Source organism: Enterococcus sp. 3G1_DIV0629 (assembly GCF_002141285.1).
Taxonomy (GTDB): domain Bacteria; phylum Bacillota; class Bacilli; order Lactobacillales; family Enterococcaceae; genus Enterococcus_B; species Enterococcus_B lactis.
Map to the genome: position 1 here is coordinate 212,841 of NZ_NGLI01000003.1, position 82,500 is coordinate 295,340.

The 82,500-nt window shown below is 38.3% G+C and carries 74 protein-coding genes, 1 rRNA gene, 1 other RNA gene, 3 pseudogenes, 1 riboswitch and 1 other annotated feature (1 of these 81 cut by a window edge); of the genes and pseudogenes, 59 read left to right on the forward strand and 20 right to left on the reverse strand.

Annotated features, from left to right (window positions below; all coding sequences use genetic code 11):
• On the forward strand, nt 1–437 hold a 437-nt coding region (locus tag A5816_RS13265; RefSeq protein ID WP_143354112.1), incomplete at its 5' end, for a Cna B-type domain-containing protein.
• A gap of 290 nt (nt 438–727) precedes the next feature.
• Here A5816_RS13265 and A5816_RS13270 read toward each other — a convergent pair.
• Nucleotides 728–1,213: a prolyl-tRNA synthetase associated domain-containing protein gene (locus A5816_RS13270; RefSeq protein ID WP_002373961.1), complete on the reverse strand. Its 486-nt coding sequence runs from the start codon at nt 1,211–1,213 to the stop codon at nt 728–730.
• Nucleotides 1,214–1,302: 89 nt separating this feature from the next.
• Nucleotides 1,303–1,648: a binding site (T-box leader), on the forward strand.
• A gap of 44 nt (nt 1,649–1,692) precedes the next feature.
• On the opposite strand from A5816_RS13270, the gene A5816_RS13275 reads away from it, so the two are divergent.
• From A5816_RS13275 to A5816_RS16665, 7 genes and pseudogenes are all read left to right on the forward strand, one after another.
• Entirely contained in the window at nt 1,693–2,334 is a 642-nt protein-coding gene (locus A5816_RS13275; protein ID WP_002293344.1) for an amino acid ABC transporter permease, read from the forward strand.
• A gap of 18 nt (nt 2,335–2,352) precedes the next feature.
• Nucleotides 2,353–2,988 carry an amino acid ABC transporter ATP-binding protein gene (locus tag A5816_RS13280; protein WP_002293345.1) on the forward strand — a complete coding sequence of 212 codons (636 nt, stop codon included), beginning with the start codon at nt 2,353–2,355 and terminating at the stop codon, nt 2,986–2,988.
• 17 nt (nt 2,989–3,005) lie between these two features.
• The gene (locus A5816_RS13285) at nt 3,006–3,821 is read left to right on the forward strand and encodes an amino acid ABC transporter substrate-binding protein (RefSeq protein ID WP_002373955.1); all 816 of its coding nucleotides are present in this window, start codon (nt 3,006–3,008) and stop codon (nt 3,819–3,821) included.
• A gap of 132 nt (nt 3,822–3,953) precedes the next feature.
• Nucleotides 3,954–5,390 carry a glycoside hydrolase family 1 protein gene (locus tag A5816_RS13290; RefSeq protein ID WP_002373954.1) on the forward strand — a complete coding sequence of 479 codons (1,437 nt, stop codon included), beginning with the start codon at nt 3,954–3,956 and terminating at the stop codon, nt 5,388–5,390.
• Nucleotides 5,391–5,578: 188 nt separating this feature from the next.
• Nucleotides 5,579–8,026, forward strand: a complete 2,448-nt coding sequence (locus A5816_RS13295) for a DNA translocase FtsK (protein ID WP_086311513.1) — start codon at nt 5,579–5,581, stop codon at nt 8,024–8,026.
• Nucleotides 8,027–8,258: 232 nt separating this feature from the next.
• Nucleotides 8,259–9,326, forward strand: a complete 1,068-nt coding sequence (rlmN, locus tag A5816_RS13300; RefSeq protein WP_002293564.1) for a 23S rRNA (adenine(2503)-C(2))-methyltransferase RlmN — start codon at nt 8,259–8,261, stop codon at nt 9,324–9,326.
• Nucleotides 9,316–9,523, forward strand: a pseudogene (locus A5816_RS16665) (hypothetical protein). The gene rlmN and the pseudogene A5816_RS16665 overlap by 11 nt, the downstream one beginning before the upstream one ends.
• Here A5816_RS16665 and A5816_RS13310 read toward each other — a convergent pair.
• A pseudogene (locus tag A5816_RS13310) lies at nt 9,520–10,622 on the reverse strand (iron-containing alcohol dehydrogenase family protein). The pseudogenes A5816_RS16665 and A5816_RS13310 sit on opposite strands and share 4 nt — an antisense overlap.
• A gap of 552 nt (nt 10,623–11,174) precedes the next feature.
• Between A5816_RS13310 and aac(6') the strand changes: the two are divergent.
• Nucleotides 11,175–11,723, forward strand: a complete 549-nt coding sequence (gene aac(6'), locus A5816_RS13315) for an aminoglycoside N-acetyltransferase AAC(6')-Ii (RefSeq protein WP_002293989.1) — start codon at nt 11,175–11,177, stop codon at nt 11,721–11,723.
• A gap of 260 nt (nt 11,724–11,983) precedes the next feature.
• On the opposite strand, the pseudogene A5816_RS16670 reads toward aac(6'), so the two are convergent.
• Nucleotides 11,984–12,076, reverse strand: a pseudogene (locus A5816_RS16670) (ribonuclease P); the annotation flags it as partial.
• A gap of 193 nt (nt 12,077–12,269) precedes the next feature.
• On the opposite strand from A5816_RS16670, the gene A5816_RS13330 reads away from it, so the two are divergent.
• Entirely contained in the window at nt 12,270–13,931 is a 1,662-nt protein-coding gene (locus A5816_RS13330; RefSeq protein ID WP_086311514.1) for a peptide ABC transporter substrate-binding protein, read from the forward strand.
• A gap of 69 nt (nt 13,932–14,000) precedes the next feature.
• Here the strand turns inward: A5816_RS13330 and A5816_RS13335 are convergent, their stop codons facing one another.
• A complete protein-coding gene (locus A5816_RS13335) occupies nt 14,001–14,348 on the reverse strand; it encodes a DUF3899 domain-containing protein (protein WP_002293992.1) in 348 nt (115 codons plus the stop codon).
• Nucleotides 14,349–14,431: 83 nt separating this feature from the next.
• On the opposite strand from A5816_RS13335, the gene opp3b reads away from it, so the two are divergent.
• Genes opp3b through A5816_RS13360 form a run of 5 tightly spaced genes read left to right on the forward strand, consistent with a single transcriptional unit; the run spans nt 14,432 to nt 19,463 of the window.
• On the forward strand, nt 14,432–15,373 hold the full coding sequence (opp3b, locus tag A5816_RS13340; RefSeq protein WP_002325415.1) for an oligopeptide ABC transporter permease: 942 nt from the start codon (nt 14,432–14,434) through the stop codon (nt 15,371–15,373).
• Nucleotides 15,374–16,417: an ABC transporter permease gene (locus A5816_RS13345; protein ID WP_002293574.1), complete on the forward strand. Its 1,044-nt coding sequence runs from the start codon at nt 15,374–15,376 to the stop codon at nt 16,415–16,417. It begins immediately after the preceding gene.
• A gap of 10 nt (nt 16,418–16,427) precedes the next feature.
• Nucleotides 16,428–17,498, forward strand: a complete 1,071-nt coding sequence (locus A5816_RS13350) for an ABC transporter ATP-binding protein (protein ID WP_002315752.1) — start codon at nt 16,428–16,430, stop codon at nt 17,496–17,498.
• Complete coding sequence (locus A5816_RS13355) at nt 17,488–18,441, forward strand: ABC transporter ATP-binding protein (protein WP_002310132.1); 954 nt, start codon at nt 17,488–17,490, stop codon at nt 18,439–18,441. Before A5816_RS13350 ends, A5816_RS13355 begins: the two co-directional genes overlap by 11 nt.
• An 11-nt stretch (nt 18,442–18,452) precedes the next feature.
• Nucleotides 18,453–19,463, forward strand: a complete 1,011-nt coding sequence (locus tag A5816_RS13360) for an RNA-guided endonuclease TnpB family protein (RefSeq protein WP_002373941.1) — start codon at nt 18,453–18,455, stop codon at nt 19,461–19,463.
• 282 nt (nt 19,464–19,745) lie between these two features.
• Here A5816_RS13360 and A5816_RS13365 read toward each other — a convergent pair whose 3' ends face one another.
• Nucleotides 19,746–20,567 (reverse strand): NUDIX hydrolase, encoded by an 822-nt coding sequence (locus A5816_RS13365; RefSeq protein ID WP_002293580.1) that lies wholly within the window; start codon nt 20,565–20,567, stop codon nt 19,746–19,748.
• Between the two features lie 97 nt (nt 20,568–20,664).
• Nucleotides 20,665–20,943 (reverse strand): hypothetical protein, encoded by a 279-nt coding sequence (locus A5816_RS13370; RefSeq protein ID WP_002293582.1) that lies wholly within the window; start codon nt 20,941–20,943, stop codon nt 20,665–20,667.
• A 269-nt stretch (nt 20,944–21,212) separates the two neighbouring features.
• Here A5816_RS13370 and metG point away from each other — a divergent pair, with 269 nt between their 5' ends.
• A complete protein-coding gene (metG, locus tag A5816_RS13380; RefSeq protein WP_002293583.1) occupies nt 21,213–23,222 on the forward strand; it encodes a methionine--tRNA ligase in 2,010 nt (669 codons plus the stop codon).
• A 477-nt stretch (nt 23,223–23,699) separates the two neighbouring features.
• On the opposite strand, the gene A5816_RS13390 is transcribed toward metG, so the two are convergent.
• Entirely contained in the window at nt 23,700–24,287 is a 588-nt protein-coding gene (locus tag A5816_RS13390; RefSeq protein ID WP_086311516.1) for a hypothetical protein, read from the reverse strand.
• 174 nt (nt 24,288–24,461) lie between these two features.
• Here A5816_RS13390 and A5816_RS13395 point away from each other — a divergent pair, with 174 nt between their 5' ends.
• The 5 genes from A5816_RS13395 (at nt 24,462) to A5816_RS13415 (ending at nt 29,097) form a co-directional block, all read left to right on the forward strand.
• Nucleotides 24,462–25,784, forward strand: coding sequence for an APC family permease (locus A5816_RS13395; RefSeq protein WP_086311517.1), 1,323 nt, complete (start codon nt 24,462–24,464; stop codon nt 25,782–25,784).
• A 154-nt stretch (nt 25,785–25,938) separates the two neighbouring features.
• Nucleotides 25,939–26,715 carry a TatD family hydrolase gene (locus tag A5816_RS13400; RefSeq protein WP_086311518.1) on the forward strand — a complete coding sequence of 259 codons (777 nt, stop codon included), beginning with the start codon at nt 25,939–25,941 and terminating at the stop codon, nt 26,713–26,715.
• On the forward strand, nt 26,708–27,277 hold the full coding sequence (gene rnmV / locus A5816_RS13405; protein ID WP_002315760.1) for a ribonuclease M5: 570 nt from the start codon (nt 26,708–26,710) through the stop codon (nt 27,275–27,277). The genes A5816_RS13400 and rnmV overlap by 8 nt, the downstream gene beginning before the upstream one ends.
• Complete coding sequence (rsmA, locus tag A5816_RS13410; RefSeq protein WP_002293596.1) at nt 27,270–28,154, forward strand: 16S rRNA (adenine(1518)-N(6)/adenine(1519)-N(6))-dimethyltransferase RsmA; 885 nt, start codon at nt 27,270–27,272, stop codon at nt 28,152–28,154. The genes rnmV and rsmA overlap by 8 nt, the downstream gene beginning before the upstream one ends.
• A 313-nt stretch (nt 28,155–28,467) precedes the next feature.
• Entirely contained in the window at nt 28,468–29,097 is a 630-nt protein-coding gene (locus tag A5816_RS13415; protein ID WP_002291071.1) for a hypothetical protein, read from the forward strand.
• Nucleotides 29,098–29,215: 118 nt separating this feature from the next.
• On the opposite strand, the gene A5816_RS13420 is transcribed toward A5816_RS13415, so the two are convergent.
• Nucleotides 29,216–30,325, reverse strand: a complete 1,110-nt coding sequence (locus tag A5816_RS13420; RefSeq protein ID WP_002291070.1) for an ABC transporter ATP-binding protein — start codon at nt 30,323–30,325, stop codon at nt 29,216–29,218.
• Nucleotides 30,326–30,533: 208 nt separating this feature from the next.
• Between A5816_RS13420 and mgsA the strand changes: the two genes are divergently transcribed.
• On the forward strand, nt 30,534–30,956 hold the full coding sequence (gene mgsA / locus A5816_RS13425) for a methylglyoxal synthase (RefSeq protein ID WP_086311519.1): 423 nt from the start codon (nt 30,534–30,536) through the stop codon (nt 30,954–30,956).
• A 185-nt stretch (nt 30,957–31,141) separates the two neighbouring features.
• Nucleotides 31,142–31,240, forward strand: a riboswitch (THF riboswitch).
• A gap of 37 nt (nt 31,241–31,277) precedes the next feature.
• Complete coding sequence (locus tag A5816_RS13430; protein ID WP_002289509.1) at nt 31,278–31,814, forward strand: folate family ECF transporter S component; 537 nt, start codon at nt 31,278–31,280, stop codon at nt 31,812–31,814.
• Nucleotides 31,815–31,853: 39 nt separating this feature from the next.
• Here A5816_RS13430 and A5816_RS13435 read toward each other — a convergent pair whose 3' ends face one another.
• Together A5816_RS13435 and A5816_RS13440 are read right to left on the reverse strand one after the other, a co-directional pair.
• A complete protein-coding gene (locus tag A5816_RS13435) occupies nt 31,854–33,617 on the reverse strand; it encodes an ABC transporter ATP-binding protein (protein ID WP_086311520.1) in 1,764 nt (587 codons plus the stop codon).
• A gap of 2 nt (nt 33,618–33,619) precedes the next feature.
• Nucleotides 33,620–35,335: an ABC transporter ATP-binding protein gene (locus A5816_RS13440; protein ID WP_086311521.1), complete on the reverse strand. Its 1,716-nt coding sequence runs from the start codon at nt 35,333–35,335 to the stop codon at nt 33,620–33,622.
• 598 nt (nt 35,336–35,933) lie between these two features.
• On the opposite strand from A5816_RS13440, the gene A5816_RS13455 reads away from it, so the two are divergent.
• Nucleotides 35,934–36,557 (forward strand): hypothetical protein, encoded by a 624-nt coding sequence (locus tag A5816_RS13455; protein WP_179189726.1) that lies wholly within the window; start codon nt 35,934–35,936, stop codon nt 36,555–36,557.
• 249 nt (nt 36,558–36,806) lie between these two features.
• On the opposite strand, the gene A5816_RS13460 is transcribed toward A5816_RS13455, so the two are convergent.
• Nucleotides 36,807–37,031, reverse strand: coding sequence for a hypothetical protein (locus A5816_RS13460; protein WP_086311525.1), 225 nt, complete (start codon nt 37,029–37,031; stop codon nt 36,807–36,809).
• Nucleotides 37,032–37,224: 193 nt separating this feature from the next.
• Here A5816_RS13460 and A5816_RS13465 point away from each other — a divergent pair, with 193 nt between their 5' ends.
• From A5816_RS13465 to A5816_RS13495, 7 genes are all read left to right on the forward strand, one after another.
• A complete protein-coding gene (locus A5816_RS13465; protein WP_179189725.1) occupies nt 37,225–40,002 on the forward strand; it encodes a sigma 54-interacting transcriptional regulator in 2,778 nt (925 codons plus the stop codon).
• Between the two features lie 80 nt (nt 40,003–40,082).
• Nucleotides 40,083–40,502 (forward strand): PTS sugar transporter subunit IIA, encoded by a 420-nt coding sequence (locus A5816_RS13470; RefSeq protein ID WP_002373911.1) that lies wholly within the window; start codon nt 40,083–40,085, stop codon nt 40,500–40,502.
• A gap of 11 nt (nt 40,503–40,513) precedes the next feature.
• Nucleotides 40,514–40,984 carry a PTS sugar transporter subunit IIB gene (locus tag A5816_RS13475; RefSeq protein WP_002287114.1) on the forward strand — a complete coding sequence of 157 codons (471 nt, stop codon included), beginning with the start codon at nt 40,514–40,516 and terminating at the stop codon, nt 40,982–40,984.
• A gap of 16 nt (nt 40,985–41,000) precedes the next feature.
• Nucleotides 41,001–41,780, forward strand: coding sequence for a PTS sugar transporter subunit IIC (locus tag A5816_RS13480; RefSeq protein WP_086311527.1), 780 nt, complete (start codon nt 41,001–41,003; stop codon nt 41,778–41,780).
• Nucleotides 41,767–42,588, forward strand: coding sequence for a PTS system mannose/fructose/sorbose family transporter subunit IID (locus tag A5816_RS13485; protein ID WP_002291048.1), 822 nt, complete (start codon nt 41,767–41,769; stop codon nt 42,586–42,588). Before A5816_RS13480 ends, A5816_RS13485 begins: the two co-directional genes overlap by 14 nt.
• A gap of 16 nt (nt 42,589–42,604) precedes the next feature.
• Nucleotides 42,605–43,654, forward strand: a complete 1,050-nt coding sequence (locus tag A5816_RS13490; RefSeq protein WP_086311528.1) for an SIS domain-containing protein — start codon at nt 42,605–42,607, stop codon at nt 43,652–43,654.
• A gap of 12 nt (nt 43,655–43,666) precedes the next feature.
• On the forward strand, nt 43,667–44,671 hold the full coding sequence (locus A5816_RS13495) for an SIS domain-containing protein (RefSeq protein WP_002373906.1): 1,005 nt from the start codon (nt 43,667–43,669) through the stop codon (nt 44,669–44,671).
• A gap of 63 nt (nt 44,672–44,734) precedes the next feature.
• Here the strand turns inward: A5816_RS13495 and A5816_RS13500 are convergent, their stop codons facing one another.
• Both A5816_RS13500 and A5816_RS13505 read right to left on the reverse strand, forming a co-directional pair.
• Nucleotides 44,735–45,379 (reverse strand): lytic polysaccharide monooxygenase, encoded by a 645-nt coding sequence (locus A5816_RS13500; protein WP_002373899.1) that lies wholly within the window; start codon nt 45,377–45,379, stop codon nt 44,735–44,737.
• A gap of 131 nt (nt 45,380–45,510) precedes the next feature.
• The gene (locus A5816_RS13505) at nt 45,511–46,395 is read right to left on the reverse strand and encodes a helix-turn-helix domain-containing protein (protein WP_010732988.1); all 885 of its coding nucleotides are present in this window, start codon (nt 46,393–46,395) and stop codon (nt 45,511–45,513) included.
• Nucleotides 46,396–46,601: 206 nt separating this feature from the next.
• Here A5816_RS13505 and A5816_RS13510 point away from each other — a divergent pair, with 206 nt between their 5' ends.
• The 8 genes from A5816_RS13510 to A5816_RS13555 all read left to right on the forward strand — a co-directional run bounded on the left by A5816_RS13510 (nt 46,602) and on the right by A5816_RS13555 (nt 57,015).
• On the forward strand, nt 46,602–48,338 hold the full coding sequence (locus A5816_RS13510; protein WP_002373894.1) for a fibronectin type III domain-containing protein: 1,737 nt from the start codon (nt 46,602–46,604) through the stop codon (nt 48,336–48,338).
• Nucleotides 48,339–49,000: 662 nt separating this feature from the next.
• Entirely contained in the window at nt 49,001–50,020 is a 1,020-nt protein-coding gene (locus A5816_RS13515) for an NAD(P)H-dependent glycerol-3-phosphate dehydrogenase (RefSeq protein WP_002291040.1), read from the forward strand.
• Nucleotides 50,021–50,062: 42 nt separating this feature from the next.
• Nucleotides 50,063–50,944 (forward strand): UTP--glucose-1-phosphate uridylyltransferase GalU, encoded by an 882-nt coding sequence (gene galU, locus A5816_RS13520; protein WP_086311529.1) that lies wholly within the window; start codon nt 50,063–50,065, stop codon nt 50,942–50,944.
• Nucleotides 50,945–51,244: 300 nt separating this feature from the next.
• The gene (locus tag A5816_RS13525; RefSeq protein ID WP_002291036.1) at nt 51,245–51,622 is read left to right on the forward strand and encodes a hypothetical protein; all 378 of its coding nucleotides are present in this window, start codon (nt 51,245–51,247) and stop codon (nt 51,620–51,622) included.
• Nucleotides 51,623–52,227: 605 nt separating this feature from the next.
• On the forward strand, nt 52,228–52,842 hold the full coding sequence (locus A5816_RS13530; protein WP_086311530.1) for an SIS domain-containing protein: 615 nt from the start codon (nt 52,228–52,230) through the stop codon (nt 52,840–52,842).
• Between the two features lie 774 nt (nt 52,843–53,616).
• Nucleotides 53,617–55,356 (forward strand): putative basic amino acid antiporter YfcC, encoded by a 1,740-nt coding sequence (yfcC, locus tag A5816_RS13545; protein ID WP_086311531.1) that lies wholly within the window; start codon nt 53,617–53,619, stop codon nt 55,354–55,356.
• A 159-nt stretch (nt 55,357–55,515) separates the two neighbouring features.
• Nucleotides 55,516–56,700 carry a beta-aspartyl-peptidase gene (gene iadA, locus A5816_RS13550; RefSeq protein ID WP_002315780.1) on the forward strand — a complete coding sequence of 395 codons (1,185 nt, stop codon included), beginning with the start codon at nt 55,516–55,518 and terminating at the stop codon, nt 56,698–56,700.
• Nucleotides 56,701–56,811: 111 nt separating this feature from the next.
• The gene (locus A5816_RS13555) at nt 56,812–57,015 is read left to right on the forward strand and encodes a CsbD family protein (RefSeq protein ID WP_002373888.1); all 204 of its coding nucleotides are present in this window, start codon (nt 56,812–56,814) and stop codon (nt 57,013–57,015) included.
• Nucleotides 57,016–57,114: 99 nt separating this feature from the next.
• Here A5816_RS13555 and A5816_RS13560 read toward each other — a convergent pair whose 3' ends face one another.
• Complete coding sequence (locus A5816_RS13560) at nt 57,115–57,777, reverse strand: ABC transporter ATP-binding protein (RefSeq protein WP_002373886.1); 663 nt, start codon at nt 57,775–57,777, stop codon at nt 57,115–57,117.
• Between the two features lie 12 nt (nt 57,778–57,789).
• On the reverse strand, nt 57,790–59,286 hold the full coding sequence (locus tag A5816_RS13565) for an ABC transporter permease (RefSeq protein ID WP_086311532.1): 1,497 nt from the start codon (nt 59,284–59,286) through the stop codon (nt 57,790–57,792).
• 547 nt (nt 59,287–59,833) lie between these two features.
• On the opposite strand from A5816_RS13565, the gene A5816_RS13575 reads away from it, so the two are divergent.
• From A5816_RS13575 to A5816_RS13605, 7 genes are all read left to right on the forward strand, one after another.
• Entirely contained in the window at nt 59,834–61,513 is a 1,680-nt protein-coding gene (locus tag A5816_RS13575; RefSeq protein WP_010732994.1) for a ribonuclease J, read from the forward strand.
• A gap of 125 nt (nt 61,514–61,638) precedes the next feature.
• The gene (locus tag A5816_RS13580; RefSeq protein WP_086311534.1) at nt 61,639–62,118 is read left to right on the forward strand and encodes a YbaK/EbsC family protein; all 480 of its coding nucleotides are present in this window, start codon (nt 61,639–61,641) and stop codon (nt 62,116–62,118) included.
• A 213-nt stretch (nt 62,119–62,331) separates the two neighbouring features.
• Nucleotides 62,332–63,012 (forward strand): metal-dependent hydrolase, encoded by a 681-nt coding sequence (locus tag A5816_RS13585; protein ID WP_002373881.1) that lies wholly within the window; start codon nt 62,332–62,334, stop codon nt 63,010–63,012.
• A 7-nt stretch (nt 63,013–63,019) separates the two neighbouring features.
• The gene (locus tag A5816_RS13590; protein ID WP_086311535.1) at nt 63,020–64,351 is read left to right on the forward strand and encodes a DRTGG domain-containing protein; all 1,332 of its coding nucleotides are present in this window, start codon (nt 63,020–63,022) and stop codon (nt 64,349–64,351) included.
• 14 nt (nt 64,352–64,365) lie between these two features.
• Nucleotides 64,366–65,328: a bifunctional oligoribonuclease/PAP phosphatase NrnA gene (locus tag A5816_RS13595; RefSeq protein ID WP_086311536.1), complete on the forward strand. Its 963-nt coding sequence runs from the start codon at nt 64,366–64,368 to the stop codon at nt 65,326–65,328.
• A 111-nt stretch (nt 65,329–65,439) separates the two neighbouring features.
• A complete protein-coding gene (locus A5816_RS13600) occupies nt 65,440–65,778 on the forward strand; it encodes a zinc ribbon domain-containing protein YjdM (protein ID WP_002291014.1) in 339 nt (112 codons plus the stop codon).
• Between the two features lie 78 nt (nt 65,779–65,856).
• Nucleotides 65,857–66,564, forward strand: a complete 708-nt coding sequence (locus A5816_RS13605; protein WP_002287139.1) for a zinc metallopeptidase — start codon at nt 65,857–65,859, stop codon at nt 66,562–66,564.
• Nucleotides 66,565–66,721: 157 nt separating this feature from the next.
• Here A5816_RS13605 and A5816_RS13610 read toward each other — a convergent pair whose 3' ends face one another.
• Complete coding sequence (locus tag A5816_RS13610; protein WP_086311537.1) at nt 66,722–68,212, reverse strand: helix-turn-helix domain-containing protein; 1,491 nt, start codon at nt 68,210–68,212, stop codon at nt 66,722–66,724.
• Between the two features lie 322 nt (nt 68,213–68,534).
• Here A5816_RS13610 and A5816_RS13615 point away from each other — a divergent pair, with 322 nt between their 5' ends.
• From A5816_RS13615 to A5816_RS13625, 3 genes are all read left to right on the forward strand, one after another.
• On the forward strand, nt 68,535–69,068 hold the full coding sequence (locus tag A5816_RS13615; RefSeq protein ID WP_086311538.1) for a TetR/AcrR family transcriptional regulator: 534 nt from the start codon (nt 68,535–68,537) through the stop codon (nt 69,066–69,068).
• Between the two features lie 77 nt (nt 69,069–69,145).
• Nucleotides 69,146–70,516: an RsmF rRNA methyltransferase first C-terminal domain-containing protein gene (locus A5816_RS13620; RefSeq protein WP_038399063.1), complete on the forward strand. Its 1,371-nt coding sequence runs from the start codon at nt 69,146–69,148 to the stop codon at nt 70,514–70,516.
• 75 nt (nt 70,517–70,591) lie between these two features.
• A complete protein-coding gene (locus tag A5816_RS13625) occupies nt 70,592–70,927 on the forward strand; it encodes a hypothetical protein (RefSeq protein ID WP_010733000.1) in 336 nt (111 codons plus the stop codon).
• Between the two features lie 80 nt (nt 70,928–71,007).
• On the opposite strand, the gene A5816_RS13630 is transcribed toward A5816_RS13625, so the two are convergent.
• Complete coding sequence (locus A5816_RS13630) at nt 71,008–71,865, reverse strand: helix-turn-helix domain-containing protein (protein ID WP_002373873.1); 858 nt, start codon at nt 71,863–71,865, stop codon at nt 71,008–71,010.
• A 106-nt stretch (nt 71,866–71,971) separates the two neighbouring features.
• On the opposite strand from A5816_RS13630, the gene tadA reads away from it, so the two are divergent.
• The 6 genes from tadA (at nt 71,972) to A5816_RS13660 (ending at nt 76,345) form a co-directional block, all read left to right on the forward strand.
• Nucleotides 71,972–72,487, forward strand: coding sequence for a tRNA adenosine(34) deaminase TadA (gene tadA / locus A5816_RS13635; protein ID WP_002373872.1), 516 nt, complete (start codon nt 71,972–71,974; stop codon nt 72,485–72,487).
• Nucleotides 72,488–72,509: 22 nt separating this feature from the next.
• Nucleotides 72,510–72,594: signal recognition particle sRNA small type (gene ffs / locus A5816_RS13640), an RNA gene on the forward strand.
• A 218-nt stretch (nt 72,595–72,812) separates the two neighbouring features.
• A complete protein-coding gene (locus A5816_RS13645; RefSeq protein ID WP_086311539.1) occupies nt 72,813–74,198 on the forward strand; it encodes a bifunctional UDP-sugar hydrolase/5'-nucleotidase in 1,386 nt (461 codons plus the stop codon).
• A 36-nt stretch (nt 74,199–74,234) separates the two neighbouring features.
• Complete coding sequence (locus A5816_RS13650; RefSeq protein ID WP_002373870.1) at nt 74,235–74,912, forward strand: YutD family protein; 678 nt, start codon at nt 74,235–74,237, stop codon at nt 74,910–74,912.
• A gap of 7 nt (nt 74,913–74,919) precedes the next feature.
• Complete coding sequence (locus A5816_RS13655; RefSeq protein ID WP_002373869.1) at nt 74,920–75,684, forward strand: TIGR01457 family HAD-type hydrolase; 765 nt, start codon at nt 74,920–74,922, stop codon at nt 75,682–75,684.
• Nucleotide 75,685: 1 nt separating this feature from the next.
• Nucleotides 75,686–76,345, forward strand: a complete 660-nt coding sequence (locus A5816_RS13660) for a TIGR01906 family membrane protein (RefSeq protein WP_002310190.1) — start codon at nt 75,686–75,688, stop codon at nt 76,343–76,345.
• Nucleotides 76,346–76,371: 26 nt separating this feature from the next.
• Here the strand turns inward: A5816_RS13660 and A5816_RS13665 are convergent, their stop codons facing one another.
• Entirely contained in the window at nt 76,372–76,881 is a 510-nt protein-coding gene (locus A5816_RS13665) for a phosphatidylglycerophosphatase A (RefSeq protein ID WP_002373868.1), read from the reverse strand.
• Nucleotides 76,882–76,991: 110 nt separating this feature from the next.
• Nucleotides 76,992–77,990, reverse strand: a complete 999-nt coding sequence (locus A5816_RS13670; protein ID WP_002315792.1) for an NAD(P)/FAD-dependent oxidoreductase — start codon at nt 77,988–77,990, stop codon at nt 76,992–76,994.
• Nucleotides 77,991–78,201: 211 nt separating this feature from the next.
• Here A5816_RS13670 and A5816_RS13675 point away from each other — a divergent pair, with 211 nt between their 5' ends.
• Nucleotides 78,202–78,786: a peptidylprolyl isomerase gene (locus A5816_RS13675; protein ID WP_002290993.1), complete on the forward strand. Its 585-nt coding sequence runs from the start codon at nt 78,202–78,204 to the stop codon at nt 78,784–78,786.
• A 75-nt stretch (nt 78,787–78,861) separates the two neighbouring features.
• On the opposite strand, the gene A5816_RS13680 is transcribed toward A5816_RS13675, so the two are convergent.
• Nucleotides 78,862–80,055: a MalY/PatB family protein gene (locus tag A5816_RS13680; RefSeq protein ID WP_172891982.1), complete on the reverse strand. Its 1,194-nt coding sequence runs from the start codon at nt 80,053–80,055 to the stop codon at nt 78,862–78,864.
• 63 nt (nt 80,056–80,118) lie between these two features.
• Here A5816_RS13680 and A5816_RS13685 point away from each other — a divergent pair, with 63 nt between their 5' ends.
• From A5816_RS13685 to A5816_RS13700, 3 genes are all read left to right on the forward strand, one after another.
• The gene (locus A5816_RS13685; RefSeq protein WP_002290989.1) at nt 80,119–80,499 is read left to right on the forward strand and encodes a CvfD/Ygs/GSP13 family RNA-binding post-transcriptional regulator; all 381 of its coding nucleotides are present in this window, start codon (nt 80,119–80,121) and stop codon (nt 80,497–80,499) included.
• Between the two features lie 75 nt (nt 80,500–80,574).
• The gene (locus A5816_RS13690; protein WP_002310196.1) at nt 80,575–80,937 is read left to right on the forward strand and encodes a hypothetical protein; all 363 of its coding nucleotides are present in this window, start codon (nt 80,575–80,577) and stop codon (nt 80,935–80,937) included.
• Nucleotides 80,938–81,636: 699 nt separating this feature from the next.
• A 16S ribosomal RNA gene (locus A5816_RS13700) occupies nt 81,637–82,500 on the forward strand (it continues 697 nt past the right edge of the window).

An 82,500-nucleotide genomic window follows, 5' to 3' on the forward strand; every position in this document is an offset into this window, starting at 1 on the left:
GCTATCGTTTCACAAATCTGCCAAAATACAAAGACGGTCAAGAAATCATCTATACAGTAACGGAAGATAACGTGCCCGAATACAGTACGACGATTGACGGGTATAACATTAAAAACAGTTATACACCGGAAAAAACAAATATATCTATACCAGGTAGCCATATAACACCGTGGAAAAATTTTCCAGAGAAGACAGAGAGAGAGAAAATTAGAAATCTATTCTCTCAAAAATTGCAAATATTTGCTCATGCAGAAGAATCTAGCGAACAAAGAACCAATTATATTAGTAAGAGAGCTGTACCTAAACAGATAACAAATAAATCAAAAAGCATTCTTCCTAAAACAAGTAGTAAAAAATCTAGTTTTGCTGTAATCATTGGTTTATTGATAGTAACTATCTGTACAGGGATATTCTTACAAAAATATAAAAAAGTTTAGTTAGAATAATTTTTGTTATTCAGAATATAATATTTCTTGTTAAATATGACTGAAATCAAAAGAATAAAATTCCGATTTATAATTGAAAAAAGAAGCATTTTTATATATGCTTCTTTTTTCGTAGAATCAATAAATATGGATTTGGCTAACTATGGAAGAATACTCGTATTAGTTTTCAGCGTTCATATTAGTTGTTACATTGTTTGATTGGCTAAAAGAATTTCTGATATATTTTGTGCTAAATAAAGAAAAAGACGCTTGAATTGGGAAATAAGAAAACTACTCTATCATTACAAATTTTCATAAACTGGCAGATGTTCTAAGTAAACAAGTATCTTTTCAAAGTCGGAAAAATCCATGATCAACGTAGTGGTATTGATATTTGGATGAAAGCCTACGGTATCTTGACGATCAATAGCAGTATCGATCACGACTTGGATTTTTTTCTCTTTGTCGTGCATCAATGCTAATGGAGTCACTGTACCTGCTGGAACGCCTAGGAGGTCAGGAAGCTGTTCTTCAGAAACAAAAGATAAGCGCTTTTCTTTTAATTGTTCAGCTAGTTGTTTTAAATCGGCGTTCTTTTCATCAGGCAAGATGACAAGATAGATTTGTTTTCCTTTTCTTGATTTCAATAATAGATTTTTTACTTGCGGACCAGGTAGGGAAAAAGGGACATTTTTGACTGACGTAATCGCAGGATGATCGACTTTTTGAAAAGAGATATCCAGTTTTTTTAGTAGTTCATAAGCTTCTTGTTCGGTTGCACGACTCATCGCGCCTCACACTCCTTTTTTTATTAGTGTATCATAAAAAAGAGTTGACAAATGAAAAATAATCATGTAAATTACACGTAAAGTTAAAATAAATGACATCGAAAAGAAGAGTAGCAGTTAGGTGTTTTTAGAGAGTCTCTGGTTGGTGGAAAGAGGCAGCAGTTAACCGTGAAACACATCTTGGAGTCGATTTTCTGAAGCGTATAGTAGGAAAATCCGGGGAGCCCGTTACAGCTGCGGTCGTTGCTAGATGACCAGATAAGGCTGGCTTTTCCGTGAGGAGCCGGTAAAAAAAGGTGGAACCACGTGATTAACGTCCTTTGATCTTCGGATCAAAGGACTTTTTGTTTTCATCTGATTTGCAACGACTGTGTGAGGTTTTTTCTGCAAGGAAAAAATAAACAGAGGTGGAACCACGTATAATACGTCCTCTTGGCATTTGCCAAGAGGATTTTTTTATTTTAAAGGAGGAAAAGAAGATGGAGTATTTAATTGAAGTTATGCCGCAATTATTAGTAGGAGCACTCACAACATTGAAATTATTTTTATTTACCTTGATTGGCTCGTTGCCATTAGGGATTATTTTAGCACTAGGATTGTCCTTGCATTTTAAGCCACTACGCTACTTTCTTCAAACATATGTATGGATCATGCGGGGAACGCCACTATTGTTACAGCTGATTTTTGTTTTTTATGGTTTGCCGACGATTGGGATCGTTTTTGATCGATTCGAAGCAGCGCTCATTGCTTTTATCTTGAACTATGCAGCTTATTTTGCAGAGATCTTCCGTGGAGGGATACAATCGATTCCTCAAGGTCAATATGAAGCAGCGCAAGTTTTGCAATTAAGTCCCTTTCAAACGGTGACGAAAATCGTCATCCCGCAAGTGACAAAGATTGTTTTACCTTCTGTAGGTAATGAAGTTATCAACTTGGTCAAAGATTCTTCCTTAATCTATATATTAGGTTTAGGTGACGTAATGCGTGCCGGGAAAATCGCGATGGAACGCGACGCGACTTTACTGCCTTTGCTAGGCGTGGCAATCATCTATCTTACATTGACTGGTATTCTAACAATCGTAATGAAACAAGTTGAAGGAAAATTAAATTATTACCGCTAACTGATAGGAGGAAGAAATATGATTGAATTGAAGAAAGTGAACAAAGCATTTGGTGAAAAAGAAATAATCAAAGATTTGGATCTAATCATTCCAGATGGGAAAACATTAGCTATCGTAGGTCCTTCCGGTGGCGGTAAAACCACGCTTTTACGTATCTTGGCTGGCTTAGAAAGTTCTGACAGCGGAGAATTTTATTTAGACGGTGTACCGTTCAACCCATTCGAGCTTAAAATGAAAGAACAAGTTGTAGGAGTGGTATTCCAAGACTTCCAGCTATTTCCACATCTGAATATTTTTGAAAACATTACCTTAGCACCGAAAATGGTATTGAAACAGACAAAAGAAGAATACACCAAAAAAGCAGAAGAATTAGCGGCTTCATTAGGGATTAGCGATTTATTGAATAACTATCCTTATCAGCTTTCTGGCGGACAAAAACAACGTGTAGCGATTGCCAGAGCATTGGCCATGAATCCGCGGGTATTGGCTTATGATGAACCAACGAGTGCTTTAGATCCTGAGTTGCGTCAGCAAGTCGAGCGTTTGATCCTATCATTGAAAGAAGACGGGGTAACCCAAATCATTGTCACCCATGATCTCGTATTTGCAGAAAATGTCGGTGATCAACTATTAAAAGTTTCCCCAATTCGTTAAGAAAGGAGAAGATAGAGATGAAAAAAATCAGTTTTCTATTCGCTTTGCTCGTAGGTCTTCTTCTTTTTGCAGGCTGTTCGAATAAAAAGGCTTCAGCAGATAATTGGGCGGCTATCAACGAAGAGAAAAAAATCGTTATAGGTTTGGACGATACATTTGTTCCTATGGGATTTAGAGATAAAGATGGGAAGCTTACAGGATTCGATATTGATTTAGCCAAAGCAGTCTTTGAACAATATGGGATTACGGTAGACTTTCAGCCTATTGACTGGTCGATGAAGGAATTTGAATTGAACAATGGAACGATCGATTTGATCTGGAACGGCTATTCCAAGACACCGGCAAGAGAAAAGAAAGTGCAGTTTACAAAACCTTATATGGAAAATGATCAAGTGCTGATCACACCTAAAGAATCAGGAATCACAAGCTTTGAGCAAATGAAAAATAAGAGATTAGGTGCGCAAAATGGGTCATCTGGTTATGATGTATTTACGAAACAACCAGAAGTATTAAAAGAGATTGTCAAAAACCAAGATGCTGTTTTGTATGATAGTTTTAATGAAGCACTGATTGATCTGAAAAGCGGACGGATCGATGGTTTGCTGATGGATAAAGTATATGCGGACTATTATTTGAAACAAAGAAACGAACTAGAAGACTTCAACATGACAAAAGGTTCTTACGAAAGTGAGGACTTTGCGGTTGGCGCGCGTAAGTCAGATGATACGTTAGTGAAGAAGATAAATGAAGCACTTGACCGATTAGAAAAAACAGGGGAATTCCAAAAAATCTCCAATAAATGGTTTGGTGAAGATGTCACGCCGAGAAATTAACAAATAGATGCAAAGGGACTTAGTATATCTGAGAACCTTTGCTTTTTTTACATAATTTTATTTTGTTGTGGAAGGGGTTTCGTGTTATTCTAAAAGAGGAACGATTGAAGGTTATAGGAAAGGAAGAGATGAATGGAACACAAAGAACTTACCTCATTTCCAAAAGATTTTCTGTGGGGCTCTGCTTCTGCAGCGTATCAAGTAGAAGGAGCTTGGCAAGAAGATGGGAAAGGCGAATCAGTCTGGGATCGATTTGTTCGGATTCCAGGAAAGACATTTAAAGGAACAAACGGTGATCTGGCAGTAGACCACTATCATCGTTATAAAGAAGATATTGCTTTAATGAAAGAACAAGGTCTGAAAGCTTACCGCTTCTCTGTAGCTTGGACACGGATTTTTCCTAATGGACGAGGAGAAGTCAATCAAGCTGGGCTCGCTTTTTATGAGAGATTGATCGACGAACTGATTGAAAACGGTATCGAACCTATGTTGACTTTGTATCATTGGGATCTTCCACAAGCATTGCAAGATGAATATAATGGTTGGGAATCACGTCAGATCATTGAAGATTTCACTAATTATGCAGAAACATTATTTGAGGCATTCCGCGGGAAAGTCCATTACTGGATTAGTTTGAATGAACAAAATATCTTTACTTCATTAGGCTATTTATTAGCAGCACATCCGCCAGGCGTGACGGATCCAAAACGAATGTATGAAGTCAACCATATCGCAAATCTAGCAAATGCATCTGTCATCAACAAATTCCATGAGTTAGAAATGCCTGGGAAAATCGGACCAAGCTTTGCGTATACACCAAATTATCCAATCGACAGTAATCCTGAAAATGTTCTGGCAGCCGAAAATGCAGAAGATCTGATGGCCAATTATTGGATGGATGTCTACATGTGGGGGAAATATCCTATTGCTGCTATGAGATTCTTAGAAGAAAAAGGATGGGCGCCTACGATTGAAGCGGGCGATGCAGAATTGCTAGAATCGGCCAAGCCAGATTTTCTTGGGATCAATTACTATCAAACAGCGACGAATGCATTCAATCCATTAGATGGGGTTGGAGCAGGAAAAATGAATACGACTGGGAAAAAAGGTTCATCAGAAGAAACAGGGGTTCCTGGAATGTATAAAAAAGTTGAGAATCCATTTGTCGAACGAACAAATTGGGACTGGGAGATCGACCCAGAAGGCTTAAGGATCGGATTGCGTCGTATCACGAGCCGTTACCGCATGCCGGTGCTGATTACGGAAAATGGCTTAGGAGAGTATGACAAGTTGACAGAAGACAAACAAATCCATGACGACTATCGAATCCATTACTTACAAAGCCATGTCAAAGCAATCAAAGAAGCAATTTCAGATGGAGCAGAAGTATTAGGCTATTGTACATGGTCTTATACAGATTTGCTGAGTTGGCTGAACGGTTATCAAAAGCGATATGGATTTGTATATGTCGATCAAGATGAAACACAAGAAGGATCTTTGGAACGATATAAGAAAGACAGTTATTACTGGTACCAAAAACTGATTGAAGAAAATGGAGAGAACCTTTAGTTCACATACTTAAAACAAGAAGGTACGGCTGGATATGGCCGTGCCTTTTTTTGATAAAATCATTTAGAAATTAAGAAAAACTGTAAAATAAGCTGAAAAATGAAAGAAAGCGACAGTTCTTTCAAACAAAACTTTAGTTCCCTTGCTTTTTTTTGTATAATGAAACTTGATGAAATGAGGGATAATAAATGGCACAAAAGAAACGGCCTACTAAGAAAAGGAAAAAGACGAAAAAAACGAAAAAGCAAAAACAGCAGCAAGAACAAATGCTGACGATTGGTGTTGGATTTGCCTTGATTCTATTTGCTGTATTCGGCTTTTTAAAATTAGGTTTTTTAGGAATATTGATTGCAAACGGCTTTCGGATCATTGCAGGAAATACTTACCAAATCCTCTGTCTTTTATTAGCCGTATTAGGATTTTGGATTGTCATTAAGAATACAGAGTTTTCAATTGGCAAAAACCGACGCTGGTTTGGCGGTATACTCTTTTATTTCGGTATCTTATTATTGCTACATGCCCATTTATTCGGCAAACTCCATACTGGGGAACCAAATATCATGGGGACGACATGGGACTTATTGGCTAGCGATATAAAACAAAGTCAAGTAGATAATAACGTTGGCGGAGGGATGATCGGAGCAATTCTTTATCATTTCACTTATTTCTTGATTGCACAGCCTGGAAGTTATTTAGCAGCAGTTCTATTACTGGCGGGTGGGGCATTCCTGTTCAGTAATTTGGAAGGCTACCAGCTGCTGAATGGTATCCAATCAATTGGAGAACGGGTACAGGAATTATTGGAAGGTGATCCTGCCAAGCAAGCTCAAAAGCAAGCAGCAAAGGAAGAAAGAATGAAACAGCGTGCAGAAGCGAAAGAAGCAAGACGCTTAGCGGCACAAGAAGCAGCAGAAAAAGAAGCTGCAGAATATGAGAAGAAAAAAGCTGTGAACCAGCAAAGGAAAAATACTCCTGATGAATGGCAGGAACCAGAAAATGCCGATCCTGAGCAGTTAAGTTTTGTTCCAATTGACAGTTTTCAAGAAAATATCCATCCTGCGAATCTAGAAAAACCAGTACCAGATACACCAAAACAGACCAATACAGCGGAAGGTTTTGCTGATGAGTTGCCAGAGGATGACGGTACTTCATTAGAATTTGAGATCGAAGCAGAACAGGAAAATCAAGATTATGAATTGCCGACAGTTGACTTGCTTGATTCTATACCAACTGTGGATCAAAGTGATGAGTATAAAAAAATCGAAAAAAATATCGGTGTATTGGAACAAACTTTCCAAAGTTTCGGTGTGGATGCTAAGGTCGTCAAAGCTAGTTTAGGCCCATCCGTCACAAAATTCGAAGTCCAACCAGCTGTAGGGGTAAAAGTAAGTAAAATCGTGAACTTAACAGATGATATCGCACTTGCTTTAGCGGCGAAAGATGTTCGGATGGAAGCACCGATCCCAGGTAAATCACTGATTGGTATTGAAGTACCAAATGGAAAGATCAGTATGGTTTCCTTTAGAGAAATCATCGAAGCTCAGCCAAACCATCCAGATAAATTACTGGAAGTACCTTTAGGACGTGATGTTTCTGGACGAGTACAAACGGCTGACCTTTCGAAAATGCCTCACTTACTTGTAGCTGGTTCGACTGGTAGTGGGAAGTCAGTAGCAATCAATGGGATCATTACAAGTATATTGATGCGTGCTAAGCCCCATGAAGTAAAACTGATGATGATCGATCCGAAAATGGTTGAATTAAATATGTACAACGGGATACCTCATCTGTTGACGCCGGTCGTGACAAACCCTAGAAAAGCGGCACAAGCCTTACAAAAAGTAGTACAAGAAATGGAAGAACGATATGAAAAATTTGCGGCAACTGGTGTAAGAAATATTTCTGGTTACAATGAATTTGTTCAGCAGAAAAACTTAGAAAACGGAACGAAACATCCAACCTTACCATTCATCGTAGTAATCGTAGATGAATTAGCTGACTTGATGATGGTAGCTAGTAACGAAGTCGAAGATGCGATTATTCGTTTAGCGCAAATGGCTCGGGCAGCGGGCATCCACATGATCCTAGCTACTCAACGTCCAAGTGTGGATGTTATCACAGGGATCATCAAAGCAAATGTACCTTCCAGAATGGCATTTGCTGTATCAAGCGGTACAGATTCTCGGACGATCATCGACTCTAATGGAGCAGAAAAGCTCTTAGGGCGAGGAGATATGCTGTTCTTGCCAATGGGTGAGAATAAACCTATCCGTGTGCAAGGAGCATTCATCTCTGACCATGAAGTGGAGCGGGTCGTTCAATTTGTTACAGATCAGCAAGAAGCTCATTATGAAGAGAAAATGATGCCGACAGATGAAGTTGAAACGGCAGGTGCCCCAGAACAGCCACAAGATGAGCTGTTTGAGGAAGCAAAAGCACTTGTTGTTGAAATGCAAACAGCAAGTATCTCCCTTCTCCAAAGAAGATTTCGAATCGGTTACAACCGAGCCGCTCGACTCGTAGATGAACTGGAAGCTCATGGAGTTGTTGGCCCATCAGAAGGAAGTAAGCCTCGGAAAGTATTCATTGAGCAAGAGGAAACATCAGAACCACTGCCGGAAGATAATGATATGTAAAACTTGTTCGATGAACGGTTGAAAAACGAATAACTATATAAAAAAGACAAGACATGATGATACCAAGAGAAAAATGGTTTTTTTCCCATCTTTTCTAATACGGTACGATGTCTTGTCTTTTTTGATTTTTATGAGATTAAAGTTCTATTCGATTTATTTGTGAAGTATTGCATTAACTAAACGAATCATGTATAGTATGTAGCGAAACTTTGAGAAAAAGAGGGAAAATACTTTGGAAAAACAATCCATCTATGGCTTGACGAATGAAGAATTAATCAATTGGTTTATAGAAAACGGTGAGAAAAAATTCCGAGCTGCCCAAGTTTGGGAATGGTTGTATCAAAAACGTGTAAGTAACTTCACAGAAATGACGAATCTATCAAAGCAATTGATAGAAAAGTTATCGGCGCATTTTATCATCAATCCTCTGAAACAAATGGTCGTCCAAGAAGCTTCGGACGGTACAGTTAAATATTTGTTTGAACTTCCTGATAAAAATATGATTGAGACCGTACTAATGAGACAAGAATACGGCTTGTCCGTTTGCGTGACGACACAAGTAGGATGTAATATCGGCTGTACATTTTGTGCAAGCGGGTTGCTTAAAAAGAACCGTGATTTGACCGCTGGAGAAATCGTTGCGCAGATCATGATGGTTCAACATTATTTTGATGAGCGCAATCTTGGCGAACGTGTTTCCCATGTCGTTGTAATGGGAATCGGTGAGCCATTTGATAATTACGACAATGTAATGGACTTTTTGCATATTATCAATGATGCCAAAGGATTGGCGATTGGTGCGCGACATATTACAGTTTCTACTAGTGGCTTAGCACACAAAATCAAGGAATTCGCTAATAACGGCTTGCAAGTCAATCTGGCTATTTCCTTGCACGCGCCGAACAATGAGGTGCGAACATCGATCATGCGGATCAACCGAAGTTTCCCAATTGAGAAATTGATGGAAGCTGTGGATGAGTATTTAGAGAAAACAAACCGTCGAATCACGTTTGAATATATCATGTTGAATCAAGTAAATGATAGACCAGAGCATGCGCAACAACTAGCAGATCTATTAAAAGATAAGAAAAAGTTAGCATATGTCAACTTGATTCCATATAATCCAGTCAGTGAACATGATCAATATTCTCGCAGTCCAAAAGCTGATGTATTGAGATTTTATGATGTATTGAAGAAAAACGGCGTAAACTGTGTGATACGTAAAGAACATGGTACAGATATTGATGCAGCTTGCGGACAATTGCGAAGCAAGCAAATGAAAAAAACAGCTGCCAAATAATCGTAGCCTACTTCGTTTTTTCAATTACCATAAAAGGAGCAGTTTTCTTAATTAAGGAACTGTTCAACTTAAATAAGTGAAAAGATTCTATAGCGAAAGTTATAAAGCGTTTTTTGACAAGAAAAGCCCTCATTAAGCAAAGAAATGTCGTCAATTTGATGACAGCCTGCTTGATGGGGGTTTTAGCAATTATTTAACTGATTTTCTTATATCCTTGCTGGCTTTCTTGTGTAGCATGATAAGTTTCTACGTCAAGAATGGCCTGTTTAAATTTTTCTCGGGTGATTTCATAAGGCACATGTTGATATCATTTGTGGTCATGGCTTTATCTAAGATTGCTTCTAAATCAGTCGTGACATTGAGATTCATGTCGGTTAACGATACTGGAAGTTGGTTCTTTTTCATAAATACATAGATTTTATCAAACAAATCGAACTGCTGATCCATCATCAATAAGGTCAGTACACCATAACTGACAGATGCTCCGTGAAGGTATCCCTCCATTTTTTCTAGAACAGTCGTACCGTAATAGAATGAGTGTGCCATAGCAGAATTATAGTTATTGTTAACTAAAACAGAAACCAATCCGGTAGTAACAATGATATCCGAAACGACTTGTTCAATTGCATATGAGGGACGATTGTCGGCACTATCTTTCAATGCTTGCGTACCATAAGTCAAGAGACGATCAATGCACATTTTTCCGATTTGGATTCCTAATCTATCCGTGTAGCCTAAATCATCGCCACGAGCAGAAAAAGTAGATTCGACTTCTTTGGATAAAGCATCGCCAATACCTGCCCATAAGTATTTATCAGGTGCTTCGGCAATAATTGCTGTATCAATGAAGGTGTGTACAGGTGGTTTTGAAGGAAAGAAGAGTCCGTCCATTATGCCTTCTTCGTTATAGATGACACATACCGCAGTGACGGGCGAACAGTTCGAACCAATAGTGGGGAAGGTGAAGACTGGTTTAGCTAGTTTTTCACCAATGACTTTTACAGTATCACAAGCACGGCCACCGCCGACTGCAAACAAGACGTCTGCTTTTTGAACACTTTCATGCTGGATCAACTGTTCAATATTTCCATAAGTTGAATTACCCCCGTACCAGAGACTGGCGATAACTTCTATTTCCTGAGTCAAAGCTGCTTTTATTTTGTTTTCTGCCTTTGAAAGTGCAGTCTTCCCTCCAATCAGCACTACTTTTTTCCCATATTCTTTGACGATTCCATTTGCTTTTTCATACGCATCTGTTCCAATGGTATAATTTGGTAAGAAAACACTTTGACTCATATTCTTTTCCTTCTTTCTTCGTTGAAACGGGTTAAAATTTTAAAGAGTGATCTTTCTGACCGCGGCTGTAGATGGAGTAGAGGCGAACCTAAGACAGGATAAGTAATGAATAAGGTGGCATGAACACCTTGAAATCATCAATAAGTATCCTAAAAATAAAATAAGTACAAAAACATTGAAAACGAAAATAATGAATTTTTGTTCCTCTTAGTATTTTCTACGATTCCTCTTGCTTGTTTAAATAATCTAAAAATTCTGAATATTTAGATTATTTTACAAAAATGTGTTTCATTTGTCAATTCATAATTGGTTTTTTTTAAAGCAAAAGATAATCTATATCATGATGAACAAACAGAGTTTTTCCCTCCAATTGATGGCCTTCCTGATCTTTCCTATTTTGAATAAAGTGTTTCTGTATAATTTTTTTATTTTATAAGTAAGGTAAATAATGAAAGAATAGGGATAATGATTGGTAGCTAAAGATTTTTGAGCGAGAACATTTCGTTTTTTCAAAAGGACTGTTAGAATAAGCAAGAATAAGGGGGAAGACGTATGATAATCAGTGAATTTGACCGTAATAATCCAGTATTGAAAGATCAGCTTTCTGATTTACTGAGACTGACTTGGCCGGAAGAATATGGAGACAGCTCGGCAGAAGAAGTAGAAGAAATGATGAATCCAGAACGGATCGCGGTAGCAGCAGTTGACCAAGATGAGTTAGTAGGATTTATTGGTGCAATCCCTCAATACGGTATCACAGGTTGGGAATTGCATCCATTAGTCGTAGAAAGCTCCCGACGAAAGAACCAAATAGGTACTCGATTAGTCAATTACTTAGAAAAAGAAGTAGCTTCCAGAGGAGGAATAACGATTTATTTAGGTACGGATGATTTAGACCATGGAACAACGTTAAGTCAAACGGACCTGTATGAGCATACATTTGATAAAGTGGCTTCCATCCAGAACCTTCGTGAACATCCGTATGAGTTCTATGAAAAATTAGGTTATAAAATCGTAGGTGTCTTACCAAATGCAAATGGCTGGGACAAACCGGATATTTGGATGGCAAAAACGATTATTCCTCGACCAGATTCTCAATAATAAAAAGAGGTTGTGAAATCAGCGTCCTGACCTGAGTATTAGAGAAACAAACGGAAAAATAGTTCTTCATATTTTGCCGTTCGTTGAGCTAATATCGAGGGTCAGCTGATTGAACACCGTTTAGTGGAGAGGTTGTGAAAAAGCTGCCCTGCATCAAGTAATAAGAACAGCCAAGTAAAAACAGCTTTTTATGTTTTTAACTTGGTTGGACTTATTACCGCAGATGCAAGCTTTTGGACACCGTTTATTCAGATAAGGAACTATGACAAGACTTTTGTCAGAGTTCCTTTTTGTTTATTCTTTTTTATCTTTGTACGGCAATAATAGACAATATAACAAAAATTATTTAATGGCTACTGAAAGACAATAGAAAACCTTGTACAAAGCTATTTTTTCTGAAAAATTCCTTGAAACCTCACGAAAAAATCATTATTTTATGAAAAAGACAAAAAAAAGTGTTGATTTTTTAATAATTATTCATTAAACTCTTAAACAACTTCAGAAAATATTAATTATTCTGAAAATTCAAATAAAGGGGTACGTAAAATGAAAAAGAAATTTACATTTGGTTTGGTTGCGGTATGCGGCCTTGTACTTGCTGGATGTTATGGCGACAGTTCAGCCACAAGCAGTAGTTCAGCAAAAAGCGGTTCAGCAGATGGAGGAGGCGTATTTAACTTAGTCGTGCCTCAAGAAATGCCTACAGCTGACTTATCAGTTGCAACAGATACAATCAGTTTTACAGCATTGAATAACGTTTATGAAGGAATCTACCGTCTTGATGAAGACAGCAAACCACAGCCGGCAGGAGCTAGCGAGTTGGCAGAAGTCAGTGAAGACGGATTAACTTACAAAATCAAATTACGAGAAGACGCAAAATGGTCAAACGGTGATCCTGTTACAGCAGCGGATTACGTTTATGGCTGGCAACGAACAGTAGACCCAGCTACAGCTTCTGAATATGCTTACCTGTATGCGCCAGTTGAAAACGCAGAAGACATCACAGCTGGAAAGAAAGATAAATCAGAACTAGGGATCAAAGCAGTTGGCGACTATGAATTAGAAATCAAATTGACGAAACAAACACCATATTTCCAATACCTGCTTGCTTTCCCATCATTTTTCCCACAAAAACAATCCGTAGTGGAAGAAAATGGGGACGCCTATGCATCTGCAAGTGATAAAGCTGTTTATAATGGACCATTCACATTAGAAGATTTCGATGGACCAGGAACAGATACAGAATGGACTTATAAGAAAAATGACCATTACTGGGACAAAGACACAGTAAAACTTTCTGAAATCAAAGTCAGTGTAGTAAAAGAATCTTCTACTGCGTTGAACTTATTCAAAGATGGCCAAGCAGATGATGTGATCTTGTCTGGTGAATTAGCACAGCAAAACGCAAACGATCCAGCTTATACTTCTGTTAAAGAAGCACGGACAAGCTATATCGAATTCAACCAACGTGAAAAGAATTCACCATTCAACAATGTGAACCTAAGAAAAGCTATTTCTTATTCTATCGATCGTGAAGCTTTAGTAAAACAAGTACTAGGTGACGGATCAGTTGTCTCTACAGGATTGATCCCATCAGATATGGTAAAAAGTCCAACAACGAACGAAGACTTTGCAAAAGAAGCTGGAAAATTAGTTTCTTATGACAAAGATAAAGCAAAAGAATATTGGGAAAAAGCGAAAAAAGAATTGGGCGTTGATTCTTTAGAATTTGATTTGATGGCTTCTGATGATGATTCATCGAAAAAAGTAATCGAATATGTTCAAAACTCAATCCAAGAAAACTTGGATGGCGTAACAGTCAAACCAACACCTGTTCCATTCTCTGTACGACTTGACCGCTCAACTTCGGGTGATTTTGACGCAGTACTAGGTGGATGGGCTGCTGACTATGCAGACCCAAGCAGCTTTACTGATTTGTTTGTCACAGGTAATTCATACAACCGTGGTCGCTGGAGCAATGCAGAATATGACGAAGCAGTTAAAGCAGCTTCATCAACAGATGCTGGCGATGAACAAGCCCGTTGGGATGATTTCCAAAAAGCAATCAAGATCATCTCTGATGATATGGGTGTCGTTCCGGTGTACCAAAAAGCAGAAGGTCACCTAGTGAATGAAAAAATCAAAGGTATCGTTCACCATGCTGCAGGCGCTTCATGGGATTACAAATGGACATACGTTGAAGAATAATCGTTAATACCGTGAGCATGAGAAAAAACGAGGCTGCGGCAAATGTCGCAACCTCGTTCTCATATTCACTTATCCTAACAAAGAAAAAAGCATGAAAATAGCAGAAAGAGCAATTAGTATTCCGGCAATGATCAGCCAAAAGCTGTACATACCGTAGCTGGCAGACGAGAGCGAGGAAAATTCTGGTTTTTTCTTTCGGTTCCTTGTTCGTGCAAGATGGACCGATCGCTGAAAATGATCGAAGAAACCCGAAGAAAAGACCCATAAAAAACCGCCGATAATCAGAAACGGCAATGACCATAAGAATAGATCATTAGATAATTGAATGAGTGTAAAGGAATGGTTGATGAGATTTTTTATTAAAATAACCAGAATCAGTAGAAAAGCTACTGCGTAGGGGATAGATTTTTTTTTCATTTGATTGCTCCTTTATTTTTGGTTCATTATCTAATAATGTAGCGAAACATCTGTCAGAAGTCAAAAGCTAGGGGGAAACATTAGTGAATAGTTATATCAAATATGTATTAAAACGTGTCTTTTTCATGATCATCACGCTTTGGTTAATTGCAACAATCACCTTTTTCTTGATGCAATTGCTGCCCGGCACGCCGTATACGAATCAGGAACGTTTGAGTCCTGAAACAATCGAGATGCTAAATAAACAAGTCGGTTTGGATAAACCAGTTATCGTACAATATGGGATTTATCTTTCTAATTTGATTCAAGGAGATTTTGGAATTTCCTTCCAATTTAAAAATCAGCCTGTCGCACATTTGTTAGCTGGAAGAATCGGACCATCCTTGCAATTAGGGTTACAGGCAATTATCTTTGGAACAGTCCTAGGAACGATTTTAGGAACGATTTCTGCCATGAAGCAAAATACATGGGCAGATACATCTTCTACACTTGTAGCGATATTAGGTCGTTCCATTCCAAACTTTGTATTTGCTGTTTTACTACAATATATCTTTGCAATCAAATTACAAGTTTTACCAATCGCAAAATGGGATGGCTTTGTGTACACGATCTTGCCGACAATTGCATTGGCCATGTCGCCGCTTGCTGATTCTGCTCGATTTATCCGGACGGAAATGGTGGAAGTACTGCATAGTGATTACGTGGAATTAGCAAAAGCAAAAGGGTTGAGCCGTTGGGAAATCGCCTTTAAACATGGTCTTCGAAATAGTTTGATCCCATTGATGACTTTATTAGGACCCTTGGCTGTCGCATTGATGACCGGATCACTGGTGGTAGAAAATATCTTTGCTATTCCTGGTATCGGTGAACAATTTGTTAAGTCGATTACAACAAATGATTATCCTACGATCATGGCTGTAACGATCCTTTACTCATTTATGTTGATTTTTGTTATTTTGATCGTTGATCTGCTGTACGGTCTAGTTGATCCAAGAATTCGTGTTTCAGAAGGGAGCCGAGGATAAATGGAAATGACACCCAAGCGTTATGAAACAGTCGCAGATATTCCTGCGGATGAGTTTCTTCCATTACAAAAAAATACCGAAGAAGAACGTGAGCAGATTACTGCACCTTCTTTGAATTTTATCCAAGATTCATGGCGCCGTTTAAAGAAAAACAAAGCTGCCGTTATTTCAATGTTTTTACTGTTGGTCATCATTTTGATCTCTGTGGTCACGATCTTTGTTTCTCCACATGATCCAACTGCCCAAAACGTGGCTTATATCAATTTGCCTCCTCGTATTCCGGGAATCAATATCGATGGATTGAATGGAAAAGCAATGGTCGGCGGTGAACTTGTTGATAAATATGCTCAAGCAAACGTTCCTTCAAACGTAAGTTTCTTTTTAGGAACAGACGGTTTGGGCCGTGATGTATTAAGCCGTTTATTTATGGGAACGAGAATCTCGTTGCTGATCGCATTTATTGCTGCATTACTAGATGTAACGATTGGTGTAGCTTACGGGTTAATATCTGGTTTGTTAGGCGGACGTGTCGATAATGCGATGCAACGTTTTTTGGAAATCTTGTCAGGAATTCCAAACCTCGTTGTCATGATTTTGATGTTGGTCGTTTTTGAACCAGGAATTTTTTCCATCGTGGCTGCTATGGCCATCACAAACTGGATACCAATGGCACGTATCGTTCGTGCACAAACAATGAAATTAAAAGATCAAGAATATGTTCTAGCTGGATTGACATTAGGTGAATCAAGAATGAAAATTGCATTCAAACATATTTTGCCGAATATCTCCAGTGTCATTATTATTCAAATGATGTTTAGTATCCCATCTGCTATTTTCTTCGAAGCCTTTTTAAGTTTTATCGGTTTAGGTCTTACGCCTCCGTCAGCTTCATTAGGAACGATGTTGAGCGAAGGGTACAAGACATTCCTGTATCTGCCTTATCTATTATGGATTCCGGCAGTAACTTTATCGGTTATCATGATTGGCTTTAACTTACTTGCTGATGGATTGCGTGATGCCTTTGATCCTAAAATGAAAGAGTGAGGACGAGACGATGACGAAAATTTTAGAAGTGAAAGACTTAGAAATCTCTTTTGATACGTATGCTGGAAAGGTACGAGCGATTCGCGGTGTCAATTTTCATTTGAATAAAGGAGAAACATTGGCGATCGTTGGGGAATCTGGAAGCGGAAAATCAGTGACGACCAGAAGCATCATGCGTTTGCTGTCGAGCAATGCCAATATAGATGCTGGGCAAATCCTCTTTAAAGGTAAAGACATCGTTGAAAAGACAGAAAGAGAGATGCAAAAAATCCGCGGAAAAGAAATAGCAATGATTTTCCAAGATCCAATGACCTCTTTAGATCCGACGATGCCTATTGGGAAACAAGTTGCTGAGTCACTTAGAAAGCATAATAAAGTTTCGAAAAAAGAGGGACAAAAAGCTGCATTAGAACTGCTTAAATTAGTTGGTATACCTGAAGCTGAGAAACGTATCAATAGTTATCCCCATCAGTTTTCAGGAGGTCAACGCCAACGGATCGTGATTGCGATCGCACTGGTATGTTATCCGGAAATACTGATTGCTGATGAACCCACAACAGCACTTGATGTGACTATCCAAGCACAAATTTTGGAACTGCTGAAAGAAATTCAGACAAAAATCGATACATCAATCATCTTTATCACTCATGACCTTGGTGTAGTAGCGAACGTTGCTGACCGTGTAGCTGTTATGTATGGGGGAAGAATCGTTGAAGTTGGAACATCCGAAGAGATTTTCTACAACCCGCAACATCCCTATACTTGGGGACTGCTTGGGTCAATGCCGACATTAGACAGTGCGAACGACCGATTGTATGCCATTCCTGGTTCTCCACCGGATTTATTGAACCCGCCAAAAGGAGACGCATTCTACCCAAGAAATGAATTCGCGATGAAAATCGATGCAGAACAAGAACCGCCATTTTTTGAACTATCAAAAACACACAAGGCAGCAACTTGGCTACTTGCTCCACAAGCGCCTAAAGTGACACCGCCAGAAGAAATCCAACGTCGCTGGGCTATTTTTAAAGAGAAACAAAAACATACTTATGGTCAAGGAGGAATTGCTGATGCCAAATAAACTACTTGAAGTTAAAGGACTGAAACAGTATTTCAATGTAGGAAAAAAGAATGAAGTACATGCTGTAAATGACATCAGCTTTCACATCTATGAAGGAGAAACATTTGGTTTAGTAGGAGAATCTGGAAGCGGAAAATCCACTACTGGCCGTACGATCATTCGTTTGAATGAACCTACTGACGGTGAGATATTATTCGACGGTCAAGATGTAACGAAGATCAAAGACAAAAAAGGATTGACGAAATTCCGACATGATGTTCAGATGATCTTTCAAGATCCATACGCTTCGTTGAATCCTCGGATGAAAGTCAGAGATATCATTGCGGAAGGAATTGATGTCAATGGGTTAGCTAAATCACCAGAGGAACGTGCCAAAAAAGTCGATGATCTATTGAGAACCGTTGGATTGAATCCGAGCCATGGCACTCGTTATCCCCATGAATTTTCAGGAGGACAGCGCCAGCGTATTGGTATTGCACGAGCATTAGCAGTAAAACCGCGATTTATCATTTGCGATGAACCGATTTCTGCATTAGATGTTTCCATCCAAGCCCAAGTTGTCAATTTATTGCAAGATCTCCAACGAGAACATCAATTGACCTATCTATTTATTGCGCATGATTTATCAATGGTTAAACATATCAGCGACCGAATCGGTGTAATGCATAACGGTTTGTTATTAGAAATGGGAAAAAGTGATGAAATCTATAATCATGGTGTCCATCCTTATACAGAAAGTTTGTTATCTGCTATTCCTTTGCCAGATCCAGATCATGAGAGAAAGCGCAGAAGAATCAAATATCAACCCGAACCAGATGACGGACAAGTACGTCAGCTTCGTGAAATCGCACCAGAACATTTTGTCTATGCAACTGAGCAGGAAGTCCCATATTATGCAAAAAAATTAAAACGACAAAAGGAATCTCTTCTGGTTGCTAACTAGGAGGGACATAGATGCTAAAAGCTTTTAAATTCCGTATGTATCCGACAGAAGAACAAAAACAGCAATTGATCCGTACTTTTGGCTGTGTTCGATTTACCTATAACCATTTGCTGAAAGAACGGCAGAAAAGTTGGCAACAAACAGGAGTGGCCGATTTTTCGCTCACACCTGCTACGTTAAAAAAAGAATACCCATTCTTAAAAGAGGTAGACAGTCTTGCTTTAGCAAATGCACAGCTTAATTTGGACCGAGCTTTTCGCAATTATTTCAAGGGACGTGCCAGCTTCCCAAAGCTTAAAACGAAAAAAAGTATGTGGCAATCTTATACGACGAATAATCAAACTCATACGGTCTATCTGAAAAACGGTCACTTAAAATTACCAAAACAAAAAGAACTGATCAAGATAAACCAGCACCGTCCAGTCGAAGGCACGATTCGTTCCGCTACGATTTCTGCTCGATATAATGAAGAGTTCTATGTCGCACTACTTTGTGATGTTTCATCAATAAAAAAAGAATCTTCAGCTAAATGGATTGGGATCGCCTATCATCCAAAAACATTGATCGAAACATCGCAGCCCATAGAAGTAACTTTGCCAAAATTTGACCAGACAGAAGAAAAACTTCAGCATGCACAGCGGAAATTAAGCGTAAAAGTCCGCTCCGCTCACCATAGAAAGACCAGGTTAGATCAGGCAAGCAATTATCAGAAACAAAAGAGAAAAGTAATGGATCTTTATCTGAAACAAAAGAACCAGCGAGAAGATTATCTTGAACAATTATCTGGGAAATTGGTCAAACAATATGACTACTTATTTGTAGAATCTTTTCCAAAAGAAGAAGCACATGCTGATTTTTCTATTCATGACTGGCATAAATTAATAACAAAATTGCGTTATAAGTCCCAATGGTATAATAAAAAATTTCTTTTTATCAATACCGACGGAGCAGAAGAAAGCAATTCTGTAAGAAAGAGCCAAGTGTTAGAACAACTAGGCAGGCATTCGGTTATCAAGGAATAAAAAATGAATGAAACTGACAGGAGCGTTAGGGTTCGCCTTGTTAATAAAAAGTCTGATTGACTTTTGTTTCTAGGAATTTTCTTTTGAAGAAAAGCTCACTAATTATGACAAACCAATAAAACAATAGCAGAAAAAATTCGTACGAGTTTTTTCTGCTATTGTTATTTTTTTATTCGAAGAATTTTACTGACACGCCAAAGTATGGAGCAAAAAACGCAAAACACAAAGAGCGGCTTTCCGTTTTTCTTGAGTGTTCAGAACGGAGCCCTTTTTTCACAATCCTTACTCATGATGTCCCGGCTTGAGCTGATAGATTTTTGAAGGGCGACCGATTCCTACAGGGCGTTCGCCAATCTCGTCGAAATATTGGAGCATAGCTTTCTTAAAATTGGAATGATCGATCGTTTTATAATCGATCCCTAAGAACTTTGCAAATACTTTTCGGGCTTCTGTAATCGTGAAATCTTTACCTAAAACTTGCAAAACTTGCGGTTCGTGTTCCATTTTATTGACTACGCGGTTGAATGCTTTCAAAATGATTTGACTATGGTCAAAAGCTAAAGTATCTTTGCCAGAAGACTCTCCAGTGACTAAGTCAAGTGAGATAGCCACTTCTCCGCTCGATAAATTGATCTTGTTGCCGTGACGTTCCAATGTGAACCAGCGTACTTCCTTAGCATCATCTCCGGCGATCAGCGGTTCTTCTCCAATGAAAGCTAAGTAGCTGACTGTGACGACCCAGCCTCGCGGATCTCGATTAGGCGTACTGAATGTATGCAGTTGTTCAATGTTTTCTTTAGAGATAACTACACCAGTTTCTTCCTTTGTTTCTCTTAAGACACTTTCTCCAGTTGACTCATCCTTTTGGACAAAACCACCAGGTAATGCCCATGAATTTCGATAAGGATGCCCTTTTCGTTGGATCAGCAATACTTTCAGCTGATCTTCTTCTTTGTTATAGCACATCAGTACGATATCGACAGTCAAAGAGGGCTTGTCATATTCTGGACGTTCCTGTTTTTGATACCAGTTAAGAAAATCTTCTTCACTTGCTTCATGTTCATAATATAATTTTTCTTCTTCTTTAGAAGCAAATCGGTTCATCAGACCACCTCCGTTGACATTAAAAGTACTTTTTACCTTATTGTAGCAGACTCTGAAAAAAAACCAAGGATTTACTTGAAAAATCCTTGGTTCTCCCTTAAATATGAAAAATAAATGGAAGTACTAGATTGAATAAAAAGAAAAGCAGATAAAACGGCAATACTTTATACCGCTCTTCACGAACGGCAAAGAAGCCGCAAATAACGATATATGCGTCAATGACAAAACGTAAAAGCCATGCGACTGTCATGAAACTGTTCAAATGCCCATGAAGGTTAAAATAACCATACATACGAATATAAAAATAGCTGAATATCAAATGTGCTAATGAAAGAAAAGCAATACTAAGTGTAAAAAAAAGATGTTTCTTCTGCATGATCGTTCCAGTCCCTTACTAAAATAGATAGTCTTTATTATACCACGAGTCAGGAAAGAAATAAAAAGCCGTTTCCGACTAAACATGAAACAAGATGAAAAATAGCATTTCTTCCCTCTGTCCTTCCTTTTGAAGGAGGGATTCATCATAGAGAACAAGTCGTTTATCCAGACTTTTTTCATTTTGAAAAAAAGCTAACAGCATGCTTTTTTTATGGTATACTAGCAAGGAAACGAATTCGCATCATGCGATAAAGGAGGAAGAGCCCCGTGGCAGAAAAGGAAACTTTTTATATCACTACGCCAATCTATTATCCAAGCGGCAAACTTCATATCGGCAACTCATATACTACGATTGCATGTGACGCAATTGCTCGTTATAAACGGTTGATGGGCTTTGATGTGTTTTATCTCACTGGAGTGGATGAACATGGTCAAAAAATCGAAACAAAAGCAGAAGAATTAGGTGTAAAACCGCAAGAATACGTAGATAAAATGGCGGCTGATGTCAAAAAATTATGGAAAACGCTTGATATCAGTTATGACAAATTCATTCGTACGACAGATGATTACCATAAAGCAGCTGTTCAAAAAATATTTGATCGTTTATTAGAACAGGGAGACATTTACTTAGGTGAATATGAAGGCTGGTACTCTGTTTCTGACGAAGAATTCTTTACAGAAACACAACTTGCAGAAGTGTACAAAGATGATGAAGGTAATGTGATCGGCGGTAAAGCGCCAAGCGGACACGAAGTAGAATTGGTAAAAGAAGAATCTTACTTCTTCCGTATGAGCAAATACGCAGATCGCCTGTTGGAATACTATGAAGAACATCCCGAATTCATCCAACCAGAATCTCGTAAAAATGAAATGATCAACAACTTTATCAAACCAGGATTAGAAGATCTTGCAGTTTCACGAACAACCTTTACTTGGGGGGTACCAGTCAAGAGTGATCCGAAACATGTGGTGTATGTATGGATCGATGCATTGTCCAATTACATCACTGCACTAGGCTACGGGTCCGAGGATGAAAGTCTATTCGAAAAATACTGGCCTGCAGATGTTCAGATGGTCGGTAAAGAAATCGTTCGCTTCCATACGATCTATTGGCCAATCATGTTGATGGCTCTGGATTTGCCTCTACCTAAAAAAGTATTTGGTCATGGCTGGTTATTGATGAAAGATGGAAAAATGTCTAAATCAAAAGGAAATGTCGTTTATCCTGAAATGCTTGTGGAACGTTATGGTTTAGATGCACTCCGTTATTATTTGCTTCGTGCTGTGCCATTTGGGTCAGATGGCGTCTTTACGCCAGAAGATTTTGTTTCTCGTGTCAATTATGATCTGGCAAATGATTTAGGGAACTTATTGAATCGTACGATTGCTATGATCAACAAATATTGTGATGGTCTCGTTCCTGATTATGCCTCACTTGTCACTCCATTTGACAGTGAACTGTCTACGACGGCTGCTAACGTTGTCGGACGTTACCATGATGCAATGGAAAAAATGGAATTCAATACAGCGTTAGCTGAAATCTGGGTGCTGATTTCTCGTGCAAATAAATACATTGACGAAACAGAACCATGGGTATTAGCAAAAGACGAAGAAAAGAAAGCTGAATTGAATAGTGTCATGATCCATTTAGCTGAATCCTTGCGTATCGCCGCGATTTTACTTCAACCAATCATGACAGAAACGCCAGAGAAGATCTTCAATCAACTAGGATTGGACCCTGAAACGATGAATCTTGAAGGATTGCACTTTGGCGAATTCCCTTCAGGAACAAAAGTAGTTGCAAAAGGTACACCAATCTTCCCACGTTTAGATATGGAAGAAGAAGTTGCTTTTATCCAAGAAAAAATGTCTGAAGGTACTCAAACAAACGAAGATACAGTCAAATGGGATCCAGAAGAAACAGAACTTGTTTCAACGAAAGAAAAACAAATCAAATTTGATGTATTTGAAAAAGTTGAACTAAAAGTAGCAGAAGTCATCAACTGCCAAAAAGTAGAAGGGGCAGATAAGTTGTTGCAATTCCGACTAGATGCTGGAGACAGCCAAGATCGTCAAATTTTGTCAGGAATCGCTGAATTCTATCCTGATCCAAGCGAATTGATTGGGAAAAAAGTCGTTATTGTAGCAAATCTGAAACCACGAAAGATGCGTGGACAAATCAGTCAAGGAATGATCCTTTCCGCAGAAGCACCAGATGGCTCTTTACAAGTGATTGAAGCACCAAAATCCATGCCAAATGGATCAGAGATCGCATAAAATAATAAGAAAACCTCGCAAGACAATGCTGCTTGCGAGGTTTTTTTGATTCCTGTCAATTGCCCCAATGGTGATTATGGAAGCCAATCATATAATAAAGACACATATAACTATACAAAATGAATCCAAGAAAAAGAAGGACGAGCTTTATCCACCGATGAAATCTGCAGCTCCCTAAAAACAAAAGAAAAAGTGGCTGCGAATAGTTGAATAAAATATTTGTGATCCTTTCATCTGTCTGCCAATTAAGAAAAAGGCTAATAGGAATCGTAAAGACAGAAAGAAGCAACATAATGATAAGTGGACGGGCGGTTTTTAATTGATTCATCAGGGTACTCCTTTTTATTTTATTGTCTCTTACATCCAAGGATTTTGAAAGCAATAATTTGTTTACATCTACTAATAGTATTTAAAATAAAGAAAACAATCATCGATTTTGGCCTCGATGATTGTTTTCTTTATTTTGTAAAAATCCTATTATTTGATTTTATGGTAACCTTTTATTTTTGTCTTCAAACGGCTTGGTAAGAGAGCAGTAAGCAGTGCAAATGGAATCGAAAAGACGTACCAGAAAATCGTTCTTCCAATACCATAACGCTGATACAGTTTCGTCAACATCACATGAAGCAAAATCAATCCTAAAAGCAAGGCACCAGCTGAAAACCAATGATTATTCCAATGCATGACTTCACGAAGTGCCATCACTCCGAAGGGATAAAAATAAAAATAGATCCCTACTAAGGTCATCCGCCAGTTCTTTGTAAATGTTCCAATGTTCAATAAAAAGAAAATCGCTGAAAGCAAAATACCGATAGGTGGGAATAGCCCCACTAGAAAGGAATACAACATCCCCCACAAAATCATCACGGGACCTTTGATCAATGCGACGATTGCGATGAACACAGTCAGCAATATCAATTTTTGTAATAACGTCGCAATGGTCAATAATCCAAATAAAATCAACGTGAACCAATGCCAACGGGACTGCTGCTGTTCTTTACGAGAAAAATCGATTCGGTTTGATAAATAATCTGCTAATTTCGGATAAGAACGCTTAAAATCCATAAACTGTTCCTCCTTCGTGGAAAAGGTAGGTTTAGTATATGCAAAATAAAGAGGAAATACATCCGTCTTAAGAGGGAGTTTTTCATTGAGAGTGGAGAAAAAAGAATGGTAAATTAAAATATTCTCAGTTATACTGAAAATTATACCAAATTTCAAAGAAGAAAGAGGATGGGAATGAAAGGCAAACTAAAACGAGAAATCAATCTGTTTGGCGCATTAGCTACCGTTATGGGAACCGTGATTGGCGCAGGGGTCTTCTTTAAAACCGCTGCTGTTACTGCAAGCACGCAGTCTACAAGTTTGACATTACTAGCTTGGCTTTTGGGTGGTTTCTTAACGATCTGTGCTGGATTGACAGTGGCTGAATTAGCTACAGCAATCCCAGAAACTGGTGGAGCTGTCAAATATATTGAAGCAGCTTATGGAAAGCTACCCAGCTTTTTATTAGGATGGGCACAAAGCTTGATTTATTTCCCTGCTAATATTGCTGCATTATCGATTATCTTTGCGACACAATTGACGAACTTATTACAATTATCTACCGACTACCTTTTGTTGATTGCAGTGATTACCGCTGTTTCTGTGACAGGATTGAATTTATTAGGAACAAAAGTCGGTGCGTCTGTACAATCAGTGACGCTGATTGTTAAATTGATACCAATTGCCGTGATTGTCGTATGGGGATTATTGACACCAGGACAAGGAACTGTCCAGCTATTTCCAATCGAAGCTGGAAAAGATGTTACTTTTGTCGAAGGCTTGAGCAGTGCGTTGCTAGCAACATTGTTTGCTTATGACGGCTGGTTAGGCGTCGGCGCAATGGCTGGTGAAATGAAACGTCCGGAAAAAGATTTGCCTAAAGCGATTATACTTGGGCTGAGTTTTGTCACTGTCGTTTATTTATTGATCAATTTTGTTTTTTTGAAAACTCTGCCGATTGATCATCTTGCCGGTAATTTGAACGCAGCTTCTGAAGCATCAGACGTTATTTTTGGAGAAATCGGCGGAAAACTGGTCACTATTGGGATTTTGATTTCGGTATACGGGGCATTGAATGGGTATACCTTAACTGGGATTCGTGTGCCTTATGCGATGGCTTTGGAAGACGAGCTACCTTTCAGCAAACAGCTGACAAAGCTTTCAAAGAAATTTACGGTACCTTATGTTCCTGCGATTTTCCAGTTAGTAGTAGCTTGTGTTATGATGAGCCTTGGTTCTTTCGACTTTTTAACCGACATGTTGATTTTTGTGATGTGGCTATTCAGTTTACTGATTTTTATCGGTGTCTTTATTTTAAGAAAAAAAGCGCCGGAATTGCCACGCCCATATAAAGTACCACTTTATCCAATCGTTCCGATTATTGCGATTCTCGGTGCTATTTTCATTTTAGGTATGACGATGATGACGCAAACGAAATTAGCATTGATCGGTATAGGTGTTACCTTGATTGGTATCCCAGTCTATTATCAAAAAAAGAAAAAACGCTCAGAAGAGTAAAATATTTCAACAACAGACAGAAAAAGTACGAACTAAGTCCTCTGGATCTTCGTGCTTTTTCTATTTCAACAAAACAAGTTCTTCTATTTTGATTTTTGCTACTTCTGCAAGCAGTGCTAATGTGCTAAAGTAAGAATGAAAAGGAGAGATAAACATGATATTTGATTCTCATACCCATTTAAATGCGGAACAGTTCAATGAAGATATTCCAGAAACGATTCAGCGAGCACAAGAAATGGGGGTAACGAAAATGGCGGTCGTGGGCTTCGATACGCCAACGATTGAAAAGTCTTTGCAATTAAGCCATGACTATCCAAATATATACAGTATTATCGGCTGGCATCCGACAGAGGCTGGCAGTTATACGAAAGAAATCGAAAATAAATTACAAGAACAATTGACTTTGCCAAAGGTTGTAGCATTAGGGGAAATTGGCTTGGATTATCATTGGATGGAAGACCCGAAAGAAGTCCAAGATAAAGTATTTCGCAGACAGATTGCTATCGCAAAAGAAATGAACCTTCCAATCAGTATTCATACTAGAGAAGCACTTGAAGACACGTATCAAATCCTAAAAGAAGAAGATGTTCGAGATATTGGTGGAATCATGCATAGTTTCAGCGGTGATTATGAATGGGCAAAACGATTTCTTGACTTAGGGATGCATATTTCATTTAGCGGTGTCGTCACTTTCAAAAAAGCATTAGACGTCCAAGAGGCTGCAACAAATGTACCAATCGAACGATTACTTGTGGAAACAGATGCCCCTTATTTGGCACCAGTTCCTTTTAGAGGAAAGCGAAATGAACCAGGCTATACTCGTTATACAGTAGAAAAGATTGCTGAACTTCGGAATCTGCCAATAGAAGAAGTGGCTGCCCAAACATGGACAAATGCGCACCGATTATTTGGTCTAAGCGAACATGGATAAGATGAGGATCCAAGAGATTATAGTCGTTGAAGGAAAAGACGATACAAGAAGGCTACGGGAAGTAGTTGATGCAGATACGATAGAAACGATCGGTTCTGCTATCAATGAAGATATCCTGATGCAAATTGAACATGCCCAAGAGACACGAGGGGTGATCGTTTTTACCGACCCTGATTTTTCAGGAGAAAAAATAAGGAAAATCATTATGGAAGCTGTTCCTCAGGCAAAGCATGCTTTTTTGCCGCGCACACAAGCTAAACCAAAGAAAAAGGGAAGTCTTGGTGTTGAGCATGCAAGTGATGCTGCTATTTTAGAAGCATTGAAAAAGGTTGTGACGCCAGACATTTCCCAAACGGCTGTTTCTGAAATCACTAGACAAGACCTTTTAGACTATGGTTTAATAGCTGGAGCACAAGCAAAAGAAAAACGAGAAAAACTAGGTGATGAGTTGCGTATCGGTTATACGAACGGCAAACAATTGGAAAAACGTTTGAAGATGTTTCGTATTACGCCGAAAGAGCTCGCACAAGCAATGAAAATAGTGGAGGAACAACATGAGTGAATATCGTGAAATCGCGACACCCTCTAGAACAAAAGAGATTTTATTGAAACATGGTTTTTCATTTAAAAAAAGTTTAGGACAAAATTTTCTCACTGAACCAAATATTTTAAGAAAAATCGTAGAAACTGCGCAAATAGATGAACGAACGAACGTGATCGAAGTTGGGCCAGGAATCGGCGCATTGACAGAACAATTAGCGATGCATGCAAAGCAAGTCGTAGCATTTGAGATTGATGATCGTTTGATCCCTGTATTGGCTGATACGATGCAACCCTATGACAATGTGACCATCATACATCAAGATATTCTGAAGACGGATTTATCAACAGCCGTAAGAGAAACATTTCATGAAGAGCTTCCGTTAAAAGTCGTAGCAAATTTACCTTATTATATTACGACGCCCATCATGATGCATTTTCTTGAATCGGATTTGGTCGTAGATGAATTAGTCGTCATGATGCAAAAAGAAGTAGCTGATCGAATCTCTGCTGAACCAGGAACGAAAGCATACGGTTCATTATCGATTGCTGTTCAATATTATATGGAAGCCAGTTTAGCCTTCATCGTACCAAAAACAGTATTTGTCCCTCAGCCAAATGTAGATTCAGCGATTTTGAAACTGACAAGAAGAGATACACCGGCAGTAGAAGTGACGGACGAAAAAGCATTTTTCCGATTGACAAAAGCTGCATTTCAGCAAAGAAGAAAAACGCTTTGGAATAATTTGCAGCATTCGTATGGCAAAGATGATCAGACAAAAGCATGGTTAGCAAAAAGCTTGGAAACGGCTGGGATCGATCCAAAACGTCGTGGAGAGACGTTGTCATTACAAGAATTTGCCGCGTTAAGCAATGCGATGTCAGAAAATAAGCAGTAAAAAAAGAGGTTGTGACAGAAGTGATCAGCTTCAAGAAATAAGAAGAAATTTACGAAAATTGCTTCTCCTATTTTTGATTTGGTTGGGCTTATTTCCGTAGATGCAAGCTTTTGATTCCCATTATGAACAAGGAGATGTGACACAAATTTTGTCACATCTCCTATTTTTGTCTCTTGATCAAAAAATTCTTATACTTGATACTCACACTCATTTTGTATGGATTTAGAAAAGAATATGTGTCTTGACAGTTATTAGTAAGTGAGTTATACTAAGTCGACATTTATGTGTCAAGACATATTAGGAGAGAGAAAAAATGAGAAAAAATTCAGTTCGAAAACTAACGATTTCTGCTTTATTGATTGGGATGGGGGTCATTATCCCAATGGTTATGCCTAAAATCATGATCCCACCTGCTTCTTTTACATTAGCGTCTCATGTGCCATTATTTATTGCGATGTTTTTTACACCAGGAGTTGCAGTGGCTGTTGCACTAGGTACGACATTCGGTTTCTTTTTGACAACGCCAGTTATCATTGCATTGCGCGCATTGTCACATCTTGTATTTGCATTGATCGGGGCATGGTACTTGCAGAAGCATCCGAGTATCGTTTTAAAGAATGGACAGTTTACTTTTACTAATTGGCGTTTTCAAGGGTTCAATTTTGTGATAGGTGTGATTCATTCTTTAGTAGAAATGCTAGTAGTCAGCATCTTTTACTTCATCGGTAATATGCCTGACACGTATTACTCTCAAGGGTATTTTTATACAGTGTTCATCTTGATGGGAATTGGTGGACTCATCCACAGTTTGGTTGATTATAATATTGCTTATTTTATAGCAGGAACACTCAGCAAATATTTTGATATCCCGGTATTTACGGCAGCAAAAAAAGGAAATCGGAAAGAATCGATTCAAGGGTACGCGAAGAAAACGACATACTAATGATCTATCAAAGAAAAACTCTCATCTACTAACGTATAATAAATCCGCTAAGATGAGAGTTTTTTGTCCTAAAAAGAACTACACCACTATTTTCTGGCGTAGCTCTAAAGGGGGCAGATTAGGGAAGTTTGATGACTTGTTCGGTTTCTTTATCAAAGAAGTGCCCTTTATTGATGTTGAAAGCAAGGTCAACCATTTCACCTGGTTTATGGAAATCTCTTGCATCTACTTTTGAGATGAACTCAGTAGAACCAGTTTTTGTGTAAAGCATCGTTTCAGCACCAAGTAATTCGGAAACGACAACTTCTGATTTCACTACGGCTTCAGGTGAAGCTTCAAGGGCTACTTGTTCACTGTGGATGTCTTCTGGACGAATGCCGAAGATGACTTCTTTTCCTTCATAACCTTTTTCGACTAATACTTTGTTTTTCCCTTCAGGAATACGAAGCTTAAGCCCATGTCCATCTGTGATGACACCGTTTTTCAATGTCACATTAAAGAAGTTCATGGCAGGAGATCCAATAAAGCCGGCAACGAACATGTTGACTGGTGTATCATAAACTTCTTTCGGTGTACCGATTTGCTGGATAAATCCGTCTTTCATGATAACGATTCGGTCAGCCATAGTCATCGCTTCTGTCTGATCATGAGTAACATAGATCGTCGTTGTTTCAAGACGTTGGTGAAGTTTGGCAATCTCAGCACGCATGGCTACACGTAATTTAGCATCTAAGTTTGACAATGGTTCATCCATCAAGAAGACTTTGGCATCCCGAACGATTGCGCGTCCTAATGCTACACGTTGTCGTTGTCCACCAGATAAAGCAGCTGGTTTTCGTTTCAAGTATTCTGTCAGTCCGAGGATCTCTGCTGCATTGTCCACACGCTTTTTAATGTCTGCTTTATCATATTTACGTAATTTCAAACCAAAAGCCATATTATCATAAACAGTCATGTGAGGATACAATGCATAGTTTTGGAAAACCATGGCAATATCACGGTCTTTAGGTGCCACGTCATTCATGACTTTTCCGCCGATATTCAGTTCTCCTTCAGAGATATCTTCCAATCCCGCGATCATTCGCAAAGTAGTTGACTTTCCACAACCGGAAGGACCAACAAAAACGATGAATTCACGGTCTTTGATTGATAGATTAAAATCAGTTACAGAATAATTTTCTGCATTGTCATATTTTTTATATACGTTTTTCAGAGCCATTTCTACCATAATACGTTCCACACTTTCTTTTTTAGTTTTATTAACTGATTAAAGTATAAATGAAAGCGTTAACTAAGTTCAATGTCATGTTGAACAAGAATTTTTTCTTTTTTTTGTCAATGTGCTAGTTTTAAGCTTCAATAAATATCCATAAGAAATAAAAACTGATACACTGAAGTAAATAAGTATGTTAACCATATCAAAAGGAGTGTCTTTTATGAAAATCGCTTTGATCGCTCATGACCGAAAAAAACCTATGATGGTGAAATTAGCAACAGCGTATAAAACAATATTGGAAAAACATGAACTTTTTGCTACCGGGACGACTGGACAACGGATCACGGAAGCAACCGGCTTGCCCATTCATCGGTTTAAATCCGGACCGTTAGGCGGAGATCAGCAAATTGGAGCAATGATCTCGGAGGACCAGTTAGATTTGGTGATTTTTCTTCGAGACCCGCTGGCTGCACAGCCGCATGAACCAGATGTAACAGCACTTATCCGTTTATCTGATGTTTATGAGATTCCGTTGGCTACAAATATCGGAACAGCTGAGGTGCTGCTAAGAGGGCTGGAAGCCGACTTCCTAGATTTTCGAAGAATCGTCCATGAAATAGACAAACGTCCACTTTCATTTTGATGGACAAGTGTATGGAAAAATAACGTTTAATGTTCGCCTATATGAAGCTATAAAAGCTAAACGAACTGAGAATATGCGATATAATACGAACGTATTGGATAATATAAACAATAATATTAGTTTTTCGTGTTTGCAGTAAATGTGAAAATATGCTATAGTTTCTGTGGGAAAAGATCCCAAAATAATACAGAGTAGAAAATAAAGCGTTAAGTGCTAAGAGGATGGGATGTTGCCTCTTGGACGAAGGACGTAATGTTCGCGGTTTTATTTTCGCATTCGCTGCATGATACGATGTAGCAGCTCTTAAAGGAGATGCTAAAAATGAAGAAACACCGGTTAGACGCACGTATGATTGCTATTATGGGCTTACTGATTGCATTGATGGTCACGTTGTCCCGTCTGGTAGCAATCGAGACCCCATTTATTAAAATCAGTGTCACATTTATTCCACAAGTGATCATGGGCATTCTTTTTGGTCCTTTTTGGTCAGGGATAGGTGCAGTTTTAGCTGATTTAGTAGGAATGGCTCTCTTCTCGAAATCTGCATTTTTTATTGGATTTACATTGAATGCATTTATTGAAGGAGCAATCTACGGATTCTTTTTCTATCGAAAAGAAATCACTTGGAAAAATGCCATTTTGGCTACGCTTAGTGTCACGCTGATCATAAACTTATTTTTGACACCATTATGGCTTGCGTTGATGTACCATGTGCCATTGTTCAGCTGGGTCGTTTGGGCGCCCCGCCTGTTAAAAACAGTGATATGGTTACCGATTCAATCAATTGCCATTTATTACGTAGGACGTAGTATTCCTTACAAAAAAATTTTAAGAAGTTTAGCGATCCACGCTAAATAAAAAACAAGCAGTCTTCCCATCCCAGAAGACTGCTTGTTTTTATTGTGCTGTGAATTGTGCTTGATAGAGCCGTCGGTAATAACCATCTTTTTGAAGCAACTCATCATGGGTGCCCATTTCGACAATGGCTCCCTGATCCATCACTAATATCTGGTCCGCATTTTTGATTGTGGAGAGGCGATGGGCAATAACAAAACTGGTTTTTCCTTCCATCATTGCTAAGAAAGCTTGTTGGATTTTTTTCTCTGTCAATGTATCGACTGAGCTGGTAGCTTCATCTAAGATCAACATAGGCGGATTACTGATCATCGTTCGAGCAATCGTCAAAAGTTGGCGTTGTCCATCGGATATCTTTAACCCTTGACCGCCAATCTTAGTATCTAATTTTTCCGGCAAACGTTCTACAAATTCATACATATAAGAGGCTTTTAGGGCATCATTGATTTCTGTGTCACTTGCTTCCGGATTCCCAAAGCGGAGATTTTCTCGCAATGTACTGTCAAATAGCCAAGTATCTTGTAACACCATTCCAAAACTTTTACGTAATGTATCACGTTGAATAGAGCGGATGTCATGGTCATCGATTGTAATCGTTCCTTTTGTTGTGTCATAAAAACGCATCAGCAAATTAACAAGTGTGGATTTTCCGGCCCCTGTTTTTCCTACTATAGCAATGGTTTGACCTGGATAAGCAGTAAAATTGAAATCTTCGATCAAGCGCTGTTTGGGGTCATAAGAAAAAGAAACATGATCAAAAGAGACTTTTCCTTTGATATTTTTGGGTTCCAAGGCATAGGCATCTGGCAAATCAGGCGTTTCTTCTGGTTGATCGATCAAATCAAATGCTCGTTCTAGACCAGAAAAAGCGGTTTGCAGTTGTGTCGTGATTCCAGAAAGTTCGATAAATGGTTTAGAAAATTGACTTGAGTAGATCGTAAAGCTGGAAATCACACCAACAGTGATTGACGAACCACTCTTCAATGCCAATAGGCCGCCAACTAAACCAATCGATAAATAAGCAAGGTGATCTACAAAACGAGAAGACGGGTTTGTCAAGGAAGAAGAAAATTGTGCCCGTTGTCCTTTTTGATATAGATCAGCATTTAGCAGTTCAAATTGCTGTTGACTAGCTTCTTCTTGCTGAAAAGCTTTCACGATTTTCTGATTACCGATTCGTTCGGTCACAAAGCCCGAGATCTCCCCAATGATTCTTTGCTGTCTATCGAAATTTGTTTGCGAAGCACGAGCAACGATCCAACTCACAAGGAAAATAATCGGTGTGGAACAAAGAACGACCAGTGTCAGAAGTGGACTTAGACGCATCATAAAAATAAACGAAAGAAGGATGATCGCAACTCCGGAAAACAATTGATTGAAGGCTGCAGAAATCGCAATAGAAATGTTATCCATATCATTTGTAAATCGACTGACGATATTTCCATGAGAATTTTGATCATAATAACGAAGTGGCAATCGATTCAGTTGAGCAAAAGCATCTTTTCTTAATGTTGCAACGGACAAGTAAGCTAACCGATTGCTTAATACTTGGATGAGCCATTGACTGACTACGTTGATCAAAACGATCCCACCGAACAGAATCAGTAAATGGAATAGTCGATTGAAGCGAACTTGTCCTTCTCCGATCATTTGATCGATACTTTGGCCAATTTGTAACGTCATCACAACTGTTGCGATCCCGTTGATGATCCCTAGTAATACAGCTAGCCAAATGTCTTTCGCATAAGCAGTAAGATAAGGGATGAAGCGACGGAGTGTCTGCAAGGATAATTTTTTTACTTTCATAACTATTCTTCCTCCTGTGATGCGACGATTTCCTGATATTCCGCTGATTGAGCAAGTAATTCTTCATGCGTACCTTGAGCAGCGATTTTTCCTTGATCCATCACTAAGATATGGTGTGCTTCTTGAATGGAGCGGACACGTTGGGAGATAATGATCACTGTACTGCCAAGATAAGTCTGCAGCGCCTTACGCAAATCTAAGTCAGTTTGATAATCCAACGCACTCAAAGAGTCATCTAAAATCAGTAATTCTGGCTTGGCGATCAAAGCTCTGGCAATCGTTAGTCGTTGTTTTTGACCGCCAGAGAAATTTTTTCCGTTTTCCATGACTTTTGTATCTAAACCATTTGGAAGCTGACGGACAAATTCTTCTGCCTGAGCGATTTTCAGGGCTTCCCAACATTCATCTTCTGTGGCATCTTGCTTACCCCATTGAAGGTTTTCACGAATAGTACCAGTAAACAACACGGAAGTTTGGGGAACAAGGGCGATTTGCTGACGAAGATGATCTAGCTGCCAAGAGCGAACGTCCATTCCATCCATTATGACTGTACCGGAACTGACATCATAGAAGCGCGGAATCAATTGAGTCAAAGTCGTTTTCCCGCTTCCCGTTGGACCAATGATTCCAAGGACCGTATTTCGCTTCAGCTGAAATGTAATCCCTTGAAGAGAAAGCCCAGAATCAGGAGTATAACGGAAGTCAACATGATCAAAAGCGAGAATCGCTTCAGAAGAAAAATCGGGAGTAGTACTGACCTCGGCTTCAAGAATCGAATTCTCTGTGTCTAGAACCTCTTTTACTCGATTACCTGAAGCTTCGGCACGTGTGAAGATCACGACGAGGTTTGAAACAACGATCAGTGCCAAAAGCATTTGATTCATATAATTGATCAAAGCAAGAACTTGTCCTTGTTGCAAACTCCCAATGTTTACTTTGATCCCGCCGACTGTTAGCAAACAGATGATGCCGACATTCATGATCAAGGTCGTAGCAGGCGATAAAAGGGCAGAGATATTGGAAACACGTAAATAATTGTTCGCTAGATCATTTGTGCTTTTATCAAACTTTTCTGTTTCTTTTTTTGTCTGTGCAAATGCACGTATGACACGAACGCCGCTAAGATTCTGGCTGACGTGTTCATTGAGCTGATCTAGTTTTTCTTGCACTTTTTGATAGAGAGGAACAGTTTTTCTGATGATAAAAAATAAGATGATGGAGAAAATAGGCAATAATGCTAAGAAAAACAGACCTACTTCCCAGTCGATCACAAAAGCCATGACTACTGAACCGATGCTTAAAAATGGTGCTCTAATCAATAAACGAATGACCATTGCTAAAGCTAGTTGAAGCTGATTGATGTCATTTGTCATTCGAGTGATCAAGGTATCTGTTCCAAAATGATTCAACTCGTTGTGAGAGAAAGTATTGATTTTTTTGATCAGCTGATTTCGCAACTCTGTACCAAATCCTTGTGAAGCTACTGAAGCGTAGTATTGACAAATGATGGCACAAATCAGACCAATCACAGACATAGCGACCATCCATAAGCCCATTTCAATGATTTTTCCTCGGTCATTCATTTTTAGTCCATTATCGATCAAGGAAGCCATCATTAAAGGTAGGACAAGTTCGAAGACAGCCTCAAGAAACTTGAAGAACGGCCCCAAAATGATTTGCTTACGATAATCTTTTGCATAACGTAATAACTGAATCATATGATTCCTCCTATTATTTATTTGTCTACAGTTGAAAAAACAAGCACTACCACATTGTAGCTTAGGAAATTTAGAATGAAAAGAGAACAAGCCTTTTCATAAATGAAAGTTTTATTATGAAGAGATTTTAGAGATTGAATAGAGTATTTTTTAGAAAAAAAGAAAGAGAACAGGAAAATCATCCCGATCTCTTCAGTCCTCTAAACGTCTATTTTGTCCGATTTTTTATAAATGAATCGTGTGTAAAAGGTGGATCAGGTACAGAATCATCAATGGAGCGCTATTTATTTTTTGAAAATAAAAAAGTAGTGATTCCATGATTTAAGTAAAAAACAGCGAGTATAAAGCAAATGATCTTAGTAATGAATAGAATCTCATAAAATGGAGAGGGCGAAGCTTCATTTTCCATAAAAACCTTCGTTATTTTTGGCGAAAAAATTAAAAGTAACGATGTTATTAAATCTAATAACAGTTTTGTTTTCATAGTTTATTCTTCTTTTTATAAAGTTGTTGAAATCGTTTTCTTCTTATACTATAAAGTTATTGTCACAAATTGTTTGAGGGAAACCTAATTAATGTTGAAGGAAGGGCTATGAAAATAAAAAAATTGTTGATTGGTTTATTATGTATGGCAGCTTTAGTGGGGATAAATAATATCGGACAGCATGTGTTTACTGTAGAAGGTGATACGTCAGTTATCGACATATTAAATGAAAATAAAGAGATAAACATAAGTCCCGTACTCACTTTTGATGAAATGGTGCGAGAAGTAGCAAAAGAAAACGGCATCCCTATTATCCAAGCACAACAAGAGCTTGGATTCTCAGCTAAAAGTGCAAGACAAGCACGTACAGCAAGGGTAACATATAGAGCATTATCGCAATCTTTGACAGATAATGTTAGTTATAGACCTACGATGCGCTTTTATTGCGAGACCAGTGAAAGTGGAAATTTTAGGGCTATCAAAAGAATCGTACGAGTTGAAATGATCCGTGGATATAATGGTTTGTCGAAACAATTTGGAGGAACTGTTTATGTTCATTTAGAAGATGCTAACCGTATTTTTTACATTGTAAATGGCGACTTCTTCAATAATGGTTCGACAACTTGGAATGCAGGTGTGAATATCGGAGTAGGAAGAAACGCTTCTATTAAGTTTGGTGTAACGAATACAACCTCTCATTATCAATATTGCTATGTAGAAAGCCATTTGCGATTTTGATATCAAAACAGCACACGAAAAAGAAAACAAGGCAGGAACAGTGATGTTTCTACCTTGTTTTCTTAATCAATGGGAAAAAACTAAGAGTGGTGTACGTAATCAATAAAAAGGATGGTGACAACAGTACCTCTTTACTCTCTGAAAGCATCATAACTCGTTTTTCCTCGTTACGCCAATAAATTGTTGTTATACCAGATATAAGGATTTGTAATAACAAAAAGCAGACAGAAAAATTGAGAGCTGTACCTCCTATTTTGTGTGGAAGGATTTATAGAACGCAAAAATCAAGATAAAGATAAATAAAAATCCTGTTTCGGCTATATATTGCGTATCTACATCGATAAAATGGGTTTGTTCTGTCATAGCCATATAAAGCAAAGGTAAAAACACAACCACAGCGAGATAAGATCCGATGATTTCGCGAAAAGTTTTCCAAGAAGTATACTTCCTCTTTTTAAATTTATCCGATTTCATTGAATAGTCCTAACCTCCTTGTTCTTTCTTTATTGTTTGGAAATCCCAGTATAAAAACCGGAAGGAACTGTTCGTTTTTAGAATAAAAATTATAAGGGATAAGTGAGCTGCTGTCTATAACAAGACATATTTTTCAACCCTTTATTAAAGATTTTATTGACAAAATGAATCCGTTTTCTATGATGGAGTAGGGGTGGATAAGTTGTTAAAACACGAAATTTTATGCTACTTAGAGAACCAGACAGCCTTTTTCGATCTCAACCATATGAACGAGGTCTTTACAGCAAAAAGATTGGCTGAACATTTTGGGGTAAAAAGAAACACAGTCAGTCATTATTTGAACCAGTTGAATGAGGAGAAACTACTAGTCAAAATCAATTCTCGTCCAGTGGTTTATTTCCACAAAGAAGCTTTTGAAAAACAATTTTTTAAGTTACGTACGAATTTTTATTTTTCTATCAATGATCTTAAAGAAGAACAGCCTTTTTTCGCACAACCAAAAGATTTATTCTCTTTTATGATCGGACACGACGCCAGTTTGAAAGAAAGTATCGAACAAATCAAAACAGCTCTTTACTATCCAGATGGCGGACTGCCACTTTTGATCACAGGTGAAAGCGGCACAGGTAAAAGTTATTTAGTCCATTTAGTCTATCAGTATTGTCTGCTTCATGATTTACTAGAGGACTCTGCACCATTCATCACTTTCAATTGTGCACAATATGCAGATAATCCTGAACTGTTGACTAGCAATTTGTTTGGACATGTCAAAGGAGCTTACACTGGAGCAGAAGAAAATAAAAAAGGGGCTTTCGAAGCAGCAGATGGTGGAATCTTGTTTTTAGACGAGGTACATCGCTTAACACCAGAAGGGCAGGAAAAACTATTCACCTATCTTGATCAAGGTGTGATTTATCGTATGGGAGAACCTAATTTGTCACGGCGGATCAAAACACGTCTTTTTTTTGCCACGACAGAAGAGACCACTAGTCATTTCTTAACCACTTTCATTCGAAGAATACCTATCCGAATCGAACTGCCTGCACTCAATCAGCGTAGTCGAAATGAACGGCTAGAACTGGTTTACTCTTTTTTTATCGAGGAACAAAGAAAAATGGGGAGCCCTTTGTCAGTCAGTGGTCCAGTTTTGTCACTTCTAGCAGGTCAAACATTATCTGGAAACATAGGAGAGCTGAAAAATATTGTCAAAGTTTCAGCGGCAAAAGCGTATGCTGAACAACGTGAACAGTCGGAGATCCATGTCACCATCCATCATTTGCAAAAAGAACTACTCGCTGAGCCCATTACCAAAAATACAGCACAGCAAGGAATCTATATCACGCAAGACCAGACCTTAGAACAATTGATGGAAAAGCAACAACCAGAACAGCAACGAATCGTTAAAAGTTTTGAGCAAATCCTACTTGATTTCAAAAGAAATGAGTGTCTTCTATATTCTTGCGAAGGAAAGCTAAAACAAGAAGTGATCCAATTATTTGATTTTTTGCTGTTTGAGACCAGTAGACAAGAAAAACACGAGCTGTTGGTTTATTGGACTCAATCTATCCGTGAGACCTTTCGACAAATGGAGTCTGCCTATCAAATCAAGTTCGATGGAAACAGTGTCTATGCCTTGAGTTACTATCTTTATCAGCGAAGCACCGTCAAATGGTTACCGGAAGAACATGCGATTATCCAACTAATCAAAGAATTAGAAAAACAGGTTTCTCAATCTTATCCATCTAGCTATCATTATATCCAGCGAATCTTGGAACTGAGTAAGATTAAATTAGATATTGAAGTCACTAGTATGGATCGGATTTTACTGACGATCTATCTAAAAAAAGCAAAATGGTCAAAAGAAAAACGACTGCCAAAAGCAATGATTGCTGCGCATGGTTATGCAACTGCCAGCAGTATGGCAAATGTGGTCAATCGTTTATTACAAGAAGATCTATTTGAATCATTTGATATGCCGCTAGATGTCACACCACAGCAGATTGCTTCAGAAATCGTGGATTATTGCGAAAACAGCGATGTTTCAAATGGGTTGATCATATTAGTAGATATGGGATCTCTGAAAGAAATCCATCAGTTTTTTAAAAAACAATTATCTGTACCACTTTTGATTTTGAATAATGTGACGACACCTTTAGCCATCACAGTAGGGGAATGCTTGCAAAAAAATGCAGCTTTAGAAGAAATAGCAGAAGAGGCCGTTCGTCAAATCCAACCAGAATGGCGGCTCCTCTATCCACAAGAAAATAAACCCAAAGCACTCATTACTACCTGCTTCACTGGAATCGGCACGGCGGCTCACCTAAGTGAACTGCTAGAGAAAAGCTTGCCTACGACTTGTCAGTTGAAAATCATCCCATATGAATATCAGCGATTAAAAGATAAGAAAAACAGTGAACCATTGTTTTCCATATACGAAATCGTAGGGATCATAGGTACCGCAGATCCTGCTATCACCGATATCGACTATCTTTCATTAGAAGACCTCATCTCAGGAGAGAAGATGTCTGTACTAGCAGAATGGTTGGATTCTGCTATGAATGTTTCAGATAAGGAAACATTCAACCAGAACATCATTCGCAATTTTTCATTGGAGAAAGTACTGGACTCTGTGACTATTCTAGATACAGAAAAGGTGATGGAGGAAATCGATCATTTTATGCGAGAATTAGAGGTGCAGTTGAATCGAAGAATCAGTAATCCCAAAAAACTAGCGTTATATGTCCATGTGAGCTGTCTAATCGAACGTTTGATCCGACAAATGCCAATTGAAACCTATCAAGGATTAGAGAAATGGGAACAGTGTCAAAAAGAAGAGGTATCTGCTATTAAATCTGCGTTTAGTGTCATTGAAGAGCATTATAGTGTCATGATCCCTCATTCTGAGATTGCCTATATCTGTGATATTTTGAGTGAAAGTACAGAGTTACTCTTGATAGAAGAAGAATTTTGAACATAAGCAAGTTGTGGCCACTAACTTTGGCACGCAACTTGCTTTTTTTGTATGTGTAAGTAAAAAGAGGAGATGAAAAAGTGGACAGAGAAATTATCTTAGCTTCCCATGGTAAATTTGCTTCAGGGATACTAGATTCATTAGAGCTAATCTATGGGAAAAATCATTCTATTACTGCATTGGACTGCTATACTGATGAGAATTTTGATTTAACGGAATCAGTAAGTCAGCTGTTTATGAGGTACAAAGATAAAGAAATCATTGTTCTGACGGATCTTTTTGGCGGAAGTGTCAACAATGAATTCTTACAATATATCAATCAGGATCATGTCTATCTTGTTGCCGGATTGAATTTGCCACTCTTGATTGAGCTAGTATCTCAGTTGGACGCTGAAGTGGAGACAACTGTTTTGATCCAGCAGGTGCTAACTGATTCAAAAAAAATGATCCAGTTTTGTAACGAACGGATCAATCAGGAAATAGAAGAAGATGAATTTTAGGAGGAAGAAGAATGATTGTATTGACAAGAGTTGACCATCGGTTATTACACGGACAAGTCGCTTTTTCTTGGACACAAACAATAGGTGCAGATTGTATTTTGATTGCGAATGATGATGTGCCTACTAATGAGATACGAAAGACAACGATCAAATTAGCCAAGCCGCAAGGAGTCAAACTAGTGATCAAATCCATTGATGACTCGATTGCCGCATTGAAAAGCGGTGTGACAGATAAATATAAGCTATTCATTGTAGTGGAATCAATCGAGGACGCGTATAAGCTGGCAGAAGCGTATCCAGAAATCAAAACCATCAACTTAGGGGGGATCAAGGCGAAACCTGGTACTCGTAGTATTGGAAAAGCGGTGAATATTTTACCAGAAGAGGAGGAACGATTGAAAAGATTGATTGACAAACAAATAGAAGTGGAGATCCGTCAAGTACCGGCAGATAAAAAAGTGGACGTAAGGGAAGTTTTGTAAGAAAGGAAGAAACTCAATGATTGTACAAGCAGTCTTATTAGGTATCGTTGCATTTATCGCACAATCAGAATATGCATTAGGGACATCACTGCTTTCTCGTCCAATTGTGACGGGACTGTTTACAGGGATCGTGTTGGGTGATGTAAAAACTGGGATCGTCATGGGCGCCACTTTGGAGTTAGCATTTATCGGATCATTCTCAGTAGGTGCTTCGATCCCCCCTGATGTGGTGGCCGGAGGAATTTTAGGCACGGCTTTTGCTATCACAGCTGGAGCTGGTACGGAAACGGCACTTTTACTAGGTTTACCAATTGCTACGTTGACATTGATATTGAAAAATATTTACTTAGGTCTTTTGATTCCAATTATGAACCATAAAGCGGACAGTTATGCAGAAGAAGGAAACTATAAAGGAGTCGAGCATATGCACTTGCTTGCCGGTTTCGGTCTTTCTTTGATGCTTGGTGTTGTGGTAATGGTTTCGTATATGGTGGGAAGCAATACGATCGGAAATCTACTCAATAAGATTCCTGATTTCGTTCAGAATGGCTTGTCAGTAGCTACAGGGTTGATTCCAGCTCTTGGTTTCGCGATGCTCGCTCGATTGCTGATTAACAAACAAGTTGCACCATACTTTTTCTTAGGTTTCGCTATAGCTTCTTACTTAAAGATTCCTGTGACCGGAGTAGCTATTTTTGGTGCAATTTTAGCCGTTGTGGTAGTCAATATCATGAATGTCCGTCAACTGCCACTTCAAACCACTGCAGGGGAGGTCGAAGAAGATGAAGAATTCTGAGAGTAAAAATAGCAAAATAACGAAAAAAGAACTGAATCATGTATTCTGGCGTTCTTTTCAAATGGAGTTTTCTTGGAACTATGAACGACAGATGAATATGGCTTATGTTTACGCAATGATTCCGATTTTGAAAAAGTTATATCAGTCGAAAGAAGAAATGGCAGCAGCTTTGAAACGGCATCTAGAGTTTTTCAACACGACCCCACATATCGTTACATTGATTTTAGGGATCACGGCTGCAATGGAGGAAGAAAATAAGGATGATCCTGAATTTGATGTGACCGCAATCGACAGTATCAAAACATCTTTGATGGGACCACTTGCAGGGTTAGGGGATTCTTTCTTTTGGGGAACTTTACGATTGATTGCCACAGGTGTGGGCACCTCTTTAGCTATGCAAGGAAATATTTTAGGACCTATCTTGTTCATTTTGATTTTCAATATTCCGCACATTCTGTTCCGCTATCTAGCAACAGGTTGGGGTTATCGCTTAGGAACGGGTTTTTTGAAAAAGATTCAGGCAAACGGGATGATGGAAAGTTTGACATTAGGCGCGTCTATCATTGGGTTGATGGTCGTCGGAGCAATGACTGCCACGATGATTACCATCAATATCCCTTTAAAAATCGGTTCAGGAGAAAATGCTGTGACTGTTCAAAGTATTTTTGATGATATCGTCCCAAATATCTTATGTCTGGGTGCATTTGGTGTCGTGTTTTATCTATTGAAAAAAGAAGTAAAACCATTAACGATTTTGATCGGATTAGCTTTCTTTGGGATTTTTGGTTCGTGGATAGGGATTTTTTAGAAAAGGAGCAGAGAAAATGGTTACGATGCAAGATTATATTTATGAAGAAAAGGAAGTACTAAGTACGATCTTGAAAAAGAATGATTTTTCGACAAGAAAACAAATGAAAAAAACAACGAATCTGCTGATGCTAGCAACGGGTTCTTCTTACAACGCTTGTTTAGCAGCGAAGCCGGCATTGGAATCTTATGGCGAGCTAACTGTCGATATTCAAGAACCTTTTCATTTTGCTCATTATGGAAAACTTTCTCCATCAATCGATACTGTGATTGCTGTGTCACAAAGTGGGAAAAGTGCTTCTACTGTTGAAGCAGTAAAAATGATCCAAAAACAAGAAATACCGATTATTGCTGTCACAAATGGCGTACAAAGTCCACTTGCTTTAGAAGCTACACAGATTATTGATTTAGGTGCTGGGATAGAAACAGTTGGCTTCGTTACAAAAGGCTATTCTGCTACTGTCTTACAGTTACTACTCTTAGGGCTAGGAATTGGGATAAGTAAAAATAATATCAGCAAAGAAATAGAACAAAACTACATGCAACAGTTACAAAAAATAATCGATCATTTACCAGTGATTATTCAAAAAACGGAAGAATTTTTTGATGAGCATCAAAGTTTGTTTCGTTTAACACAACGCTTCATCACTATTGGCTATGGTCCAAACTGGGGAACAGCTAAAGAAGCAGAAACGAAATTGACGGAAACAATCCGTGTCCCGTCACAAGGTTTTGAGTTAGAAGCTTACATGCATGGCCCATATCTAGAGGCTGATGCTTCCCATTTGCTGTTCTTTATTGAAGGGGACAATGAAAATAAGGAACGTTCACAAAAGTTGCGGAGATATATGAGTCAGTATGTTGGAGAGACTCTCACAATTACCACAAAAAAAGCAAGAAACGAGAAAACACTTGGATTAGCAATAGAATGTGATGAATATCTGTCTATATTACCACTTGTCATTCCATTTCAACTATTCGCTTATAAAACCGCAGTAGCTAAAGGAATCGACTTGAACAAAAAGATCTTTGAAGACTTTGATACAGTCTTGAAAAGTAAATTATAAGAGGTGGAAATCATGTTGAAATTCAATGAAGAAGAACAAATCAAAGCAATAAAAGGTGCACTAGCTTTACGTCCGCAAGTAGAAAAAATCATCGATAAACTTTATACGGAAAAATTCGATGCTGTCTATTATTTAGGAATTGGTGGAACATATGCTTCTTCGATGCAAGCTGTCACTTATATGAATGGGAAAAGCAACTTGCCTGTCTTTGTACAGCATGCTGCAGAATATTACACTACTGGGAATAAAAGATTAACAAAAGATTCTATCGTTGTCGTGTCCTCTGTTACTGGGACAACCCAAGAAGTAGTGAAAGCAGTAGAAGAAATCAAGAAAGTAGGAGCGACACTGATTGGATTTATCGATAAAGCGGAGAGTAAGTTGTCTCAACTATGCGATTTTGTGGTTACTTATCCAGCTCCCGGAACAGAACAAATCAAATTTTTTATGGTAGCAGATCGATTGATGTATTTGCATGGGGAATTCGAAGATTACTCAGAGTACTATGAACAGCTCGAACATTATTTGCCAACAGGGTTAGTGGAAGCAGAGAAAAAAGCAGATGCATTTGGCTTATCATTTGCAGAAAAGCATCGACGTGATAGCATGCATTATTTTATTGGAGCAGGGAATCAATGGGGAGCAGTTTATTCATATGCCATGTGTTATTGGGAAGAACAAAGCTGGCTCCCATCGAAATCTATCCATGCTGCCGAGTTTCTTCACGGGACGTTAGAGATCGTTGAAGAAACGACCCCAGTCACTTTATTTTTAGGCGAAGATGAACAGAGAGTGTTATCTGAACGTGTAGCTAAACTTTTGCCAAAAATTTGTAGTAATTATACATTGATAGATACAAAAGACTATCCAGTAGAAGGTATCAGCGAAAAATATCGCGGACGTGTGTTGTCTTTCTTATTGATGCATGCAGTGACACAGCGTATCGATGCACATGTCGAACAGCTGAATTGTCATCCATTAGAGATACGCCGCTACTATCGTCAGTTTGATTATTAGGATCGATTGGATGAAAAGAAGATAAAAAATAAAGAGAGCAGCGACAACTGCTCCCTTTATTTTTTAGTTGTTTTCCAAGTCAGTTAATGCATTACGATTTTGAACATTGACATCGATTACATTATAAAATGCGTTATTTGTATCAGCTACATCCCAAACTGCTAAAATGACATGATACCCCAGACGATTGCTAGGAATATTGATTGTATGAGTCGGATTAGTAATAGACGAATTACCACCATTATTTACTTCACCAATGAATTCCAGGTCATTTCTATTCAATGGGGCATTTGGATTCCAACCATTTTTAGTCATGTAATAGTGCCATTTCGTCGTTGCGTGGTCAGCTGTGAAATGCCAAGTGAATCGGTTTGCCCCAGTAGTTAAGTTGTTTTTTGTCCATAACGTAGCTGTTTGTTTATCCAAAACAAAGTCACCTACTGCACCATTAGCAGAAGCAATCCGACCATTTGCAGGTCCAGCCGAAGGGAATCCTTTTGGGGCCTCTAAAGATTGTGGTTCGTTGATGATACGACCATACTTTTCAAAAGCACTTTGCCAATTATTCCTACTGTCTAGAGAACCTTGATAGCCACGGCTGATAGGTTGTGAAACATAGCCATGAGCCGAGACATCTACAGAAGACAAAGCGGCGATTCCTGTTGTAGCAAGTAACATTCCTAATCCCAATAAAGTACTTTTTTTCATTTGATAATTCCTCCAGTTAGATAAAATATTTTAAGAAAAGGTTTCCTTTTCGTAAGATAGTATAAAATGTATTATTTAAATATTATTTTTTTGTATGGTATTGCAACAAAAACAAAAAACTAGAAGAATGACTATTGATAAATAGCCTTATCATTTTTATGTATAGTTTTTTTCAAAAGAGAATCTCTCAATTCAATGATCTCTTCTTTCACTTCCTCTAGTCCTAGCCATTCAAAGAAATGGATTGCTTCGTCAATTTCTTTTAGTGCTCGTTCATTGCCATCTGCTAATTGAGCTAAAGCAGTGAATGATCGGTAACGGGCCAAGTCTAAAGTATGTTTATAACGGTCACTTACTTTTTTCCATTCTCCTAAAAATAGTTTTCTAAGAAAAACAGAAGAACGATGAAAAGATAGATGTATACCGTTCAAAAGAAAATTTGATAATAATTCGGAATAATGAGCAGTATCGACATATGCTTTCATTTTTGTGACACTACGCTGAAAAGAATGATAAATATACTCGTCATCGAATATAAATAAACAATTGGAAAAAATAGAAAGTTCATAATGTCCCCATGTATCGATACCTTCCAAGTACTTTTTGATAATAGAAACTTCTGTCAAAGTTTCCGAACGAGTGAGCTTTCGGTTTCCCAGATATTGATCAATTAGTATACGTTGCGTATATAGCAGGCGATAATAAATATTCCCAGTTTTTTTAAATTCTTTTAGTAGTTCATTCTCTTGCTCTTTTGTTAAATATTTTGTTGTGATCAGGTAATTAGAAAGTTTTTGTTTACCTGTAAGAGTATTGTTGTTCAGCAAAAATTGATATTCTTCAAGTGTAACATTCATCCGTTCAAGGTAATCCACTAACAATTCAAAACTGATTTTTGTTCCTCTAGATTCAAAAGCAGCTAATGTCCCTCGCTGAGAAAGCCCCTCTGTTAATTGAGCTTGTGTCAGGCCACGTTCTTTTCTTAGTTTTCGAATTAAAGAAGCATGTTTTATCATGTAAGTTACCTCCATACGTTTTTTATGAATATAAGATAACACAAGGCTGTTATCTAAGGACGAAAATGTCAATTATGTACTATTTTTGATAAAAAGTGCTCATGCTTTAAAAGCAATTTTTATTTATGTTGTAATAACATACAAAAAATGAAAAACAGACGTTGTTAAAATAAACTATAGTTACCAAATATTAGGAGGTATGATGAATGAAAAAAATTTTTTGGCTGTCATTGGCAGCAATCGGCTGTTTCGCTGGAGGTGGACAAACTATATATGCTGCACAAGATTCTGCGGCATTGATGCCGGATATCTCAGAAAAGCAAATTGCTGTTGGATATTATCATAATTGGGTACCAGAGCAAGGTGCGGGATATAGAGGTGGGAAACCAGCAGAGACAGACTTAGGAAAGATCAATCCGTTTTACAATGTCATCGCAGTATCTTTTATGAAAGGCGAAGGAATCCCTACATTTGAGCCATTTAATATGAGTGATGAAGAATTCAGAAGCAAAGTGGCCACCTTAAATGAAGAAGGACGATCAGTTATCATTTCTTTAGGCGGAGCTGATTCTCATATCGAATTGCACAGAGGACAAGAACAAGCATTTGCAGATGAAGTGATTCGGTTGGTAGAAACTTATGGTTTTGATGGTTTAGACATTGATTTAGAACAAAGCGCCATTACGGCAGGAGATAACCAGCAAGTGATCCCAGAAGCGTTGAAAATCGTACGAGATCATTATAAAAAGCAAGGAAAACACTTTATTATTTCTATGGCACCTGAATTCCCTTATTTGAGAACAGCGGGAGGCTATGTCCCATATATCACTGCATTAGAAAATGAGTATGATTTTATTGCACCACAACTATATAATCAGGCGGGCGACGGATTAAGCGTGGGCGACGAATGGATTGCTCAGAACAATGACAGTCGAAAATATGATTTCTTATATGGTATGTCAAAAGCCTTGCATAACGGAGAGAGTGGATACATTCGGATACCAGCAGATCGTCTGGCTTTGGGGATTCCAGCAAATAACGATGCGGCAGCCAACGGTTATGTGCAAGATCCATCCGTTGTCTATCAAGTATTCGAACAAATGGAAAAAGAACGTACACCTTTGAAAGGTTTGATGACTTGGAGCGTGAACTGGGACGAAGGGGTAAACTCAGCTGGTATTTCTTATAATGAATCATTTGCGAAAGCTTATCAAAATCTGTTTACGGAACAAGAACCAGATACAGAGAAACCTTCTAAACCTACCAATTTTCGAGGAACAGCAACAAGTACGACAGTCACATTGTCTTGGACTGCGTCAACAGATAACGTTCGTGTGTCACATTATAATATTTATGAAAACAATCGATTAGTAGGAACAAGCAACACTACGAATTATATACATACAGGTTTACAACCAGAAACGACTTATTCTTATACGATTGAAGCTGTCGATCCATCAGGAAATATTTCTGCACGTTCCGATAGATTGAATATCCGTACGCAAGAAGCAGCAGCTTTACCAGCACCTTCTATACCAAACGGGTTGAGCGTCAACAGTGTGACACAATCAACAGTTCATTTGGTATGGCAGGAAAATAGCTTATTGGAAGAAGTACTTTATTATGAAATATACAGAGATGGCAAGAAGATCGCTACCTCACAAACCGCTGTATTTGAAGATCAAAACTTAACAGCTTCTACTGCATATCGTTATCAAGTTCGTGCAGTTAATCAGACAGGCGCTTCTTTACTAAGCCAGTCTGTTACGGCAAGAACCCTAGACGAGAACGGCCAAGGAAATTCTTGGACGGTCGGTACTTTTTATCAAGTAGGAGACATAGTCACATATAATGGTATTCAATATCGTTGCTTGCAAGCGCATATTGCAGCTGCACATTGGGCACCAGATACGGCCTTCACTTTATGGCAAAAAATAAGTTGATGATAAGGTCGTGATAGAAGCTACTTCTGTAACACCGTTTATAAAGCGGTTGTGAAATCAATACTTTGACCTAAGTATTACAGAAATAAAACGGCAAAATAGTTTTTCATATTTTGCCGTTTTTTAATCTAATATTGAGGGTGAGCTGATTGAACACTGTGTATCAAGAAATGATAAGCCTGATGTATAACTGCGTGTCGGAATAAGGAGGATATGACTTTTATCAAAATTTCTACCATGTATTGACTTAAACAAAGAGCGTGAGGCAAAAGTGTTCTTTACTTTTGTCTCACGCTCTAAACACGTATAAACGGCGGAAACAGAAGCAACTCCTTTTTATTTCTTGGAGTTAAACGCTTCTGTCCCAGCCTCTTCTTGTATGTAGCTTCAATTAAGGGTTGTTAGGAGAAACTTCCCAGCCTCCCAATGGTAATGGTAATGGAAACATAGTCAAACCTCCTTTCTCTTAGTGACAAATAAAGTATAACAAGTGTAAAAAGAAAAAAATTAAAATGTACGCTATTGCAACATTTAATAGATTATTTCAAGTGAAAGTCGATAAAAGAATTAAACAAACACTTAAAAACAATGGAAATTAGTCCAAACTTTAAGAAATGTATACTATAATGGAAATTATCAATTATTTATTTGGAGGAATATCCATGAAACAAAAAATCGCAGTTCTTGGTCCTGGATCATGGGGCACTGCTTTAGCACAGACATTGGCAGAAAACGGGCATGATGTCCGGATTTGGGGAAATGTACCTGAACAGATTGACGAAATCAATACGTATCATACAAATCAACATTTTTTACCTGATTTGACGATTCCAGAATCGATTATCGGATATAAAGAATTGGCAGAAGCAGTAGATGACGCAGATGCTATTTTGTTTGTCGTTCCGACAAAAGCGATCCGTTCAGTCGCCCAGGAACTTATTGGTAAAATGAATACTAAGCCCGTCATTATCCATGCAAGTAAAGGCCTAGAACAAGATACGCATAAACGGATCTCAGAAGTTTTGGCTGAAGAAATTCCAGAAGAAAAACGACAGGCAATCGTCGTATTATCTGGCCCTAGTCATGCGGAAGAAGTAGCAGTTCATGATATCACAACGATTACAGCTGCAAGTATTGATCAAAAAGCAGCTGCTTATGTACAAGAATTATTCATGAATGATTATTTCAGGATTTATACAAATAATGATGTGATTGGTGTAGAAACTGGCGCAGCATTAAAAAATATCATTGCTATTGGTGCCGGTGCTATCCATGGGCTAGGGTTCGGAGACGATGCAAAAGCGGCAATCATGACTCGCGGATTAGCAGAAATTAGTCGTCTTGGTGTAGCAATGGGGGCCAATCCGCTGACGTTTATCGGTTTGAGCGGCGTTGGGGACTTGATTGTTACTTGTACAAGTGTTCATTCCCGTAATTGGCGTGCCGGTAACTTATTAGGACAAGGGCATAAACTGGAAGAAGTTTTGGAAAACATGGGAATGGTCGTTGAAGGTGTGGCAACGACAAAAGCAGCAGTCGAGCTAGCACAACAGCTAGGTGTTGAGATGCCAATTACTCAAACCATCTATAATGTTTTGTATAATGGGGAAGATATCAAAAAAGCAGCAAAAGAAATCATGCTACGTGACGGAAAAATGGAGAATGAATTTTCTCTTCGTTAAATAGATGATCAACAGGTAAGCGTCGTTTAGGAGGAACAGCAAGTGAAGGTCAAAAAAGCAGTTATTCCTGCCGCTGGGCTAGGAACACGTTTTTTGCCGGCAACAAAAGCCATGGCAAAAGAAATGCTTCCAATCGTGGATAAGCCAACGATCCAGTTTATTGTGGAGGAAGCATTGGATTCAGGAATCGAAGATATCTTGATCGTAACGGGAAAAGAAAAGAGACCCATTGAAGATCATTTTGATGCAAATATCGAATTGGAAAACAATTTGCGGGAAAAGGAAAAAACAGAACTACTCGCTTTAGTTGAAGAAACGACTCATGTCAATCTTCACTTCATCCGTCAATCTCATCCAAGAGGACTGGGGGATGCTGTGCTTCAAGCAAAAGCATTCATAGGGAATGAACCATTTGTTGTCATGCTCGGGGATGATTTGATGAAAGATGATATCCCACTGACTCAACAATTGATGATGGATTATGAAGAAACACAATCTTCTGCTGTTGCCGTCATGCGTGTACCAGAAAATGAAACCTCTAAATATGGAATTATTGATCCTAAAACGGATAACGAAAAGGGACGTTGCAGAGTAAATGGTTTTGTAGAAAAACCTGAACTTGGAAAAGCACCAAGCAATTTAGCCATTATCGGACGTTATCTGCTGACTCCCAAAATATTTGAGATATTAGCAACTCAAGAACCAGGAGCAGGGAACGAGATACAACTAACGGATGCGCTCCAGAACCTTAACCAAACAGAAGCGGTCTATGCGAGAGAATTTAAAGGAAAAAGATATGACGTAGGCGATAAGCTAGGATATATGAAGACAAATATTGAATATGGACTTCATCATCCGGAAATCGGTGCATCGTTAAGCGCCTATATTATCCAGTTAGGCAAAGAGCTAAGAACAGAAAATTAACTGGAAATAAGTGACCTGCTGAGAATAAAAATCAAATGGGTATTAAAGCGGCAGCTTGTGCATCATTTGCGCAACTGTCGTTTTTATTTTTTGACGCTAAGTGAATGAAGACGAGGAAAAATGAAAGATAAAAAAAGACTTCCGTGAATATATTTAGAAAATTTTCTGCTAATGGTTTAATTTTTTTTTAAGTTACATAAAAGAAAATGATTACATAAGAGAAATGAAAGCCAATCCAGAAGATTCATAGTAGAATAAAAAGGCGAATTTTTTTAATTATAAAAAAGGTGTGTGTCCACTATGGGAAAATTAGTCGCTGTTGCGCAGTCGCTACTTGATATACTCAAGTGGCTGATGGAAGGAAGTAATTGGGTATTTGTGTTACCACTATTGCTCATTAGTCTATTTATCATGTTCAAAATGGTCAGAAAAAAAGAAAGATTCCTGATTTTTATCTGGTATGCAGCGTCAGTTGCAGTTGCTAGCTTGATGATTGAACTGGCGTTAGGTAGTTGGGAAGCTTGCATATTTGCCTTATTTTTTGCTGTATTGTATCTGATCATTTATATTCCTTATAGGAAAAGAAAGTCTCGAATCGGAAAAAAGGGTAGACATGCCGCTACTTTTTCTAGTACAGATTCTCCAGAACAAAGCAGAAGAGCGAGAAGAAGACGGTAATATTTAGTATGTATACGCAAAAAAAGATAAAATAATGGATAAAATATTGAGTTGAGAGATTTATTTAATTGGTGAAAAAAACTTTTTTTACTTATTTAAAAGAATCTTTTCAAAAAGGAATGCTTGCTACATAAGGACAAGCCATTCCTTTTTTTTATGTTATTTATTTGTAAAAAAATCATACCAATGTTTTTTTGTGTTTTCGTACTTGCACTTGAATAAGAGATTACTTACAATGAGTTCAGATAGAAACAGCTGAATAAAAAAAGGCTCCCTGACCCTTAGTTGGCGCTAAGAATCAGGGAATGACCAGTCACACTCATACACCCTGACCGATCATTTTGCCATAGTCAATGCAGTGCATCGACCTTATTTATTGTACCTAATCTAAGGGGAAAATTCTACCCCTATGTAGAGATTTTCTATGGTCTGCACGTTGTTTTATTTGCTATGTCAAGGTATTGGGCGTATTCGTTCAATACCTTTTTTGCGTTTGAAACAGCAAAGACCGCATGTGTTACTGTTTATCTTCTGTTTTTTATGTATTTCCTTAGATTAGGCAGCTGTTTCTATTCATGTCAAGTATAGCTAGGCGGGAGAGAAAAATGAGTTTATGTTATTTTGACTATTATTACCAATTGGAAGAGAAATTAAGGATAGAAGAGCCGTTGATGGTTCAAGCAGGAACTTGGATTGCGAAACAAATCAATCAAGGCGGAAGATTGCAGATATATGCTAGTCGCACACTAAGTGGTGTAGCATTTGAATTTTGGGATCAAACACCGGACCTTGTGCCAAGTATATTGATTGATAACCCAGCCGGAGGTGTCTATGAAACGCTAGAAGGGGCAGGACAAGCGATTATTGATGAGCTTTCTGTCAAACCAGAAGACATTTTTCTTCTTCTTTCGAATGAAGGAAGAAATCCAGCAATCATTGAGTTGGCTCAATGGATCAAAGAAAATGGACATCCTTTGATCATTGTTACTGGATTTGATTTGTCACGAAGCATCAAGTCCCAGCATAGCAGTGGTTTGAGATTATTTGAATTTGCTGATTTAGTTTTGGATAACCATGCCAATCTGCATGATGCAGTCTTGACTTTGCCGAATTTAGATCCAGCAATCTGTGGAACAGCCTCTCTTGCAACGATCTTTTTGCTTCAACAGGTTTTGTATTTTACAGCAAAACAGCTAGTTCAGGAAACAAGAGGAAAATAGTTTTCCACACAATGACCAAAGTTTCTTTAAAAAAAACGGTGTTCCACGTAAATATGGAGTGTTTGAAACAAAGAAAACGATTTTCCAAGAAAAACAGTAATAATCATATTTTGTTTTTTGTTATTTTAAGTTTGTTTAGCTCTAGATGTCAGCCTTTTTTTTCGAAAGTACGTTATTTTTATAAGTTGTTTCACAATGAGAAAAAAAGAGCTACAAAAATATGCAATGCTAGATAGACAAAAAAATAGCGGAAAAAGAGACAAGAAAGAATCCGCATGGATTCTTTCTTGTCTCTTAATACACGTTGATGAAAGAGTCTTCCCCAAAACTCTTTACAATGTAATTATAGTACATTTGTTATCATTATTGCAATGAAGTTTACCTGATATAACAAAATTGTCGAAGAAGATTCCTTTTTCTAATAGAAAGAAAATATACAAAAAATGAAAGATATGAGATGGATATTTATTATTATTTTTTGCTTTTTTGCAATGAAATACAATTTATTCACGATTATAAAATGAAAAAATCAGGACGGGATTTCCGCTAATCTAAAAATAAAAAAAGAATTTTAAGGAAAAACAGAGAAATAAAATACTTAATATAAATGGAAAAAGAAAAAAATAGTCATACATATGAGAAAAAAAGCAAAATAGAAAAAAGTGATTTTCTAATAAATTATTCATGTGGAATAGACATTTTTACTGTATAATTCATTTGATTATCCATTTTTTATTCATCAAAATTACTGAGAAAAGAAAGGAAGAAATAAATTTGAAGAAAACAAATTCTTCAGGAAAACCGAAACGTGACTTCACTAAATTATCGACACCGCATACGTATGTCATTATTTTTGGTGTAGTCATCTTTGCATGGATACTGACTTTTGTCGTACCAGCAGGAAAGTTCAGCACGCAAGACATTGAATATAAAGATGCGAATGGCGAAACAAGTACTCGTACTGTTTTACGCCAAGATTCCTTCCGTTATGCTTACGAGCTGGATAAATCGTATGTATTTGATCAATTAGAAGAACTGCAAGACCATCCAGCAGAACGTGAAAAATTGGATGTTCCTGAAAAAGGATTGGAAAAAGTCATTGCTGACGGAGAAAAAAATCTTACGCAAGAAAAACTAGATGAAATTTCCTTAACAGATGATGTTCTTTACGATGAGTATGGCGAAAATATCTATGATACTTCTAAAAAATTGCATAAAACAGCCAAAATATGGGGAACAGACGATTTTGGTGGCTTTGGCTTCTTAAATTTTGTTTTTGAAGGTCTAGTATCTGGAGATAAATATGGATCTGCTGTAGGGATTGCTGCATTGATCCTTGTTGTCGGAGGTGCTTTTGGTATTATTATGCGTACCGGAGCGATTGATGCAGGAATCTATGCGTTTATCAGTAAAACGAAGGGACTGGAGCGTTTAGCTTTACCGCTATTATTCTTTGCTTTTTCATTCGGGGGCGCTACATTTGGGATGGCAGAAGAGGTGATTCCATTCTCAATGGTGATGGTTCCATTCGTCATTGCCTTAGGATATGACTCAATCGTAGCAGTAACCGTGACTTATGTCGCATCTCAAGTCGGAAATGCGACCTCTTGGATGAGCCCGTTTAGCGTAGCTGTGGCTCAAGGGATTGCTGGAATCCCAGTGTTGTCTGGTGCGACATTCCGATTGATTATGTGGGTAGTTGTTACTGCCTTAGCAGCGGGATATATGATGATATATGCAGAAAAAATCCGTAAAAAACCGGAAAGTTCGTTGACTTACAAATCAGATGATTATTTTCGTTCTCATATCAAAAAGACATCTGATGAAAATAAAAAATTCATGCTTGGGCATAAACTGATTTTAGTAGAGATGTTAGCTGTTCTTGTTTGGATCGTTTGGGGCGTGACTCAAAAAGGCTATTACATCCCCGAAATCGCTTCTCAATTCTTTGTGATGGGATTAGTTGCCGGAATCATTGCTGTTCTTTTCAAATTAGATGGAATGAAAGTCAATGACATCGCTTCTTCTTTCCAATCTGGTGCAGCTGATTTAGCTGGTACAGCAATCGTAGTAGGGATGGCCAAAGGAATCCTTCTCGTCTTAGGTGGATCCGATGCGTCTGTTCCTTCAGCTTTGAATACGATTTTGCATGGAATCGGGACGGCATTGACCGGTGTGCCAGCTGTCATTGGCGCTTGGGCGATGTATATCTTCCAAAGTTTGTTCAACTTGGTTGTTACATCAAATTCAGGACAAGCGGCTTTGACCATGCCGATTATGGCTCCATTGGCAGATTTAGTAGGTGTATCTAGACAAGTAGCAGTTCTTGCTTATCAGCTTGGTTCTGGTTTCATGGATGCTTTTACGCCCGTATCAGCTAGCTTGATTGGTGTGTTAGGTGTTGCACGAATCGAATGGGCAAAATGGGCAAGGTTCCAAGTCAAGATGCAAGGATTCCTGTTTGTTTTGGGAACTATTTTCATCATGATTGCTATTGCGATCGGTCTGCAGTAGTACTGGAGACATAAGTAAATAAAAAAGTAATCCAAACAGTAGATAAATGACTCCAAGAACCGTCATTTTACGGTACAATCAAAGGAGTAAAGATTCTATCGTTTGGATTATTTTTTAAGATCCTATCATCAGCTATACTTAAAGAAAGAGGAAAAATGTATGAAGATCATCCGACAAATTGAAGTGTTTGCACCAGATTACTTAGGAAAAATGGACGTATTGATTGCCGGTGGGAAGATTTTGGCTGTAGAAGAACAGTTAGAAGGCGGCTACGAAGGAGTGGAAGTAGAAGAACTTTCAGGTGAGGGGAAAGTACTGACTCCAGGTTTCATTGATTGTCATTTCCATATTTTAGGCGGAGGAGGAGAAGGCGGTTATCAAAACAGAACGCCAGAAGTTACATTAAGTCAATTGACTACAGCTGGTGTAACGACAGTTGTCGGTTGCTTGGGAACAGACGGAGAAGGTCGAGATATGACTGCTTTGATCAGCAAAGCGAAAGGACTTGAAGCAGAAGGAATCTCCACTTATGTGTACGAGGGTTCGTACCGATTGCCGGTAAAAACAGTAACAGATTCGATCATTAAAGACTTTTTAACAATCGATAAAATCATCGGAATCGGAGAAATCGCAGTATCCGATCACCGTTCTTCTCAGCCAAGTTTTGAAGAATTTGCCCGTGCAGCAGCAGATGCTCGTGTAGGAGGCATGTTGTCGGGAAAAGCTGGGATCATCAATGTCCACTTAGGCGGAGGAAAAAGAAAGCTAGAGTTATTGACACGAATTGTAGAAGAAACAGAAATTCCGATCACACAGTTTTTGCCTACTCATGCGAATCGCACACCAGAATTATTTGAAGCTTGCGTGGCATTTGCTAAACGTGGCGGCACGATTGACTTCACCGCTAGCGAAGATCCTGATTTTTGGGAGAAGACAGATGGGGAAGTGCGCTTCAGTAAAGCATTGAAACGATTGATTGAGGAAGATGTTTCTTTAGATAATTTCACGATGACCTCAGATGGACAAGGAAGCTTGCCTTATTTTGATGAAAACAATCATTTCCTAGGGTTAGGAGTAGGAAGTGCCAAGGCATTGCTAGTAGGGATCAAAGAAGCTGTGCAAAAAGAAAATATTCCTCTGGAAATCGCCTTGCGAGCTATAACCAGTAACCCAGCACGTATATTGAAATTAGATAAAAAAGGAAAAATTGAAATTGGCGCAGATGCAGACTTGTGTATCTTGGACAAAGAAACGCTTGATATCGATACAGTTATTGCTAAAGGAGAAATAATGGTCCAAGAAAAAGAAGTCAAAGTATGGGGAACTTTCGAAAAAAGTTTTTGATCCACTATCTGACTCATCCTTTTTTAGAAAACGAGCGTTCTGTTTGTCTGTATCTGTTGTTGATGTTACCCTGAAAGTAGATCAATAAACAAATTAAGAGGAGGAAACACCATGGCAGATTTAAAAGGACGTTCTAAAGACATGAAAGACAAAGTAGTCGGTGAAGGAAAAGAAGCATACGGCAAGGCAACAGACGACAAGAGCAAAGAAACAGAAGGAAAAGCACAATCACTAGGTTCTGATATCAAAGAAAAAGCTCGTGATTTGGGCGATGAAATCAAAGACAAATTCTCTCGAAAAGATGAAAACAAATAAACAACGTTCATTACTAAATGAATCAAGCAAATAGAAATCCGAACCGTATCTGCTTCACAGATATGGTTCGGATTTCTTGTTTGAACGTTATCCTGTTTTTTAAACTTCTATTTTTTCAAATTCTTTATTTTTTAGTTCAAAGACTTCATCGCAACTTTTTGCTACTTCGACCTCATGGGTCACGATGATAATACAGCGATTTTGCTCATGGGCGATTTCTTGGAAAAGTTTGACGATATCTTGTGAAGTGGTCTCATCCAGATTCCCAGTAGGTTCATCAGCTACAATCAGTTGATGTTCGCAACAGATAGCACGAACGATAGCGACTCGCTGTTGCTGACCTCCCGAAAGTTTGGTCACCTGTTTTTTTGCTAATACTTCATCAATTCCTACACGAGCCAGTCGATCTAAAGCAACTTGTCGATAATTCTCGTGTTTGGTCTTAGTGATTTCCATTGCTGTTATGACATTGTCTAGAGCTGATAAATAAGGAAGCAAGTTATAAGCTTGGAAAATAATCGAGACATCATTTTTACGATAATTTCTTAATCCGATTTTGTTCAGTGAACGATCTTGATAGTATACCTTTCCTTCTTTTGGTGTATCTAATCCGGAAATAAGCGAAAGAAAAGTCGTTTTTCCAGAACCACTTGCTCCTAAAATAGCGTACATTTTTCCAGCTTCGAAATTCAGTTCTACATCTTTGTAAAGCGCATCTTGCGGATCTTGATACCAAAATCCCAATTGTTCTGTCCGTAACATCAAATTCCTCCTTTAATTTAATAGGATTTTTCTTGGGTTTAATCTTAATATCCCTATAGAAGCTAAAAAGACAGAAAGCAGGCTGGTTCCAAATGCTACTCCGGCTAGTAGTCCTAATTGTGTAGGTTTGACATTGATTTCCAATTCGCTGACTTGATCAGAAACAGCAAATGGATTATTCGTGTTTCCTTGCTGACCACCACGCTGACCGCCTTGTTCGTTACCTGGCATTTGTCCACCGCCAGGAGCTTGTTGGTCTTGTGTCGTGGTTTCTGTCTGTTGGTCAAGTAGCTGCTGCCCCACGGCATTCGCGACGACGTTCCCGCTAATCGAAGCAACTCCTAATGCAAGAATCATACAAATAGCAACTTCGGTAAACAATTGGAGAATGATTTTACTTCTGGATTCTCCTAAAGATAACAAGACGCCTAACTCATGCCGACGCTCCCGGATGGTAATCATAATGATCAGAGTAAGTATGATAATACCGGCTGCAGCCACTAGTAAAACCACATTTTTAGAAAAACTTGCCACATTGTTTAAAGGTTCCAACATTGACTGATACATGGAATCATTTGATTGTAAGCTAAATGTATCTGTGTCGATCCGCTTCTCTGCTTCTTCGAGAAACTCATCCATTTCATCTGGATCAGATAGAGTGTAAACAGCAGAATCTATTGTGTTATCGTCAGATGTCCCATTTAATTCATTTGCAAAAGTATAAGAGGTGTAAAGTGTATTCGACGGATTCATGAAGTTGAATTTCATACCCATACTGCTACTTGTTTCGCTAGATTCATAAATTCCTTTGACCGTCATTTCATAAGTGGTATCTTCATCTTCAGTACTTGTGATTGTGAAAGTATCTCCGACTGTCAGGTCATTTGCTTCTGCTAGCGTAGAATCAATGACTACGTTGTTTGTGCCTTTGTCGCTGTCATCTATTCCTTCACCATCCGTGATTTTTGCTGTCCCATCAGAAAAAGTACTATTTTGTGCAGTTGCTGACACACCGCTGATTTGAAAATCTGCTTGAGTCATTTGCGGATTTCCACCCATTCCTCCGGCAGGACCACCGCCTGCATCGGTAGTTTCTGAACTGTCTTCACTTGAATCAGAACTAGTGATGGCAGTTATTCCATCTTTTGCCATAGCTGAGGCGGAACTTTCAAAGGAATAGCTTTTTACATTATCTAATTTAGCTATTTTTTCCGCGTCCGTTAAGGATACTGGGGTAAGAGAAAAACTGCCCGGATCTGGACGTTCTTCAGCGGTAGAATTGCTTGAAGAAGTTTGTTCCTGTTTTTTAAATGAAGCTTCTCGATTGGCACTTAAAGTCACTGTTGCTCCAACTTCTTTTTGTGCTTGATTCGCTGCTTCTTCTGCAGCGCTTCGAATCGTGAGGCCAGCTAGCACAAAAATAAGAATGGCTGTGAACACGGCAAACAATAACAATGAACGTCCCCATTTTACTTTTGTACTTTTCCATGCACGTTTCATAAAATTCATATCTTGCATCCCTCCTAGTAGATGCATTTGATAATAGACAACCTATCTTAAAGCTAGCTTAAATCTTATACTGTTTGCACATCATCAACACGAGGTTCTGTATATATAAAAAGTCACTATAGTTATTGCAAAAAATGTGGTAAAATGAAAAAAGTATGTTTCAAACCGACGAAGAAGAGATGAAAGAGAAACAACAAAAGAAATCCTAGATGTTACAGAGGAATTTTCATTTGCTTAGTGATTCTAACAATTGCTGATACTAGCGATTTAGTTCATTTGTTGTATAATAATGGGGAACAGCCGAATACTTATATAAAGATTCTGGCTATAGCGTTTCGCAAAAGATCCATTTTGTTAATGAAGTATATCCAAAATAAAATGCCCATCCAACTGTCAGAACGCGGATGTGCTGGTGATTTTCCTGCTGATTCTCCATAAGTTGAGAACTAGTGATTTTGCATGTGCTTCATTGGAATGGCTCGTAAATTTAGATAAAGAAGAAAATCGACATCTTTAAACTTGGATGTCATAAGAAGAGGTGAAATTTGTGAGTACCATTAAAATTATCCCATTAGGCGGCGTTCGCGAAAATGGAAAAAACATGTATGTCGCAGAAGTGGGCGAGGATATTTTCATATTAGATTGTGGGCTAAAATATCCTGAAAATGAGTTGTTGGGGATCGACGTCGTCATCCCAGATTTTACGTATTTAGAAGAAAACATTGATCGTGTAGCTGGTGTCTTTTTAACACATGGGCACGCAGATGCGATCGGGGCGCTTCCTTACTTGTTGTCGAAAATTTCTGTACCAGTATTTGGAACGGAGTTGACGATCGAGTTAGCAAAACTGAATGTCAGTCGTAACGAAGCAGCCAAAGGATTTAAGGATTTCCATGTGGTAGATGAGCATACAGAAATCGACTTTGGTGAAACAGTAGTGAGCTTTTTCCGTACCACTCACACGATACCAGATTCAGTGGGGATCAATCTGAAAACAAAAGAAGGTAGTATTGTTTATACGGGAGATTTTAAATTTGATCAAACGGCTATCCCGATGTATCAAACAGATTATGCACGATTGGCAGAAATCGGCAAAGAAGGAGTCTTAGCTTTACTGAGTGAATCGGCAAATGCAGAGAATCCTCAACCTGTAGCTTCTGAAGCTCAGATAGCAGATGAAGTATTTGATACGATCAAATATTGGGAAGGACGCATCATCGTCGCCTGTGTAGCAAGTAATTTGCAACGAGTGCAACAAGTATTGGACGCAGCAGAAAAAGCACAACGAAAAGTTGTCTTGACTGGTCAAGATTTTGAACGAATTATTCGAACAGCGATGCGTTTAGAAAAACTTCAATTACCAAGTGAAGATTTGCTTGTTACATTGAAAGACATGAAAAACTATGATCCAGAAGAACTGATCATTTTAGAAACTGGCCGAATGGGTGAACCCATCAAGTCTCTGCAAAAAATGGCAAACGGCACACACCGTAATGTCAAGATCGAAGAAGGCGATTTGGTTTATATCACTACTACGCCAAGCATCGCGATGGAAACAATCGTGGCGAAAACGGAAGATATCATTTATCGAGCTGGTGGAACAGTGAAATTGATCTCTGAGAATATGCGTGTTTCTGGTCATGCCAATCCTAATGATTTGCAATTGATGATCAATTTGATGAAGCCGACATATTTTGTGCCAGTTCAAGGGGAATATCGGGAATTAGCTGCTCACGCAGATTTGGCTCATGCAGTAGGGATGCCTTACAAAAATATCTATATTACTGGACGCGGAGATGTGCTGGAATATAAGAATAAGCGTATGAGTGTTGCAGGAACTACAAGTGCAGAAAATGTAATGATTGATGGTTTAGGCATAGGCGATATCGGAAACATTGTTTTACGTGATCGGAAAATCTTATCAGAAGATGGGATTTTCGTAGCGGTTGTCACTATCAGCAGAAGAGAGAAGAAAATCATCTCAAAACCTCAAATCACTTCACGAGGATTCGTTTACGTAAAAGCTAGCCGTGATCTGATGAAAGAAAGTAGCAGTATGATCGAAACGATCGTTGAGAAACATTTAGAAAGCAATGATTTTGAGTGGAGCAAATTAAAGCAAGACATTCGTGATCAATTAGGTCGTTACTTATTTGAACAAACAAAACGACGCCCGGTGATCTTGCCAGTCATTATGGAAGCTACTCAACGTCGAAATAAGAAATAAACAAAGAGTAAGATGGCTCTCTCTATAGAGCGCTCGTCTTGCTCTTTTTTTTGAGGGAAACAAATGATTTTTGAATACAGTATCCCTCGCTTTATAATAAACGATAGAATAAAGGGAGCGGATCAATGATGAGTCAAACAAAAGTCGAACGTTATTTAGAAGAGCAAAAAATCAGCTATCAACCACTTGATTTTAGTCATATAGTAGAGGAATCTTTCACAGAAGAACTACAAAAAAGAGGGATTGATCCAGCTTTGATATGTAAAACTCTCGTAGTAAAAGGGAACAAAACTGGGGTGATCATCGCATTGATTCCTTTGAATGATCATTTAGATTATAAAAAAACGAGACAAGTGACGAAAGATCGTAAAGTCGGTTTTCCTGGAATGGATTTTGTATTAACACATACAGGCTATCCTCACGGAGCGAATACCCCTATTGGAATAAAACTCGCACATCCTGATTATTGTTTTTTAGCAGACAGTTCTTTAAAAGAAAAAGAAGAAGTGATTGTGTCGAGCGGTGAAATCGGGAGAAGCCTCCGGATAAAAGTAGTTGATTTAGAAAAAATCGTCCATCCTATTTACGCTGATTTAATTAGTTAAGTGACGAAAAGGGGAGCCAAGCAGAGAGCTCAAACTTGAGATTATATCTGCTTGGTACTTGGTGCATCCTGTATTATCTGTTACAATTGCTTTGTGCATACTGTACTATCAATCCAATGAAAATATATTTAGTAACTATATTTTTTCATTGATATGCAAGTAATGAAATCGGTTTTAATAAAAAAGAGACAGAGAAAACGTGAGGTGTAGAATATGAAAATTACGTATCATGGACATTCTTGTTTAACGATCGAAATGGAAAATGGCCAACGTGTGATGATTGACCCGTTTATTACAGGAAACCCATTGTCAGATTTAACTGCAGAAGAAGTAAAGACAGATTGGTTGCTAATTACTCATGGACATAGTGACCATATAGGAGATATGATCCCTATTGCAAAAGAAAATCAAGCCACGGTTATCAGTATTGTTGAGATCGCTGATTATGCAAATAGCAGAGGAGTAGATTCATTCGGTATGAATATCGGCGGAAAACATGCATTTCCATTCGGCACAGTAAAATTCGTACATGCACAGCATAGTTCAAGCTATGAAGTAGACGGTATCGTTCAATATATGGGTGAGCCTAGCGGAATCATTATCCAAGCAGAAGGCAAAACGATTTATCATGCAGGAGATACAGCTTATTTCAGTGATTTAGGATTGCTTGCAGAGGAATTCGATATTGATGTTGCTTTCTTGCCGATTGGTGATAACTATACGATGGGACCAGAGGATGCGGCTCGGGCTGCACAAACAATTCGTGCCAAGAAAGTCGTTCCAATCCATTACAATACGTTCCCTGTTATTGAACAAGATCCTGAATCTTTTGTAGCATTACTGGAAGGTAGCGAAGGAAAAATAATGAGCGTCTCGGAAACGCTGGAAGTGTAGGCAGAAAATGGCGACAAAACATGATTTGATTTTAGAATATATTGAAAGTTTACCTGTGGGCAATCGAATTTCTGTAAGAAGCATCGCAAAAGAATTGAATGTCAGTGAAGGAACAGCGTACCGTGCAATCAAAGATGCGGAAAATGTCGGACTAGTTTCAACGATTCAACGAGTAGGAACGATCCGTATCGAACGTAAATTAAAAAAACATATTGAACGTTTGACATTTGGCGAAGTCGTCCGAATCATTGAAGGGGACGTTTTAGGCGGCTCGGCAGGATTAGATAAGGTCTTGAATAAATTCGTCATCGGTGCGATGACTAAACATGCCATGGAACGCTATATTACACCAGGATCACTGATGATCGTCGGCAACCGGGCGGAAGTCCAAAAATTAGCATTGGAAGATGGCGCTGCAGTATTGATCACAGGCGGATTCAATACGACTGCTGAGATTGCAAAGCTAGCCGATGAACTTGAAATGCCAATCTTGCGCACCTCTTATGATACATTTACAGTCGCTACCATGATCAACCGAGCATTAAGTGACCAATTGATCAAAAAAGATATCATGCTTGTCAGCGATATCTACATGCCGGCGGAAAAGACACATTATTTGCATCAGATGGATACGATTTCTGATTATCAACGTTTGTCAGAAGAAACGCAACATTCACGTTTTCCAGTCGTTAACCGCCATCAACGTTTGATGGGGATTGTTACGGCAAAAGACGTTTTAGGGAAATCACCAAATCAGATCATTGATCGAGTGATGACGAAAGAACCAATCAGTGTAAAGAAAACAATGAGTATTGCTTCTGTTAGCCATCAAATGATCTGGGATGGGCTGGAAGTCATGCCAGTCGTTTCCGATGACTTGACATTGGAAGGCTTGATTACCCGGCAAGATGTAATGAAAGCGATGCAGCTTGTCCAGCGACAACCGCAGATTGCAGATACGATTTCAGATCAGATATCTGGAAATATCCATACAATTGATACCGATCGCGAAGGGAACCGTTTGGAAAACCCTAAGTTCAAATTTGTAGTGACACCACAAATGGTCAATGGTGTTGGAACCATTTCTTTTGGTGTACTTAGCGAAATCATTTCTGATGTCGCACAAAAAACAATGGTGATGAACCAAAAACGAAATATCTTGATTGAACAAGTGAACCTACATTATTTGCGGCTGATCCAATTGGAAAGCGAGTTGGACATTCGTCCACGTGTATTGGAAATCGGCAGACGTTCCGCTAAATTGGATATCGAAGTATTTATTGAAAATACCATCGTTTCCAAAGCAATCGTTGTTTGTCAAGTAATGGAACGTTCTTAGAAAGCAGGAGTGAAATGACAGTACAGCAAGAAATAGTAGATACAATAAAAAAATACGATAAAATTATTATCCACAGGCATTTGCGTCCTGATCCTGATGCGTTAGGATCACAAGTAGGATTAGCCGAACTATTACGGGAAAGTTTCCCAGAAAAAGAAATACGACAAGTAGGTGAAACAATTGAAGGTCTTCGCTTTTTAGCAGAAATGCAAGAGGTTGAAGATGCCTTCTATCAAGGAGCGCTAGTCATCGTGACCGATACAGCTAATTCACCCAGAATCAGTGATCAAAGATATCAGTTAGCTGAAAAGCTGATCAAAATTGATCATCATCCCAATGATGACCCTTATGGAGATCTTGTGTGGGTAAATACAAAAGCAAGCAGTTGTAGTGAGATGGTTGCAGAATTTGCTTTGATGTTTCCTGAATTATTTAAGATGAACGTGGAAGCTGCACGGTTACTTTATGCGGGAATCGTCGGAGATACAGGGCGCTTTTTGTATCCCTCCACGACGTCCCGTACATTAGAGATTGCATCGATATTGAGGAATTATCCATTTGATGCAAGTGCTTTGAATAGAGAGATTGAGCAAATGCCGATGAAAGTCGCTAAACTTTCCGGTTATCTTTATCAAAATATCCAGGTGGATGAAAATGGTGCAGGAAGAATAATCCTTCCGCAAGAAATTCTTGATAAATATGGAATCGATGATTCAGAGACGGCTTCAATCGTTTCTCTTCCTGGAGTGATCGACGAAGTACTAGCTTGGGGTATTTTTGTTCAGCAGCCTTCAGGACATTACCGCGTACGCTTACGTTCTAAGGGACCAGTCATCAATGAATTAGCGAAACGCCATCATGGGGGAGGCCACCCATTAGCAAGTGGTGCGAATGCAAAAGATTTAGCAGAAGTAGAGGAAATCTATAAAGAGATTCAAGACATTTGCCAATCGTATAAGAGTAGAGAAACGAAGTGATAACTTCATTCGAAAACGTTCCTTTTGTGGTAAAAATCACAAATGTATCTTTTCAACATCTTCTTTTTCCGTTACAATAGTGCTCACTAAAGATTTTAAAGGAGAAAGAAGATGACATTACCAAATTGCCCAGAATGCGGCTCAGAGTACACATATGAAGATCGAGGTTTGTTGATTTGCCCAGAATGCGGGAACGAATGGAGCAAAGAAGAACAAAAAACTGTCATAGAAGACGGATTAGTGGTATTAGATGCAAATGGAAACCGTCTGTCAGAAGGCGATAGCGTGACAGTGATCAAAGATTTGAAAGTAAAAGGTGCATCAGGTGCCATTAAACAAGGAACGAAAGTCAAGAACATCCGCTTAGTAGAAGGCGACCATAATATCGATTGCAAGGTAGAAGGATTTGGACCGATGAAACTGAAATCGGAATTTGTGAAAAAAAATTAAAGAATATTCAAGGTCTTTTCACATTCTTTTCTTGCTACTAATGATAAAATAGAGGAAATAAAAAGGAGTGAAACGACAATGTATGGTTATGGAATGTATGGCTTTTTAGATCCGACATTTCTTTTGGTCATTCTTGGATTAGTCATTTCCGGAATTGCGTCAGCTTATGTCAATAGTACTTTCCGCAAATATGATCAAGTGAGAAGCAAAAACAACGTGACTGGTACACAAGCAGCACAATATATATTGCAAAGCCAACAAATAAATAATGTTGGCGTTCAACAAATTGCCGGAGATCTCACAGATAACTATAATTCAGGTAATAAGATGCTGAGCCTGTCTCAAGCGACTGCGCAATCTACTTCAGTTGCTGCGATAGGTGTAGCAGCACATGAATGCGGACATGCGGTGCAAGATGCTTCGGGGTATGTCCCATTGAAGATCCGTGCGGCACTTGTTCCCGCAGCTAACTTTGGTTCGATGATTTCGTTCCCATTGATTATGGTAGGTGTATTACTTAGTTGGAACTCTACGTTGATCAATATCGGGATTTTTGCTTTTTCTTTAGCGTTACTCTTCCAATTGGTGACATTACCAGTTGAATTCAACGCATCTCGTCGAGCAATCCAAATTTTGAGTGAAGGCGGACTGCTGACGGAAGAAGAAGTACCGATGGCAAGACACGTATTGTTTGCAGCGGCATTGACTTACGTTGCAGCGGCGCTTTCGACATTCTTGCAACTACTGCGTCTGATTTTATTGTTTGGCGGTAACCGAAGAGATTAACATAAAGAGGCTGGGACAGAAGCGTTTAACTCCAAGAAATAAGAAGGAATTCACGAAAATTGCTTTTCAAATTTTTGTGAATTTCAGCTTATTTCCGAAGGAGTTGCTTCTGCTTCCGCCGTTTATACGTGTTTAGAGCGTGAGACAAAAGTGTTCTTTACTTTTGTCCCACGCTCTTTGTTTTATTCTCATATCTTTTTTTCATATACAGTTCTTGAATCGCTTTTATCAACTCACCGAATAATACTGTATCGTGATTTGTATCTAGATAGAAAGTTTCCGTTTCAGCTGATTTTTTCTCATGCTGATCTGTAATAATCAAATCAGCATGTTCAGGACATTCGATAATCTTGACTGCTTCATTGCGAAATAGTTGCTGTAAATGACTTTGCAGATGGTAATTCCCTGTGAATGGTTTGGTTATCTGCAGGTGGATGAGTAATTGTTCTTTCATTTCTGTTTGTAATAAGTGTTGGATCAATTGACTAAGGTATTGACTTAATTGAACTTTTTTTCTAGAGTTTGAAAAAATTGTGTCAATTTTTTCTCTTAATTTTTTTTCCTGTATAAAAGAAGCTGTTTGATTGGAGGTAGTTTCTGGAAAGCAGAGTGTAGAAAAGCTACTGCTAGATTCACCTAACAGTTCCAAAAGAATAACTGCTAGTACGAGAAAATAAAAATAGATCGGTTTTTTTTCTTCCAAATGATTGATAGGAAACTGTTGAGTTAAGTAAGTCATCAATTGATCGACTTGTTGGCAAATAAGGTTTTTGCTTGTGGAAAATAAGAAACCAATCACCTGTTTTTGTTGGAATGAAATTTGATTTGGAAAAAAACAATAGAAAAAATAATTAAAGTAGGCTCTTTCCGTTTCTACCTCTTCACAGGGATAAATCGCTGAAAAAGAAGTAAAGCATTCTGAATAATCATGTGTACGCTGCAACAAATCCATTAATTCAGTAATTTCAGGAGAAATTTTCGAAAAACGTGCCTGTTGTCTGTTACGACATATGAATAAAGCAAGTAACAAATAGATGTTTTTTTCTTGTTTTGGATTTTTTTCTCTGTGCTCATCCTTACTTTTCTTTTTTAGTGTATTTAATTCAAGAGAGGAAAACGGCCAATCGTCTCCTTCGAATGTATCTGAAAGAAAAAAATAAAGATATAGGCGGATAGATAATTCGTTTCCTTCAAGAACACAGCAGTTTTGTACAGATACGATCCTTAAATGGAATTTATTTAAGGAATGATTGAGCTGTTTTGTCAGCTTTTCTAGATAGGAGGGCGATATATAAAGTTGTTCAAGTAAATACTTTTTTGGTACAGCAGATTGTGGATAATTAATCAGCAGCATTAAATAATTAAAACGATTGGATTCTTTTAGGTAGCATAATCTTAACTTATAAAAAACAGCTAGCTTTTTAGGCTGATCGGTTTCTTTAGTGTGGATCTCTCCTTTATGGTTAGAATAAATAAATTCCTCCATCAATAAAAATTGCTTGAGCGAAAAATTTACTTTCCGAATCAACTCTTTGATTGTCCGTTTTGGAATATGCAATTCATTGGCTAATTCCTGTAAAGAACAATTGTTTTTTTGAATGACCCCGTGCAGAACAAGCAACTCTTTTTTTCTTGCTTCAATTAACATAATAGCCTCCTTTTATTCTGTTTTTGTATATAGTTAGACAAAAACTGTGAGTGGAAAGTCATTTCAGTGTGTGTTATTCTCACAGAGTACCGCCTTTTGCTTGTATATATTGTTATTTAAATCTTGTTATCACCTTGTTTATTCTATTGTTTATTTCATAGGGTATTTTGTCAAGATTTTCTTGTTTCAGAAGTAAATATACTTGATTTTTAATGGATATATCTAAAGTGATTATGAAGGTTATCAGTAATCATTTCACTATTTTTTTAATTTTATATGTTATTTATTAAAGGGTAGATGAAGAGGGACGGAGGGAAGAACGATGGGGAGAGTAACAAATTATAGTAAAGAATATTTGCTGTTCAAAAGTATGGTATATGTGGAAGAATATGGAATGAAGTCAATTACTGCAAGAGATCTGGCAGATTTCTGTGGGTGCTCTACATATCCGATTTATACACATTTCAAATCGATCAGCGGGTTAAAGGAGAAAATATTAGAAGAAATCACTGTTTGCTTTGAACGATACTTAGCTGAATGCAATTCCAATGATGTTCTAAGCACAGTCTACTTGCTGAAAGAATTTTTTTCTATCCATGAAAGTATCCGTGGAATCATTGCAAAATCTGAATTAGACATGAATTCGCTATTTAAACGGCCATTTTTCTCATACATCAAAAGCCACACGAAAATCAAAGAAGAAAAGTTGCTTGAATTGCTTTGGCTTAATGCATTGGGAAGTTTGAGCTCAGATAATTTTTCTCAAGATTTTTTTGAAACGATGAACGCTGTTTGGGATAAAAACGAGGTGACGGATGAATACTTGGAAAGTATCTTAAAGGAACAGTTATCTTAGGCAGCAACATGAAAAAGTAGATCATCCACCTTTATTTTTCGTAAAAAAGATTGTAAAATGTCTAACGAAACATTTGAATGAAGGAGGAAGCTACAACGTTACCACAGCAATTTATCAAAAAATATCGTCTTCTTTTAGGCGAAGAATCAACTGAATTTTTTTGTGCCCTTGAGCAAGGAAGCGCAAAAAAAGGATTTCGGTGGAACCCACTAAAACCGGCAGGATTGGCTATGGTTCAAACTTACCATAGCGAAGAATTGCAACCCGCTCCCTACAGCAATGAGGGATTTCTTGGCACTGTGAATGGAAAGTCTTTCCTCCATCAAGCTGGGTACGAATATAGCCAAGAACCAAGTGCAATGATCGTTGGAACAGCTGCTGCAGCAAAACCCGGAGAAAAAGTGCTGGATTTGTGTGCAGCTCCCGGCGGTAAATCGACCCAATTAGCTGCTCAAATGAGAGGCAAAGGGTTATTAGTATCAAATGAGATATTTCCGAAACGCGCGAAGATCCTATCAGAAAATATAGAACGATGGGGAGTTTCGAACGCAATAGTGACAAATCATGCACCTGCAGAGCTTGTTCCTCATTTTTCCGGTTTTTTTGATCGAATCGTGGTTGATGCGCCTTGTTCAGGGGAAGGGATGTTCAGAAAAGACCCGAATGCAGTAAAAGAGTGGACAGAAGAATCTCCGCTACACTGTCAAAAACGTCAGCAAGAGATTTTGTCTTCAGCAATAAAGATGCTAAAACATGAAGGGCAGCTGATCTACTCTACCTGTACGTTTGCACCAGAAGAAAATGAAGAGATTATTAGCTGGCTTGTAGAAAATTATCCAGTAACAATTGAAGAAATCCCTTTGTCTCAAACCGTTAGTTCAGGACGTCCTGAATGGGGAAGCGTAGATGGTTTGGACAAAACAGTGCGTATATGGCCTCATGAAAATCAAGGAGAAGGGCATTTTGTCGCGAAGTTGACTTTTCATGGACAAAACCCGACGCGGAAAGAAAAGAAAGTACGTAAGAAACGGAAAGAACAATTGACAAAAGAACAGGAAAAACTTTGGACGGAATTTTCAATGGATTTCCATTATGAAATCACTGGGAGACTTTTAGTGTTCAACGATCATCTTTGGGAAGTTCCTGAGTTGCTCCCTTCTCTTGATGGTTTGAAGGTCATGCGTACAGGTTTGCATTTAGGAGATTTCAAAAAGAATCGATTTGAACCTAGCTATGCCTTAGCACTTGCTATGAAAAAGACAGAAAACATCCCTTGTCTGTCGATCACTCAAAAGGAATGGCAGTCTTACACAGCAGGAGAAACATTTCAACGTGATGGGAATCAAGGATGGGTTTTATTAGTATTGGATAAGATACCTGTCGGTTTTGGTAAACAAGTAAAAGGAACAGTAAAGAACTTTTTTCCTAAAGGATTAAGATTTCGCTGATTTTGATGAGTGGATTAGTTCGTTTATTTTTTTGTCTATGCTATGATTGAAGTAGATAAAAAGGAGCTGATACTTATGAAAACATCAACAAAAGTAACAATTGGATTAAGCGTAGCAGCCGCTGCCAGTGTAGCGACAGCAGTCGTCGTATCGGGAAAAGTAATGGAAAAGATCCATCATATGACTACTCGGACAAAAGTAAAAAAATTCGTCCATGACAAATTCGATGGAAATGAAAAATTGATGGAAATCGTAGATGATCTGTCAGATAGTGACTTGGATTCTTTGATGGGGATGTTAGCAAAAATAAAATCAGGAAAAAAGAAAATCTCTGTTTACGGTGATTCCATCAAAGACTCAACCGAAGACGTAAAAGATCGGCTTATGCATTTTGTTGAAAAAATGATTTAAGAGAAACTAGCTTTTGAACACTATTCATTCGAAATAAGGGGTTATGACAAAATTTTTGTCATAACCCCTTTAACTTATTTTTAATCATGCTCATGAAGCAATAAAAGGTAGCAAAACAGTAAATCATTGGCTTTTTTTAGATTGAAACCTGATTGTTCTTGAAATTTTTCGATTCGATATTTTAGCGTATTCCGATGAAGAAACAGTGTTTTTGCAGCAGAGCTGACATTACCTAATTCATTCCATAATTCTTGAATGATCTCTTCCATTTCATTTTGTTTGATCAGTTCTATGTAACTTTTGATCAACGCACTATCTTTCATGACATCTTTTGTATAGTAATGTAAAGCAACATCTTGCATAGAAAAAGTACGGCTGTGAGTATAGAGATTGTTTTGCTCTGTTAAAAAAATTCTTCTTTCTTCAGCAAACAAAGGGACAAGGTCGCTACCTGGTGAATGAAAAGAACCAACGAATACAGACGTTGTCGTATCAAAATCAGCATCTAAAGATAGAAAAATACCATTGATCTCAGCAGCATCAAGATAATCACAATTTTTTTGTTCGATCAAGAGAGCATCAGTATCTGTATAAAAAAAGAAATCAGCAGAATAGCGAAATAATTCCAAAATAGTATCTTGCCATTCTTTTTTTAAGAATTCTCCTTTCGATTCGACGTGAAGCTGAATCAAACGAAAGCTTTTTTCTTGGATGCAAGAAGCATCTTTAAAAAGATAGTGATACCATGGATGCTTTTTTTGATCGCTGACTATAGGGAATAACGCTTTCAAAAGACTAGTTTCTTGTTGGGATAGTGAATCGCTTTTAATCCAAATAAAAGCATCATCAACTGCAAAAGAAAGGATATCAGCTTCTGATGCTGGACAGTTTTTTTTCTGTGCTTGTGGGTAAAGAGCAAGTAATTTATTCATTTTCATCTTGTTCACCTCTTGTATTTATTTTACCATAGAAAAAAAAGTTAGTTACAGCCTTTTTGTCATATGCTAAAGTAAAACAAGAAAAAACAAAGGCAGGGAAGGATAATTGGTTAATACAAATCTTGATGCAGTAGATAAAGAAAAATGGATGCGCCTTGCATTGGCAGAAGCAAAAAAAGCAGAAGTGCTCCATGAAGTTCCGATTGGAGCAGTGGTTGTATTAGAGGGAGAAGTGATTGGAAAAGGATATAACCTTAGAGAAACGACACAAGATGCTACTACACATGCAGAAATGCTTGCAATCAAGGAAGCCTGTGAAAAAGTTGGAAGTTGGCGCTTAGAAAATGCGTCGCTTTTTGTTACCTTGGAACCTTGCCCTATGTGCAGTGGCGCGATGATTTTGTCTCGTGTAGCAGAAGTTTATTTCGGTGCATATGACCCGAAAGGCGGAACAGCTGGCACTTTGATGAATCTTTTGGAAGACGAACGATTCAACCATCAAGCGTATGTAGAAGGTGGCATTTTAGAAGACGAATGCGGGAAGATTTTGACTGACTTTTTCCGAAAGCTGCGTCAGCGAAAAAAGAAATTAAAAAAAGACTGGTCAACGAATGAAAAATAAGGTATACTATTCTTTGCCGAAAGGCTAGGACAATGGTGGGCTTGTGAAGCGTGTCAGGTCTGGAAGGAAGCAGCACTAAGCAGGTTCCGCCATGTGTCTGATTATAATGAAACGACGACAGACTTTCGGGTCTGTTTTTTTTATTTCTAGAAATAATTAGGCTGTAAAACTGAATAGTTTTTCGTTCTTTTAGCCAGACTATTTTATCGAATATTATACTTATGTAATTTGCTTTGAGGCAGGGAAAGCGCTGAAATGGAGCTTGTTTCAATGGAAGAAAAAGCTGCCTGTGGTATGATGAAGATAAAGAGAGGCGAGAGGACACATGGAAAAAATAGTGATTTTACATACGAATGATCTGCATTCACATTTAGAAAATTGGCCAAGGATCAGAAGATTCTTAGATCAGCGTAAACGAGAAAACGAAAAGAAAGAAAATACGACAACGATTGCAGTCGATCTAGGTGATTTTGTGGATCGTTGGCATCCATTATCAGAGGCAACGAATGGACAGGCGAATATCTTGCTGATGAATGAAGTTGGTTATGATGCAGCGACGATAGGAAACAATGAAGGCGTAGGAAATTCCAAAGAAGATCTAAACCACTTATATGATCATGCTGAGTTTGATATCATCCTTGATAACTTGTTCGATAAAAATACGTTGCAGCCACCGATATGGACGAAACCGTATAAAATCATTACAACGAAACACCAGACAAAAATTGGCTTGATTGCATTTACTGCCCCGTTCCCGCTTACGTATAATCCAAATGGCTGGGACATACGCAATCCATATGATATTTTGCCGGAATTAGTCGAAGATTTACGTCCACAAGTGGATGTTTTAGTTTTGATGAGTCATCTCGGGATTCAAGATGATTTACAAATTGCAAAAGAAATACCAGCAATTGATGTTATTTTAGGTTCGCACACCCATCATTTATTCAGAGAAGGTCATGTAGTCAACGATGTCCAAATAGCAGCAGCTGGCAAATACGGTCAGTATGTAGGAGAAGTCCATTTAACCATCGATGAAGAAAAAAAAATCCTTAAGCATTCGGCCAAAGCCATCCCTACAGAAACAATGACAGCTTTTACAGAAGATGAACAAGAGGTAAACGGTTACTTAGAACAGGGGCATGAGCTGCTAAAAGAAAAAGAAGTAGCGGATTTGCCGTTTTCTTTAAGCCTAGATATCTTCAGTGAGCATTCGTTTATCCAAGTAGCCCTTGAGGCGGTGAAAGAACGAGGAAAGACGGACGCCGCAATATTAAACAGTGGTCTGTTTTTAACTGAAATTCCAAAAGGTCGGGTCAACCAGGATCAGCTTCACACGGCATTACCGCATCCAATGCACTTGCTGAATGTCACATTGGGTGGAAATGAGCTGATTCGTTTAGTTTTAGAAATAGAAAAAAATCGTCAGTTTTTACGTAACTATCCGATGAAGGGAATGGGATTTCGCGGCAAGATTTTTGGACAGATGGTCTATAATGGAATCACGTATGATTCTGTTAACCACCAAGTCTTTTGGAAGAACAAGCCAGTCGATCCGACTAAAAATTATACTTTTACTACCGTCGATCATCTAATGTTTGTCCCATTTTTTCCAACGATCGAAATTGTTGGAAAAAATGAATTTTTGTTTCCTGAATTTATCCGAAGCGTGGTAGGAGATTACTTGAAAGCTCACTACCCAATCAAATAAAAACAAGGTATAATAAAAAAGATAGGTGGTGAACGCATGTCTGCAAAACAAAATGAACAGCAGAACGTTGAGCATAAAACAGAAATTGCTAAGAAAAAATCATCAGCTGAACAGGAAACAACAGTCACAGAAGAATTGACAGCTGCTTTGGAAGAAATCGTCGAGGAGCCGAAAGCAGAAAAAGTCAAAGGTGAATTAGTGACGCTGTTAGATGACAGTAATTTTTTGGTAGGCGAAAGACATTATCGGCTTGTGTCCGATTATCGTGAAGGATTTAATGCAGAAAAACTGGGAGAACGATACAGTGATGTACTAGCCCGATATGATTATATCGTAGGAGATTGGGGTTATGAACAACTACGTTTAAAAGGATTCTTCCGAGCGGATAATCGACGGGCGCATCCGGATCAGCGAATTGATTCATTGGAAGACTATCTTTACGAATATTGCAATTTTGGTTGTGCGTATTTTGTCATCGAAAGAATCGGCGGTAAAAAAGAAAAGACAACTCAGCGCCGAAAAAAGAAAAAAAACCATAATCGTGCGTATATCGATGAGAAAAAAGGACCAGTCACATCTAATCGCAAAAAACCGGTTATTAAAAATCGAAAAACAGAGTCAGCAAAAACCTCTGAAAAAGTAAAAAAACAAGAACAATCTAATCAAGTGGAAAAAACAAAAACAGCATTTACGATAAGAAAAAGGGAAGAGTAGTGGATGAATGGACTATAAAGGATATTTAATTGATTTAGACGGGACGATTTATCGCGGGACGGAACCTATACCGGCAGGAAAACGGTTTGTGGAAGAATTACAAAAAAGAAAATTGCCTTTCTTATTTGTTACCAATAACACGACTAAGTCGCCAAAAACAGTGGCTAATCGTCTAGCAGATGAGTTTGACATTCATGTAGCACCAGAAACAGTTTATACAGCTACTTTGGCTACAATTGATTTCATGAAAACAGATGGAAAAGGAAAAAAAGTGTATGTTATCGGAGAAGCCGGATTGATTGACTTGATTTTAGCTGCCGGATTTACATGGGAAGAAGAGGTTCCTGACTATGTAGTAGTAGGGCTAGACAATTATTTGACCTATGAAAAGGTCGTCAAAGCAACTCTTGCTATTCAAAAAGGGGCTACTTTCATTGGAACGAATCCGGATAAGAATATCCCTACAGAACGAGGTCTTCTTCCTGGAGCAGGGTCAGTCATCTCTTTCGTCGAGACAGCAACCCAAACTCCACCAATTTATATCGGAAAACCAGAAGCAATCATTATGGATAAAGCCGTTGAAGTATTAGGTCTGCAAAAAGAAGAAGTAATCATGGTTGGAGATAACTATGAAACAGATATCCAAGCAGGGATACGTAATAATATCGATACTTTGCTCGTTTTATCAGGTTTCACAAAAGAAGAAGATGTACCTGGGCTGCCTATCCCAGCTACCTATGTGAAACGATCATTGGATGAATGGAGCTTCTAATATGAAAAATTCGAGATGGCGGTGGTTGGAATATGCCGGATTATTCAGCCTGTTTCTGACGCTGATCAGTTTGGCAGTTGGAGTGACGATCAATTTTCGACCGCTGTATGTATTTGATATCGGACATTTGCATATTTTGGATTATACTTCTTTAGACCAAGAGACATTACTGAAAAATTTTGATCACCTGATGAATTATCTTAATAATCCCTTCCAAACAGTCCTCAGTTTGCCGGACTTTCCAGTTTCTGCTAGCGGAGCTCATCATTTTTATGAAGTGAAAATTTTGTTTTTAGTGGATTATGCTGTATTTTTCATCACTCTGATCCCAAGTATTTTGTTTATCAGATATTTGCAAAAGAATGATCGTCTTTGGCGATTGATTCGTCCGTTTCAGATTGGCATGTTGCTGCCAGTTATTTTCGGTTTTTTCATGATGATTGGATTTGATCGCTTTTTTATCCTTTTTCATGAAACGTTTTTCAACAACGATGACTGGTTATTCGATCCTGTGACTGATCCAATCATCAATGTACTTCCAGAAGAATTTTTCATGCATAGCTTTATCTTGTTCTTTGTAGTATTAGAAGTATTTTTTGCTATTTTTCTTTTCTTAGGGAAAAATAGCTTGAAACAAACAAAAAAGAAAGAACTCGTCTAAATAGACGTTTTCTTTCTTTTTTTGATTTATTGAGTAAGTCGACTTCTTTTTTCTGGTTCTTTGTGTGCTAATCGACTGGCAGCAGCAGCGGCGATTGCTCCGACGATATCATCTAAGAAGGTATGGACATGAACGCCATCGTGGCTGTTTAGTTCTTTTAAAATACCAGGTTTCACTTTATCGATATAGCCATAGTTCGTAAAGCCAATCGTACCGTAAACATTCACGATTGATAAAGCTAAGATTTCATCGATACCATAAAGACCTTCGTCATCTTCGATAATGTGTTGCAACGGATCCATCAATCTTTTCTTTTCTGCTAATATATCTAATTGGATTCCGGTGATAATGGCGTTATGTACTTCACGTTTTGTTAATACGCTGTTGACACTTTCAGTACAATCTGCCAAAGTCAAATCAGAAATATAGTCTTTTTGTAAAAACATGACAAGTTGTGCGATATCTTCGATACTCACGCCACGTTCTTTCAATAGTTCTCTTGCTTTTTCTTCTAAAGTCTCAGTTTTGACGACCATATTATTGCTCCCCCTTTATTTTTCTTTCTCTATTTCATGTTAACGGAACATGAAAAAAATGCAAGAAACTGCTTTCGGATCTCGCTTGAAATGCAGAGGAATCTAAAAAATCAACTAGGACGAAGATTTTTATCATATAAGCTTGTGCTGTGACCAGGCTGAGTCCGTTCTTTTGGATTAATGTAGTGTAAAGCATTGTTCACTGCGGTAGGTGCTTCACCGAGCCCAGTAGCAATCAGTTTCACTTTTCCTTCATAGGTACAGATATCACCAGCTGCATAAACACCTGGAATAGAAGTAGACATATCTGATTTTACAGTGATGGCATTTCTGGTACTATCAAGTCCCCAAGAAGAGAGATGTTCTAAATTAGAAGTGAATCCATAATTGACGATCAGAGCATCAATCATCAAATCAATTGTTTCATCGCTCTTCACTTTTTTTAAGCGGATATCTGACAGTTCTCCATCGTTGCCAGACAATCCATCGATTAGATATGGAGTAAGCAAGTTGACAGATGAAGACTTCAAACGTGATACGCTATGTTCATGCGCACGGAATTCCGGACGACGATGGATTAGGTAAACTTCGCTTGCAATAGGCTCCAACATCAATGCCCAATCGATAGCAGAATCGCCGCCTCCAGCAATAGCAACTTTTTTTCCGGCATATTTCATCAAATCATTTACGAAATAATCCAATCCGTGGTTTTCGAATGCTTCAGCATTATCTAAATTCAATTTTCTTGGCTGGAATGAACCATTTCCTAAAGCTAAAATGACTGCTTTAGAATAATGTATGCCTTTATTTGTAGTGATCTCGATAACTTCGTCTTCACGAGTAAGCGAGAGAACTTCTTCTTTTAAATGAAATGTATGGTTAAAAGTAGTTAACTGTTTTTCTAATTGATCGATTAATTCACTTGCTTTGATTGCTGGATAACCTGGGATATCGTAAATATATTTTTCAGGATATAATGTTGCTAATTGACCACCAAGTTGAGGTAGACTGTCAATGATTTTTGTTTTAGCTTGACGCATTCCTGCATAAAAAGCGGCAAACATCCCCACAGGACCTGCACCGATAATTGTAATGTCATAGATTTCCATAAAAAATTCCTCCCTTTTCACACTATAGCAGAATTTAATTGAGAATGCTTCTCAAAAATATTTGAAGTTGAAATGGTCAGTCATAGAATTTATTCATGGAATGCAGGCAGTGATGAAAAAAATAAAGAAAAACAAATCTAGTATTTTTACGGAAGGTTAGGTATTATGTTATTATTATTTATGAAGTATGCAAATAATAGGAGGAAACAATATGGGATTCCCACAACTAGATTTAAAAAGTGAAAAAGGACCAAAAGCTGTTATCAAAACAAACCGTGGTGACATTACTGTTCAATTATTCCCTGAACTAGCACCGAAGACAGTTCAAAATTTCATTGAACTTTCCAAAAAAGGTTATTATGATGGCGTGATTTTTCACCGTGTTATTCCTGATTTCATGATTCAAGGCGGCGATCCAACTGGAACAGGGATGGGTGGAGAAAGTATTTATGGCGAAAGTTTTGAAGATGAATTCAGTCGTGAACTGTTCAACCTTCGCGGAGCTTTATCTATGGCAAATTCAGGTCCAAACACAAACGGAAGCCAATTCTTTATTGTAAATAACACAAATGTGCCAGCTAATATGCTTGGACAATTAGAAGGTGCTGGATTCCCATCAGAAATTATTGAAGCGTATAAAGGTGGCGGAACTCCTTGGCTAGATTTCCGGCATACAGTCTTTGGACATGTACTAGAAGGGATGGACACAGTAGATGAAATCGCAAATGTGCAACGTGGTCCACAAGACCGCCCTGTACATGATGTAGTGATAGAAACAATTGAAATTTCAGAATAGTTTGGTATGATACGGAGTAATTATAGAAAAGGACGAAACCTAGTAAGGTCTCGTCCTTTTACTTTGATAACTGATTTATTCGATTGTTTCTAAAGCGTGCTTGATTCGATGAAGTCCTTCTAGTAAAGTTTCTTCTGGACAAGCAATATTCAAGCGCATATGTCCATGACCGGAAGGACCAAATGTAATACCAGGATTTAATACGACTTTTCCTTTTCTCACTAGAGTATTCTCTAATTTCTGGTCGTCTGAAATATAAGCGGTAAAATCCAACCACATTAAATAAGTTCCTTCAGGGCTCATGATTCTCACTTTCGGAAGATGCTGTTCAAAAAACTGATTAACTGTTTGAACATTTTTTTCTAGATAAGGAATCAGTTGGCTTAACCATTCTCCACCAGTCTCATAAGCCGCTTGAGTCCCAATCAAACCAAAAGTGTTGATTTCGTGCTGTTGATTCATCACTAAATGTTTTTCAAATTTAGCTTTCAGCTCTGGATTTTTGATAAATACCATTGAATTTTTGATTGCAGCTAAATTGAAAGTCTTTGTTGCAGAAGTAAAGGCAACGAGCAAATCATCCAAATCGGGATTAATCGTCAGCATGGAAGTAAATGTATGATCGAATAAAGTCAAATCTTGATGGATTTCGTCACTAAACAGAAACACTCGATGCTTTAAACACAATTCGCTTAACTGTTTCAATTCTTCTTTGCTCCAAACGCGACCTCCTGGATTATGAGGATTGCACAAGATCATTGCTTTTACATTATTTTCTTCTATTTTTTTCTCCATGTCAGAAAAGTCCATGACAAAATGATTATTTTTTTCTAGCAAAGAGCTTCGAACAATGTGACGTTGATTTGTTTCTATAATAGAGGAAAATGGAGGATAAACTGGGTCATGAATCAAAATAGAATCGCCTGGTTTTGTAAAAGTTTGTACTGCTGCAGCTAAACTAGTTAACACACCACTTGTAAAAACAATATTTTCTTTCGTCAACTCAACAGCATGGCGTTGACGTTCCCAATGAATGATAGCCTGATAAAGTTTATCAGACAGAGTGGCATAACCAAAGATTCCGTGTTTGATGTATTCACTAAACGCATTAGCTACCCCCTCGGGAGATAAGAAATCCATATCTGCTACCCACAAAGGAAGTAAATCATCCATTTGATATGTCTCGGCAATCGCGTCCCATTTTACACTTTCTGTATCTTTTCTTGAAATCTTTTTATCAAATTCGATCATCTCAATACCTCCAGTCATTTTCGTCGCTTCTTTTTTTGCGCTATTTACAGTATAATGATAAATGCGAAGAGAGGGAAGTAGATGACTTATAAAATTGGACAAATAATTGAAGGAAAAGTAACAGGGATACAGCCTTATGGGGCATTCGTCTCTCTTGATAATGAGACGCAAGGACTTATTCATGTTTCGGAAGTACAATCCGGTTATACGAAAAATATCCATTCATTGTTAAAAGTCGGGCAGCCAGTAACCGTTCAGATCATCGACATTGATGAATATTCCAAAAAAATCAGTTTATCTTTAAGAACATTAGAAAAAACAAATCCAGCTGTTCCTTATCGTAGAAAAAGATATTTCACGAATAAAAATCGTAAAATCGGTTTTGCCACTATTGCGGAGCAGTTACCTATTTGGATAGAAGAAGCGTTATCTGAATTAGAACGGAAAGAAAATAAGAAATAAAAAGTGTGTATTTTTTCTGAAAATGTGCTAGAATTTTTATGTAAGCCATAGAACAAGGTGATCGAGGTGGAAATTTTGGCAAGCAAAAGAGTTGCTGGTACAATTATGTTGCATTTGGAGGATGGTTCTAAAAAATTTTTGGTCCATTCAATTGATGACAAGTTGGAATTTGCGTTAGCGGAACTTTCTGAAGGGAAGACTGGTTTAGCGAATATACTTAATTTCTTAAAAGAAATAGTTCATATCGATGTTAGCAAGATTAGTTTGATGGAATTGACAAATACACATATTAATCAGGAAAATGTTCCGTTATTTGTCTTTGAGACTGAACAAAAGAATCAAAGAGAAGAATTAGGCGAAGGATATATTTGGGAAGAACCAGGTCAAATGCGCTCTGTTCTTGGAACTTACGAAGTAGAGGGAGTGCCTTTCTTCTAAAATACAGATTAAGCGAACAAAGAAGTTTGAATTTTTTTCAAACTTCTTTTTTTTATTGTTTGATCCAAAAAAGACAATGAAATGTTCTGCTATAGATAATTTTTTGGTACATTTTGTTTTCAAAATATGTAGAAAACGGTTGTATAACGAATAATAATAATTGATCGAAAAATCATTTCACAAAGTAATGCTTAATTTATAGTTGACCAAGGAAGAAATACATGATAAATTTAACAGCGTTGATTCTGAAGTGGACGTTATATCACGTTTCTGAAAAAACTTAAAAAATAGTTATTGACATGTTGATGATGACATGATAAGATAACTGAGTCGTTAAAAAAGAACAGCTTGCGAAGCTTGATTCTATCGAAAAAAACTTCAAAAAAATTCTTGACAAATAACAAACGATAAGTTATGATAAACGAGTTGCTGAAAGATTTCGAAAAACGAAATCGAAAAAAACTTTTAAAAAAGAGTTGACAATCACTTGTCGCTCTGATATGATATAAAAGTTGCTACGGCAGCCAAAACAAATCGGAGAAACACTTCCGATGAAGTAGACCTTTGAAAACTGAACAAAGTAAGACAAACCAAATGTGTAGGGCGTCTTGATTCAATTCAAGACAACAAACATTTTTAACAAGCAAGCAATATGCTAGCAAACAAATTGAGCTTAACAATCGCAAGATTGTTCGAACTTTTTATGAGAGTTTGATCCTGGCTCAGGACGAACGCTGGCGGCGTGCCTAATACATGCAAGTCGTACGCTTCTTTTTCCACCGGAGCTTGCTCCACCGGAAAAAGAAGAGTGGCGAACGGGTGAGTAACACGTGGGTAACCTGCCCATCAGAAGGGGATAACACTTGGAAACAGGTGCTAATACCGTATAACAATCGAAACCGCATGGTTTTGATTTGAAAGGCGCTTTCGGGTGTCGCTGATGGATGGACCCGCGGTGCATTAGCTAGTTGGTGAGGTAACGGCTCACCAAGGCCACGATGCATAGCCGACCTGAGAGGGTGATCGGCCACATTGGGACTGAGACACGGCCCAAACTCCTACGGGAGGCAGCAGTAGGGAATCTTCGGCAATGGACGAAAGTCTGACCGAGCAACGCCGCGTGAGTGAAGAAGGTTTTCGGATCGTAAAACTCTGTTGTTAGAGAAGAACAAGGATGAGAGTAACTGTTCATCCCTTGACGGTATCTAACCAGAAAGCCACGGCTAACTACGTGCCAGCAGCCGCGGTAATACGTAGGTGGCAAGCGTTGTCCGGATTTATTGGGCGTAAAGCGAGCGCAGGCGGTTTCTTAAGTCTGATGTGAAAGCCCCCGGCTCAACCGGGGAGGGTCATTGGAAACTGGGAGACTTGAGTGCAGAAGAGGAGAGTGGAATTCCATGTGTAGCGGTGAAATGCGTAGATATATGGAGGAACACCAGTGGCGAAGGCGGCTCTCTGGTCTGTAACTGACGCTGAGGCTCGAAAGCGTGGGGAGCAAACAGGATTAGATACCCTGGTAGTCCACGCCGTAAACGATGAGTGCTAAGTGTTGGAGGGTTTCCG

Bases quoted from the DNA above. Each gene is read 5' to 3' on its own strand.
- A5816_RS13270 (WP_002373961.1), bottom strand. From the start codon at position 1,213: ATGAGTCGTGCAACCGAACAAGAAGCTTATGAACTACTAAAAAAACTG.
- A5816_RS13275 (WP_002293344.1), top strand. From the start codon at position 1,693: ATGGAGTATTTAATTGAAGTTATGCCGCAATTATTAGTAGGAGCACTC.
- A5816_RS13280 (WP_002293345.1), top strand. From the start codon at position 2,353: ATGATTGAATTGAAGAAAGTGAACAAAGCATTTGGTGAAAAAGAAATA.
- A5816_RS13285 (WP_002373955.1), top strand. From the start codon at position 3,006: ATGAAAAAAATCAGTTTTCTATTCGCTTTGCTCGTAGGTCTTCTTCTT.
- A5816_RS13290 (WP_002373954.1), top strand. From the start codon at position 3,954: ATGGAACACAAAGAACTTACCTCATTTCCAAAAGATTTTCTGTGGGGC.
- A5816_RS13295 (WP_086311513.1), top strand. From the start codon at position 5,579: ATGGCACAAAAGAAACGGCCTACTAAGAAAAGGAAAAAGACGAAAAAA.
- A5816_RS13330 (WP_086311514.1), top strand. From the start codon at position 12,270: ATGAAAAAGAAATTTACATTTGGTTTGGTTGCGGTATGCGGCCTTGTA.
- A5816_RS13335 (WP_002293992.1), bottom strand. From the start codon at position 14,348: ATGAAAAAAAAATCTATCCCCTACGCAGTAGCTTTTCTACTGATTCTG.
- A5816_RS13345 (WP_002293574.1), top strand. From the start codon at position 15,374: ATGGAAATGACACCCAAGCGTTATGAAACAGTCGCAGATATTCCTGCG.
- A5816_RS13350 (WP_002315752.1), top strand. From the start codon at position 16,428: ATGACGAAAATTTTAGAAGTGAAAGACTTAGAAATCTCTTTTGATACG.
- A5816_RS13355 (WP_002310132.1), top strand. From the start codon at position 17,488: ATGCCAAATAAACTACTTGAAGTTAAAGGACTGAAACAGTATTTCAAT.
- A5816_RS13360 (WP_002373941.1), top strand. From the start codon at position 18,453: ATGCTAAAAGCTTTTAAATTCCGTATGTATCCGACAGAAGAACAAAAA.
- A5816_RS13365 (WP_002293580.1), bottom strand. From the start codon at position 20,567: ATGAACCGATTTGCTTCTAAAGAAGAAGAAAAATTATATTATGAACAT.
- A5816_RS13370 (WP_002293582.1), bottom strand. From the start codon at position 20,943: ATGCAGAAGAAACATCTTTTTTTTACACTTAGTATTGCTTTTCTTTCA.
- A5816_RS13390 (WP_086311516.1), bottom strand. From the start codon at position 24,287: ATGGATTTTAAGCGTTCTTATCCGAAATTAGCAGATTATTTATCAAAC.
- A5816_RS13395 (WP_086311517.1), top strand. From the start codon at position 24,462: ATGAAAGGCAAACTAAAACGAGAAATCAATCTGTTTGGCGCATTAGCT.
- A5816_RS13400 (WP_086311518.1), top strand. From the start codon at position 25,939: ATGATATTTGATTCTCATACCCATTTAAATGCGGAACAGTTCAATGAA.
- rnmV (WP_002315760.1), top strand. From the start codon at position 26,708: ATGGATAAGATGAGGATCCAAGAGATTATAGTCGTTGAAGGAAAAGAC.
- rsmA (WP_002293596.1), top strand. From the start codon at position 27,270: ATGAGTGAATATCGTGAAATCGCGACACCCTCTAGAACAAAAGAGATT.
- A5816_RS13415 (WP_002291071.1), top strand. From the start codon at position 28,468: ATGAGAAAAAATTCAGTTCGAAAACTAACGATTTCTGCTTTATTGATT.
- A5816_RS13420 (WP_002291070.1), bottom strand. From the start codon at position 30,325: ATGGTAGAAATGGCTCTGAAAAACGTATATAAAAAATATGACAATGCA.
- mgsA (WP_086311519.1), top strand. From the start codon at position 30,534: ATGAAAATCGCTTTGATCGCTCATGACCGAAAAAAACCTATGATGGTG.
- A5816_RS13430 (WP_002289509.1), top strand. From the start codon at position 31,278: ATGAAGAAACACCGGTTAGACGCACGTATGATTGCTATTATGGGCTTA.
- A5816_RS13435 (WP_086311520.1), bottom strand. From the start codon at position 33,617: ATGAAAGTAAAAAAATTATCCTTGCAGACACTCCGTCGCTTCATCCCT.
- A5816_RS13440 (WP_086311521.1), bottom strand. From the start codon at position 35,335: ATGATTCAGTTATTACGTTATGCAAAAGATTATCGTAAGCAAATCATT.
- A5816_RS13460 (WP_086311525.1), bottom strand. From the start codon at position 37,031: ATGAAATCGGATAAATTTAAAAAGAGGAAGTATACTTCTTGGAAAACT.
- A5816_RS13475 (WP_002287114.1), top strand. From the start codon at position 40,514: ATGATTGTATTGACAAGAGTTGACCATCGGTTATTACACGGACAAGTC.
- A5816_RS13480 (WP_086311527.1), top strand. From the start codon at position 41,001: ATGATTGTACAAGCAGTCTTATTAGGTATCGTTGCATTTATCGCACAA.
- A5816_RS13485 (WP_002291048.1), top strand. From the start codon at position 41,767: ATGAAGAATTCTGAGAGTAAAAATAGCAAAATAACGAAAAAAGAACTG.
- A5816_RS13490 (WP_086311528.1), top strand. From the start codon at position 42,605: ATGGTTACGATGCAAGATTATATTTATGAAGAAAAGGAAGTACTAAGT.
- A5816_RS13495 (WP_002373906.1), top strand. From the start codon at position 43,667: ATGTTGAAATTCAATGAAGAAGAACAAATCAAAGCAATAAAAGGTGCA.
- A5816_RS13500 (WP_002373899.1), bottom strand. From the start codon at position 45,379: ATGAAAAAAAGTACTTTATTGGGATTAGGAATGTTACTTGCTACAACA.
- A5816_RS13505 (WP_010732988.1), bottom strand. From the start codon at position 46,395: ATGATAAAACATGCTTCTTTAATTCGAAAACTAAGAAAAGAACGTGGC.
- A5816_RS13510 (WP_002373894.1), top strand. From the start codon at position 46,602: ATGAAAAAAATTTTTTGGCTGTCATTGGCAGCAATCGGCTGTTTCGCT.
- A5816_RS13515 (WP_002291040.1), top strand. From the start codon at position 49,001: ATGAAACAAAAAATCGCAGTTCTTGGTCCTGGATCATGGGGCACTGCT.
- A5816_RS13525 (WP_002291036.1), top strand. From the start codon at position 51,245: ATGGGAAAATTAGTCGCTGTTGCGCAGTCGCTACTTGATATACTCAAG.
- A5816_RS13530 (WP_086311530.1), top strand. From the start codon at position 52,228: ATGAGTTTATGTTATTTTGACTATTATTACCAATTGGAAGAGAAATTA.
- iadA (WP_002315780.1), top strand. From the start codon at position 55,516: ATGAAGATCATCCGACAAATTGAAGTGTTTGCACCAGATTACTTAGGA.
- A5816_RS13555 (WP_002373888.1), top strand. From the start codon at position 56,812: ATGGCAGATTTAAAAGGACGTTCTAAAGACATGAAAGACAAAGTAGTC.
- A5816_RS13560 (WP_002373886.1), bottom strand. From the start codon at position 57,777: ATGTTACGGACAGAACAATTGGGATTTTGGTATCAAGATCCGCAAGAT.
- A5816_RS13565 (WP_086311532.1), bottom strand. From the start codon at position 59,286: ATGAATTTTATGAAACGTGCATGGAAAAGTACAAAAGTAAAATGGGGA.
- A5816_RS13580 (WP_086311534.1), top strand. From the start codon at position 61,639: ATGATGAGTCAAACAAAAGTCGAACGTTATTTAGAAGAGCAAAAAATC.
- A5816_RS13585 (WP_002373881.1), top strand. From the start codon at position 62,332: ATGAAAATTACGTATCATGGACATTCTTGTTTAACGATCGAAATGGAA.
- A5816_RS13590 (WP_086311535.1), top strand. From the start codon at position 63,020: ATGGCGACAAAACATGATTTGATTTTAGAATATATTGAAAGTTTACCT.
- A5816_RS13595 (WP_086311536.1), top strand. From the start codon at position 64,366: ATGACAGTACAGCAAGAAATAGTAGATACAATAAAAAAATACGATAAA.
- A5816_RS13600 (WP_002291014.1), top strand. From the start codon at position 65,440: ATGACATTACCAAATTGCCCAGAATGCGGCTCAGAGTACACATATGAA.
- A5816_RS13605 (WP_002287139.1), top strand. From the start codon at position 65,857: ATGTATGGTTATGGAATGTATGGCTTTTTAGATCCGACATTTCTTTTG.
- A5816_RS13610 (WP_086311537.1), bottom strand. From the start codon at position 68,212: ATGTTAATTGAAGCAAGAAAAAAAGAGTTGCTTGTTCTGCACGGGGTC.
- A5816_RS13615 (WP_086311538.1), top strand. From the start codon at position 68,535: ATGGGGAGAGTAACAAATTATAGTAAAGAATATTTGCTGTTCAAAAGT.
- A5816_RS13620 (WP_038399063.1), top strand. From the start codon at position 69,146: ATGAAGGAGGAAGCTACAACGTTACCACAGCAATTTATCAAAAAATAT.
- A5816_RS13625 (WP_010733000.1), top strand. From the start codon at position 70,592: ATGAAAACATCAACAAAAGTAACAATTGGATTAAGCGTAGCAGCCGCT.
- A5816_RS13630 (WP_002373873.1), bottom strand. From the start codon at position 71,865: ATGAAAATGAATAAATTACTTGCTCTTTACCCACAAGCACAGAAAAAA.
- A5816_RS13645 (WP_086311539.1), top strand. From the start codon at position 72,813: ATGGAAAAAATAGTGATTTTACATACGAATGATCTGCATTCACATTTA.
- A5816_RS13650 (WP_002373870.1), top strand. From the start codon at position 74,235: ATGTCTGCAAAACAAAATGAACAGCAGAACGTTGAGCATAAAACAGAA.
- A5816_RS13655 (WP_002373869.1), top strand. From the start codon at position 74,920: ATGGACTATAAAGGATATTTAATTGATTTAGACGGGACGATTTATCGC.
- A5816_RS13660 (WP_002310190.1), top strand. From the start codon at position 75,686: ATGAAAAATTCGAGATGGCGGTGGTTGGAATATGCCGGATTATTCAGC.
- A5816_RS13665 (WP_002373868.1), bottom strand. From the start codon at position 76,881: ATGGTCGTCAAAACTGAGACTTTAGAAGAAAAAGCAAGAGAACTATTG.
- A5816_RS13670 (WP_002315792.1), bottom strand. From the start codon at position 77,990: ATGGAAATCTATGACATTACAATTATCGGTGCAGGTCCTGTGGGGATG.
- A5816_RS13675 (WP_002290993.1), top strand. From the start codon at position 78,202: ATGGGATTCCCACAACTAGATTTAAAAAGTGAAAAAGGACCAAAAGCT.
- A5816_RS13680 (WP_172891982.1), bottom strand. From the start codon at position 80,055: ATGACTGGAGGTATTGAGATGATCGAATTTGATAAAAAGATTTCAAGA.
- A5816_RS13685 (WP_002290989.1), top strand. From the start codon at position 80,119: ATGACTTATAAAATTGGACAAATAATTGAAGGAAAAGTAACAGGGATA.